Origin of the sequence: Polynucleobacter sp. KF022 (assembly GCF_027924105.1) — a bacterium.
GTDB lineage: Bacteria > Pseudomonadota > Gammaproteobacteria > Burkholderiales > Burkholderiaceae > Polynucleobacter.
This window is the reverse complement of the sequence record NZ_AP026972.1, coordinates 454,214-569,556: the sequence shown is the minus strand read 5'-3', so window position 1 is coordinate 569,556 and position 115,343 is coordinate 454,214. Positions and strand designations below refer to the sequence as shown.

At 45.6% G+C, this 115,343-nt stretch carries 108 protein-coding genes and 1 tRNA gene (2 of these 109 running past the window's edge); 34 read left to right on the top strand and 75 right to left on the bottom strand.

From position 1 onward, the window contains the following. Window positions 1–1,022 carry the beginning of a phosphoenolpyruvate synthase gene (gene ppsA, locus PKF022_RS02985; protein WP_281777164.1) on the bottom strand. 1,384 nt of this gene lie to the left of the window's left edge, so only the first 1,022 of its 2,406 coding nucleotides appear in the window; its start codon is at window positions 1,020–1,022; its stop codon lies beyond the left edge, outside the window. Between the two features lie 106 nt (window positions 1,023–1,128). Here ppsA and PKF022_RS02980 point away from each other — a divergent pair, with 106 nt between their 5' ends. Continuing rightward, entirely contained in the window at window positions 1,129–1,956 is an 828-nt protein-coding gene (locus PKF022_RS02980) for a pyruvate, water dikinase regulatory protein (RefSeq protein ID WP_216231496.1), read from the top strand. Between the two features lie 16 nt (window positions 1,957–1,972). Here PKF022_RS02980 and PKF022_RS02975 read toward each other — a convergent pair whose 3' ends face one another. From PKF022_RS02975 to rpsB, 16 genes are all read right to left on the bottom strand, one after another. Further along, window positions 1,973–2,797 carry an RNA methyltransferase gene (locus tag PKF022_RS02975; protein WP_281777163.1) on the bottom strand — a complete coding sequence of 275 codons (825 nt, stop codon included), beginning with the start codon at window positions 2,795–2,797 and terminating at the stop codon, window positions 1,973–1,975. A gap of 3 nt (window positions 2,798–2,800) precedes the next feature. Then, window positions 2,801–3,394: a ribonuclease HII gene (gene rnhB, locus PKF022_RS02970; RefSeq protein ID WP_281777162.1), complete on the bottom strand. Its 594-nt coding sequence runs from the start codon at window positions 3,392–3,394 to the stop codon at window positions 2,801–2,803. Next, window positions 3,391–4,647 carry a lipid-A-disaccharide synthase gene (gene lpxB / locus PKF022_RS02965; RefSeq protein WP_281777161.1) on the bottom strand — a complete coding sequence of 419 codons (1,257 nt, stop codon included), beginning with the start codon at window positions 4,645–4,647 and terminating at the stop codon, window positions 3,391–3,393. The genes rnhB and lpxB overlap by 4 nt, the downstream gene beginning before the upstream one ends. Further along, a complete protein-coding gene (lpxA, locus tag PKF022_RS02960; RefSeq protein WP_281777160.1) occupies window positions 4,607–5,404 on the bottom strand; it encodes an acyl-ACP--UDP-N-acetylglucosamine O-acyltransferase in 798 nt (265 codons plus the stop codon). Before lpxA ends, lpxB begins: the two co-directional genes overlap by 41 nt. Beyond that, complete coding sequence (gene fabZ, locus PKF022_RS02955; protein WP_068322521.1) at window positions 5,404–5,853, bottom strand: 3-hydroxyacyl-ACP dehydratase FabZ; 450 nt, start codon at window positions 5,851–5,853, stop codon at window positions 5,404–5,406. Before fabZ ends, lpxA begins: the two co-directional genes overlap by 1 nt. A gap of 46 nt (window positions 5,854–5,899) precedes the next feature. Beyond that, complete coding sequence (lpxD, locus tag PKF022_RS02950; protein ID WP_281777159.1) at window positions 5,900–6,967, bottom strand: UDP-3-O-(3-hydroxymyristoyl)glucosamine N-acyltransferase; 1,068 nt, start codon at window positions 6,965–6,967, stop codon at window positions 5,900–5,902. Window positions 6,968–6,971: 4 nt separating this feature from the next. Beyond that, window positions 6,972–7,499 carry an OmpH family outer membrane protein gene (locus tag PKF022_RS02945; protein ID WP_216231490.1) on the bottom strand — a complete coding sequence of 176 codons (528 nt, stop codon included), beginning with the start codon at window positions 7,497–7,499 and terminating at the stop codon, window positions 6,972–6,974. Window positions 7,500–7,517: 18 nt separating this feature from the next. Beyond that, window positions 7,518–9,812, bottom strand: coding sequence for an outer membrane protein assembly factor BamA (bamA, locus tag PKF022_RS02940; protein ID WP_281777460.1), 2,295 nt, complete (start codon window positions 9,810–9,812; stop codon window positions 7,518–7,520). Between the two features lie 50 nt (window positions 9,813–9,862). Beyond that, window positions 9,863–10,987, bottom strand: a complete 1,125-nt coding sequence (locus tag PKF022_RS02935; protein WP_281777158.1) for a site-2 protease family protein — start codon at window positions 10,985–10,987, stop codon at window positions 9,863–9,865. Then, entirely contained in the window at window positions 10,984–12,174 is a 1,191-nt protein-coding gene (gene ispC, locus PKF022_RS02930; protein ID WP_281777459.1) for a 1-deoxy-D-xylulose-5-phosphate reductoisomerase, read from the bottom strand. Before ispC ends, PKF022_RS02935 begins: the two co-directional genes overlap by 4 nt. A gap of 5 nt (window positions 12,175–12,179) precedes the next feature. Next, window positions 12,180–13,007, bottom strand: coding sequence for a phosphatidate cytidylyltransferase (locus PKF022_RS02925; RefSeq protein WP_281777157.1), 828 nt, complete (start codon window positions 13,005–13,007; stop codon window positions 12,180–12,182). 26 nt (window positions 13,008–13,033) lie between these two features. After that, window positions 13,034–13,807, bottom strand: coding sequence for a polyprenyl diphosphate synthase (gene uppS, locus PKF022_RS02920; RefSeq protein ID WP_216231486.1), 774 nt, complete (start codon window positions 13,805–13,807; stop codon window positions 13,034–13,036). A gap of 25 nt (window positions 13,808–13,832) precedes the next feature. Further along, complete coding sequence (gene frr, locus PKF022_RS02915; protein ID WP_216231485.1) at window positions 13,833–14,393, bottom strand: ribosome recycling factor; 561 nt, start codon at window positions 14,391–14,393, stop codon at window positions 13,833–13,835. An 11-nt stretch (window positions 14,394–14,404) separates the two neighbouring features. Further along, on the bottom strand, window positions 14,405–15,115 hold the full coding sequence (gene pyrH, locus PKF022_RS02910) for a UMP kinase (RefSeq protein WP_216231484.1): 711 nt from the start codon (window positions 15,113–15,115) through the stop codon (window positions 14,405–14,407). 186 nt (window positions 15,116–15,301) lie between these two features. Further along, window positions 15,302–16,186: a translation elongation factor Ts gene (gene tsf, locus PKF022_RS02905; RefSeq protein ID WP_216214177.1), complete on the bottom strand. Its 885-nt coding sequence runs from the start codon at window positions 16,184–16,186 to the stop codon at window positions 15,302–15,304. Beyond that, on the bottom strand, window positions 16,186–16,935 hold the full coding sequence (gene rpsB, locus PKF022_RS02900; RefSeq protein WP_068322489.1) for a 30S ribosomal protein S2: 750 nt from the start codon (window positions 16,933–16,935) through the stop codon (window positions 16,186–16,188). The genes tsf and rpsB overlap by 1 nt, the downstream gene beginning before the upstream one ends. 217 nt (window positions 16,936–17,152) lie before the next feature. Between rpsB and map the strand changes: the two genes are divergently transcribed. After that, entirely contained in the window at window positions 17,153–18,040 is an 888-nt protein-coding gene (gene map, locus PKF022_RS02895; protein ID WP_348773181.1) for a type I methionyl aminopeptidase, read from the top strand. A 4-nt stretch (window positions 18,041–18,044) separates the two neighbouring features. Next, window positions 18,045–20,642: a [protein-PII] uridylyltransferase gene (locus tag PKF022_RS02890; RefSeq protein ID WP_281777155.1), complete on the top strand. Its 2,598-nt coding sequence runs from the start codon at window positions 18,045–18,047 to the stop codon at window positions 20,640–20,642. Here PKF022_RS02890 and PKF022_RS02885 read toward each other — a convergent pair. The 6 genes from PKF022_RS02885 to smc all read right to left on the bottom strand — a co-directional run bounded on the left by PKF022_RS02885 (window position 20,639) and on the right by smc (window position 30,665). After that, complete coding sequence (locus PKF022_RS02885; protein ID WP_281777154.1) at window positions 20,639–21,109, bottom strand: NUDIX domain-containing protein; 471 nt, start codon at window positions 21,107–21,109, stop codon at window positions 20,639–20,641. The two genes, PKF022_RS02890 and PKF022_RS02885, sit on opposite strands and share 4 nt — an antisense overlap. Further along, window positions 21,106–22,326, bottom strand: a complete 1,221-nt coding sequence (locus PKF022_RS02880; protein ID WP_281777153.1) for a multidrug effflux MFS transporter — start codon at window positions 22,324–22,326, stop codon at window positions 21,106–21,108. The genes PKF022_RS02885 and PKF022_RS02880 overlap by 4 nt, the downstream gene beginning before the upstream one ends. Further along, window positions 22,316–23,974 carry an FAD/NAD(P)-binding protein gene (locus tag PKF022_RS02875; protein ID WP_281777152.1) on the bottom strand — a complete coding sequence of 553 codons (1,659 nt, stop codon included), beginning with the start codon at window positions 23,972–23,974 and terminating at the stop codon, window positions 22,316–22,318. The genes PKF022_RS02880 and PKF022_RS02875 overlap by 11 nt, the downstream gene beginning before the upstream one ends. Before the next feature lie 73 nt (window positions 23,975–24,047). Then, window positions 24,048–26,063, bottom strand: a complete 2,016-nt coding sequence (gene ligA / locus PKF022_RS02870) for an NAD-dependent DNA ligase LigA (protein ID WP_281777151.1) — start codon at window positions 26,061–26,063, stop codon at window positions 24,048–24,050. A gap of 9 nt (window positions 26,064–26,072) precedes the next feature. Then, complete coding sequence (locus tag PKF022_RS02865) at window positions 26,073–27,143, bottom strand: cell division protein ZipA C-terminal FtsZ-binding domain-containing protein (RefSeq protein ID WP_281777150.1); 1,071 nt, start codon at window positions 27,141–27,143, stop codon at window positions 26,073–26,075. Further along, a complete protein-coding gene (gene smc, locus PKF022_RS02860; RefSeq protein ID WP_281777149.1) occupies window positions 27,144–30,665 on the bottom strand; it encodes a chromosome segregation protein SMC in 3,522 nt (1,173 codons plus the stop codon). 174 nt (window positions 30,666–30,839) lie between these two features. Between smc and dapD the strand changes: the two genes are divergently transcribed. Genes dapD through prmB form a run of 3 tightly spaced genes read left to right on the top strand, consistent with a single transcriptional unit; the run spans window position 30,840 to window position 33,769 of the window. Then, a complete protein-coding gene (gene dapD, locus PKF022_RS02855; protein ID WP_216231477.1) occupies window positions 30,840–31,667 on the top strand; it encodes a 2,3,4,5-tetrahydropyridine-2,6-dicarboxylate N-succinyltransferase in 828 nt (275 codons plus the stop codon). A gap of 9 nt (window positions 31,668–31,676) precedes the next feature. Continuing rightward, complete coding sequence (dapE, locus tag PKF022_RS02850; RefSeq protein ID WP_281777148.1) at window positions 31,677–32,828, top strand: succinyl-diaminopimelate desuccinylase; 1,152 nt, start codon at window positions 31,677–31,679, stop codon at window positions 32,826–32,828. Window positions 32,829–32,872: 44 nt separating this feature from the next. Continuing rightward, window positions 32,873–33,769, top strand: coding sequence for a 50S ribosomal protein L3 N(5)-glutamine methyltransferase (prmB, locus tag PKF022_RS02845; protein WP_281777147.1), 897 nt, complete (start codon window positions 32,873–32,875; stop codon window positions 33,767–33,769). Here prmB and radA read toward each other — a convergent pair whose 3' ends face one another. The 3 genes from radA to PKF022_RS02830 are packed head-to-tail and all read right to left on the bottom strand — an operon-like array spanning window position 33,770 to window position 37,515. Beyond that, entirely contained in the window at window positions 33,770–35,134 is a 1,365-nt protein-coding gene (gene radA, locus PKF022_RS02840; RefSeq protein ID WP_281777146.1) for a DNA repair protein RadA, read from the bottom strand. A gap of 33 nt (window positions 35,135–35,167) precedes the next feature. Further along, window positions 35,168–35,677, bottom strand: coding sequence for a hypothetical protein (locus PKF022_RS02835; RefSeq protein WP_281777145.1), 510 nt, complete (start codon window positions 35,675–35,677; stop codon window positions 35,168–35,170). Next, the gene (locus PKF022_RS02830; protein ID WP_281777458.1) at window positions 35,674–37,515 is read right to left on the bottom strand and encodes a potassium transporter Kup; all 1,842 of its coding nucleotides are present in this window, start codon (window positions 37,513–37,515) and stop codon (window positions 35,674–35,676) included. The genes PKF022_RS02835 and PKF022_RS02830 overlap by 4 nt, the downstream gene beginning before the upstream one ends. 254 nt (window positions 37,516–37,769) lie before the next feature. Here PKF022_RS02830 and PKF022_RS02825 point away from each other — a divergent pair. Further along, a tRNA-Met gene (locus tag PKF022_RS02825) sits at window positions 37,770–37,846 on the top strand. Between the two features lie 99 nt (window positions 37,847–37,945). Here the strand turns inward: PKF022_RS02825 and PKF022_RS02820 are convergent. The 3 genes from PKF022_RS02820 to PKF022_RS02810 form a co-directional block, all read right to left on the bottom strand. Continuing rightward, on the bottom strand, window positions 37,946–38,317 hold the full coding sequence (locus PKF022_RS02820; protein ID WP_281777144.1) for a glycine zipper family protein: 372 nt from the start codon (window positions 38,315–38,317) through the stop codon (window positions 37,946–37,948). 28 nt (window positions 38,318–38,345) lie between these two features. Further along, window positions 38,346–40,058, bottom strand: a complete 1,713-nt coding sequence (locus PKF022_RS02815; protein WP_281777143.1) for a DNA internalization-related competence protein ComEC/Rec2 — start codon at window positions 40,056–40,058, stop codon at window positions 38,346–38,348. Between the two features lie 240 nt (window positions 40,059–40,298). Then, entirely contained in the window at window positions 40,299–42,191 is a 1,893-nt protein-coding gene (locus tag PKF022_RS02810; protein WP_281777142.1) for a restriction endonuclease, read from the bottom strand. Between the two features lie 71 nt (window positions 42,192–42,262). Between PKF022_RS02810 and PKF022_RS02805 the strand changes: the two genes are divergently transcribed. Continuing rightward, entirely contained in the window at window positions 42,263–42,562 is a 300-nt protein-coding gene (locus PKF022_RS02805; RefSeq protein ID WP_281777141.1) for a hypothetical protein, read from the top strand. On the opposite strand, the gene PKF022_RS02800 is transcribed toward PKF022_RS02805, so the two are convergent. Beyond that, window positions 42,563–43,081: a hypothetical protein gene (locus PKF022_RS02800; RefSeq protein WP_281777140.1), complete on the bottom strand. Its 519-nt coding sequence runs from the start codon at window positions 43,079–43,081 to the stop codon at window positions 42,563–42,565. Between the two features lie 6 nt (window positions 43,082–43,087). After that, window positions 43,088–44,056 carry a hypothetical protein gene (locus PKF022_RS02795; RefSeq protein ID WP_281777139.1) on the bottom strand — a complete coding sequence of 323 codons (969 nt, stop codon included), beginning with the start codon at window positions 44,054–44,056 and terminating at the stop codon, window positions 43,088–43,090. Window positions 44,057–44,152: 96 nt separating this feature from the next. Between PKF022_RS02795 and PKF022_RS02790 the strand changes: the two genes are divergently transcribed. Beyond that, a complete protein-coding gene (locus tag PKF022_RS02790; RefSeq protein WP_281777138.1) occupies window positions 44,153–44,467 on the top strand; it encodes a helix-turn-helix transcriptional regulator in 315 nt (104 codons plus the stop codon). A gap of 10 nt (window positions 44,468–44,477) precedes the next feature. Here PKF022_RS02790 and PKF022_RS02785 read toward each other — a convergent pair whose 3' ends face one another. From PKF022_RS02785 to PKF022_RS02730, 12 genes are all read right to left on the bottom strand, one after another. Continuing rightward, window positions 44,478–44,867 (bottom strand): hypothetical protein, encoded by a 390-nt coding sequence (locus tag PKF022_RS02785; protein ID WP_281777137.1) that lies wholly within the window; start codon window positions 44,865–44,867, stop codon window positions 44,478–44,480. A 239-nt stretch (window positions 44,868–45,106) separates the two neighbouring features. Further along, window positions 45,107–45,349, bottom strand: coding sequence for a hypothetical protein (locus tag PKF022_RS02780; RefSeq protein ID WP_281777136.1), 243 nt, complete (start codon window positions 45,347–45,349; stop codon window positions 45,107–45,109). 48 nt (window positions 45,350–45,397) lie between these two features. Continuing rightward, window positions 45,398–45,706, bottom strand: a complete 309-nt coding sequence (locus PKF022_RS02775) for a hypothetical protein (protein ID WP_281777135.1) — start codon at window positions 45,704–45,706, stop codon at window positions 45,398–45,400. Further along, window positions 45,703–47,769: an AAA family ATPase gene (locus tag PKF022_RS02770; protein WP_281777134.1), complete on the bottom strand. Its 2,067-nt coding sequence runs from the start codon at window positions 47,767–47,769 to the stop codon at window positions 45,703–45,705. Before PKF022_RS02770 ends, PKF022_RS02775 begins: the two co-directional genes overlap by 4 nt. 208 nt (window positions 47,770–47,977) lie before the next feature. After that, window positions 47,978–48,436 (bottom strand): hypothetical protein, encoded by a 459-nt coding sequence (locus tag PKF022_RS02765; RefSeq protein WP_281777133.1) that lies wholly within the window; start codon window positions 48,434–48,436, stop codon window positions 47,978–47,980. Continuing rightward, entirely contained in the window at window positions 48,433–49,038 is a 606-nt protein-coding gene (locus tag PKF022_RS02760) for a hypothetical protein (RefSeq protein ID WP_281777132.1), read from the bottom strand. The genes PKF022_RS02765 and PKF022_RS02760 overlap by 4 nt, the downstream gene beginning before the upstream one ends. Beyond that, the gene (locus tag PKF022_RS02755; protein WP_281777131.1) at window positions 49,035–49,271 is read right to left on the bottom strand and encodes a hypothetical protein; all 237 of its coding nucleotides are present in this window, start codon (window positions 49,269–49,271) and stop codon (window positions 49,035–49,037) included. Before PKF022_RS02755 ends, PKF022_RS02760 begins: the two co-directional genes overlap by 4 nt. Before the next feature lie 895 nt (window positions 49,272–50,166). After that, complete coding sequence (locus tag PKF022_RS02750) at window positions 50,167–51,723, bottom strand: recombinase family protein (protein WP_281777130.1); 1,557 nt, start codon at window positions 51,721–51,723, stop codon at window positions 50,167–50,169. 13 nt (window positions 51,724–51,736) lie between these two features. Continuing rightward, on the bottom strand, window positions 51,737–52,465 hold the full coding sequence (locus tag PKF022_RS02745) for a ComEC/Rec2 family competence protein (protein WP_281777129.1): 729 nt from the start codon (window positions 52,463–52,465) through the stop codon (window positions 51,737–51,739). Window positions 52,466–52,544: 79 nt separating this feature from the next. Beyond that, window positions 52,545–53,381: a TatD family hydrolase gene (locus PKF022_RS02740; RefSeq protein ID WP_281777128.1), complete on the bottom strand. Its 837-nt coding sequence runs from the start codon at window positions 53,379–53,381 to the stop codon at window positions 52,545–52,547. An 11-nt stretch (window positions 53,382–53,392) separates the two neighbouring features. Further along, complete coding sequence (locus PKF022_RS02735) at window positions 53,393–54,088, bottom strand: ABC transporter ATP-binding protein (RefSeq protein ID WP_281777127.1); 696 nt, start codon at window positions 54,086–54,088, stop codon at window positions 53,393–53,395. Next, window positions 54,081–55,343, bottom strand: coding sequence for a lipoprotein-releasing ABC transporter permease subunit (locus tag PKF022_RS02730; RefSeq protein WP_216231468.1), 1,263 nt, complete (start codon window positions 55,341–55,343; stop codon window positions 54,081–54,083). Before PKF022_RS02730 ends, PKF022_RS02735 begins: the two co-directional genes overlap by 8 nt. A gap of 46 nt (window positions 55,344–55,389) precedes the next feature. Here PKF022_RS02730 and PKF022_RS02725 point away from each other — a divergent pair, with 46 nt between their 5' ends. The 4 genes from PKF022_RS02725 (at window position 55,390) to lysS (ending at window position 60,842) form a co-directional block, all read left to right on the top strand. Then, complete coding sequence (locus PKF022_RS02725) at window positions 55,390–56,370, top strand: hypothetical protein (RefSeq protein ID WP_281777126.1); 981 nt, start codon at window positions 55,390–55,392, stop codon at window positions 56,368–56,370. An 18-nt stretch (window positions 56,371–56,388) separates the two neighbouring features. Next, on the top strand, window positions 56,389–58,140 hold the full coding sequence (gene recJ / locus PKF022_RS02720) for a single-stranded-DNA-specific exonuclease RecJ (RefSeq protein WP_281777125.1): 1,752 nt from the start codon (window positions 56,389–56,391) through the stop codon (window positions 58,138–58,140). Between the two features lie 34 nt (window positions 58,141–58,174). Beyond that, window positions 58,175–59,279, top strand: a protein-coding gene (prfB, locus tag PKF022_RS02715) for a peptide chain release factor 2 (protein ID WP_281777124.1) whose coding sequence is annotated in 2 segments (ribosomal slippage) — window positions 58,175–58,255 and window positions 58,257–59,279 — 1,104 coding nt in all. Because the reading frame shifts where the segments join, the coding sequence is not laid out codon by codon here. Between the two features lie 12 nt (window positions 59,280–59,291). Then, window positions 59,292–60,842 carry a lysine--tRNA ligase gene (lysS, locus tag PKF022_RS02710; protein ID WP_281777123.1) on the top strand — a complete coding sequence of 517 codons (1,551 nt, stop codon included), beginning with the start codon at window positions 59,292–59,294 and terminating at the stop codon, window positions 60,840–60,842. Window positions 60,843–60,929: 87 nt separating this feature from the next. Here the strand turns inward: lysS and PKF022_RS02705 are convergent, their stop codons facing one another. Next, a complete protein-coding gene (locus PKF022_RS02705) occupies window positions 60,930–62,114 on the bottom strand; it encodes an acetate/propionate family kinase (RefSeq protein WP_281777122.1) in 1,185 nt (394 codons plus the stop codon). 214 nt (window positions 62,115–62,328) lie between these two features. On the opposite strand from PKF022_RS02705, the gene PKF022_RS02700 reads away from it, so the two are divergent. After that, entirely contained in the window at window positions 62,329–63,105 is a 777-nt protein-coding gene (locus PKF022_RS02700) for a ferredoxin--NADP reductase (RefSeq protein ID WP_281777121.1), read from the top strand. A gap of 111 nt (window positions 63,106–63,216) precedes the next feature. Next, window positions 63,217–63,381 (top strand): hypothetical protein, encoded by a 165-nt coding sequence (locus PKF022_RS02695; RefSeq protein WP_216231461.1) that lies wholly within the window; start codon window positions 63,217–63,219, stop codon window positions 63,379–63,381. 96 nt (window positions 63,382–63,477) lie between these two features. Here the strand turns inward: PKF022_RS02695 and PKF022_RS02690 are convergent, their stop codons facing one another. The 7 genes from PKF022_RS02690 to accB all read right to left on the bottom strand — a co-directional run bounded on the left by PKF022_RS02690 (window position 63,478) and on the right by accB (window position 69,443). Beyond that, window positions 63,478–63,624: a hypothetical protein gene (locus tag PKF022_RS02690; protein WP_281777120.1), complete on the bottom strand. Its 147-nt coding sequence runs from the start codon at window positions 63,622–63,624 to the stop codon at window positions 63,478–63,480. A 105-nt stretch (window positions 63,625–63,729) separates the two neighbouring features. After that, complete coding sequence (locus PKF022_RS02685) at window positions 63,730–64,482, bottom strand: sulfite exporter TauE/SafE family protein (RefSeq protein ID WP_216231459.1); 753 nt, start codon at window positions 64,480–64,482, stop codon at window positions 63,730–63,732. Then, the gene (locus PKF022_RS02680) at window positions 64,479–65,267 is read right to left on the bottom strand and encodes an ABC transporter ATP-binding protein (protein ID WP_281777119.1); all 789 of its coding nucleotides are present in this window, start codon (window positions 65,265–65,267) and stop codon (window positions 64,479–64,481) included. The genes PKF022_RS02685 and PKF022_RS02680 overlap by 4 nt, the downstream gene beginning before the upstream one ends. Window positions 65,268–65,296: 29 nt before the next feature. Continuing rightward, a complete protein-coding gene (locus PKF022_RS02675; protein WP_216231457.1) occupies window positions 65,297–66,070 on the bottom strand; it encodes an ABC transporter permease in 774 nt (257 codons plus the stop codon). A 5-nt stretch (window positions 66,071–66,075) separates the two neighbouring features. Next, window positions 66,076–67,359: an ABC transporter substrate-binding protein gene (locus PKF022_RS02670; RefSeq protein ID WP_281777118.1), complete on the bottom strand. Its 1,284-nt coding sequence runs from the start codon at window positions 67,357–67,359 to the stop codon at window positions 66,076–66,078. 60 nt (window positions 67,360–67,419) lie between these two features. Further along, window positions 67,420–68,877, bottom strand: coding sequence for a pyruvate carboxylase subunit B (locus PKF022_RS02665; RefSeq protein WP_281777117.1), 1,458 nt, complete (start codon window positions 68,875–68,877; stop codon window positions 67,420–67,422). Next, window positions 68,877–69,443 carry an acetyl-CoA carboxylase biotin carboxyl carrier protein gene (gene accB, locus PKF022_RS02660; RefSeq protein ID WP_281777116.1) on the bottom strand — a complete coding sequence of 189 codons (567 nt, stop codon included), beginning with the start codon at window positions 69,441–69,443 and terminating at the stop codon, window positions 68,877–68,879. Before accB ends, PKF022_RS02665 begins: the two co-directional genes overlap by 1 nt. A 113-nt stretch (window positions 69,444–69,556) precedes the next feature. Here accB and PKF022_RS02655 point away from each other — a divergent pair, with 113 nt between their 5' ends. Genes PKF022_RS02655 through PKF022_RS02640 form a run of 4 tightly spaced genes read left to right on the top strand, consistent with a single transcriptional unit; the run spans window position 69,557 to window position 74,108 of the window. Continuing rightward, a complete protein-coding gene (locus tag PKF022_RS02655) occupies window positions 69,557–70,369 on the top strand; it encodes an IclR family transcriptional regulator (protein ID WP_216231453.1) in 813 nt (270 codons plus the stop codon). Between the two features lie 15 nt (window positions 70,370–70,384). Beyond that, window positions 70,385–71,215, top strand: a complete 831-nt coding sequence (locus PKF022_RS02650; protein ID WP_281777115.1) for a 3-keto-5-aminohexanoate cleavage protein — start codon at window positions 70,385–70,387, stop codon at window positions 71,213–71,215. Window positions 71,216–71,220: 5 nt separating this feature from the next. Beyond that, window positions 71,221–72,822 (top strand): choline dehydrogenase, encoded by a 1,602-nt coding sequence (locus PKF022_RS02645; protein WP_216231451.1) that lies wholly within the window; start codon window positions 71,221–71,223, stop codon window positions 72,820–72,822. Between the two features lie 5 nt (window positions 72,823–72,827). After that, window positions 72,828–74,108 (top strand): solute carrier family 23 protein, encoded by a 1,281-nt coding sequence (locus PKF022_RS02640; RefSeq protein ID WP_281777114.1) that lies wholly within the window; start codon window positions 72,828–72,830, stop codon window positions 74,106–74,108. On the opposite strand, the gene PKF022_RS02635 is transcribed toward PKF022_RS02640, so the two are convergent. From PKF022_RS02635 to PKF022_RS02625, 3 genes are read right to left on the bottom strand one after another with little or no spacing between them, the layout of a single operon-like run. Next, complete coding sequence (locus PKF022_RS02635) at window positions 74,105–75,640, bottom strand: AMP-binding protein (RefSeq protein ID WP_281777113.1); 1,536 nt, start codon at window positions 75,638–75,640, stop codon at window positions 74,105–74,107. The two genes, PKF022_RS02640 and PKF022_RS02635, sit on opposite strands and share 4 nt — an antisense overlap. Window positions 75,641–75,644: 4 nt before the next feature. Further along, window positions 75,645–77,054, bottom strand: coding sequence for an aldehyde dehydrogenase family protein (locus tag PKF022_RS02630; RefSeq protein WP_281777112.1), 1,410 nt, complete (start codon window positions 77,052–77,054; stop codon window positions 75,645–75,647). A gap of 48 nt (window positions 77,055–77,102) precedes the next feature. After that, window positions 77,103–78,089 (bottom strand): tripartite tricarboxylate transporter substrate binding protein, encoded by a 987-nt coding sequence (locus PKF022_RS02625; RefSeq protein ID WP_348773173.1) that lies wholly within the window; start codon window positions 78,087–78,089, stop codon window positions 77,103–77,105. 191 nt (window positions 78,090–78,280) lie between these two features. Between PKF022_RS02625 and PKF022_RS02620 the strand changes: the two genes are divergently transcribed. Genes PKF022_RS02620 through PKF022_RS02595 form a run of 6 tightly spaced genes read left to right on the top strand, consistent with a single transcriptional unit; the run spans window position 78,281 to window position 85,105 of the window. Beyond that, complete coding sequence (locus PKF022_RS02620; RefSeq protein ID WP_255532726.1) at window positions 78,281–79,081, top strand: IclR family transcriptional regulator; 801 nt, start codon at window positions 78,281–78,283, stop codon at window positions 79,079–79,081. Between the two features lie 39 nt (window positions 79,082–79,120). Continuing rightward, on the top strand, window positions 79,121–80,029 hold the full coding sequence (locus PKF022_RS02615) for a bifunctional enoyl-CoA hydratase/phosphate acetyltransferase (RefSeq protein ID WP_281777111.1): 909 nt from the start codon (window positions 79,121–79,123) through the stop codon (window positions 80,027–80,029). An 11-nt stretch (window positions 80,030–80,040) separates the two neighbouring features. Then, window positions 80,041–82,929, top strand: coding sequence for a molybdopterin oxidoreductase family protein (locus PKF022_RS02610; RefSeq protein ID WP_281777110.1), 2,889 nt, complete (start codon window positions 80,041–80,043; stop codon window positions 82,927–82,929). Beyond that, window positions 82,926–83,585, top strand: coding sequence for a 4Fe-4S dicluster domain-containing protein (locus PKF022_RS02605; protein WP_216231445.1), 660 nt, complete (start codon window positions 82,926–82,928; stop codon window positions 83,583–83,585). Before PKF022_RS02610 ends, PKF022_RS02605 begins: the two co-directional genes overlap by 4 nt. Next, window positions 83,585–84,520 (top strand): DmsC/YnfH family molybdoenzyme membrane anchor subunit, encoded by a 936-nt coding sequence (locus tag PKF022_RS02600; protein WP_281777109.1) that lies wholly within the window; start codon window positions 83,585–83,587, stop codon window positions 84,518–84,520. Before PKF022_RS02605 ends, PKF022_RS02600 begins: the two co-directional genes overlap by 1 nt. 9 nt (window positions 84,521–84,529) lie before the next feature. Beyond that, the gene (locus tag PKF022_RS02595) at window positions 84,530–85,105 is read left to right on the top strand and encodes a nitroreductase (RefSeq protein WP_281777108.1); all 576 of its coding nucleotides are present in this window, start codon (window positions 84,530–84,532) and stop codon (window positions 85,103–85,105) included. 7 nt (window positions 85,106–85,112) lie between these two features. Here PKF022_RS02595 and PKF022_RS02590 read toward each other — a convergent pair whose 3' ends face one another. The 4 genes from PKF022_RS02590 to xsc all read right to left on the bottom strand — a co-directional run bounded on the left by PKF022_RS02590 (window position 85,113) and on the right by xsc (window position 89,652). Then, the gene (locus PKF022_RS02590; RefSeq protein ID WP_281777107.1) at window positions 85,113–85,520 is read right to left on the bottom strand and encodes a DUF126 domain-containing protein; all 408 of its coding nucleotides are present in this window, start codon (window positions 85,518–85,520) and stop codon (window positions 85,113–85,115) included. Then, window positions 85,517–86,749: an aconitase X catalytic domain-containing protein gene (locus tag PKF022_RS02585; protein ID WP_281777106.1), complete on the bottom strand. Its 1,233-nt coding sequence runs from the start codon at window positions 86,747–86,749 to the stop codon at window positions 85,517–85,519. Before PKF022_RS02585 ends, PKF022_RS02590 begins: the two co-directional genes overlap by 4 nt. A 19-nt stretch (window positions 86,750–86,768) precedes the next feature. After that, the gene (locus tag PKF022_RS02580) at window positions 86,769–87,752 is read right to left on the bottom strand and encodes a tripartite tricarboxylate transporter substrate binding protein (RefSeq protein WP_281777105.1); all 984 of its coding nucleotides are present in this window, start codon (window positions 87,750–87,752) and stop codon (window positions 86,769–86,771) included. Between the two features lie 91 nt (window positions 87,753–87,843). Further along, entirely contained in the window at window positions 87,844–89,652 is a 1,809-nt protein-coding gene (xsc, locus tag PKF022_RS02575; RefSeq protein ID WP_216231442.1) for a sulfoacetaldehyde acetyltransferase, read from the bottom strand. A gap of 142 nt (window positions 89,653–89,794) precedes the next feature. Here xsc and PKF022_RS02570 point away from each other — a divergent pair, with 142 nt between their 5' ends. The 3 genes from PKF022_RS02570 to PKF022_RS02560 all read left to right on the top strand — a co-directional run bounded on the left by PKF022_RS02570 (window position 89,795) and on the right by PKF022_RS02560 (window position 93,559). Continuing rightward, the gene (locus PKF022_RS02570; RefSeq protein ID WP_281777104.1) at window positions 89,795–90,772 is read left to right on the top strand and encodes a MoxR family ATPase; all 978 of its coding nucleotides are present in this window, start codon (window positions 89,795–89,797) and stop codon (window positions 90,770–90,772) included. 73 nt (window positions 90,773–90,845) lie between these two features. Continuing rightward, window positions 90,846–92,543 carry a hypothetical protein gene (locus PKF022_RS02565; RefSeq protein WP_281777103.1) on the top strand — a complete coding sequence of 566 codons (1,698 nt, stop codon included), beginning with the start codon at window positions 90,846–90,848 and terminating at the stop codon, window positions 92,541–92,543. 23 nt (window positions 92,544–92,566) lie between these two features. Then, window positions 92,567–93,559, top strand: coding sequence for a tripartite tricarboxylate transporter substrate binding protein (locus PKF022_RS02560; RefSeq protein ID WP_281777102.1), 993 nt, complete (start codon window positions 92,567–92,569; stop codon window positions 93,557–93,559). A 171-nt stretch (window positions 93,560–93,730) separates the two neighbouring features. Here the strand turns inward: PKF022_RS02560 and PKF022_RS02555 are convergent, their stop codons facing one another. The 9 genes from PKF022_RS02555 to uvrB form a co-directional block, all read right to left on the bottom strand. Beyond that, window positions 93,731–94,171, bottom strand: coding sequence for a cupin domain-containing protein (locus PKF022_RS02555; RefSeq protein ID WP_281777101.1), 441 nt, complete (start codon window positions 94,169–94,171; stop codon window positions 93,731–93,733). Between the two features lie 6 nt (window positions 94,172–94,177). Further along, on the bottom strand, window positions 94,178–94,516 hold the full coding sequence (fdx, locus tag PKF022_RS02550) for an ISC system 2Fe-2S type ferredoxin (RefSeq protein ID WP_215348652.1): 339 nt from the start codon (window positions 94,514–94,516) through the stop codon (window positions 94,178–94,180). Between the two features lie 38 nt (window positions 94,517–94,554). After that, window positions 94,555–96,420, bottom strand: a complete 1,866-nt coding sequence (gene hscA / locus PKF022_RS02545; protein WP_281777100.1) for a Fe-S protein assembly chaperone HscA — start codon at window positions 96,418–96,420, stop codon at window positions 94,555–94,557. Window positions 96,421–96,448: 28 nt separating this feature from the next. Further along, the gene (gene hscB, locus PKF022_RS02540) at window positions 96,449–96,976 is read right to left on the bottom strand and encodes a Fe-S protein assembly co-chaperone HscB (RefSeq protein ID WP_348773172.1); all 528 of its coding nucleotides are present in this window, start codon (window positions 96,974–96,976) and stop codon (window positions 96,449–96,451) included. Beyond that, window positions 96,954–97,277, bottom strand: a complete 324-nt coding sequence (iscA, locus tag PKF022_RS02535; protein ID WP_216231435.1) for an iron-sulfur cluster assembly protein IscA — start codon at window positions 97,275–97,277, stop codon at window positions 96,954–96,956. Before iscA ends, hscB begins: the two co-directional genes overlap by 23 nt. 12 nt (window positions 97,278–97,289) lie before the next feature. After that, complete coding sequence (gene iscU, locus PKF022_RS02530) at window positions 97,290–97,676, bottom strand: Fe-S cluster assembly scaffold IscU (protein WP_281777098.1); 387 nt, start codon at window positions 97,674–97,676, stop codon at window positions 97,290–97,292. Between the two features lie 29 nt (window positions 97,677–97,705). Further along, window positions 97,706–98,926, bottom strand: a complete 1,221-nt coding sequence (locus tag PKF022_RS02525) for an IscS subfamily cysteine desulfurase (protein WP_281777456.1) — start codon at window positions 98,924–98,926, stop codon at window positions 97,706–97,708. Window positions 98,927–98,993: 67 nt separating this feature from the next. Then, window positions 98,994–99,563 (bottom strand): Fe-S cluster assembly transcription factor, encoded by a 570-nt coding sequence (locus PKF022_RS02520; protein ID WP_281777097.1) that lies wholly within the window; start codon window positions 99,561–99,563, stop codon window positions 98,994–98,996. A 152-nt stretch (window positions 99,564–99,715) separates the two neighbouring features. Next, window positions 99,716–101,869, bottom strand: a complete 2,154-nt coding sequence (gene uvrB, locus PKF022_RS02515; protein WP_281777096.1) for an excinuclease ABC subunit UvrB — start codon at window positions 101,867–101,869, stop codon at window positions 99,716–99,718. Window positions 101,870–102,028: 159 nt separating this feature from the next. Here uvrB and PKF022_RS02510 point away from each other — a divergent pair, with 159 nt between their 5' ends. Genes PKF022_RS02510 through PKF022_RS02490 form a run of 5 tightly spaced genes read left to right on the top strand, consistent with a single transcriptional unit; the run spans window position 102,029 to window position 106,355 of the window. Beyond that, window positions 102,029–103,228, top strand: coding sequence for an amino acid aminotransferase (locus PKF022_RS02510; protein ID WP_281777095.1), 1,200 nt, complete (start codon window positions 102,029–102,031; stop codon window positions 103,226–103,228). A gap of 31 nt (window positions 103,229–103,259) precedes the next feature. Then, on the top strand, window positions 103,260–104,540 hold the full coding sequence (phaZ, locus tag PKF022_RS02505; protein WP_281777094.1) for a polyhydroxyalkanoate depolymerase: 1,281 nt from the start codon (window positions 103,260–103,262) through the stop codon (window positions 104,538–104,540). Between the two features lie 54 nt (window positions 104,541–104,594). Then, on the top strand, window positions 104,595–105,281 hold the full coding sequence (gene rsxB / locus PKF022_RS02500; protein WP_281777093.1) for an electron transport complex subunit RsxB: 687 nt from the start codon (window positions 104,595–104,597) through the stop codon (window positions 105,279–105,281). Then, window positions 105,281–105,937, top strand: a complete 657-nt coding sequence (gene nth / locus PKF022_RS02495) for an endonuclease III (RefSeq protein ID WP_216231951.1) — start codon at window positions 105,281–105,283, stop codon at window positions 105,935–105,937. The genes rsxB and nth overlap by 1 nt, the downstream gene beginning before the upstream one ends. Further along, window positions 105,930–106,355 (top strand): DUF1841 family protein, encoded by a 426-nt coding sequence (locus tag PKF022_RS02490; protein WP_281777455.1) that lies wholly within the window; start codon window positions 105,930–105,932, stop codon window positions 106,353–106,355. The genes nth and PKF022_RS02490 overlap by 8 nt, the downstream gene beginning before the upstream one ends. On the opposite strand, the gene PKF022_RS02485 is transcribed toward PKF022_RS02490, so the two are convergent. The 4 genes from PKF022_RS02485 to clpB form a co-directional block, all read right to left on the bottom strand. Next, window positions 106,352–106,792, bottom strand: coding sequence for an HIT family protein (locus PKF022_RS02485; protein WP_281777092.1), 441 nt, complete (start codon window positions 106,790–106,792; stop codon window positions 106,352–106,354). The genes PKF022_RS02490 and PKF022_RS02485 overlap by 4 nt on opposite strands. Before the next feature lie 107 nt (window positions 106,793–106,899). Continuing rightward, window positions 106,900–108,198, bottom strand: coding sequence for an isocitrate lyase (gene aceA / locus PKF022_RS02480; RefSeq protein WP_068322277.1), 1,299 nt, complete (start codon window positions 108,196–108,198; stop codon window positions 106,900–106,902). 282 nt (window positions 108,199–108,480) lie between these two features. Next, complete coding sequence (locus tag PKF022_RS02475) at window positions 108,481–109,716, bottom strand: MFS transporter (RefSeq protein ID WP_281777091.1); 1,236 nt, start codon at window positions 109,714–109,716, stop codon at window positions 108,481–108,483. Between the two features lie 52 nt (window positions 109,717–109,768). Continuing rightward, entirely contained in the window at window positions 109,769–112,372 is a 2,604-nt protein-coding gene (gene clpB / locus PKF022_RS02470; RefSeq protein WP_281777090.1) for an ATP-dependent chaperone ClpB, read from the bottom strand. A 93-nt stretch (window positions 112,373–112,465) separates the two neighbouring features. Here clpB and PKF022_RS02465 point away from each other — a divergent pair, with 93 nt between their 5' ends. Beyond that, the gene (locus PKF022_RS02465; RefSeq protein ID WP_068322262.1) at window positions 112,466–112,720 is read left to right on the top strand and encodes a GIY-YIG nuclease family protein; all 255 of its coding nucleotides are present in this window, start codon (window positions 112,466–112,468) and stop codon (window positions 112,718–112,720) included. 29 nt (window positions 112,721–112,749) lie between these two features. Here the strand turns inward: PKF022_RS02465 and PKF022_RS02460 are convergent, their stop codons facing one another. The 4 genes in view from PKF022_RS02460 to glp are tightly spaced (at most 32 nt apart) and all read right to left on the bottom strand, a layout consistent with a single transcriptional unit that may run on beyond the window. Further along, complete coding sequence (locus tag PKF022_RS02460) at window positions 112,750–114,408, bottom strand: carboxylesterase family protein (RefSeq protein WP_281777089.1); 1,659 nt, start codon at window positions 114,406–114,408, stop codon at window positions 112,750–112,752. Between the two features lie 32 nt (window positions 114,409–114,440). Continuing rightward, on the bottom strand, window positions 114,441–114,905 hold the full coding sequence (gene moaE, locus PKF022_RS02455; RefSeq protein ID WP_281777088.1) for a molybdopterin synthase catalytic subunit MoaE: 465 nt from the start codon (window positions 114,903–114,905) through the stop codon (window positions 114,441–114,443). Window position 114,906: 1 nt separating this feature from the next. Further along, a complete protein-coding gene (gene moaD / locus PKF022_RS02450) occupies window positions 114,907–115,164 on the bottom strand; it encodes a molybdopterin converting factor subunit 1 (protein ID WP_281777087.1) in 258 nt (85 codons plus the stop codon). Between the two features lie 18 nt (window positions 115,165–115,182). After that, window positions 115,183–115,343 carry the final stretch of a gephyrin-like molybdotransferase Glp gene (gene glp, locus PKF022_RS02445; RefSeq protein ID WP_281777454.1) on the bottom strand. 1,063 nt of this gene lie beyond the right edge of the window, so only the last 161 of its 1,224 coding nucleotides appear in the window; its start codon lies beyond the right edge, outside the window — the gene reads right to left on this strand; it ends in the stop codon at window positions 115,183–115,185.

Here is a 115,343-nt window from a genome sequence, read left to right as displayed (position 1 = left end):
GGGCGAGCCTGGAGAATGTAGATGCGGCCATCTTGACCATCTTTACCCCACTCGATGTCCATTGGACGGCCATAGTGCTTCTCAATGATCATGGCGTATTTTGCCAACTCAGTAATATCAGCATCCTCTAATGAGAAGCGGTTACGCTTTTCTGGAGCGACATCTACTGTCTGTACTTTTTCTGCTGAACCCTTAGGTGCAAATTGCATCTGAATCAATTTAGAGCCTAAAGAGCGACGAATGATTGCTTTCTTGTCTTTGGCTAAAGTGGTTTTGAATACGTAGAACTCATCAGGATTTACTGCGCCCTGCACCACAGTCTCGCCCAAGCCATAGCTTGAAGTAATAAAAACAACATCTTCAAATCCGGACTCAGTATCCAATGTGAACATCACACCTGCAGCACCTAGATCAGAGCGCACCATGCGCTGAATACCTGCGGATAAGGCTACTTCAGCGTGGGCAAAGCCCTTGTGTACACGATAGGAGATCGCACGATCGTTATAAAGTGAGGCAAATACTTCACGAATCTTCTTGAGAACGTCATCAATACCTTCAACGTTCAAGAAAGTCTCTTGTTGACCTGCAAAAGAAGCATCCGGCAAATCTTCAGCGGTTGCTGACGAACGCACTGCAAATGAACCTTTGCCGGAATCATCCAATACCGCAAATGCTTTGCGAATTTCTTCATCAAGTTTAGGCTGAAATGGTGCTGTTTCGATCCAGTTACGGATTTCTGCACCAGCTTGTGCCAATGCACGCACATCATCAATATTCAAACCTTCTAAACGCTGTTGAATACGTTCAGTCAGGTTATTGTGTTTTAGAAAATCACGAAATGCCAATGCAGTGGTAGCAAAACCTGTTGGAACACGAACCCCAGTAGAGGCTAACTGAGAAATCATCTCACCCAGTGAAGCATTCTTACCGCCAACGGATTCAACATCCGTCATGCGAAGTTGCTCAAATGGCAAAACATAGGCATCAGCCATACTGCTATTTTGTTGCTGTTGGTTGGACATAAAATACTCTCTAAAGATAAGGAAACTGGTATAGCGGCCACCCTAAACGGGGCATGCTTTAATATGATTCTATTGTAGTGCTGACCCCGACTTTTAAGCCAAATCTATGTCTATCGAAACCCGCATTGTTTTTATTGTTTCTGACGGTACCGGCATTACTGCCGAGAACTTCAGCCAGTCGATTTTGGCCCAATTTGAGGCCACTTTTAAGCACATTCGGGTGCCATTCGTAGATAGCGTTGATAAGGCGCATGACGCCGTTAGCAGTATCAATCAAGCGGCCAGTAAATATGGGGTCCAACCCATTGTTTTCACTACTTTGGTGAATTCTGAGCTGAATGCCATTGTCGGCAAGGCAAATGGCCTCATTCTCGATATGTTCCAGACTTTCGTAGCACCTCTCGAGGAAGCCCTCGGCATGAAATCGACCCATGCCATGAACCGACTTCACCACAATGCGGATACCGAAGCCTATAAGAACCGTATAGAAGCGATTAACTACTCATTAGCCCATGACGATGGCCAATCCAATCAAAACTTGGCTGAAGCCGATGTCATCCTCATTGGCATCTCTCGAGTTGGTAAAACTCCTACAAGTTTGTACTTGGCAATGCAATACGGTCTCAAGGCGGCAAACTACCCTCTTATTCCAGAAGACTTTGAGCGAGGGCAACTTCCTAAGGACTTAGTACCTTATCGCCAGAAGATCTTTGGACTCATGATTGATGCAGAGCGCTTATCCGAGATTCGTAATGAACGCAGACCGGGCAGTAATTACGCCAAGCTAGAAAACTGTCGCTATGAAATCAATGAAGCAACGGCGATGATGAAAAAACAATCCATTCCATGGGTGCTCACCACCAGCAAATCTATCGAAGAGATTGCTACCACCGTATTGCAAGCAATTAAGTCTGATAAAACAATCTTGGGTTGATTGCTTTTAAGTAAGACTAACTTCGTCTAACCCGCAACGTCTCAAATAAGCATACCGCTGCTGCCGTTGAGACATTGAGTGACTCTACCCTTGGATCAATTGGTATGGACACACCTTTAGCCTGAGCCAGCAGATCTTCTGAAACGCCCTGGCCTTCGCTACCCATCACCCAAGCCACCGGATGCAGTAGATCTTTTTTTAGGGAGTACAGGTCATGTTCAGCATCTGCTGTTGTTGCCAATAATTGCGCGGTTACAGCACTCAATACTTGCTGGTTAGACCAGCCTTCATATAAATCTAGCAATTTATGAGCGCCCATACCGGCACGCAATACCTTGGTAGACCATAAATGAGCGCAACCTGATAAAGCGATGACTTGTGTAAACCCAGCTGCAGCTGCAGTGCGCAATATTGAACCCACATTCCCAGCATCTTGCACTCGATCCAATATCACTACATCACCATCTAGCGTTGCAATAGATTGCGGTATTGCAAGAGTAGATTTTGGCAAATCAAGCAGACCGGCAATATGTGGTGCATTGACTAAATCCGATAGAAGATCCCAGAGAGCACTATCTAACTGAAATACTTTAGTGTCTGGACAAATCTCTAAATGCTCATAAACGGCTTGCGAGATCTCCACATTCTTCAAACCGATTTCTGAGGTTAGGAGAATTTTTAAGGCGGGATCACCCACCCAGGTCTGGACCAGGTGTATGCCTTGCAACAAAGCCTGCCCGCTTGCTAGTCTGGCCTTCTGCCCTTTAGAGCCGGTAGCTTGTAACAGGCGAATCTCTTTAAATAAAGGATTCTCTTTGGAGGTGATCTGATCAAAATTCATAACTTAGTTTGCAATAGATTCAAGAACTTTGCGCACTGGCGAAAAGCTTCGTCTATGTTGATCGCAAGCCCCATATTGCTTGAGAGCGGCAAAATGGGCTTCTGTTGGATACCCCATATGCTGCGCAAAGCCATATTCTGGATGGCGTTCATGCAAAGACATCATCTGACGATCACGCGTCACTTTTGCCACAATAGATGCAGCGGATATAGCTGGCTCCTTAGCATCACCCTTCACAATAGCTTCTGCAGCAATTGGCAATTCTGGGCAACGATTTCCATCGATTAATGCTTTATCAGGCCAGGCCCCTAAGCGGGTGGTGAGGTCTTCAATCGCCCTGCGCATTGCTAACATAGTAGCTTGCAAAATATTGATCTGATCAATCTCTAGCGGGCTGGCTTCGCCAACACCCCAGGCCTTTGCCTTTTCCATAATTTGCTCATAGAGATATTCGCGACGAGCGGCGGTTAATTTCTTGGAGTCTTTTAATCCTTCAATCGGATTATTGGGATCGAGCACTACAGCACCAGCCACTACAGCACCTACCAATGGTCCACGCCCAGCTTCATCTACACCGCAGACCCAAATTAGACTCATATACTTTTTTGTTTATTACGAGCGTTAGCAATCGTTTGCGCTACAGCTTGCGCAACCAATAAGCCCGTGGGGCGACGCAAAGTTTCATGCATGTGAACAAAGCGCTCCTTGAGCTCAGCCACTTTAACTGGGTGCTCTAACCAATCTTGCACAGCACTCGCTAATTTTTCAGGCGTTGCATCGTTCTGCAATAGTTCAGGCACAACAAATTCTTCGCAGAGAATATTTGGCAAACCCACATAAGGTAAATATCCTTGACGCTTCATGATTTGCGCAGTCAACCAAGGCACCTTATATGAAATGACCATGGGCTTTTTCCATAAAGCTGCTTGCAATGTGGCTGTGCCGCTGGCGATCAACACTACGTCGGATGCTTCCAAAACTTCGTCAGCCATGCCATCGAGCAAATCTATCTGGATATCTGGATTGATGTTCTTCGCTGCAAGCAAAAGCTGTTCAAGCGGTTCACGTAATCGTGGCGTTGCCACCGGAATCAAAAAGTGTAGTTTCTGACCCTTTAATCTCTTAGACAACAGCTGCATGGTTTCAAAAAAGACAGGAGCAATAAGCTCGATCTCGGACCCCCGGCTACCAGGAAGCACAGCAATCACAAGGCCATCGAGTGATGTTGCCTGGCGGCTCAGGAATTGACTGATCTTTTCTCTTGCTTTTTGGGTATTTGGCTCAAGCGGAATTTCGCTAGCCAATGGATGACCTACATAAGTCGAAGCCACACCTGCCTTGTCATAGATTTCAGTCTCGAAAGGGAAAATGCAGAGCATGCGCTCTACCGCCTGAGAGATCTTCTTGATACGTCCCGCTCTCCAAGCCCAAATCGACGGAGATACTAAATGCAAAGTCGGAATACCCGCTTTACGCAACTCAAACTCAACGCCTAAATTAAAGTCAGGCGCGTCAATTCCCAAATAAACATCTGGTCGACCTTCATGGAGAAGATTTTGAATGAGCTCCTTACGCAACTTCAGAATTGCCGGCAGTTGTTTGATAGCCTCAACATAACCACGCACACTCAAAGTTTCCATAGGCCAATCGGAACGCATGCCTTCAGCTTGCATACGAGGGCCACCAATGCCGTACATCTCAAGGCCGGACATATCCGGTATTTGATTTAGCGCACTAAGTGCTGGCGCAGCTAACAGATCACCAGAAGGTTCGCCAGCTACACAAGCTAACTTTGGCAAAGTAAATCCGTTACCGAATAATGCCGCGGGTAGAAGCGGCAATAAAGTCATGGAATTGAGCAAGCTTTTCCGCAGTAGCTGCGTCAGCTGCAGAAGCAACAACCATCTTCTGAATTTCTACTTTGGCATCTTCAAAGCTCAAGCCATCCTTATAGAGAATCTTGTACGCTTGGCGCAAGGCCGCAATCGTTTCGCTCGAGAAACCACGACGCTTTAAGCCCTCAACATTAATTCCATGAGGAGAAGCTTTATCTCCAGCAGCAATCACAAATGGAGGAATATCTTGGACTAAAGCGGAAGCGCCACCTAACATCGCATGCTGTCCAATTCGGACAAACTGATGCACGCCGGACATGCCACCCATAATGGCCCAGTCGTGTACTTGTACATGACCAGCAATTTGGGCATTACTTGAGAAGATGGTGTGATCACCAACTTGACAGTCATGAGCGATGTGCACATACGCCATGATCCAGTTGTCATTGCCAATGCGCGTAATGCCCTCATCTTGCGAGGTGCCAGTATGAATCGTAGTGAACTCACGAACGGTATTGCGGTCACCAATAATGAGTTGAGTGGGTTCGCCACGGTACTTCATATCTTGTGGTGGCCCACCGATTGCAGCAAAGTGTGCAAAATTATTCTCTTTTCCAATGGTTGTGTAACCCTCAATCACAGTATGAGAGCCAACCTTGGTGCCGGCACCAATTTTGACGTTAGGTCCAATGACAGAATAAGGGCCAACCTCAACATCACCGGCCAGCTCAGCCTTGCTGTCAACTACAGCAGATGCATGAATCCGAGTCATTACGCGCCTTTCGTACGTACCGCACAAGTGATATTTGCTTCTGCAGCAATCTCGCCATCTACAGTTGCCTTAACAGCAAACTTATAAATGCCAGCACGACCCCGCTCTAATGTGGCAGTCATAATCAATTGATCGCCAGGCAATACCGGTTTCTTGAAGCGCGCACCGTCAATACCTGCAAAGTAGTAGATTGCGTCCTCAGCACGCTCTTCAGAGAACGTTAACAAAGCGGCTGTTTGAGCCAAAGCTTCAATAATCAAAACTCCTGGCATTACTGGAAAGTCTGGGAAATGACCTTGGAAAAAAGGTTCATTCATAGTGACATTTTTTAATGCAGTAATACTTTCACGCGGGGAGATTTCTAGTACGCGGTCTACCAATAAAAATGGGTAGCGATGGGGTAGCAATTTCAGAATCTTATTGATATCGATTGCAATTGGTGTGCTCATATATAACCCGCTAAAAAGTAAATATTAATCTTAGATTCACAGAATCTTATGAGTCTGTGGTTTTGTTTTTATCCAGCAAACGCAAGCGTTGACGTATTTTATCGAGACCACGCAAAATAGCGGCATTTTTCTCCCAAGCACCGTGCAACATAGACGGATAAACACCTGTGAAATGCTGTCCTGGCTCTACGATAGAGCGAATGATCGAGGTGTTGCCTGAAACAGTGGTTCTATCCGCAATCGTTAAATGGCCAGCAAAGTTTGCGGCACCCCCAATGATGCAGAAGTTACCAATCTTGGTACTGCCGGAGATTGCCGCACATCCAGCGATTACACAGCAGCTACCAACAATCACGTTATGAGCTATTTGAACTTGATTATCAATCTTAGTGCCAGCGCCAATAACGGTATCGCTCATTGCACCACGATCAATTGTCGTTGATGCTCCAATCTCCACATCATTACCAATAACTACTCGTCCTGTTTGTGGAATCTTGACCCACTCTCCACCAGTAGCAGAAAAATCAGGGGCAAAACCAAAGCCATCAGCCCCAATGACTGCACCACTATGAATAATGCAGCGCTCGCCAATTTGACTATTGTGATAAATCGAAACAGATGGATAGATCAAGGTATCGCTTGCAATCACACTATCTTTAGCAATGCTGGTATTCCCCAAAATAGAAACACGCTCACCAAGCTTTACACCGGCACCAATTTGTACAAATGGGCCAATATGACATGAGGATGGAACGATCGCGGTAGCATCGACTACTGCACTCGGATGAATTCCAGGCGCATATTTCGGGCTACTAGCTTTTGCAAAGTGTTGAGCCATTCTTGCAAAAGTAGCGTAAGGATTTTTAGAAACAAAATAAACGCGCTTTGCCGAATTAACACTGGGATTAGCCTGCAAAAATTCCAGATCTGATTGATTAACAATCAAGGCACCTGCAGCACTCTCACTAGCCTGCTGCCGGTAAAGCGGATTTGATAAGAAGGAGATTTGGTCCGGCTGAGCTCGCTCCAATGGAGCGAGGCCGGTAAATTTGTGGGAGGCCTCCCCCACCAAGCTTGCTTGAAACTGTTCGGCCAGCTCGATGGCAGTAGGCATAAACTTACTTAAGACTATTTAAAACCTTGATGATGTCATCAGTAACATCAATTTTAGAATTAGCGTACGGAGGATCTTGGACAATGATGTCTAGCTTCTTCTGTTCGGCAACTTGCTTGAGTGCAATATTTGCTTTCTCAGCAATCTTGGCGCGCTCCTCAAAGTTTCTCTGATTGAGATCTTCTGTAAATTCACGTTGCTTGCGTTGTAACTCACGATCTTGGTCAGACAACTCGCGTTGACGACGAATGCGATCCGCCTCGCTCATCACAGCAGAATCACGATCCAGCTTTTCTGCTGCAGCTCTAATTTTTTCGGCTCCGTCTCTGATATCTGCTTGTCGCTTTGCAAAATCTTTTTCCAATCTAGCCTGGCTTTGTTTAGCAAGATTAGATTCATTAAAAACCTTCTCGACGTTAACCGCACCAATTCTTGTGCCTGCGTCTTGAGCAAATGCCTGAGTAAACGAAAGAGCCGCTACTGCAGCAACAATGCCAACTTGAATCCATTTGGAAGATTGATAAAACTTCATAAAACTTTCCTTAAACAATTAAAACGCAGTGCCCACTTGGAACTGTAAACGCTGGATATTATCCGTTGGTTGTGACTTATACGGAATACCGTAGCTGAACTTCAAAGGCCCGAGCGGTGATATCCATGATAAACCCATTCCATATGAGTATCTCAGAACTAAATTGATATTCTCCCCGAAGGCATTACCACCGTCGACGAAGGTAAATAGGCGCAATGTCTTATCTACCCCTGAACCCGGGACCGGGAAGGTGTACTCCACATTACTAACAATCTTGGATTGGCCACCGGTAGGCTGATAGGCCCCAATTGCCGTGTTGTAATACTGTGGGCCCAATGAGCCAGGTGAGTAACCACGGACCGATCCGATACCGCCAACGAAGTAGTTCTTAGTAATTGGGAATGGATTATTGCCGTACTGCTCCCCGTAACCCACCTCACCATTAAAGGACAGGATATTGCCCTTCGAGAAAGAGTGATATTTCTGATATTGGCCAAAAATTCGATAGAAAGTCATATTGCCAATCGGCGTACCAGCTTCGGCTGACAATTGCTCCAGCGAGCCCGTTGACGGGATGAGCGCGCTATCTCGTCCATCACGCGCCCAACCAACTGTGATTGGCACGTTATAAGTAGTTAGCGTAGCAGGGTAGCCAGGCGCTGCTATACCGTAGCTCTGGGCATAGCTTAGGTATGGCTGTGGAGTATTAATGGTTGTCTGAATTTGATACGCTTCAATTCCAGTGCCAAAAAAGACCCTATCCACCTCGGTATAAGGAACGCCAAATTTAATATTCGATCCAACCGACTTAATTTGATAATCCGGATCGCCTACGTAATAGAGCGGCTTAGATGATCGATAGAACAAGTCCGTATATCGACTAATTCCATCCTCAGTAAAGTAAGGATCGTAGTTAGATAAGGCCAAGCTTTGATTAATCTTGCCCAGAGAGAAATTCAATCCAACGGATGTGCCCGTACCGAACGCGTTATCTTGATTAATACCAGCAGATAAGATCAATTTTTCAGTTGAGGAAAAACCCGCGCCCAGAGTAATCGCACCAGTCGGCTTTTCAGTCACCTTCACGTTCACATCAACTTGGTCGGGAGAGCCAGGCACATCCTCGGTGGTGATATCTGTTTCGGTGAAGTACCCTAAGCGTCCTAAACGTTTTTTGGATAACTCGATCTTGTCACTATCAAACCATGAGCTTTCAAACTGACGCATTTCGCGACGAATGACCACATCGCGAGTTTTTGCATTGCCTGAAATAGCCACTTGACGCACATAGATGCGACGACCCGGATCGATAACTAGAGTGAGGTCAACCTCAGCAACCTCGCGACGAATATCAGGCTGTGGATTAATAGTTGCAAAGGCATAGCCATAGGAGCCCAAAATCTCAGCAACCGCTTTGGTGCTCTCCGTTAGGCGCGCAGAGGAATAAGTATCTCCGGGCTTCAAGGAGATCAGCTGCATTAACTCAGCATCCTTACCCAAGGTATCTCCTGCTAAACGTACATCTTTAACGGTGAATTTTTTACCCTCACGAATACTGATTGTGAGATAGATACCCTTTTTATCTGGCGTAATGGAGACCTGAGTTGACTCAATTACAAATTCTAGGTAACCACGATTTAAGTAGTAAGAGCGAATCGTCTCCAAGTCAGCAGTAAGCTTTTGCTTGGAATAAAGGTTATCTTTGCTGTACCAGGATAACCAACCACCTGTTTTTAGCTGCATCTCACTTTTTAAAGTGCTTTCGCTAAATACTTCATGTCCAATGATGTTAATTTCTTGAATTTTGGCAACGGGGCCTTCATCCACGTTGAAATACACTGCAACTTGGTTGCGCTCAATCGGCGTTACTGTAGCTACTACCTCGGCTGCGTACATGCCTTTGCCAACATACTGACGCTTAAGTTCTTGCTCAGCTTTATCAATCAAGGCTTTGTCGTAAAAGCGGGCTTCAGCCACGCCAACTGTTTTCAGTGATTTACGTACGTTCTCAGGATCAAACTCTTTCATGCCCGTAAATTCAATACGAGAAATCGTGGGGCGCTCCTCAACAATCACAATAAGAACATTACCTTGAGCTTGGATCTGCACATCCCTAAAAAAGCCAGTGCTATAAAGCGCCTTAATCGCCTCAGCACCCTTCTCTTCTGTAAAAGTGTCGCCAACTTGAACAGGTAAATAACTAAATACCGTACCCGGCTCTACACGCTGAAGACCCTCAACACGAATATCTTTCACTACAAAAGATTCAGCTGCCGAAACATTCAAGCTCAACCCTAGTGCAAAAAATACCAAGATATGGGTGATGAAACGGGCAAAAATACGGAAAGATGATGTCAGAGAATTCAAGGCGAAATATAGCGTTGTAAATCGTTAAACAATGCCAGTAATGACATAGAAATCAGCAAAATAAAGCCCAGTTTTTGGAGCTGTTCCTGCATTGATGTCGAAATCCGCTTACCGGCAACCAACTCCCATGCATCATACAGTAGCTGACCCCCATCAAGCATTGGAAAAGGGAGCAAATTTAGCAAACCAATACTAATGCTCATAAGCGCCAAAAAAGCTAAAAATGGCTGCCACCCCACCTGAACAGTCTTGCCTGCCATATCCGCGATACTGAGTGGTCCACCCAACTGCTTTAAGGAGGTATTTCCTGTAAATAAACCGATCATTAGCCTTGTAGAGACCTTGGTGATCACCCACACCCTTTGCGAGGCAAATACGACAGCATCAATTGGCCCTAATTTCAACTCTTGCCACTTTTCTAAAGGGGTGGCTACGGGTAGCAAGCCCAAGGACATCATAGGATCCTTATCCGGGCTAATTTTAGGTAAATCTTTGGCATAAAAAGCCTTGATGTATCGACCTCCAGCTGGACTTTGAAGTTCTAGCGCAAAACCATCCTCCCCAGTAATGGCATCCATCAGACTCCAGCGTAGAGCGTTCCAGCTGGCAACAGGCTCAAAATCACCAAAAAGGGGCACAGTATCAGCCTGAGATCCTAAATCCTGCCAACCGATCACTCGATCCCCTTCTGCAACCCCCAAATTTGCAGCTACGGAGTTTTCGGGAGGATTTTGCAAAACAGCAGGTAACTGAGGGGCACCTGTCAGGTAGATAAGGCCAAAGAAGACAACTGCCAGCAAGAAATTAGCAATAGGGCCGGCCGCCACAATTAAAGATCGCTGCCAAAGCGGCTTCTTGTCAAATGCTTGATGTTCTTCTTCAGGTGAAATACTTTGCTGGCGATCTCTTCCGTCAAGTAATTTCACATACCCACCCAGTGGAATTGAAGCCAACACCCATTCTGTTTTATTTTTCGCATGGTATGTATAGAGGGGCTTGCCAAAACCAATCGCAAAGCGAAGCACTCGAACACCACAACAGCGAGCTGCTAAAAAATGACCAAACTCATGAAAGCTAACCAATACCCCCAGGGTCAATAAAAAAGCCGCGAGAGTAATCATTGCTTACAAAGAATGTTCTTCACTACCGCTTGCGCCGCTTGACGCGCACTCGCATCAGCACCCAAGATTAACTCAAGAGAATCGGCATTCACTGTCGGAATAGCGCTTAATACTTCCTCCACTACAACCGGGATCTGCAAATACGGCAAGCCCTCATCCAAGAAAGCTGCCACTGCAATTTCATTTGCAGCATTGAGTACCGCCGGTCCTGTGCCACCCACTTTGGCAGCAGCAAATGCCAGTGAGAGACAGGGGAAGCGCTTCAAATCTGGTTCGGCAAAATTTAGGGCTGACAACTGCGTCAAACTCAGTGGTGCCACGCCTGCATCAATCCGCTCTGGCCACGCCAATCCATAGGCAATAGGGGTGCGCATATCTGGTTGACCTAATTGCGCCAACACGGAGCCATCACGATAACGAACCATCGAATGCACAACACTTTGCGGATGAATCAATACCTTGATTTGCTCCAAAGGCAAACCAAATAGCCAAAATGCCTCAATAACTTCGAGACCTTTATTCATCATCGTTGCAGAATCAACAGAAATTTTTCTACCCATTACCCAGTTAGGGTGGGCACAAGCTTGTTCAGGGGTGATGTTTGCCAGCTGCTCAAGAGGTGTATTTCTAAATGGTCCTCCAGAGGCGGTTAACCAAAGCTCTTCAACCCCGTGACGTGGATTTGGTTCTTTAGAAAATTGCTCAGGTAAGCATTGAAAGATGGCATTGTGCTCGCTATCAATCGGCAGAAGCTCACCACCGCCCTCCTTCATTGCCTGCATAAATAAATCGCCAGACATTACCAAGGCTTCTTTATTTGCGAGTAGCACTCTCTTTCCCGCTTTTGCTGCAGCCAATGCAGGAACCAAGCCAGCAGCGCCCACAATTGCAGCCATGACAGTATCGCAATTGGAATCAGTAACAGCATTCACTAAAGCTTGTGGTCCATACAAAACTTGAGTGTGAATATTTTTCTCAAGTAGAAGCTTGCTTAAGCGTGCCGCACCATCAGCATCAGCCACAACAGCAATAGCGGGCTTAAATTCAGAGCACTGTTGCGCTAGCAAATCGACCTGCTTGGCGGCGGTAAGTGCAGTCACTTTGAAGCGATCTGGATGCGCGCGAATCACATCTAGCGTATTAACACCGATAGATCCAGTTGAGCCTAGAATCGCAACGTGCTTGATCGACATCAAACAAATCCTGCTAAAAGTGCAGCAATTGGCATAGTTGGAATCAACGCATCTACTCGATCTAATACACCGCCATGCCCTGGCAACAAGTGACTGGAATCTTTTACTCCAGCTAAACGCTTAAGTTGAGACTCAAATAGGTCGCCAAAAATACTAAAGGCTGTTAACACCGTCACCATCAAGAACATGGGTATCCAACCAAAGCGAATTGCCCATGCACCAAACAGAGTAGACTCAAAGGAAAAGAAATACACACATGCAAACGCGTAAACATAGCAAAGTAATAAACCGCCAATAGCACCTTCAACAGACTTACCTGGACTAATTTGCACAGCAAGCCTGCGCTTACCAAAAGCCTTACCCACAAAGTAGGCACCAATATCAGCAACCCACACCAAAGCCATCATGCTTAACAAAAATACAAGGCCGAGTTCGCGCAAGAACACCAATGCAAACCAAGTCGCTGGTAACAAAATTAAACCGAGCACTACATAAAAAGGTCGCAGCTTTTGCAAAGAAAGATTCATGCCTTTGGCCAGCATAAATGGCGCAACAAAGAACCAGAATAGAACTGCTAGTAGTAATAAAGCAAACTGCCAGGAGGCGTTTTGCATGCCCAGCAAAAACAAAATAATGACAAGGCAAAATACGGCATATATCCAGGCAGAACGACTAGCCTCTGGGGCTAGCAAACGACTCCACTCCCAAGCAGCAGCCAATAAAACCAATAAGAAAAGGCCGCCAATATAAATTGGAGGAAGTAAAAATAAAGTTGGCAACAGTACCGCCATCAGAATAAGGGCGGTAATAACTCTGGTTTTTAGCATGGGAATGAGCTTAGCAATGGACTACATCAAACTGCATCGCTCATTGCTTGCGATGCAAGCTGAGCACTTGTGCGGCCAAAGCGGCGCTCGCGCTGACTAAACCAGTCAAACGCTTTATGTAATTCTTTCTCATCAAAATCAGGCCACAAGATATCCGTGAAATACAACTCGGTATAGGCTAGTTGCCACAACAAGAAATTACTGACACGTTGTTCGCCGCCAGTGCGAATAAATAAATCTGGCTCCGGCGCATAAGCCATCGAGAGATGTGGTTGAAGCAACTCTTCAGTCACCTGCTCTGGTTTTAAATTGGGATTAGCCGCAATACATTGACGCATGGCCTGCAAAATATCCCAGCGACCGCCGTAGTTTGCAGCAATCGTAAACGTGAGACTTTTACAGCCAGCAGTCTTTTTCTCAGAAAACTCAACCATCTCTTGAATAGCGGAATCAAAACGACTCAAGTCGCCAATTAATCGCAAGGCAATATCATTTTCAGCAAGACGAGATACTTCGCCCTTCAAAGATTTCAAAAACAGCTTCATTAAGAAGCCTACTTCTTCAGGAGGGCGGCGCCAGTTCTCAGAGCTAAATGCAAAGACCGTCAAATACTCAACGCCAAGTTTGCGACATTCTTGAACAATTTTACGAACAGCACCCAAGCCTTCTGAGTGCCCTGCAACACGCGGCATCATGCGCTTACTAGCCCAGCGCCCATTACCATCCATGATGATTGCTACATGGCGAGGTACGGCACTGACCTCTGGAATGGCTAGGGTTGAGCTGGAATGTTGAGTCATTAGAAACGAAGGTTCAATCCGGCACTTAAACCGTCATGATCTCTTTTTCCTTTTCAGCGATGATCTTGTCGATATCGACCACAGCTTTATCAGTCATCTTTTGAATATCGTCAGTAGCACGACGCTCATCATCCTCAGAAATTTCTTTATCTTTTGTTAAGCGCTTGAGGTGCTCATTGGCATCACGACGTAAGTTACGCACAGCAATCTTCGTATCTTCGCCTTCGCTCTTCACAACCTTGGTGAGTTCACGACGACGCTCTTCCGTCAAAGCAGGCATTGGTACGCGAATCACAGTGCCCTGGGATGCTGGATTTAAGCCCAGATCAGAATCACGAATTGCTTTTTCAATTGCAGCAACCATTGTTTTTTCAAAGGGTTGTACATTGATAGTACGGGCATCAGCCAAGCCCAAGCTGGCAACCTGACTTAATGGTGTTGGGTTACCGTAGTAATCCACATGAATGTGCTCCAGAATTCCTGGGTTAGCACGGCCAGAGCGAATCTTAGCTAAATTGGTTTTCAAAGCCTCAAGAGACTTTTCCATCTTTTGATTGGTATTGGTTTTAATTTCTGCTGCAGACATCAGGCCTCCTATTAAACGTGCACCAAAGTACCTTCAGGTTCACCCTGCACTACACGCATTAATGCGCCTGGCTTGAGAATTGAAAATACTTTGATTGGTAATTTGCGATCACGGCACAACGCAAATGCAGTTGCATCCATGACTTGTAGATTCTTGATTAACGCTTCATCAAACGTAATGGTTTTATATAAGGTAGCGGTTGGGTCTTTCACTGGATCTGCGCTGTAGATACCGTCTACCTTTGTTGCCTTAAGCATCACCTCAACACCCATCTCCGCACCGCGCAGAGCAGCAGCTGTGTCGGTAGTAAAGAATGGATTGCCAGTACCAGCAGCAAAGATCACGACTTTACCCTCACCCATTGCGCGAATTGCGCGTGGGCGAATATAAGGCTCAACAACTTGATCCATACGCAGAGCAGATTGCACGCGCGCCTCAACACCTTTTTGACGCAGAGCATCTTGTAATGCTAAAGAATTCATCATGGTCGCCAACATACCCATGTAATCAGCAGTGGCTCGATCCATGCCGGCAGCACCGCCTGCAACACCACGGAAAATATTTCCACCACCGATCACAATCGCCAGCTCTACCCCGCTATTTACTACCTCGGCGATTTCTTTGACCATGGAATCAATGGTGACTGGATTGATGCCGAAAGCATCGTCACCCATAAGGGCTTCACCAGATAGTTTTAGGAGGACTCGTTTGTAGGCTGGCATGTTTTTTATTTTCCGTAATTTGCTAAGCAATTAACTTACTTAGCTTATTGATCTTTAAGCGCTTTTTAATATCTCAGCCAAATTATAAAGGGCTTGGGAGGGACCAAAGAAAAGGGCACAGAAACTAAGGTTTCTGTGCCCATTTGGGTAATGCCGACTGGCTGGGGCAAGCCCCAAACTAGCTAATTAAGCAGTTGCTTTAGAGGCGGCAGCTACCTGTGCAGCAACTTCAGCTGCAAAGTCGTCTTGACGCTTCTCAATGCCCTCGCCTACAACAAACATGGTGAAACCCTTGATTGTTGTATTTGCAGCCTTGAGCATTTGCTCAACAGTTTGCTTGTCGTTTTTAACGAAAGTCTGGTTCAACAAAGAAACCTCTTTGAGGTACTTCTGAATAGAACCTTCAACCATCTTTTCAACAATTTCTGGTGGTTTGCCAGATTCAGCAGCTTTTTGAACAGCAACGCTACGCTCAACAGCAATTGCTTCGGCTGGAACGTCAGCCATAGACAAAGCTACTGGTTTCATTGCAGCAATATGCATCGCAACGTCTTTAGCAGCAGTGTCATCACCTTCGAACTCAACCACTACACCAATTCGTGTACCGTGGAGATAAGAAACCAACTTGTTGCTACCAGCAAAACGCTTGAAGCGACGTGGCATGATGTTCTCGCCGATCTTACCGATCAATGCGCTACGAACTTCATCAACAGTTTGACCATTCATTGGCAATGCCAACAAAGCAGCAACGTCAGCTGGGTTCTTTTCAGCAACCAACTTCACGCACGCATCTGTGAATGCCAAGAAGTCATCGTTCTTAGAAACGAAATCTGTTTCGCAGTTCACTTCTAACAATGCACCAGTAGTGCCATTGATAGAAGCAGCAACGATACCTTCGGCAGTTACGCGAGAAGCTGCTTTGCCAGCTTTGCTACCAAGCTTTACACGCAGAATTTCTTCTGCACGAGCCATATCACCATCAGCCTCAGTCAAAGCTTTTTTGCACTCCATCATCGGAGCATCAGTTTTGGCGCGTAATTCGCCAACCATCGCAGCGGTAATAGCGGCCATTATTCAGCATTCCCTTCTTCAACAAACTCTTCTTCACCTTCTTTAACTGCTGTCAAGATTTCTTGAACAGAGTTAGCTTTACCTTCGAGGATTGCGTCAGCAATGCCGCGTGCATAGAGGGTTACTGCTTTGCTTGAGTCATCGTTACCAGGGATGATGTAATCAACACCTTCTGGTGAGTGGTTGGTATCCACAACAGCGATTACTGGAATACCAAGCTTGTTAGCTTCGGTAATAGCAATCTTGTGATAGCCAACGTCCACAACGAAAATCGCATCAGGAACGCCGTTCAAATCTTTGATACCGCCAAGAGCTTTTTGCAATTTGTCGAGATCACGGTCGTTAGTCAAAGCTTCTTTCTTAGAAAGCTTTTCCCAGTCGCCAGCTTCTTTAGCAACTTCCATGTCTTTCAAACGCTTGAGGGAACCTTTAACAGTTTTGAAGTTAGTGAGCGTACCGCCCAACCAACGGCTGTCGATGTAAGGCATACCAGCACGAGCAGCTTCTTCAGCAATGATCTCGCGTGATTGACGCTTAGTACCAACAAATAAAATCGTGCCACGGTTAGCAGCAACTTGTTTTGCAAATTTCAGGGCGTCCTGAAACATTGGCAATGTTTTTTCCAAGTTGATGATGTGGATTTTGTTGCGATGACCGAAAATAAATGGGGCCATCTTTGGGGACCAGAAGCGAGTTTGGTGACCAAAATGGCAACCGGCTTCCAGCATTTGACGCATAGTTACTGACATAACTTCTCCTAAGGGTTGGTTCTAAAGTTGAGTCCTAGCTGCGCTAAAAAGCGCCACCCTGGAAGGCTCAACTCGCGATTTCAAGTCCAAAATAGACCCGAGAACGAAATTATAGCTTAAATATCAATGCTCTAGCTACCTTTACCCCCAGGCAGAATATGAGGCTTGCCCTCAAAATAGCCTCCAGATCCCCTAAAAATGGGATATTTGCCTAAAAATTAGGCAATTTGAGCAAACCAAAACCCTCCAAGTCGTTGATAATCAAGGCATGAATAGTGTATTTACCGCAGAAAAGGACATCCAAGGGATGCGCGAAGCTGGCCGCTTAGCCAGCGAAGTTCTCGATCATGTGGCCCCTCACGTCAAGGCTGGGGTGACCACTGGAGAGCTGGATCGTATTTGCCACGATTACATGCGCGACGTCCAAAAGACCATTCCCGCCCCGCTGAACTATCAACCACCCGGCTATCCTCCTTTTCCAGCTTCAATTTGTACGTCTGTAAATGATGTGATCTGCCATGGCATTCCTGGCGATAAAGTTTTGAAGGCTGGTGACGTAGTAAATCTAGATATCACCGTTATTACCCCTGATGGTTATTACGGCGATACCAGCCGGATGTTCATGGTGGGTGAAGTTTCTGTCATGGCAAAGCGTCTCACACAAATTACTTTTGAATGCATGTGGCTTGGTATTGCTCAAGTTAAACCAGGTGCATCACTAGGTGACATTGGTCACGTGATTCAGACGCATGCCGAGAAAGCTGGCTACTCAGTCGTTCGTGAATACTGCGGCCACGGTATTGGCAAGGTATTTCATCAAGACCCACAAATTCTTCACTACGGCAAACCTGGCACTGGTGAAAAGTTAGAGGCTGGCATGACTTTCACAATTGAGCCGATGATTAATGCTGGCAAAAGAGATATTCGCACTATGCCTGACCAGTGGACTGTCAAAACAAAAGATCGCAGCCTGTCAGCGCAATGGGAGCATACCTTGCTGGTAACTCAGACTGGGGTTGAAGTATTGACATGGTCGGAAGGTAGCAACCCACCACCTGATTGCGTTAAAGGCTTGTCTTTTAGACCTGCTCTAGCAGGCGCATAAATTCATGAGTAAGCTCCAGGCAGCCAGCAATATCACTGATGCAGCTAGCCTGCGCGCCGCTCGCGAAGTTGCTTACGACGAGTTTAGAAAAACACAAGCAGTAGGTAAATTAACCAAACAACTTACCAAGATGAGCGATCAAATACTCGCCCATCTCTGGAGTAATAGCGGCTTAAAAAATGAAGCCGCCCTAATTGCCGTTGGAGGTTACGGGAGAAATTCTTTATTCCCCCACTCCGATATTGATATTCTTATTCTGCTGCCGGCAGAAGAAAAACAAGCCCTCGCTTTATCAAAGCAAGTTGAGCAATTTATTGCCAGTTGCTGGGATATGGGTTTGGAAATAGGCTCCTCAGTACGAAATGTTGCGGAATGTATTTCTGAATCCGAACAAGATGTTACTGTGCGTACCTCCCTTCTGGAGGCACGCTTTCTTTGCGGTAATAAGTCTTTATTCAAAGACTTTGCTAAAGCATTTGAAGCGGCCATGGATCCCAAGGCATTTTTCCAAGCCAAGCAAGCAGAACAAATTCAGCGTCACTACAAATATCAGAACACCCCTTACTCTCTAGAGCCAAATTGCAAAGAGAGTCCCGGCGGCTTGCGTGATTTACAAGTGATCTCCTGGGTAAGTAAAGCCGCGCTATTGGGTAATACCTTTAAGGACCTCCACGAGGCTGGGTTAGTGACACAACGCGAACTCACTGAACTCAACCGCAATCAACGATTTTTAGAAACCTTACGCGCCAACCTCCACCTCCTAGCAAAACGTAGGCAAGATGTTCTGGCTTTTGATTTACAGGCGCCCTTAGCAGCGTCTATGGGCATCAAAGAAGAATCCTCAAGGGTTGCTAGTGAAGCCATCATGCGCCGCTACTATTGGGCAGCTAAAGCAGCAACCCAATTGAACGATGTTCTATTGCAGAACATTGAGGCCATACTCTTCCCACAAGAATCTAAAACCACTCATCCCATTCCAGGCGAAGGTAATGAATACTTTATTGAGCGTCAAGGGGTATTGGATATTACCGACCCGCAGCTCTTTCAAAAACATCCAGAGCAAATTCTGAGAACATTCTTGGTATTTGCCCAAACATCTAATGTAAAGAGCTTATCGGCAACCATCTTCAGGGCCCTCTACAACGCCAGAACTAAGATGGATAGCAAATGGCGCAAAGACCCAATTAATCGCGCGCTTTTTATGGAGATCTTGAAGCAACCTGAAGGTGTAAGCCGCGCTTTTCACCTGATGAATCGCAGCAGCGTACTGGGACGCTACCTTCCAGCCTTCAGAAAGATTGTTGGGCAGATGCAGCATGACCTGTTCCATATATACACAGTCGATCAACACATCCTAATGGTGCTTCGCAATGTGCGCCGCTTCATGGTGGTTGAACACACCCATGAGTTCCCTTTCTGCAGCAGTCTCATTGCTCACTTTGAGAAACCCTGGTTGCTCGTCATTGCAGCCCTCTTCCATGATATTGCCAAGGGGCGTGGGGGCGATCATTCGCAACTAGGAAAAGCAGATACACGCAAGTTTGCCAAAGAACATGGCTTAGATAAGAAAGATACTGAGCTTTTAGTTTGGTTGGTGGCAGAGCATCTCTACATGAGTCAAGTTGCACAAAAGCAAGATATTACGGATCCTGATGTAGTCAAAGCCTTTGCCAAGAAGATGGGGGATGAGCGTCACCTAACCGCACTTTATCTACTGACGGTCGCCGATGTCCGCGGCACCAGCCCGAAAGTCTGGAATGCCTGGAAAGGCAAACTCCTTGAAGACCTGTATCGCGCAACGCTAAGAGTATTAGGTGGAGCTAAACCGGATGCCTCCTCAGAATTGGCTCAGCACCAAGAAGAATCGAAAGCAAAGTTGCGTCTCTATGGCATTAACGATGATGCTTATGAAGACCTATGGAAACAATTGGACGTTGCCTTCTTCCTAAGGCAAGACTCTTCCGACATTGCCTGGCTTACACGCCACCTATTTAATAAAGTTAATAGTGAGCAGCCAATTGTCAGAGCCAGACTGTCTCCAATAGGCGAAGGCCTGCAAGTAGCTGTCTACGTAAAAGACCAAGAAGATCTATTTGCCAGAATCTGCGCCTATTTTGAGAGGCACGGCTTCTCCATATGGGATGCACGTATTCATACGACGCGTCATGGCTACGCCTTGGATAGCTTCCAAATCTCCGGTAGTAACTTAGTAGATGAAGGCGGTAGTTATCGCGACATTATTCAGCTAGTAGAGTTTGAACTTACTGCTGCACTTACCAATAGCGAGCCATTACCAACCCCAAGTATGGGTCGTCTATCAAGACAGTCACGCACCTTCCCAATACAGCCCCGCGTGCATATGGTTCCAGATGAGCGAGGCAGATATTACACACTCGCACTGTCAGCAAGCGACCGTACTGGTTTGCTCTACACCATATCTCGAGTATTAGCGAAGCATCAGGTATCAATCCACACAGCACGCATTAATACTCTTGGCGAGCGAGTGGAAGACGTTTTGCTTCTTGATGCTGCTAACTTGGGTAAGAATCCCAAGTTACAGATTCAGCTTGAGACAGAGTTGCTAGAGGCTCTAGGGGCTTAATCCAATTTAGCTAAGGCGCGCTGGATTCGGATGCTTTCGATATCACCGAAAGTAAACCACTTACATTCAATATCTTCCGCTGATTGTTCTTGTTGCACGACTCGCAAGCAATAAAGTAGATCAATATGTAAATGAGCGCCCTCGCCCTTTTTAGGATTTTCAGGGATCTCGTGAATATCAATATCAATCGGATCTTGACTATCAGAATCTAGTTCGCAGACGTAGCCAGTTTCTTCATAAACCTCTCTAATTGCAGTTGCAATCGGAGAGTCACCTTCATCAATATGGCCACCAGGCTGGAACCAGCGCTTGATGTACGGATGAAAAATTAATAAAACCTTGCCATCCTGTACCACTAAACCGCTGGCAGTAACATGACCATCCAAATTTGCTCTTGAAAATGGATTGGCAGAATTCAAAATAGTTTTTATGCGTAATTTTTCATCAACCATCAACGTATTACTCATTTAACTAGGGGGTTCAATCTAATAAGTTGCTTACTAATCTCATGCCATCCATCAAATATACAAAACAGAATAATCCCAGTGGCTGCAATTAACATAATTAATGATGTGGATATCCAGGTCACATCCCCGATGATAGAAAGCACATAACCACAAATAGCCCCAAAGAACATCTCAATAGAATAGAAAAGACCCGAAATGAGGCCTATATTATTTTTAAAGGGCCTAGTAACCCCTGCTTGGGCAGCAGGAAAAATAATGCCAATTCCGAATAATGCGATAAAAACAAACAGTAACCGTACTTGAAGAGATTTAATTTCAAGTGAAGTCAATATATAGACAATTAAAGTAGCCATAAAAATAATTGCTCCAGCTAAAAAAACTAAATGTCTTAAATTTACGACTCCTATTTTCCAACGAATAAAAATTGTCCCAAAGATGAAGCCGCTAATAGTTGCTGAAAAAATGTAGCCATACTCAATAGCAGTAGTTTGATAAAAATCCCGAATCAATACTGGAGAAGAGGATAAAAAGGCGAAATAAACCATCCAGGCAAGGCTAATCACCAGGGTATAAAACATAAATTCGCGATGTCCTAGCAAATAAGAGTATTGGGAGATGACAGCTCTGACCCAGAAAGACTCCCTATCTTCGTGATTGACAAAACTCTCCCTCATATAAATATACAAAAATATAAGTGCTAGGAATGAAAAGATTGCCAATACAAGAAATATTACACGCCAGTCAAAATAACTCGTGATGTAAGCTCCTAGACTTGGCCCCAAAATGGGAGAAACAACCATTCCCGCAGCCAAATAACTTAATACTCTCACCTGGGATTGCTGATCATAAAGATCCCTGACAATAACCCTTGCAAGCAGGGTGCCACAACCTCCCCCAAGCGCCTGAAAAAAACGAAAAGCGATTAATTGCTCAATTGTGGATCCAAAATAACACCCGGCACTTGCAACACAAAAAACTGATAATCCAGCGATACAAATAATTCGACGCCCATAAATATCAGCCAAAATACCGGCAAGCAATAAGCTTAGAGAATAGCCAAGCATATAAGAAGTCAGGGTATTAGTAACATCAGAACTTATTGCACCTAGCTGCAAACCCATATCAGACATTGCCGGAAGGTAGATATCTGTAGCAATCATTGGCAAAATTACTAATGCCATAAGAATCGGTATTAAAAATCTTTCTTTATGAGGCATGGGATGTCTCGAATTGGGTAAAGCGGCTTATGTCTTGTCCGGCGCGCTGATGGCGAATCGCTTTGACTAAATGTCTAGCGACATTTTTTGCTCTAAGGGAGACCATGTCTAATGAACTAATAAAATAGTAAGTTCCGGAAGTAAGTTGCCCTATTGCATAAAAATGATTAGAAGTCCGATGAGTTAAGCTTTTGACAATAGAGGTCTCATAATCCAACATAATCCCACCATGTGGATTTTTTATAATCAGTCCAGATTTCAGCAAGTTTTTTATTAAAGCTGGCTCTGTATTGCCACCAATATCCCTGGATGGTCCCGTAGCATTGATTAGCCAATCACAATGGACTGAAGTGCCTGATATCGACCCCCTAGATTTTGCGACAAGCGCAGTGAACCTATTTCTACCGGAAGCATTAATCGCCCTTAGATTCGGGTAATGCTTAAGAATCCCCGCCTGAAACAGTGAATGTAGCTTGAGTGCAGTATGGGCCGGCAAGGGGACTCTTTTGGCTGCCCATAATCGATGGAATCGACTCATAAATAACTCTTTTCCTGAATTGGAGAGCGCATCCCAGTAGGCACCAATAACCTCGTCGGTCTTGATTGCCAAACCCTGCCAAGATGAGAAGTCAGACTCCCCTTTTAGTAAAGACTGCAGCCAACTGCCATAATCAACTTTTGAGGACCCAAAAAATTTATTCCAGGCTACTCCTGTCAATAAAAATTCTTTTCTTGCCAATCTCAATACCTGTCGCAAAGATACGCCATGTTTATTTTTGCTTTTTAAAAGCGTAAGGTTATCTAATGTCAAATATTTCAACTGATATTGTTGTTCTTGATACCTTATCAATGGAAAATTTAAGTCTCTTGTAAGGAAATTAATTGGGCCTCGATGGTTTAGATTGGCCAGCACGACTGCGATGTCAGCCGCAGTAAGTTGAGACCCAATAATGCCAACACTATCAAACTTTTTGATGAGTCTTGAATAGTTATTTATTGGATATGGATTATTGACATATTGACTCTTCCCGCTCATATTAAAAATATCTTGGGGCGAAGTATTGCCAATGCATAAAATTACGCCATTGAATACTTTTGATCCCCCTCCAAGGGTAATGACATTGAATTTATCGATATCCAACATTTCAACGTCGACCACCTCTAGGTTAATTAATTCAATATCAACACCCAACTTTTCAAGAGCAAAGATTGCATCATCTAGTCGACTTTTAAGATACATGCCAAAAAATTGACGCGAAATATATCCGTATGGAGCAACCCCCAATCGGGACATAATATGATCGCTGCTGGTTCTATAGCCACCTTTGAGAGTCCACTCCCAAAAATCTCTCGCATGATGTGAAAAAATTGATGTGGTTGAGCTGGTCATATTCATTAATAGCTCATCGCTATCGCATTGGTAGGCAAAACCAGGCCCGAAAGCAGTGTTTTTTTCAAAAATAGTTATTTTGAGATCTTGATTAATCTCTGAAGATAGATATTCACTCAATCCAAAGAGTGTTGCTACAGCTGCTGCACCACACCCAATAATTGCGATCTGGAAGGCGGCACCACTCGCCCGAAGACATGAGTCATTGTGAGAGCTAAATAACTTGTTTAAAGGTTTGTCTACTGAATTACTTCCCATATATCCCCTTCAAAGCTTTGAGCTTATCTAGAGAGGGGGAGATTGACTACCTGATATTTTTGTAGGAAATCACCTACTTAAGTAATTCCAACATTGCCGCTTCATCAATCACCGAAACGCCCAATTCTTCTGCTTTCGTGAGCTTGCTGCCAGCATCTGTTCCGGCAACGACATAGTCTGTTTTCTTTGAAACTGATCCCGCAACCTTGGCACCTGCCTTCTCTAGAAGATCTTTAGCTTCATCTCTTGTCATTGTTGGGAATGTGCCGGTCAGCACAAAAGTTTTACCTGCAACGGCAGCACTAATCACTTTTTCCTCAACTGCAAGCTGCATTCCGGAGGCTAAGAGTTGCTCAATTACTTCACGATTGTGGGCCTCTTGCATGAAACTCGTGATGGAGTCAGCAACTACAGGGCCAACATCTTTTACTGTTAGTAGGTCTTCGAGATTTGCATCCATTAATGCATGCATCGACTGATAGTGATTGGCTAAATCCTTGGCAGTGGTCTCACCCACGTGACGAATACCCAAGGCAAAGATAAATCGGGCTAAGGTAGTATTTCTAGATTGGTTAATTGCTTGAATGAGGTTATCTGCTGACTTCTCGCCCATACGTTCAAGATTGGCTAGCGCTGTGAAGCCTAATCTGTAGAGGTCTGCTGGTGTTCTAACCAAATTGTTATCCACCAACTGGTCCACAATCTTCTCGCCTAGGCCTTCGATATCAAGCGCTCTTCTATGAGCAAAGTGAATTAAAGCCTGTTTGCGCTGAGCCCCACAGAAGAGTCCGCCACTACAGCGTGCTACAGCCTCATCTGCTAAACGCTCGATATGAGAGTCACATACCGGGCAATTTATTGGCATGACAAATTCTTTTGCATCTACTGGACGGCGATCCTTAATTACCGAAACCACCTCAGGAATTACATCACCTGCTCTACGAACAGAAACAGTATCCCCAATGCGTACATCTTTACGTTTGACTTCATCTTCATTGTGTAACGTGGCATTGGTAACAGTAACGCCACCCACTTCAACCGGGGCAAGTCTTGCCACTGGGGTAATTGCACCTGTACGGCCCACTTGTACATCAATACCCAAGACGGTGGTTAGGGCCTCTTGCGCTGGGTACTTATGAGCCAACGCAAATCTAGGAGCGCGCGAGACAAATCCCAACTTACCTTGCTCGGCGAATGAGTTCACTTTATAGACAACGCCATCAATGTCATATGGTAATGAATCCCTTTTAGCGCCTATCTCGTTATAGAAGGCCAAGATCTCTTCTACTGAGTGCAACACTTTGCGCTCAGAACACACTGGTAAACCCAAATCTACGTAGGTATTTAGCAACTCTTCATGAGTTTTGGGTAGCCAAGACTGCGGCTCTAGGGCGCCTAATCCATAAGCAAAGAATGACAGCGGTCGTTTTGCGGTGATCTTCGAATCTAATTGACGCAGGCTACCTGCTGCTGCATTACGGGGATTGGCAAACTCCTTCTCACCCAACTCTGCTGCCTGTCGATTCATCTTCTCAAAATCTTTTAGATACATAAAGACCTCGCCACGAACCTCTAGGACTTGTGGAATGTTTTTTCCAGTGAGTTTGAGCGGAATAGCACGAATTGTTTTGATATTGGCCGTGACATCTTCACCACTAGCTCCATCACCACGAGTGGCAGCGGTTACTAATGAGCCGTTTTCATAACGAAGAGAGATAGCTAAGCCATCAAACTTCAGCTCACCAGCATATGTCACATGATCTGTATGGAGTGCCTCACGGCAACGACGATCAAAAGCAATCAGCTCGGCATCTTCAAAGGCATTGTTTAAGGAGAGCATGGGTACCGCATGGGTAACCGAATCAAACTCTTTTAATGCTGCCCCACCTACACGCTGAGATAAGGACTCGGGGGTGATCCACTCTGGATGAGCAGCCTCAATATCCAATAACTCGCGATAGAGGCGGTCATACTCAATATCAGGCAGGAGTGGATTGTCTAGAACGTAGTAAGCATGCTCAAGGCGGGCGAGCTCGGCTTGCAAGAATGCGTAACGCTCCGCTAAATTTGTCGGACTATTGGACGACAAAGTAATTTCCTAGCTAAAGAGTCTGCTGGATGTAGAAGATCCAGCAGGAATGCCGGATTTCTCAAGATTGGCATAAAGAACATCAAGGTGCTGACGAATGCTTATTACCGCAGCTTCACTTAAGTTAATACCATTGTCATCTACCAAGCGGCCATGAGCAGCTTGTGCAATCTCCACACCTTCAGAGAGCATTCTTTCAAATGCGCGCTCATCTTGCGGAACTAAAGGAACTTCTAGTAACAAAGTGACTTGAGTTACGGACTTATTTGGATCCAAGTCAGCGCTATTGAAAAGTACTAAGCCTTTGCTGAGGTATTCATATTGGCGTCCGTTGCGAGATAACTTGAATCCCCTTTGACGCATCAACGCATCAAAGTTACCCCAAGGGCATGGCTCGTCAAACAGTACATTGATACTCAATTGAATATCACTCTCCGCAGCCATCACATCTAACTCTTTAGCGCTTTCCAACATGGTACTAACGCTAGGCATATCAATTTGTGATCCCAAAGTTTCAGCAAGAGCCTGGGTACGAGAGCAGAAATCAGAAAGCTCCAAAACACCAATTGGACCTTTACGACTAGCTAACTGAATGGCTAGCTGTAGCTCTGAATAAGATCCTTCAGACTTTAATTCTTCCCAATCTTCAGCAGCATCAACATCCGCGTTTAAACCTTCGCACATCCAACGCGCTGTAGATTGGGCTTCAAGGTCGGTCCAAGCATTAATTTCCGCCAAAATTTCTGCGCCGCTGATGGCCTCATCAAAACGCAAGGTAATAACGCAATCGATACGCGGATCAATCGCGAACTTTTCTGGGGCGGAGATTGTGGTTAAGGACTCACCAAAACTTGGCTCTGCTCTACCAGAGATATCGGCGTCTGCAAAACCTTGGATAAAGCTAGGCTCACGCGAAAAACGATCATCCAAAGCATATTCATTTTCTTTTGCTTTGCGACGTGCACGAGCGTACTTAATGTTCAGAATAGCGACGGCTATCAGAATTAGAAGACCAATAACGGCCAGCGCCAATTGCAAATCAGACAAACCCAACATCGTCATGATTTGTTCTACATACATTTAGGCAGCCTCTACCATTGATACCGCAGAAGAGATATCCACAGCAACAATGCGGGATACGCCCTGCTCTTGCATCGTGACACCAATCAATTGATGGGCGATTTCCATAGTGATCTTGTTATGTGAGATAAATAAAAACTGTGTCTTATCTGACATTTTGGCAACTAGATTTGCATAACGCAAGGTATTTGCATCATCCAATGGTGCATCAACCTCATCCAGCAAACAAAATGGAGCTGGATTCAAAAGGAAGAGTGAGAACACTAGGGCAATAGCAGTCAAAGCCTTTTCACCACCAGAGAGGAGGTAAATAGAGCTGTTTTTCTTGCCAGGAGGCTGCGCCATCACCTGAACACCGGAATCCAAAATCTCTTCGCCTGTCATCACCAACTCAGCATGACCGCCACCGAACAATTCAGGGAACAGTTTTCCAAAATGGCCGTTAACTTGATCGAAGGTACCTTGCAATAAATCACGGGTCTCTGCATCAATCTTGGCAATCGCATCCGTCAAAGTCTGCATCGCCTCATTCAAGTCGGCAGATTGTGCATCTAAGAACTGTTTACGCTCACGCGAACTTGACAACTCATCTAGAGCAGCCATATTGACTGGGCCTAGTGACTGAATCTCTGTATTCAAGCGATTCACTTCACTCTGCAATGCGCCAACCTTCAGATCAGGGCTGAAGCTTGCTTCAAGCGCAGTGAGATCAGCCTCAGCATCAGACAATAAAGTAGCAAATTGCTCAAAGTTCAAACGTGCAGCTTGTTCACGCAATTGCAGATCCACCACTTTGTCACGCATTGGCTGCAAACTACGCTCCACTTGCATGCGAGACTCATCTGCTTCACGCAATTGATGGAGTAAAGCATCTTGCTCAGTACGGGCATTTGCCAAAGCTGCTTCGCGTGCACTGCGTGCTAGCAATAAGCCCTGCAATTTATCTTGCGCTTCTTCATCGCTCAAAGTTTCGAGTTCTTGAGCAGCGGCATCATGCTTATCTTGGATCTCCATGATCTGAGTACGCGCAGTACTTTGATCGCGTTGCAAGTCAGCAATACGCTGCTGCAAAGAGCGTGTAGCAAATGCCGCCTCTTGTGCAGCCATCTCAGCAGCACGGAGCGATTCACGTAAACGATCGCGTTCTTCGGTAGAACGCTCCAACTTCTCTTGTGCAACCTGCAAGGCTTCTTGTAAGCCCTGTTTTGATTCTTCTGACTCAAGTAACTCGGCAGCCGACTGCTCTTGAGTCTGGGCTAATTGCTCCATTTGCTGACGCAATTCACCTAACTCGCCCTGAATTTGCGCTGCGCGTTGACTGTATTGTTCTTCAGCCTGAGTCAACTGCATTCTTTCTACTTCAAAGCCATGCGCTTCTTGAACAGCATGCTCTGCATTCTCACGAGCTTGTTCTGCAGCCTGATGCGCTGCTTGATAGTTAGCAACACATTGGTCTAACTCACCCTTCAGCTCGCTTTGCATGAGCTGCTGCGCGCGCAACTGCTTCTCAAGACTTTCCATCTCTTGAGCACGCGCCAACATACCAGCCTGCTCAGAGTCAGCAGCGTAAAGTTGCACGCCAACACGGCTAACTAAATGACCTTGTTGAGTCACAAATGCACCGCCAGCAGGTAATTTTTCGCGACGATGTAAAGCATCTTCGAGGCTGCTAGCAATATAAATATTGTCCAACCACTCTTGCAATACTGAAGTGAGTCTTGCTGCGCCTGCGCTTTGCACGCGGCTCAATAATGGCGTGAAGTCAGCGGGAGCGGATGTATGCGCCGGAGTAATTTCTTCGGTTAGCAAAATTGCCAAACGACTTGGAGGCGCATCATTAGCCAAGGCCAATGTTTCTTGGGCACTCTTTGCAGTAACCGCAGCTAAACGCTCACGTAATACTGACTCAAGTGCAGCTTCCCAGCCACTCTCAACTTTGAGCTCTTGCCAAAGACGCTTGCTTTCCTTAAGGCCCTTGCTCTCTAGCCAAGGTCCAATCTTGCCTTGTGCCTGAACGCTAGCCTGCAAGGCTGTTAATGCGGTTAATTTAGCTTCGGTTTGAGCTAAATCCTGATTTGCTTCCTGAATTTTTTGCTGGGCAGCGTTACGCGCTTCATCAGCAGCAGGAACGCGTTGCTGAGTTTCAACAGCACGATTTTTGGCTTCTTCCACTTTGCGAGCAGCCATTGTTTGACGATCAATTGCCATCTGTAAGGCTTCAGCATCTGGACGACGCAGGCCATCGAATTCACCAACAAGGCGAGTTTCGCGCCCTTTCAATTCATCTGACTGAGCAGACATTGAGCGAAGACGTTCGCCCAAACTTGCCAAGCGTTGCTCAATTGAAGCCAATGCATCGCGTGCACTATTTAGCTCGCGTGAGGCATTTTGATATGCCTCTTCACGGCCTGGCATCTGCTCTTGCAAGCCATTTAAATCTGCTAATAGTGTTTGCTCTTTTTCGGCAGCTAAGGACAGCTCATGCTCAGTAGTGCGCTGCGCTTGCGCTGCATCAGTCTCTTGCACGGTCCAACGTTGTAACTGAGCTTGTAAATCTTGGGTTTGTTGCTGCAAACGCTGACGTGCTTCTTGCACATAATGAATCTGCGCTTCAACCTGACTTACATCAGAATTGGTTTGATACAAATCGCCTTGTGCTTGTGAAACTTTATCTTGTAATGCGTACTGCTGAGTTCGCATTGTCTCGAGCTCAGCCTCGGCATGACGGAGCTTTGCAGTCTGCTCTTCCAAGCCCACTTGGGTGTCGCGGATGCCATTGGCATGACGCTCTTGCTCTTTACCAGCCTCGGTCTGACGCACAAACCACAACAGCTGCTGTTGTGATTTCATTTGCGTAGAGAGTTCGGCGTGACGCTCAGCAACAGTCGCTTGTTTTTCCAAACGAGTGAGTTGTTGATCGAGTTCGCGCAAGATGTCTTCAACGCGAGTTAAATTTTCTACGGTATCTTCTAAACGTGATGCGGTTTCTTTGCGACGCTCTTTATATTTAGAAACACCAGCAGCTTCTTCCAAGAACACACGCAACTCTTCTGGCTTCGCTTCCAAAATGCGGTTGATCGTACCTTGACCAATAATCGCATAACCTCTTGGACCCATACCGGTGCCCAAGAAAATATCTTGAATATCTTTACGACGTACCACTTGGTTATTCACGTAGTAACTAGAATTTCCATCACGAGTTAAAACGCGTTTAATGCCTAATTCAGTAAAAGCACTCCACTGACCTTGAGCACGTCCTTCAGTGTTGTCAAAAATGAGTTCCACACTGGCGCGACCAGATGGCTTGCGTAAACCTGAGCCATTAAAAATTACGTCTTGCATGGATTCACCGCGCAATTCGCTAGCGCGGGATTCGCCTAAAACCCAGCGAACGGCGTCAATAATGTTCGACTTTCCGCAACCGTTAGGACCCACAACGCCAATCAATTGGCCAGGCATTTCAAAATGGGTTGGGTCTACGAAAGACTTAAAGCCGGAAAGTTTGATGGATTTCAGTTGCACGGCGTACTTTGCAGGGAAAAAAGAGGTTCAAATAAAGGGGTAAAAATTAAAGCTAAAGTGGGAAGATGATAGCAAGCTTGAGGGTGCTTAGACGTGTTTTTGCCCCATCTATATAATGATAAATCTACCCCCAGGGACAAAATCCCTTAACAATCTGATAGTTAACTAAAAAGCATGAGCCAATCACCACAAAACATCATTGAACAAGCCTGGGAAAACCGCGCAAACCTCTCCCCAGATAGCGCCCCCGGGGATGTCCGTAATGCCGTAAATGCGGTCCTAGAAGGTCTGAATGCCGGCACTATCCGCGTGGCTGAGCGCCGCGACGTAGGCAAGTGGGAGGTTAATCAGTGGGTCAAGAAGGCTGTTTTGCTCTCTTTTCGTCTTGAAGACAATAAACCCATGAGCGCGGGTGGATATACCCAGTTCTATGACAAGGTTCCAAGCAAGTTTGAAAACTACACAGCGGCCGACTTTGCTGCTGGTGGCTTCCGGGTAGTACCGCCTGCCGTAGCGCGCCGCGGCTCATTTATCGGCAAAAATGCCGTTTTAATGCCCTCATACGTCAATATTGGCGCCTATGTAGGTGAAGGCACCATGGTTGATACCTGGGCAACTGTAGGTTCTTGCGCTCAAATTGGTAAAAACGTTCACCTTTCTGGTGGCGTTGGTATTGGCGGTGTTCTTGAGCCTATCCAAGCTGGCCCAGTCATTATTGAAGATAACTGCTTCATCGGCGCCCGCTCAGAAGTAGTTGAAGGTGTAGTTATCGAAGAAAACGCCGTTTTATCTATGGGCGTCTACATTGGTCAAAGCACCAAGATCTATGATCGTGAAACTGGTGAAGTGCACTACGGTCGCGTACCAGCAGGTTCTGTCGTAGTTCCAGGATCACTTCCATCTGCATGTGGCAAATACAGCTTGTATGCGGCAATCATCGTGAAGAAGGTTGATGCCCAAACACGAGCAAAGACTGCCATTAACGAATTACTTCGCGATTAAGTTAAGTCTATGAGCGCCACCCTTGAGCTCACCGAAGCTCTCATCGCCTGCCATTCCGTAACACCGGCTGATGGTGGCTGCCAAGATTTAATTGCAAAACGTCTTCAAGCACTTGGTTTTCATACTGAGAGCGTGGTGAGTGGCCCTGAAAATTTTCAGGTAACAAACTTGTGGGCGATTAAAAAAGGTAAAGCTGGTGATCAAGGCAAAGTCTTAGTGTTTGCAGGACACACCGATGTAGTGCCAACAGGCCCATTAGAAAAATGGACGAACGACCCATTTACACCAACGATTCGTGACGGCATGCTCTTTGGACGTGGCGCGGCGGATATGAAAACCTCCCTCGCTGGTTTTGTAGTGGCTACGGAAGAATTTGTCACTGCGCACCCAGATCATCGAGGCTCCATTGCCTTTTTAATCACCAGTGATGAGGAAGGTCCTGCGAATGATGGCACAGTCATCATGTGTGAACGTTTACAAAAGCATGGTCAACGTTTGGACTATTGCGTCATCGGTGAGCCCACATCAGTAGATCAGCTTGGCGACATGATTAAGAACGGTCGTCGTGGCTCTCTATCGGGCAAGCTCAGAGTAAAAGGTATTCAGGCACATATCGCCTACCCTCACTTAGGCAAGAACCCCATTCATCTTTCTGCACCAGCGATTTCTGCATTAGTAGAGACCGAATGGGATAAAGGCAATCAATACTTTCAGCCTACTAGCTTCCAAATTTCTAACGTACACGCCGGCACTGGCGCAAACAACGTTATTCCTGGTGAACTCGTTATCGACTTTAATTTCCGCTTCTCTACTGAAAGCAAGCCAGAGCAATTACGTGAGCGCCTAGAGAAGATCCTTCAGGATGCTGGTCTTGATTTTGAAATTGATTGGGTTCTGGGTGGCAGCCCATTTATTACCGGTGATGGCGACTTAGCCGGCGCATTACGCAAGGCCATCAAAGCAGAAACCAATATCGATACAGAGCTCTCCACCACTGGTGGAACAAGCGATGGACGCTTCATTGCCAAGATCTGTAAAGAAGTTGTGGAGTTTGGCCCTCTGAATGCCACCAGTCACAAGATCGATGAGTGTGTCATTGTGGATGACGTAGTGCCACTCAAAAATATCTATCGCAAGACCCTCGAGCAGTTAATCGCTTAATCGATTAACTCAGCGCTCACTTTTTTCTAAAGAACCTTCCCATCATGGACCCTGAGTCTCAGCAACACCTTAGCGTGAACCAGTGCATCGATCAGATTGCACAAAATCTTGAAGCAGCAAATTTGCACTACGGCCATGGGGCAATCGATCCACAAAGCGAAGCTCTGTGGATTGTTAGCAAACAACTTGGCCTCAGCCCAACAGAAGCACTAGATCATTTAGACGATGCAATCACTGCAGAGCAGCAGCAAAAAGCATCTGCCGTTGCCGATACCAGGATCTCTACTCGCAAGCCACTAGCCTATATCTTGGGCGAAGCATGGCTGATGGGTGTGCCATTCTTTTGCAGTGAGCAAAGTATTGTGCCGCGCTCCTGGATTGCTGAGCTCATCGTTGATGGCTCACTAGAGCCTTGGTTACCAGCTGATGGCAAAGCGCTAGACCTTTGTACCGGTAATGGCTCACTCGCAATCCTCTTGGCGCTTTCTTGCCCTGATATTCATGTGAGCGCTTGCGATATCAGCATGCCCGCACTCTCAGTTGCAGCGCGCAACGTGGATCGCCATGGCCTGAACTCCCAAGTAGAACTTTTAGACGGAGATCTCTGGGATGCGCTGCCAGAGCCAAATGAAGATAATCTCTTCGATCTCATTATTTGCAATCCGCCTTATGTAAATACTGCTTCTATGAGCACTCTCCCCGCTGAATATCACGCAGAGCCAGAGTTGGCTTTAGCTGGTGGCGATGATGGCATGGATTTAATCAGACGTATTCTTGCTCAAGCGCCTGATTACTTATCAGAGCGCGGTGCTATCTTGCTCGAGATTGGGAATGAGTATGAGAACTTTAAGAATGCATTCCCACAAATCCCTGCGATTTGGATGGAAGTATCCGCAGGCGAAGAACAAGTCTTATTGATTCAGGCGGAAGATCTGCGCTAGTTAACTCAGTTCTGCAGCTGCGGCAATAGCCTGATCAATTCTTTCAACTGGAATTACCTTTAAGCCTGGAATTTTAGTTTTAGGCATATTGGCTTTTGGAATGATGGCTACGGTGAAGCCCAACTTAGCCGCCTCTTTCAAACGTTCCTGACCACGGGGACAAGGGCGAATCTCTCCAGCCAAACCAACCTCACCAAACACGATTAACTCTTTTGGTAATGCGCGGTTACGAATCGATGATTGAATTGCTAGCAAGACGGCTAAGTCCGCAGCTGGCTCAGAAATCTTGACGCCACCTACCGCATTTAAGAAAACGTCCTGATCAAAGCAAGCCACGCCGGCATGACGATGTAATACCGCCAAGAGCATGGCTAAGCGAGCCTGCTCCAGGCCAACAGCTAAGCGGCGAGGATTGGGTACATGCGCTGTATCAACTAGGGCCTGAATCTCTACCAACAAAGGTCTGCTACCTTCTTGCGTGACTAGTACGCAAGCGCCTGGAACCATTTGCTCATGTTGTGACAAGAAAATAGCTGATGGATTAGTAACGCCCCGCAAGCCTTTTTCTGTCATGGCAAATACACCCAACTCATTGACAGCACCGAAACGATTCTTAATGGAGCGCACTAAACGAAAAGAAGAATGGGTGTCACCTTCAAAATACAAAACAGTATCAACAATGTGCTCTAAAACTCTAGGGCCAGCGAGGTGACCATCCTTAGTCACGTGACCTACCATCAATACGCAAATGCCACTCGATTTAGCAGCTCTGGTTAATTGGGCTGCGCACTCGCGCACTTGGGCTACAGAACCAGGAGCCGAACTGAGTACCTCTGAGTACAAAGTCTGAATAGAGTCCACGACCAATACTTGTGGCTTCACGGAATCCATTATCGAAATCAGTTTCTCCAACTGAATCTCTGCCAAGACCTCTAATTGAGGAGCGTCCAATGCAATACGTTTTGCACGTAATGCAATCTGAGCAGCCGATTCTTCGCCACTGCTATAGAGGACATTCATACCGGCAGCACTCATCTCGGCAAGCGCCTGCAACAACAAAGTAGATTTACCAATTCCAGGGTCGCCACCCAAGAGCACTACGCCACCAGGCACTAAACCTCCGCCTAGTACGCGATCAAACTCTTCTACTCCAGTACTGAATCTTGGCAAATCTTCAGCAGTAATGGCAGAAAGCTTTTGCCGTGGCAACGATTGCGCCAACCCCTGAAATCGAGCATTCGAGGTGGTTTCTGGAAGACCCTCTTCCAAGGTATTCCAGGCCTGACAAGATGGGCACTGACCCTGCCACTTTGCAGAGGTACCGCCACAAGACTGGCATATATAAACCGTTTTGACTTTAGCCAAGAGTTACCTAATGAAATTAAATTTAGTAAAACATTAATCGAGCTGAGTGCCCGCTTTATTTTCTTGCGCACGCTTAGGGGCATCTTTACGACGTTGCTCTAAATCAGCAGCTCTAGCAGCAGCATCTTTTTGCTTCTGCTCGAATTCACGCTGATTTGCTGCACGCTCAGCTGCTTTTTCTGGTGATGCCCTCTCGGCGGCGCGCTTGATATCTTCTTGATTCTTGAGGCTTTCGCGTAACTTACGTTGCACTTCATGTACTGCTACTTCTTGATCACGTATCGGATCAATTTCTTTACGATAAGTAGCGCGAGCATCCTTAAGGCAGCTATTCACCCAATAATTTTGGTAACAATCAGAGGAAGCTTTACCCCAGCGATACTTCGCCCACTCACGCTGGAGCTCTAACTCCTGCTCAATCTTATCCAACTGCTCGAGCTCAGCCTCTTCTGCAGGAGTTGCCAAGACAACGCCGCTTAATGCAGTCGATAACAAAAATATTGAAATAAATATCTTTGTTTGAAGCAAAATATTTTTTCTCAAATCTCGACCTTTGCACCCAACTCAACTAAACGATTCGCAGGAATCTTAAAGAAGTTCGATTGGCGTCCTGCATTTTGATACATCCAGCAGAACAACTTTTCGCGCCACATCGCCATACCCGGTATTGCTGATGGAACGATAGTATCGCGAGATAAGAAGAATGAGGTGTTCATCATGTCAAACTTCATATCGAAATGGGTTTCAATCAGCTGAATAATAGTTCCCATATCTGGCGTTTCTTTAAAGCCGTAAATAGCTCGCACAACAAAGATATTTCCACCGAGATCCTTCAAGGTAATGCGATCCTTGTCGTTTACGTAAGGCACATCCCAAATACTCACTTTGAGAAAAAATACTCTCTCATGCAAGACATGGTTGTGCTTCAAGTTATGCAAGAAGGAAACTGGTAAATAGTCTACGTGGGCAGTCAAGAAGACTGCAGTGCCTTCAACCCGGTGGGGAGGATGCTGTAATAAAGCACCGATGAAGCTACTTAACTGGATACCCTCTTCCATAGCGCGCTTACGCAATATTTGACGTCCTCGATACCAAGTAATTAAACAGGTAAAGCAGAGCAATCCCAACGCGAGCGGATACCAACCACCATCCTTTAGCTTAATAAGATTAGCGGTCCAGAAAGCAAAATCAACAACGAAGAATGAAGCAGTGATGAAGGCCACCAAAATAAAATTCATTTTCCATTCGCGGAACATCACAACAGCCAACAATATCGTGGTGATTAACATTGTGGATGTCACAGAGATACCATAGGCAGCCGCTAAATTTACTGACTCTCTAAACTCTATAATGGTGACGACCACCATAAACAAGAGCGCCCAGTTCACAAGCGGAATATAGATCTGCCCTTGTTCGGAATCAGAGGTATGAAGAATATTCATGCGTGGCATAAAGCCCAACAAAATAGCTTGGCTCACCAATGAATATGCCCCTGAAATTACGGCCTGAGATGCAATCACAGTGGCGGCTGTTGCCAAGCCAACTACAGGCCAAAGAGCCCACTCTGGAACCATTAAGTAGAACGGATTTTTAATCGCTTCAGGATCAGAGAGAACTAATGCACCCTGACCGAGATAATTAATCAGCAAGCTTGGTAAAACAACCAATAGCCACGCATATCTAACGGGTGAGCGTCCGAAGTGACCCATATCTAAGTAGAGGGCTTCAACACCCGTCACAACCAGTACCACTGCGCCCATCACGATGTAAGCAGTCGTAGGGTGCAACATCACAAAATTAACAGCGTATAAAGGATTAACGGCCGCAATGATTTGCGGTGCATCACCAATGTTCCAGGCGCCCAAAGCAGCCAATGTCAGAAACCAAGCTAATGTGATTGGGCCAAATAATTTACCTACTGCAGCAGTTCCATATTTTTGAATCAGGAACAAGGCCACCAAAATAATCAATGAGATAGGTATGATGAATTTATGCAAGCCTGGTGTAGCAATCTCAATACCCTCAACTGCTGATAAAACAGAAATGGCTGGAGTAATTACGGACTCACCAAGAAGCATGCAAGCGCCCAACATACCCATAATCATGAAAAAGAAATAGCTTTTGGATTTGCTATCAAATGAGCGCAAAGCAAGAGCCATGAGAGAAAGAACACCGCCCTCACCCTTATTATCCGCACGCATTACAAACAAGACATATTTAACAGTTACAACCAAGATCAGGGCCCAGATCATCATGGAGATCACGCCAAACAAAGCCTCTGGTGTGTAAGCAATGCCATGATGAGGATCAAAACACTCTTTAAGTGCGTATAGGGGGCTGGTACCGATGTCACCAAAGACAACGCCGATAGCCGCAAGCATCATTACGCCAAGACTTTTTTTATGCTCGCCCTCAGGTCCACTCACCTCTACTGGATTTAGAAGCGTTGAGCTTGAGAACTCTGGATTACTAATTGACATCTCATAACCTTAAGGTGATGTTGCGTGGCAATATGTTACTCCTTCTAAGGGGGCATCAAATCCAGAATTTCTAATGAAAAACCGCTTATTTATGCGTTATTTACAGGAATACCTCGACAGAGACCCCCAAAAAATGGTAGAATTTCAGCTTCAGACGCGGGGTGGAGCAGTCTGGCAGCTCGTCGGGCTCATAACCCGAAGGTCGTAGGTTCAAATCCTGCCCCCGCAACCAAGAATTACGTACTAAGCCCTTAATATTTAAGGGCTTTTTGCTTTTCTGGACATTAAAAAAGCCTGATTTCTCGGGCTTATGGACTATTTAGGTCTGGGTTTAATTCAAAACCTTGTAACCGCGCCCACTCAGACACCTCTTCACAACCGCCTCCTGAGCTTGGTTGCCTGTAAAGGCGCCTCCAGCAGCACCAACGACCGCACCAGCACCAGCTGCTTGGGCAATACCTGTTTTATTACCACCAGTAACAAGACCTAACAAGCCACCAACAACTGCGCCAGCGCCAGCCCCTTTAGCAGCAGTCTCACCCATGCCAGATTGTTGCTGTGCATAAGCCTGGCATTCACTTAGATCTTTTTCATATGCACTTTCATTTACACCCTTCATATCTACCAAGGGGCGCACATTCGCGCCAGCACAACCAACTGTAACGACAATAACTAAGGAGCATAGGGCTAGTAATTTATTCATCTGCAAATCCTTTTGATTCATTTCACATCTATCGATGCCATAGACGTTTTATATCATGCCGCCAAAATTGTGTCGAAGACTTGGTATTACTTTTAAATAACCAACTCTGCGCTCCTGTTTCAGGCGTTTGATAAAAGGGGATATCCAAATATCGGTAACGCGCCGTTATATCCGCATGAGGGTGCCCATAACGATTGCGGTAACCATTTTGTGCAAATGCTTGATCAGGATTTAATCGTCTTAGAAGCGCCAACGAAGAAGATGTTTTGCTGCCATGATGGGGTGCCATAAAAATCAACTCTCTATCACCAATTTCTTGCAGCATTACATCGTCTAATCGCTCAGTAATCTCAGCTTCACCTTGTTTTTCAACATCGCCCGTCAACCAAAGAGAACTCTGTTTGTTACGGACCTCTAGCACGCAACTCATCTCATTGGGCTTTTCAGGATGTTGATTAGAAAATATCGTTGCCTCATGAGGATGCCAAATGACAAACTCGATGCCATCCCATTCCCAGCGTTGCCCAAATCTACAGGGAATACTTGGGACTTTTCTGGCTTGCAAATTTTGTAATAAAGGATTGTTGCTGGGTAAGGAACCGATCATCGAATCAAAATGAATGTGCTTGAGTAATGTTGCAGCCCCTCCCACATGATCGCTATCACTATGACTAATTACCATGCGATCTATATGATCGATTCCTGTGCCACGCAAATAGGGCAAAATAATTCTCTGCCCAGCATCATCTTTCTTACCCTGAATGGGTCCAGTGTCATAAAGTAGTCTTCTGTTTTTAGTCTCAATAAGCACTGCAGTACCTTGACCGATATCCAGAACACTTGCTCTAAATTCTCCATGACCAAGGAGAAATGAACTTAATGGCTGGATCGCTGGAGCAAATAACGGGATGCAAAAGGCAATGCCCAGCACCCTCCACTTCCATGCATCCAAAATATCACCTGGACGGATCGCATAAACAATTCCTAATCCAGAGATCAATAGCGCCCACCATTCCGGCTGCTTTGACCAGACCACAGACCAACTCCAGCCCGCCATCCATTCAAGCACAACTGCCAAATATTCCATCGCAGCATGGGCGGGCCATATCAACCAACGCCCAATAAATTCTGGGAGCATGGCTCCGAGAATTGCTAGTGGCGTAACGATATAACTGACCAATGGAATAGCAAATGCATTTGCTAATGGCGAAACAATAGAGACTTGATAAAACCAATACAAAGTAAATGGTAGGAGCGAAAGAGTGATAACAGCCTGCACGCGACACGCTTCCTTTAGGGCTTGCAACATACGTTGTTGCCAATGCACCTCTAATTCTTTGCCGGTTGGAACCCCCACCAAACCAGATGAATCACCCATCGCATACAAGATGGCAGCCACTGCGCCAAAAGATAACCAAAAGCCAGGTGTGTATGGCGCCATAGGATCAACCAGCAATACAAAGGCGAGGGCCCACCACCAGATATCAAACGATCGAGGATTTCTGCCGGTCCATAAGGCAAAAGCTACGACACCAACCATATACATAGTTCTTTGTGCCGGAATCTGAAAGCCGGCTAACCATGCATAAACAAATGCCGTGATGAATCCAGAGATTGCTGCAACCTTGCTGACCGGTGCAATCAGAGGCCAAGTACGTCGACGCCAGATAAAGGCCGCAAAAGATGCACCAACACCAGCCAACATCGTGACATGTAACCCTGATATGGAGATTAAGTGCAATTATTACCCATCATTTAGAGTGTAATAGCCTAGGGGGGCTTTTTATTTAGGCGATACACCTAAATGGGTCCTGTATAGGGCGTCCTCCATGAGTCTCTGGACAAGACTAAGCTGGGGGGTGCTCAAAACCGAGCACAAGAAACTCGCTACGCTAAAAAGCGGTTTTTCTCAGAATTTTTTGTAATTTTTTGGCTTGGCACCCACACCACTCAATCCCTCAGAATTGAGTAGAGCAATCTTTTATTCCTCGCTTTTGAAGTGTGTCACACCAGCGTATTTATTCCGACCCGCCACAGTGGTACCTGCGTCCTTCATCATCTTTCTGGCCTCTTCCAAATCAATCCGGAATTTATAACCATGCTGCTCTAGTAGCCCAAGCAACTCATTACCATTAATTAAGGTCAGCGGTTTACCTTGGATGAAAGCGTATGACTCTTGGCCAAACTGGCTTGTGCAGACCAAGATACCTTTCATAGCCCCCTCATTCATCATGGTGCCGTAAAGGTCTCTAACTGCGGATACGTCCACAGTATTAACGTAGCGTTTGGCTTGAACTACCATCTTGCCGCCACGGATCGGGTCTGGGTCCATGATTACAGCGTCGACACCCTGATCTCTGGAGGCTTGAGTAACCTTTACCTCTGCGCCATTAGAGGCAAACACACGCTCAAACAACTCGCGACACAGATGTTCAAAGTCTTCCCAGTCCATGCTCGCCAGATTTTGCTCACTTGATAACTTACCAACTATCTCTTTGTTATCTACAAAACGCGGGTCATTCATATTGATCGTGATGGCTGGTGCGATTGGCGTGAGTTCTAACGTCTTGGCAGCAACACCTTTCAATGAACCAAATGCTACTAGTGGATCGAGTTGCGCAAGATTTAGTTCTTTTAGCTGACTTACCTTGGACATGAGTGCAACACAGTAAGCGCGTTTTTGATTGCCTGTTGCCTTGACCACAAAGTTAGACCATCCATTAAACACAATGGCTTTCTGATCACTCAGGTTTAACTGTGTGGATATCTCATAGGACAACTTCAATGCCAGAGTTGGATAAAGCAACTCAGCGGCTTGCTTGGATTCTTTTTGGTTTGCTGGCTTTCTAACGTAGCCTGCTTTTTGTTCAACAAACTTCTGCCACACAACAGCACCAACGTCAGGCAGCTCATGCTCCAAGATAACAATGTCGGCCTCTGGGTCATAACCAATCTCGTATTCAGTTGGAACCCATCTTGGTAGCTTGAGGTACTTAAATAGTATCGAAGCCATTGAATCCAAATCACCGCTAGTAAGTAAGTCGAGCTCTTCTTGAATCTTTACTCGATCTTTCTCTGCTTCGGTTTCCCATGCTTCTTTTAAATTTCTCCAGCGCAGGTGTTGCTCTTCAAAATCTAGCTCTTGTTGTTTATGCAGCTTCTCGTAAATGGCCTTGGCTTTCTCTGAGGCGGCTTGAAACTCTGCCGCTCTGGACTGTTCAAACTCCAACAAGGTCAGTCGATTTTTTTCTGCCTTCTCAACCTGTTTAACTTGATCGGCATATTGCGCGATAACAAAACGGTTTAAGAATGACTTCCAGCCGGTGTACAACGGGATGTCTATTGATGGTGGCTCTATGTCTGATGTTGGTACTAATACTGGTGCTTCAGGCGGCGGTTTAACTGGCTCACCTTTAACAGGCGCAGCTTCTGGGAACGGTTTGATCTGAGCTAACGCATTTTCAAGTGATGCTTTGATTGATGGCGATGGTGTGAGCATCTCTGACAGGCTTTCAATACTGATCGCCGTTGCAGCAGATGGGTCATATTGGTGAACTGATAGTGCTGCTGGCCTAACCCAAACTGGAGCACGTACTGTTTTGATTGGTGCGAAGCTGGCTGAATAAGTTGATAGAGCTTTTAATTGTTCTTCATGCCCAGTGGACAACTTAATATCGAGCAGCCTTGGATCGAGTTTGATTACTGCTGGAGAACTACCTTGGCCTAGCATTTTGGTAAGCACCCCAACCAACTTCCCTGCATAAAAATCAAACAGCTTAACTATCCCCTGCAAGACGTCAAAGGCAACTTTAATAAAGCTAAACGCAATAAGTAAACCAACGCCAGCAAGAACGAGGAACACAACAAAAGACATTTAGTTGACACCTTTAATAGAGGTTTGGTTTTGGGTATTGCAAGTCATTGGCTTAGGGGTATGATTTATCCATGAGATACCTATTCATTCTACTTTTTATCAGCACCAATGTGATGGCTCAGGCTATTTATGATGCCAATGGCCAGTATAGGGGTTACCAGCAGACCAGCCCCAGCGGTGTAACAAACACCTACAACGCTCAAGGCCAGAATGTAGGGTCTTCGCAGGTTGATAACGGGCAAACTAATTACTACAGCCCTGCTGGCGCTTATCAAGGCACTAATTCAATTACTCCATCACCTCCAGTACCCAACACCACTATCAACGCGCCACGTCAGGCCCCGCAGGCGCCAGTATTAAAGGGTTGGTAACTATCTGCAGTTATATCCGCCACGGCCATCTGGCGTGCAATTCATAGTGTTGCCGCCAGTTAAACCCGGAGTAAGGTTTGTAGTATTTCTTTGTGTCTGTGCTGCTGAGTTGTTGTAATAATTTGAAGCCCTTCCAACCCCATCACCAATCGCTCTAAGAAAATCTAAAATACCGCCACCTGGAGTCTGATTTGATGCTATTGCAAATCCAGAAAATGGTAATGGCAATACTTGACCATTTGCATTCAGCATGACTTGAGATGTTTGCTGATTCAAGGCGTAGCACCCAACCATCGGCTGTCCGCTTGGTGCATTCAACACAACTCCATTAGGGCTCGTCGCCTCCCAATGGAATGGAAATGAGCCTGAAAAACGAGAGTCTCTACACCCCGAGCTGTATAAAGTGAAGTAAGCATTGGCCTGTGAATCATAGGTCCGGCCAATAACTGCTGCCTGAGCCATCACCTCACAACACAAAAAAGCTAATGTAGTCAGTGTTAGATATTTTCTCTTCATCATTTCCTCTTATCTGCAGTTATATCCGCCACGGCCATCTGGCGTACAGTTCATGCCATTTCCACCAGTCATGCCGGGGGTTAAGTTCGTGGTGTTTCTTTGGGTTTCAGCTGCAGAGTTATTCCAATAGGTTGTGGCTCTCTGTAGCCCTTCGCTAAATGATTGAAAAACCGACTTACCGCCACCTTGAAACAAGGACATTGGCCGGCTAACAGTTAAACCGGTACCTGCAATCATGGTTACTTGTTGCTGATTGAGTGTGTAGCAACCCTCCGCAATAAAGGACCCGTTATCTGCCCTCTTGGCATCCCAACGCAATGGATAACTGATTGCGTAGTTAGGAAGTTTGCAGGGCCCATCGTAGAGATAGATATTTCCATTTGCTTGGCTATCGAAAGTTTGACCGATCACATTTCCGGGGCCTGCAGGCGTCTGAGGGGTTGCAACTGGTTGGGGCCTAACAGGCTGTGGATTTACGGCCCGCATATCATCACCGGTTTTAATGTTTATTTGCTTAAGTGCTGCATTCGCATCCCCAATTGCCATTTGTCCTGAAAGCAACTTTCCATATATAACATCCTTGCTTGCAAAATCTTTTTGTACTAATGACAAATAGGGAGTTCCCTTCAAATCATCAAGTCGCATATTTCTGCACCGGTTGGTGTCAGATAGAAATTGTTTGAAAGCCTTTTTTTGTGACTCATTAAGTTTCGATTTTGAGGATAGAAGCTCCAGCTTATTCGGCTGCGCATCCGAAGAAACTAGGATGCTAGAGGTAACAATTTTTCCACTCGGAGTTTCACGATTTTGCTTTCCACAATCGCTGTAAGCCTTGTTTGCAAGAGTCATTTGATTTTGCGTATTAGCCGACTGCCCGCCTACCACGTTAGAACTGTAATTTTGTTGAGGGCGCATTTGATTGCAGCCAGCAACCAACACTAATGAAGTCAGAAGAGAGCTGGTAAGAGAAAGTTTCATGGAGTAAGCCAGAGTAGTTTTAATTTAATTACGAACTTTATAAATACTACGAAAATCGTAAGGACAACACAAGCATAACCTACGAATATCGTAGGCATGAAAAAGGCCGTAATTAGCCAAACAAGCTCTCCCATTGGTGCCCGCATTTACGCTGCAAGGCTAGCCAAGGGTTTATCTCAGGAAAAGCTGGGTGTATTAATTGGGCTGGAGGAAGGATCGGCAGGTACGCGAATTAGTCGGTATGAGAGCTCAATCCACGAGCCCGCTGTCCCAACCTCAAAAGCAATTGCTAAAGCATTAAACGTTCCATTGGCATACTTGTATTGCGAAAACGAGGCCTTGGCAGATCTGATTATTCAGCTAGCAAAGCTGAGTGCGGCTGAGTTACAAAAAATTAAAAAGCAGCTCTAGTCATACTTAATTAACTAAAGTGGATTTTCTCCCTAGTTCTTGGGACCGCTGCCGATTCCCTAGATATACGTCTTTTCTCCTCCTCCAGCGCTGCTCGGTACATTTGATCGGTTAGCTCGTAACTCACAAAGCAATCCTTACGTGGGGGCTCCATGTGATGCCAGAGTGATTTGGCCTGTAAGCGGCACTTGTACATGAGCGCTAGGTTTACTTTTCGCTGCGAGTTATGAAGCGTTAGGTTCTCGAGCGTACCCTCAAGCAGATCCGCCATTTCCCAATAGGTGCGGGCTAATTTAACTACATCCAAGTTGGTGGTATCAGCCTTGCGAACATCCCTTTTGGCTGGGTCTACACGCCTTGGAGTCTTTGGTTTGCGTGTTTTGTTTATGTTCTGTTCCATGTTGATTGGTTCCTTTAAATGTTTGGTTTGGGTGCTACTGTTCCATTAAGTTTGAAATGCTGCGTTTAGTGTGTTTACACAGCGCCTAATTGGCTGTTATTTGTGGTGCTGCTAGTGTTGTGTGTGAGATGTTTTGCCACATAGCCTTTATTGCTACTGGGCGCGGTGTTCGTATAACGTTTTGCCAAGGAAGTGGAAAGATTATGTCCATCCACCACCTCGGCCTTTTTTTATCGGTGCTACTCAGGGTCGAGCATGCTTAGCAGCCACTCTGGTATTTCTTCATAACCCGCCTCTGCCAAAGTCATAGTCATTCGGTATAGCTGGTTGATAGTCAGCTTGGCTTGAGGTCTGCCTAGCTTCACCTTGATAAAAATAAAGTCGTCAGGTTTTAGTTTTGCTTTCTGCCCTTCCCAAATCTGCTTTAGCTCTAAGGTTTGGGCTGCGGTTAGTGTGTGAAGGGTTGTTTTCGATTCATTCATAGTATTTTTCCATTGATATTTGTTGGGTTGTTTCCAAGCTATTTCCAATTAGGACCTTGTAACCACGGGTTGTTTCGGGTTATTTCCAAGTTGTTTCCAAGCTATTTCCAATCTGTTTCTCAAAGAACGAAAACAGAGAGATAGGGAGGAAGGGAGAGAGATTTTTAATCTCTCCCTCCCATCTTTCGAGGACCTTTTTATTTTGGAAATGGCACAGGTTGTTTCGTTATTTCCTTTTGTTATTTCCTTAGGAGAAGAAACAACCCCCTCCCCGCAGAGCCCCTGTTTATAAGGGTCTATTTTTGGTTGTTTCCACCTATTTCCAAGTAGTTTCCAAAAGCAATTTCCATTTCTCATACTTGAAAATCCTCCACTTTTGGCAGTGAATACACCGCCTTAGTATTGGATTCCACAGGTATCCCAAGCTCGATAGCGTCTTTGCCACTCATCATTTCCAACACGCCGTCTTGGACTAGCTTGCTGACCGATGCGGTTAGCCTTTGGTACTTAGAACCCCCAGTTGATTCCATGAGGGCTGAAAGGGTCTTGATGGTGATGTATGGCTGTCCATATCCACGCACAGCACCCATCACTTCGGTTTCGTACTTGGTAATTTGGCGGATCTTGCCTTCCTCTTTGCGCTCCTCAAACCCTGACTTAGAAGCGAAACCAACGCGATAAGACTCGATTAGCTTATGACCAAGACGATTGGTTACCTCAACCTCGTAACGCTCAGTCTTAAAGCACAGCTCATTGAATGCGGCCTCGTAACGCTTTTTGCCCATAATCAAGAACCGCTTGTCTTCGCCGACTTGTGGATCCTTAATAACAAACCCAGTGCCATGAACATCCGCACCAAAAGCTGATGCTCCTCTGGCTGTCATGCTCTCTATGTCTGCCTTGTTGTTTACCTTGCTGATATGAGCAATTAGCCATAGTGATGTACCTGTCTCAGAACAAGCTAACTTAATGGTGCTGATGAACTCAGAGACCAGTGCGTTGTTGTTTTCGTCCTCTAGGTCCAGCGTAGCAGCCAGTGTGTCTGCAACAATTAGCGGGGGTATTAAAACGGGCTGACCATTGGCGCCATCCATGTAAACCTTATTCTCAGCCGCAAAGTCTCTTATTAACTTTGCAATCTGTCCTTTAGACATGCGCTGGGTTTCTCTAACCTGGAACCACTTATTAAACTCATCCTCAGACTTAGTAACTCCGCAATGATTGCGCAAGCCCGAGAGAATCCTAAGGGCTTGCTTTCTATCTTCTGTGAGGTATAGAACCGGCCTTCTCAACGCAGGCTTGAGCTCATCTCCATCTGCACAAAGATGCGCGGCATACGCAGCCAATGGCAATAGCAAAGTTGTTTTACCAATTCCACTTTGCCCAGCCAACACAAAGATCCCTTCGGCGATGATTCCATCTATTACATATTCCGTGGCGGAAGTCTGCTCTAGTGCATAGCTTTGATCCTTAAGGGCAGCCTGTCCAAACTTTGGAAACTCTTTAGCCAACCAACGCAATGTTGAAGCTGTAACCGATTCTTTAGCTCCGCCTTTGTAGAAGGTGCGCCATTTGTAATTAAGCTGCGAGTCACCACCATAAGCTCCAAACACATCAGCATCTTGCGTTGAGTACTCTTTCCAAATATCTAGGCCTTCGTCTGATCCTCTGGTTTGATGATGAGTTGCCATGCCCACCTTGAGCCAGAATTCATAACCATCGTCAGGCGGCTGTATGGACATCACAATGCTTCTTAATTCGTCATTACATAGGTTTAAATCTCTTGTTTGAGCGAAGCCATCAAATGCCTGTTTAGAGGCCTCATACGCCTCTGTAGATCGCTTTAAATACTTATCTAATACCGCAAGATCAACTGGTGACCTCGGGAACTCCTTGGCGCTGTATTGCTCGTCCACGTCTCCAGTGAGCGCGATAAACATATTGCTTTTGAAGACCTCAAAGCCAATGTCATGGTCCTTGTAATTAGAAAATGGCTTATCTGTTTTGGTAATGATGTGGTAACCAGTGCCGCTGACAGACTTCTCCACAAATCCTCTGGCGTTTTCCAAAATATCCTTGGCAACAGGCTTTAAGTTCCCGCTTTGATCAAACACCTTATCTAAATCTAGGCCAATAATTTGATCGTTCTTAAACGCCATACCAATGCCGTGAATCGCAGGCATTTGTTTTGCTGCTTCTTGGGTAAAGACTTTTTCTGCCTCGTCTAGGGTGACAAAGCAGGTCGGGTCGTTCTGACCACCATAGAGCATTGTTTTAGGGTTTATTGGTCGCTTGATAGTCTTGCCCGTTTTAGGGTCTTGCTCCAACTTCCAATAGATATATGTGCGCTCAGCTCTTAATTCTTTAGGTATTGAACTGTAGTTGCACTTTGGGCGCGCAGCGCCTATAGATTGCTTCATTTTGTAAATCCTTCATTCACTCGATCGTTAAATGCCACGAACTCGGTGCGGATTCATTTTTCGTCGGGACTCTCACTGTTTCCAGCCGCCCCGCAACTCGATTTACCACTGACTCATTCCGCGTCAGTGGAGAGCTACTTGCTCGGTCTTACATGGTTAATTCGTAGCTATCAACCAATTGGGCGACCCTGCCCTGCTTTACCAATTACTACTCTTCTTGTTCTGCCTTCTTGCCTCTCATTGAACCGCTGGCAACACCATCTCCACGCAGTTCGCGAATCAAACTCGCTATCTCCTCATTAAAATTGATAGGCTCAGCTAAATCCGCTTTCTTACCTTTACCTGCCGTTCCAGCGGGCTGATAAGTGCTATTGGTGTACACATCACCAAAATTAGCTTTTAGTAAAGATTGGATCAGTGTGCTGTTGGAGTCCTTATTCGTGTAGCTCTCAATCAAACGGCGCTCGTGAAATGCCCTGCTTGAAGTCATAGCAACTGACAGGGCATCCTTAAAAGACTTCTTTGCTCTTGCCCAATCCTCTAGCTGCTCAATACTCACGCTTAATGCGTCAGCCATGATTGCTATGGTTGCGCCACCTTTGCCTAGCTCCATAACTTGGTCGTCATACTCTTTTAGGTATCCCTTTGTGCTTATTACCTTCTTCATTTGGCACTCCCACGCTTACCAACAACCACTGCGCCGTGATCAAACAGTTCCGCTGTTCCAATACAGCCTACGATCATTTTGTGTGCTTGTGGCGTGATCAATACACCCAGATTGCCCGCATCACGTAGCTTCTCAATGATTGCAACAAAGTCTGAAATGTCTTGCTCATTGATATGAGTAAATTCACCCCGTTTCAACCAGATGCGACCCCTGCCATTCTTAGCGGCCATCGGGAAGGTCAATCTGATCATTTTGGCCTTATCATCCGCTTCGACATAAATAACCTTATCTACGGCATCGTTCTCTGAGAATAAGAATCTAAACTCGAAGGCTTCCAATGCTTTAGATCGAGGCTGAGGCAACAGCTCGGTGACTAGATCGAAAGTGAGGCCCTTATACGGCTCTAACTCGGCAGATATCAGATCATTTACATCCTCGGGTTTAAATCCATGGTGCACCAAACCATGAGCGGCTTGTAAGAGCCATATATGCAGAAAATATGGGATTTGCTCTGGTGGATATGTCTCACTCATCTCTTTCAAAATGGCGTTGGTGAAGTCGTGTGCCTTGTTCAGTGTTTTGTTAATCTCTTTTGAGTTCATGGTTGATCTCCATTCAAAATGCCGTGGAGGAACTGCGGGACTTCTAGCTCTAAATCGGCAAGAATCGTGGCGCAAGCGAACAACTGGGCGCGCGACATCTGCGCTTCGGTTTGAGCTAATTTGACCCAAATCGGAGCACTCTTACGATCTTCCACTAATTGGTTGCGTCGTATTGGTGCCCAGATTGCCTTGAGCTCTTTGGTTTGGTTTGGTGTGAGTTTTATGGTTTGCATAGACGTGTTTAGTTCTCGGGCTAAGTGCTCGATAGTTGATAAGTTTTGGTTCGTTGGATGTACTGCGGCTGAGTGCATAAATGCCCTTTAAATTGATAAAACAATGGATAAAAGTTTGGTTTTGTCAGCTTGAGTTGTGACGAACTTACCGACGTATCGGCTTACTGCTAGAAATCGTTTTTGAGGCGTTCTGAGGCCTGTTTTAGCCCTGATCTAATCTTAGGAAGGGCAATGTATATAAGTCGTACAAACGGCCTGTGGCGGCTGCTATATAAAAGTAATCTCTATACATAATAATACGCAAAATACGCTGTTTCCGCCCTAAAAACAAAACGCTGCCTGTACTTATACCAATGCAAGATCAGAGCTGTTTTCGCCTTGCTTTTTAGGATTTTTTACAGCCGGAAATATGTGGGCACATCATACTAATACAAACTTTGAAAAACTTTTTTTACTGACGTTATCTTGCACTCATCTGCGCTTAACTATCACTATCTTTAGCTTGCCAATAATCAATAAAGCAAAGCCAATGAGGCAATAGAAAAGAGAATCAAAACTAAACCCAAACTCTGAGAGGAAAAATAACCCAATCAACAGCAATAAAGATCCAATTATTTGCATATCAAAAATACCTCAGCGCTTTGCTCACTGACTCTACTAACTCCGCGGCATTGCTTCCATGAACGGGTAAAGACTCTTGGAACGTGGATGGGTTGCAGTAACCAGTGAAAGAATCATCCACAAAGGCCACCACGGAGTCATAGCGCCGATCAAACACCAACACTGAGCAATCGGCCTCGTAGCCATCGTACGGGTACTCTTGGCTGATTCCGAACACCACCCAGCGGCGATCTTTATGTAGGATGCTGTGTCCTGATAGTTTTGGCATCATGTTTTAACCCCTACTACCCGCTATGAATGGCCTTCTCTTGGCATCCTTTTTGAGCTCATCAGCGTCTTTCAACACAACACCAAGAATAGAGTGGCCATCATGCCCATACACATCCAGTTGAGCTTGCTTGAAGTCAATCTCACATTTCTTGATGGTTTGTCGCATTAAAGCGTTTGTGACCTCACCACCCAAGATAGCTTTTCTAGCCCCTTCAAATAGTCTCTGACTGGTTGGCCTTCTAACCTGCTCTAATTCGGCTATCTCCTTCTTGATGCCGTCTAACTCCGTGAACATCTTAGCTAGGTTAGCCTTTGATGTGCGAGTCTCTTTGGTGTACTTGCCATCAACGGGGTGCATCACCATGTCAATGAGGTCTTGGATTTGCTCAGCACGATGGTGCCTCTCTTTTAGCTTCTTACCAATATCGTCGGTTGGGGTGTAGTCATCCATCTGCATCAATGCAGACTTAACTCCATTTAAGATGCGCTCATAGTTAATGGATCGATACTCACAGTTCTTCTTACCCTTTGCGTTTCCATGCTCATCCTTTGGATTAGTTAAAGACTTGGCGCACACCAATGTTTTCCAGTTGTTCTTTGTGCCGTCTTGTCTTATACGTCCAGACTTACCACTGCGCTGAGCCGTTGCTCCACAGTGTTTACAGAACATAAGGCCTGACAAAGGATGTGCCTCTACTGTGCCTCTGGCACCCGCAGAGCTTTGACCAATGTAGCGTGTCTTTAGCCATAGTTTTGAGTTAATAACTACTGGGTAGTACTTCTCATGCCGCTGACCATCTGCCGTTACAAGCGTGCCTAATACCGCCTCAGATGCCAATATCTTCTTCACACTTGATAGTGCCCAGACTTTGGTTTTGCCTGATGGCGTTGGGAACTTCCGATCGTTCAGCTCCTGCGCTATCTTCATGGCTCCTAGCCCACTGGCAGACAGTCTGAACACTTCCTTAACGATCGCCACCTTATCGTCAATGGTTTTGCTTTTATCCACCTTATTGATCCAGAACGGCACTCTGGCTGTTAGCTGAACACCATCTTTAATCTTGTTGAACTTGTTGGCCCACGCAGCACTAATACGGAGGGATTTGGTTTGGCTCTCTTCATGCGCTCTGCTCATAAGCATGATGGCAAACATCAAACTCATACCACCATCCTCATCCAAGGTCTCTTTGGTATAGACCTTGTTATCAGACAGTGTGACCAGCACAATGCCCTCATCTGCCAGTATGTTGAGTTGATTTAAGGCTTGGCGTGGTGTTTGGCGTGACAAACGATCAAGCGACTCTACTAACAAGTAGGAGCCCTTTTCTATAGTGCCCTCCATTACCAACCTTATGAACGCACCCAATGCACCCTTAGTCTGGGCCACGCCCTTATAGGCAGAGAGGCCTTCATCTGTTAGATTTAATGTGGTGTCTAACTCCAACTCTAGGTCTGGGTTGCGCTCTATGAACTGTAGGGCTAGGTCACGTTGACGGCGCAAGCTGTCGCCCTTGCTCTGCTTCTCCGAGCTAAACCTTGAGTAACTGTATGCGATTGGCATGATCTATCCCTTGTTATGATGGGTATATCCTACACCAAATTGAAATGAGATGTCCAATACCAGTTGCATTGAACACTTGCCAGTCATCCTGATTGATTGCATTTTGATCACCCATCACTAAAGCAATGAGTACACCTACATACCTTGCGTCATCTGGAAGCATGGAACGTATCTTTTTACGCAAGTGCCAACGCATCAGCTCCATACGCAACTCAATTTCAGTCAAGGAAATATCTTGATCAACCAATAACTTTCCCAGCCTTATAGAGCCACTCGCCCCAAAGTCTTGATGAAAGGACCAGCGTTCAAAATCAAAGGTATAGGGATTAAGCGAGCCATAGGGACGCTTGAGCTTAGCCTTAAACATCCAACGTTGTCCTGGAATAATTTCTGGAACTACTTGGGGATTTCTCCATGCAGGTTGCCAACTCAAATAAATGCGTTTTGGAAAGCGCTCTAGCTTCTCTTTGCCTAAACTTACTTCATTAACTTCAAAAGTAAACTTAGCTCCCGATGAATTACTTTGCGGCAAGGCTGCTACCCTACCCTGAAGATTTAATTCCTTACCCTCAAACTCTATTGCAAGAATATTCTTTAAGCGGCTTTCAGCATATTGAGCATTCCAGGCAAAGCCCATCATAAATAACAAACCAATCACTGCTATTTTCTTTAAATAAGAATTTTGTGATGCCAAAATACTCACAAGCAAACTTGTAATACCCGCAGCAATGCTTGTATGCAACCAATATTTTGGCACTTGCGGCAAAAAGAAAAGGAGTGATCCCCCGGCGATAAACGCCGTAATAACTAAACGCAAATAATTAGGAAGCTAAATGGAGGCTGGGGATGCCAGCGCAGAGGGTGGCCCAACGTGGCAACACTTGCATAGCACTTTTCCAAACCACAGAAGAAAACTCAGCATCGCCTACTCCTCGAATGGATGCTAATGCTTTTGCAATTCTCCCTACAAAAGCAGGTTCATTAAAGGCAATACCTTCTTCTCTGAGCCATGCAGGTGGAATGTCAGGAGAATCTGTTTCAGTAACAATGGTATCCAATGGGAGCTCTTTTAGGAGCCTGCGAATTTGTAACGCTCGTTCATAAGTAGCCGCACCACCGAAGCCCAACTTAAACCCAAGTTCAATAAATTGTTCGGCTTGTTGAAAACTGCCATTAAAGGCGTGGGCTATGCCACCAGATATATTGCGACGACGCAGGGATTTCAGAATCGCATCTTGAGAGCGACGCACATGCAGAATGACAGGCAGTTGATACTTTTGCGCTAAATCCAGCTGCACATTGAAAAAGAACTCTTGTTTATAGGGATCCAAGCCCTCAACAAAATAATCCAAACCAATCTCACCCACACCCACAAAGCGCGGGTCAGAAAGTGATTCAATTATTCTTTTTTCTAGAGTTTCGATATCGCCCTCTTGTGCTTGATTGGTATACAAGGGATGAACCCCTAGCGTGTAAACCAAACCAGGTATCTCTTGGCTGTATTGGTGAGCTAATTCTTTTACATGAGCGCAGTCAGAAACCTTTACGGCCGGCAGAAGAATTGCTTTAACGCTTTTTTCTTGAGCACTCTGAATCACCGCAGGTAATGTACCCGCAAATTCAGGGGCATCCAAATGGCAATGGGTATCGATCCACATGGGATATCTACTCACACTGAGAATGGCTTTAATACTCCACGCTCTAAATGCAAAATCCGATCACAACGTTTAGCGCGTATTGGATCATGAGTCACGATTACAAAGGCAGTGCCTTGGTCGAGAGCAATATTTAGCATCAAATCAAATACACCATCAGCGGTCTCGGTATCTAGGTTACCCGTCGGCTCGTCCGCCAATACACAAGCAGGATTACCAACTAAAGCACGAGCAACAGCAACACGCTGACGCTCTCCACCAGACAACTCCCCTGGAGTGTGTAACTCACGAGCCGCTAAACCAACTGCTTTAAGCATCTTACTGGCGCGATCCATAGACTCATCATTACCCAAGCCGCGGATGCGCAGAGGTAAGGCCACGTTCTCCGCAGCACTAAATTCATCTAAGAGATGATGGAACTGATAAATGAATCCCAAACTATGATTGCGCAGCTGATCCAATTTCTTAACTGACAGATTATTTAAATTGGAGCCAGCCAACATGACTGAGCCCGAACTTGGACTATCCAAGCCACCCAAGAGATGCAGCAAAGTACTCTTGCCAGAACCCGAGGAGCCAACAATGGCAACCTTTTCCGAGGGGGCCACATCTAAATCAATCGCCTTGAGAACCTCAACTGCAGTAGGTCCTTGACCGTAAGTCTTAGCTAAGCCCCTGGCCTTGAGAACGAGATTTTCTAAATTACTCATAACGCAAAGCCTCCGCTGGCTGAACCTTAGCTGCTCTACGGCTTGGATATAGCGTCGCCAATACAGACAGGCCAAAAGCCATCAAACCAACCGTTAGTACATCGCTGGCTCTGACATCAGAAGGTAGCTCACTAATGAAATACACCTCACGCGGCAAGAATTGCACACGGAAGATTGCTTCAATAACCGGAACAATGACATCAATATTGAGTGCAATTAATAAACCTAAACCAACCCCTGCTAAAGAGCCTAGTAGACCAATTGACAATCCCTGAATTAAAAATATTCTCTGAATCAGTCCAGGGCTAGCACCCATTGTTCTCAGAATGGCAATGTCTGCCTGCTTCTCATTTACCGTCATCACCAAGGTAGATACCAAATTAAATGCAGCAACAGCAATAATTAAAGTCAGGATGATGAACATCATTTTCTTTTCTGTTTGAACCGCAGCGAACCAATTGCGATTAGATCTTGACCAATCAGTCACCCACAGCGCTTGAGGCACGATAGCTGCCAACTCATTCGCAATTGCTGGGGCACGCTGCATATCATCTACCTTAACGCGCAAACCAGAAGGATCACGTAAACGCAATAGAGCAGCAGCATCCCTCCAGTGCATGATAGCTAAGGAGCTGTCGTATTCATAATGACCGCTATCCACAATACCCACTACTTGAAGAGTGCGCATGCGAGGCATAGCACCCGCTGGCGTTAAATCACTCTCAGGAACAATTAAATTAATACGATCGCCTACGCGAGCACCCACAATCGCTGCCAGCTGAGCACCCAAGGCAACGCCAAAACTTCCTGGCTTTAAATCATCAATGCTGCCTGCAACAAATTGCTTTGGTAAGTCAGATACTTTGCCTTCTTCACTTGGTAAGATGCCACGAATCGCTACACCGCGCATCATGCTCTCGCGACTTAGTAAGCCCTGTGAACTCACCATAGGCGCCACACCAATAACATGAGGTTGCGCTGCCACTTTGAGCGCCAGAGGCTCCCAATTTGCCAAGCCTTCAGGTGCAGTAATTTCTACGTGAGATAGAACCGATAACATGCGATCGCGTACTTCCTTCTGAAAGCCATTCATGACAGAAAGAACTACGATCAGTGAAGCAACCCCTAAAGCGATGCCGGCGGTAGAAATTCCGGAGATAAATGACAGGAAGCCATCACGTTTCCCAACCGTCTTGCGACGCTTAGATCGGGTATAGCGCAGGCCAATTTCTAGCTCAATAGGAAGTCTCAACATATCCACAGTTTAGTGAATCGCGCGGGCAAACTGATGGAATACTCAAATGCCACCTAAAATCAGGGGAATGACTGCTAATTCCACCCCTACCCCAGGCCAACTTCGCCGTTTTACCCTGATGCTTTCAGGGGAAGACGTCTTAGATGAGCTTGAAAGCAAGGATGTCCCTATACAAGGGCTGCCCCATGAGCGCTTTTTGCTTGGGGAAGCGATGCCTCTTGCCCCAGTATTGCTACTAGGGCAATCCAGCCAAGCAGTTAATCCATCTGAAATGATTGCCTGCCTACAGCCAGTTCATCTGCATGCCACACGAGACCATCTCATTCTGATGGGACAAAACCAGATTGATCTCACGGCCGAAGAATCTGCCCAACTATTAACAGCAGTCCTTCCATTTATAGAAGAAGATTTTCAGAACTCAGTGCTTTTCCAAAATCAACACTACTGGTTTATTCCTGCCGGGCCTTTTTCAAGTCTTCAAAGTTATAGCGTAGATCAAGCGCATGGCCGCAATATTGATTGGTGGATGCCACGCGATAGTCACGAAGAAGGTATCGCTAAGCGTTGGCGCAAACTCCAAAATGAAATTCAGATGCTCTGGCATATTGGTCCAGTAAACGAAGAACGCGAGCAACGTGGCATGCCCAGTATTAACTCACTCTGGATTAGTGGTATTGGCAAACTGAATGATGTTCGAGTGCCAGAAGCGCTAAAACAATCACGATGTTTGATTGGTCAGCATCCCATGATGGCTGGCTTAGCAAGGCTTCTAGGCCTTCCCTATGAAGCGACTTTGAATACAAATAATCTAGCCGGCGCCTTTGCTTGGCTTGATCAACCCCAATTAGCATGGCCACAACTCAGTGCAGCATTAATAAAAAAACAAATCGATGAAGTCGCAATTATTGATTTTCCAAAAGGAAAAGTTCGTGAGCGCATTCTTACAGTCAAAGATCTTTATAAAAAATCTTGGGCCTTCTGGAAAAAATCAGAACCTCTGACTTGGAAAGAAATCACTCAGCGATGATTAACGCATGAGTTTTGTATGAGTCTATTCTCTCAACGCCCATTTTCAGAACGTACTGCAACCTGGTTAGCTCAGAGTGGCTTACATCCATTGCTGGCAAGACTATATGCTGCTCGTGGCTTGCAATCCCCTGATGAACTCTCTCTAGATCTAAAGCAACTACTTTCACCAGTTGAACTCAAGAACTGCATTAACACTGCTTCCTTGCTTGCAGACATCCTTGAAAAAAAGGAGCCTATGCTCATCGTCGCCGACTATGACTGCGACGGGGCCACGGCTTGTGCGGTTGGTCTTAGAGGCCTACAAATGCTGGGCGGGCCACAGACTCCAATTCAGTTTCTAGTTCCCAATCGCTTTACGATGGGTTACGGTCTGACGCCCGAGGTCGTAGAGTTAGCCGCGCAACAAGAACCCAAACCTAAATATCTCATCACTGTAGATAACGGCATCGCTAGCGAAGCAGGTGTTGATCGCGCTCGTGAACTTGGCATGGAAGTAATTGTGACTGACCACCATCTTCCTGGAGATCGTTTGCCAAGAGCGCTGGCAATCGTCAATCCGAATCAACCAGGCTGCACTTTTCCCAGTAAAGCACTCGCCGGTGTTGGTGTCATGTTTTATTTGCTGGTTGCGTTGCGCGCCGAACTGCGCAAACGCGGTAAATTTACAAACGAGACTCAGCCCAAGGTAGAGAATCTTTTAGATCTAGTTGCTTTAGGAACCGTTGCTGACGTTGCGCAGCTCGATCGCAACAATCGAGTCTTGGTTTCTAACGGCTTAAAGCGCATACGCGCAGGAATATCACAGCCAGGAATTCAAGCGCTATTTCAGGCGGCTACACGTGATCCACGCAAGGCCAATACCTTTGACTTAGGCTTTGCCATCGGCCCCAGACTCAATGCGGCTGGTCGTCTGGCGGATATGACCTTAGGTATCCGCTTACTTCTCACCGATAACGCCGATGAAGCAATGACGCTAGCACACGAGCTTGATCGCATCAATCGCGAACGCCGCGTGATTGAATCAGGCATGCAAGAAACCGCACTCTCCCATCTGGCTGAAGATCAGCTTTCTGGAACTATGTCTGAGCGCAATAGTATTTGCTTGTGGAATCCAGAATGGCATCAAGGCGTTGTAGGCATTGTTGCTTCGCGCCTGAAAGAACGTTTTAATCGTCCTGCAATTGTGTTTGCACCAGCTGATGGCAATACCGGAGAAGAATTGCGTGGATCGGGTCGCTCTCTAACAGGCTTTCATTTAAGAGATGCGTTAGATTTAGTTTCTAAACGCGAACCTGGACTGATTTTGAAATTTGGTGGTCATGCAATGGCTGCCGGATTAACTATTCGCAAAGAAGATTTTGAGAAATTCGATACTTGCTTTCAGCAAGTTGCATCAGAACTACTCACAGATGAATTGCTAGAGCGCCGCCATGCACATGATGGTGGCTTGGAGCCTTCTGAATTTACCCCCGAAATTGGCGACCTTTTAGCGGAAGAAATCTGGGGTCAAGGCTTCCCTCAGCCTGTTTTCTATGGAGAATTTGAGATTACCCAGCAAAGCCTCATGAAAGAAAAGCATCTTCGCTTGATGGTTCGACCTCTAGGGCTTGGGGTTAGCTCTAAACCATTGACCGCCGTTTGGTTTAATCGCACGCAAAGCCTGCCGACCAAAGCCAAATTAGCCTATCGACTGGTAACTGACCGCTATCAAGGCCAAGCCCGTATTCAGCTGATGATTGAAGCTCATGATGAGGCATCGGGCGCCTGACGGCTCGAGGAAGTAACCCCCTTATAATTAGGGGATGGAAGCTGAACAACTAAACATTATTTCGAATACCTTGTCCGATCTGCTCACCCGTGAGCAAGCACTTCGGGGGTATCTTTGACTTCGACGTAAAGTCACGTCGCCTTACCGAAGTTAATTCAATACTGGAAGATCCCACGATTTGGGATGATCAAAAGAAAGCACAAGCGTTGGGCAAAGAGAAAAAATTGCTCGACGGCGTAGTCGCCACCCTCACTGATCTCAATACCAACATTACTAGCGCTCTTGAGCTATTCGATATGGCTAAAGAAGAAAGTGATTTTGAAACGATCGCTGCCATTGAGAAAGACGTAGAGAGCTATAGCAAAATTATTGGCGACCTTGAGTTCCGTCGCATGTTCCACAATGAGATGGATTCTTGTAATTGCTTTATCGATATTCAGGCAGGCGCTGGTGGTACCGAAGCCTGTGACTGGGCCAGCATGCTCTATCGCCAATATCTCAAATATTGCGAACGCAAAGGCTATAAAACTGAAATTCTCGAAGAATCTGATGGTGATGTTGCAGGCATTAAGAGCGCAACAATTAAAGTCGACGGCGAATATGCTTATGGTCACCTCCGCTCAGAAACTGGTGTACATCGCTTAGTGCGTAAGTCACCATTTGACTCATCCAATGGTCGTCACACCTCGTTTGCCTCCATCTATGTCTATCCAGAAATTGATGATTCGATTGAGATTGAAGTCAATCCTGCTGATATTCGTACAGACACCTATCGTGCCTCTGGTGCGGGTGGTCAGCACATCAATAAAACTGACTCAGCAGTACGCTTAACCCATATTCCGACTGGTATTGTGGTGCAGTGTCAGAATGACCGAAGCCAGCACCGCAACCGTGCTGAGGCTATGACCATGCTGAAGTCTCGCCTCTATGAGCATGAGATGCAAAAGCGTCGTGCCGAACAAGACAAGCTTGAAGCCACTAAGACAGATGTAGGTTGGGGCCATCAAATCCGCTCTTACGTCCTAGATCAAAGCCGCATCAAAGATTTACGTACTAACGTTGAGATTTCGAATACCCAGAAGGTATTGGATGGCGATCTCGATGCCTTTATTGAAGCCAGCCTGAAGCAAGGCGTTTAATTACTCACTGATATGAACGATAAAACCAATTTAGAAAATGCCTCAGCTACTGAAGTAGTTGATGAGAACCACATCATTGCGGAGCGTCGTGAAAAACTCGCCAAACTTCGCGCTGGCGGCGTTGCTTTCCCAAATGACTTCGTTCCCACGCATTTAGCAGCAGATTTGCATGCACACTATGACAGCCTGACCAAAGAAGAGCTGGCTGCAAAAAAGGTTCATGTCAAAGTTGCAGGACGCATGGTTCTCAAACGCGTGATGGGCAAAGCCAGCTTTGCCACTATTCAAGATCGCAGCGGACAAATTCAGTTCTACATTAATGATGAGCTCAGCGGCGCTGATGTTCATGGCGCCTTCAAGCATTGGGATATGGGCGACTTTATCTCGGCTGAAGGCAATCTCTTTAAGACAAATAAGGGCGAACTCTCAGTTGAGTGCAGTAATTTACGCCTTCTCAGCAAATCATTGCGTCCATTGCCTGATAAGTTCCATGGCCTCTCAGACCTAGAAACCAAATATCGTCAACGCTATGTAGACTTGATTGTTAATCCTGAGAGCCGTAATACATTTAAAGCACGTAGTAACGCGATCGCTTCATTACGTCGCCATATGCTAGATGCCGACTTCATGGAAGTTGAAACTCCGATGCTCCACCCTATTCCTGGTGGTGCAGCAGCAAAGCCTTTTATTACCCACCACAATGCGCTCGACATGCAAATGTTCTTGCGTATTGCGCCTGAACTTTACCTCAAGCGTCTAGTGGTTGGTGGCTTTGAGCGCGTCTTTGAAATTAACCGCAACTTCCGTAATGAAGGCGTCAGTCCACGTCATAACCCAGAATTCACAATGATGGAATTCTATGCGGCCTATACAGATTACCGTTGGCTCATGGACTTTACCGAAGGATTAATTCGTGCTGCCGCAATTGATGCCCAAGGCACTGCCGTATTGACACATCAAGGTCGCGAGCTTGATCTGAGCAAGCCATTCCAACGCCTAACCATTACTGAAGCTATCCTCAAGTACTGCGGTCAATCAGGTAAGAGCTATGAAGCGGCCCAACTTGAAGACATTAACTTCATTCGCACTGAATTGAAAAAGGGTGGCGAGAATCCGGATGCCCCTACCCTCAAGAATGCCGGCATTGGCGCCCTTCAGTTAGCTCTTTTCGAATTGGTTGCCGAAGAGCATCTTTGGGAGCCGACTTACATCATTGATTACCCAATCGAGGTAAGCCCACTCGCCAGAGAATCCGATACTCGCCCAGGCATTACGGAGCGTTTCGAGCTCTTTATCACTGGTCGTGAAATTGCCAATGGCTTCTCTGAGTTGAACGATGCCGAAGATCAAGCAAATCGCTTCCGCAAACAAGTAGAGCAAAAAGAAGCGGGCGACGAAGAAGCTATGTACTTTGATCATGACTTCATACGCGCACTCGAGTACGGTATGCCTCCAACTGGCGGTTGCGGTATTGGCATCGATCGCTTAGTAATGCTACTTACCGACGCTCCAAATATTCGTGATGTGATTCTGTTCCCACATTTGCGTCGCGAAGAAGAGTAAATTCTTCCACAAATAAAAAGCGGGGTTATTACCCCGCTTTTTATTTGTCTATTCAGCCTCTGATTGTTAAAGGGTTTGAGCCCAGCACTAAGAGCGCAGCAAGTTAAGAGCCTCTTGCGCAGTCATTACCCCTTCGTCAGTTGGAACCACCCAAACCTCGACACGACTTTGCGGCGTGCTAATTTTTAAAGTCAAACCTTTGGTGGCTTCTTGGTTCAACTTTTCGTCTAACTCGATGCCTAGCCAAGAGAATTTTTTACAGACTGCAGACCTCAGAATAGGATCATGCTCACCAATACCGCCACTAAAAGAAATTAGATCGAGACCGCCAAGGCAGGCAATCATAGCCCCGCCCTCACGCATAATTTTGTAGATAAAAAGTTCAATCGCCTCTTTAGCTAAGGGGCTGGGGTCATTCCTCAGTTTGCGCATATCCGCAGAAATAGTGGACACCCCGAGCAGGCCGCTCTTTCTGTAGAGCAGGTCTTGCAACTGATCATGGGTATAACCACGCTCTACCAAATACATCAGCACACCTGCATCCAGAGAGCCGCTACGAGTACCCATCATGAGACCGTCTAGGGCGGAGAAGCCCATGGTTGTAGCAACACTTTTTCCATCAATCGCAGCACATAAGCTAGCACCGTTACCTAGATGGGCCATGAGCACTTTATCTTTCGCCCTATTGGAGTTCTCGTTTAACTCGCCAATAATGTACTGATATGAAATGCCATGAAAACCGTAGCGTCGCACACCTTGATCGGTAATCTCTTTAGGCAAAGCCAATGATGTTTCCAGGTGACTCATGGTTTTGTGAAAGGCAGTATCAAAACAAAGTACTTGAGGGATGCCAGGAAATACTTGAGAAAAAGCTTTCACACCATCTAAGCTGTGTGGTTGATGCAATGGCGCCAGCGCACTCATAGCAGATAATTTTTCCAGGATCGCATCAGTAGAGACAGTCGGCCGAAAAAACTCTGAGCCTCCATGAACAATTCGATGGGAGACTGCTCTAATTGGTGGCAACCCTTTGACTTCAAGTAATAACTCTTTGAGGTGCATTAATGCTGCAATAAATGGATCCTGACCCACATCCTCAAAATGCTCGGCATGCTCTACCCCCTGATAGGCGTAGCGAAGTTCTGTTTTCCCACCCGGCTCTAGCCCCTCAAAACTACCAGAGAGGATGGATGGCAGCACCGATCCTTGCTTAGTCGGGTAGATTGAAAACTTGAGAGATGAAGAACCTGCGTTAACAGTCAGTATTGCCATAAGAAAATATAGTGTGATTAAAGGTCGACCGGTATTGGCGCTGCTTGCCCCTAGATGATAGCGAGTTACCCCTCCCAAAGGCCCAAACCAGGGCTCTTATAAGCAAAAGTAGATAACTTATGAGAAGTTAATTGGACTTTAGAGCCGCGATACTCCCTGAATCACTTCAAGATTGAGGATAATTAGGGTTTTAGACAATCAAAATTAAGCTTTTATGGCAGCCTACAACACCGAAACCGTTCTCACAGTTCACCACTGGAATGACACGCTTTTTAGCTTCACCACCACTCGCAATAAGGGCCTGCGTTTTCGAAGCGGTCACTTTCTGATGATCGGCCTTGAGGTAGAAGGTAAACCTTTGGTAAGAGCCTACAGTGTTGCCAGCCCAAACTATGAAGAGCACCTAGAATTTTTAAGCATCAAGGTTCAAGATGGGCCCCTCACCTCGCGCCTACAAAAGATACAAGTGGGAGATCCCATTCTCGTCAGCGAAAAATCGGTTGGCACATTGGTTATCGACGATTTAAACCCAGGTAAACATCTATACCTCTTCAGTACAGGCACTGGTCTTGCGCCATTCATGAGCATCATTCGCGACCCCGACACCTATGAGAAGTTTGAGAAGGTAGTTTTGATCCATGGTGTACGTCTTGTCAGCGAATTGGCTTATGGCGATTACATCAAGAATGAACTCACTCAAGATGAATATATTGGTGATATCATTCGCAAAAAACTGATCTACTACCCAACAGTAACTAGAGAAGCTTTTAAACATACTGGCCGCCTCACTACCGCCATTGAATCTGGACAGTTATTTAAAGATATTGGCCTTCCTCCATTAGACCCAGCAGTAGATAGAGCCATGATCTGCGGCAGCCCTTCCATGCTGAAAGAAACCGCTGAAATGCTCGATGGCAAAGGCTTTAAAGTCTCCCCAAGCCTTGGCCAGCTTGGCGACTACGTATTTGAACGCGCCTTCGTAGAAAAGTAAGGTTGATATCTTATATACCCAAAAGTAGTTTAGTTATCGCTATATATTACTTGTCAATATATAGCGTCCTTGTTACAGTGTTTCTAACGAATATGGTTTCAAGGAGCCAAGATGTCCCCGGTCAGAGAGCATTACAACCCAGCCATTATTAGCTTGCTACGCGAGCATGATCGCCTGCCTCACGACAAGGTTGATGAGAGAAAAAGCTTTCAAAGGCAAATTCTCTTTTTAATGAACGCCATTAAAACTGAGGAATTTGAAACCTCTTTTTCATGATGTCTTGAATTAAAAGTAGATATAAAAAAACCGCCTCAGTGGCGGTTTTTATTTTTCTTGGTCTACACCCAAGAAGAGTCTATATTTTCAAAAAGATTAATCTTCTATTTGAAAGTAAACCACTTCGCTGGCTTGACTGCTATCAGAGCGGTCAACACCCTTTGAGGCGATAAATGTTTGTTCTGTAGTTTGCAAAACTGATTCAACTACAGCATCTTGCTTATTATCTGTTGTGTAACCCATTTTGAACTCCTTCTCTTAATCTAAGCTGGCATATGCATCTAATGAGCTTAGAGAATAGAGTTTTTTTATATATCTGAGAAGAATATATATTTCATTTACTTATATCTATTTAAATATAACCAAAAACAATAGATTAAAGCCTGCATTCACAATCAGCAGCAATAGACAAAGTCTTTTCAATGCACCATCCGATACTGCATGTGCCTCTAAAACCCCTTTAGCAGCCCTCATTCCTACCCAATAGGCTGGAATGGCAAGAAGAAGATAGACGAGCCAATCAATTCCGCCACCCATCAGACTTGCTGCAACAATCGCAAATAATGAAATGCCAGAAACAAATTGAGACAACAGAGCCCGCGTTCTATCAAATGCTTGATTGGTGGAGTTGAGATACAAGGCGGCAGGTGGTCCACCTATTCCGCAAGAACCCAACAATAACCCTGAAAGACTTCCCGCCAAACTATCTAAAAGATTTGAGCTTGCTAATCGCACATGCGGCTTGAGAAGTAGGTAGCTAGCAAAAAATAGAATGACTACGCTAGTAGCCGTTTTCAATATCGTGAGTGGTATTAGTCCGCCAAGCCAAATGCCCAGCGGAAGAAAGATTACCGAAAAGAACAACATCGACCAAAGTCTAGATCGATCCTCCTGATGTAACTTCCAATGACGGGAAAGCAAAGCTCCGCCAAACACTTCAGAGCACATCACAATCGGAATCAAAAATGGGATTGGAAATATCCACATGAGGATGGGCGTCATGATGAGCGCCCCGCCAAAACCACTTAACCTTCGAATAAAACCACCAAAAATTGCCGCAAATGTTAATAAACAAATTACGGCTAGGTTTTCAAAAGTCAAACAGCCTCGCTAACATCGTGCTCGCCGGCGATGAGATCGCGGATTTGGCGACGGATTTCCAGATACGCAGGGGTATCTTCAACCATTCTGCGTGGCTCTGGAACTCGAATAATCTCCTTTACCCTTCCAGGACGACGCGTCATCACGACGATGACATCCGATAGATTAATCGCCTCTTCAATGCTGTGCGTTACCAACACAACCGTTTTGCTTTCTTCATTCAAAATTCGAATCATTTCAGCCTGCATCATGGCGCGATTTTGTGCATCCAAAGCAGCAAATGGCTCGTCCATTAACAGAACAGTGGGATCTACAACTAGCGCCCTAGCGATGGATACACGTTGACGCATACCACCTGAGAGTTGATGAGGATAGTGATTGGTAAATTGACTCAAACCTACCAGCGCGGCAAAGCGTGTCACGATCTGCTTAATTTCCCCGGCATTAATCCCTTTGATTTTTAATCCGAAAGCAATGTTGTCGTACACGGTTAACCATGGGAATAGCGCATAGTCCTGAAACACCATCGAGCGATCCGAACCAGGGCCATTCACCACTTTGCCAGCACATTCAATATGGCCAGCAGTTGGAGTCTCAAATCCAGCAATCAGATTAAGCAGTGTTGTCTTGCCACAGCCGCTATGCCCTAAGATTGAGCAAAACTCATTCTTGCGAACCTCCAGTGAAATATCCTCAATAGCCAAGACCTCTTGACCTTTGGCATGCATTGAAGGATAAATTTTTCTTACGTGATCTACTTTAAGTGCTGGCATTGAATTATTCATTTGAAGGATTAGTCTATTAACAAAACTACTTAGGCATTAAGCGCTCTTGACCACGGCATCAGTTTTTGAGCTGTGTATCTAATGAGCCTATCGAGACATAAACCAATTACGCCAATGGCCAACATACCAACCAAAATGTAATCTGTACGTAGAACAGTACGTGCGTCATTAATCAGGAATCCGAGACCAGAGTTAGCGCCAACCAATTCAGCTGCTACCAAAGCCATCCAACCCACCCCCAAACCAATACGAATACCAGTCACTATCTGTGGAAGTGCTGCACGCAGAACTACACGAGTAATCACACCCCAAGAACCGGCACCTAAACAACGCGCTGCTCGAATGAGGTTTGGCTCTACGTTTTTTACAGCATCAATTGTGTTCAACAAGATTGGGAAAAAGATTCCCAAGAAAATAATGAATTGGTTTTGGGTATTACCCACACCAAACCACAAAATACTGAGCGGGATCCAGGCAATTGGAGGAATAGGTCGCAATATTTCTACGATTGGATCCACCTGCTCATTCACCCATTTAAAACACCCCATCACTATTCCCAAGGGAATAGCGACAGAGGCATAACAAAACGCTACAAATTCTCTAGATAAGCTATCGAATAAATGCTTCCAGATTTCTCCAGATTGCATTAACTCAAAACCGCCTTGTGCCACTCCCGAGGGAGGTGGCAACAAGGTAGATTCTGTTTTATCCAGAATAAACCGACTGGCATATTCCCAGGCGGCAAGCAAAATAATCAATAAGGCTAAACGACGAAATTGCTTGAAAAAGTTAATTATTGGCATATCTCTTATTTCTTATAAGTCTTACCATCAAAAGACCAATCTCTAGTGAGATCACCCTTTTCTGGGAAAGGCTGTGGTGTAGTGGTATTCAATGGATTCATATAGGTTGGATACGGTGTTTTATCCATTGGCGCAGACCAGCTTGCTGGTAAAAATGGTGGTCTTGTAGTGGTTGCCCAACCCAACTTCTCGAACGTTTTATCCATAAAGCGTGTATCCACCGCACGAGCAAAGTCGATACCGGTTAACTTATTCTGAATACGCTTGTTCTCGTAAAGCCATGTGTAAATAGGCTCATTTGCACGACCCCAGAATACTGGAATTGGGTAAATGTAATTAGGCTTATAGAGCAAGTTGTAAGCAGTGATTTGCTGACGCAAGATTTCTTTTGAGTAGTTCTTCAAGTTTGGATCTTCTTGCATGACATCAACTGCAGCATCTGGATTCTTTCTAATCCAAAGTGTTGCCTCAGCAATCGCATCTGTGAATGCTTGTACTACGTCCGGTGCATTATCAATAACTTCTTGACGCACGTAGAAAGTACCGGCATAAATGTTGTATGGATAGCTATCGCTGATAATTCTGGCGTTCTTACGCTCTTTGGACATGATGGTTGGAGTTGGATCCCAAGGAACTACCGCATCAATACCCTTTGGCATAGCCATTTGCTCACCCGGAGGCATATTTTTCAGAATGATGTCTTTACCAATCTCAATGCCATTGGCTTTAGCTGCAGCTTGGATATAGAACTCAGCCGAGGAGCCAGTCACGATACCAATAGTTGCCGGTGGATTTGAGCCCTTGAAGTCCTTAAAGGATTTAATCTTGGAATCCAATGGCACTAAAACAGCATGCATCAAGTTGGTATTAATCACCGCGATCGTCTTCACGGGAATGTTTTTATCGATCAAAGAGGTGAATGGGAAGTTACCACCATTACCGAACTGGAATCGACCGGAGATGATAACTTCATTAATCGCAGGTCCCGATGGGAATGCTTGTAATTTAGCTTCAATACCGCGCTTAGATAAAAGACCCTTCTTGTCCATTACTAAGTTGACCGTATTTTGACCCGACCATGGTGGTTGAAATGCAATTTGTACTGGCCACCAGCCTTTTTCCTTAAGCCAGGCTACGGACTTGGCTGATACTTTCTCCTCAGCACCTTCCGGCCACCCATAATCATTAAACTTTGTGGCGTTTTGCGCCATTGACAGCATTGGAGCACCCGATAACATGGCGACAGCGAGCACTGAAAAGATACGGCGTGATGCGCTAAATTGTTTCATTACGATCTCCTTAAAATTGAAATTTCTTGCACCAAATACAAAAAGCAAAGGCCAAAAAAACTAACTGCTGAAGCTTAACTCTATACCGCCCAATCTGGTTCTAATTTTTCTATATTCTTTTTTCATAACTAAATACTTCACCAACTCAGTAAAGGGCTGTAAAGCAGGTCCCTGCTTTACAGCCTCTTGGGCGCCGTCCTTCAAACCCAAGGCAAGATGCTCTGGATAGAAAGCATGAAGACTCAACTCCTCCTTGCTAATTGAGCGGCCCCATTTTTTTCTTAAGCCTGGTAACGCTGGCTCAATTAACTCACCAGGCCGACGAGATGCGTCATAGTCTACGTTCGCACGTTCCATAACTTGAGCACTAGGTGTGCCAGCCAATTTTCCATAATGCCCCTTGAGATACAGCTTGATCTCATCCGGGATAGTCTTATAGCGCTCGCCTTGCATCACATTCAGCACTGCTTGAGTAACGATGTACTGTGCAAATGGGCTCACTAATATGGGATAACCTAAGTCTTCGCGAACTCTTGCGGTCTCTTCCAGAATCTCTGCTTCTCTATGAGAGATGCCCATCGTAGCTAACTGAGCGCGCAGATTAGAAATCATTCCACCAGGGATTTGGTGCTCATATAGAGCTGGGTCATAATTCGCCTTCTCTCCACGAGCAAAATTATCTCGGGCGCAAATCCAGTCAAAGTATTCATCAACCTTTTGCAAAGCAGAATGATTCATCTTAGGAGCGCGGCCATATTTTTGGGTGCTCGCATAGACATCTAAGACGGATGGTAGTGATGCGCCATTAGCCAGACAATCTGTTGCTACGTAGCCATAAGCAAACCCTGCCTTAATGGCTTCTTCGTAAACCAATGGCGCTAAACCAGATTGGCAATGCGAATGCAATTTAATGGGGATACCTGCTGCTGCAGAAACTACAGCAGGGAAAAGAGTGGCAGCTCGCTCTGGGGTAAGTAGGCCAGTTGGATCTTTTACAGAAATAAAGTCAACGCCTAATTTCACCAGCTCATGTGTACGGGCAATAAAGTAAGCATCGTCATGCACTGGACTTAAAGCATAAGTCAGCATGGCATTAATTAGCATGCCGTGTGTCTTGCCTGCTTTTACAGAAGATTCGATATTGCGGTTATCGTTCAGAGCATCATAAACAGTCAATACTCTGACACCGGATTGAGCTAACAGCTCTACATTGAGCTCCACAACATCGTCTGGAAATAATTCAAATGTATATATACTTTGACCACGCGTTAATGCGTCTGTTGGAGTGCTGAGTTGCTCACTTAAAAACGCCATGCGCTTCCAAGGATCTTCGCGCAAGAAACGCACCATCACATCAAATACTGCGCCACCCAAAATGTTGATATAACCATAGCCAGCTTGGTCTATATCAGCTAGAGCCGGATACATATGGGGTGTAGTCATGCGAGTAGACCAAAGGCACTGATGCGCATCGCGCAGAGTGACATCAATCATTTCGAATGGTTTTTTAGTTGCCATTAAGTAAGCTCAATCACCATGAGTGGCTCTCCAACCTCAATCGTTGCGCCATCTTCCACCAAGATACGGGATACCTTCCCAGTGCATTCGGCAGGGATAGTATTGAGTAACTTCATGACCTCGACGATACAAACGTCGGTAGTGGGTGAAACACTATCACCCACCTCAACGAATGGATCGGAGCTGGGGCTTGGTCTACGATAAAAAGTACCGATCATCGGGCTTGTAATAGCTCTCTCGGATGACGAAAGATTTAAGGATGATGAAGGAGCAGCAGGAGCAGTAACACTCACAGTTGTAGGCGTGGCCATTTGCGGAGGAACATAAGCGCTTGGTGCTGACACGATTTGCGGCCCTACTGAAATCTCAATCTCAAATTCTTCTGTCTTGTAACCGAACGTAGTGAACGTGCCCGCATCTTTAATGAGGGCAACAATTTCCTTCACCTGCTTCATCGTGAATTCAGGTGGCACCTTCACCTTAGCTGCAGCCTTTTTAACTGGAACTTTTTTAGAAGGCTTGGTCTTTACTTTCGCTTTTGGGGCGACTTTCTTTTTTGTTTGCACTGTCTCGTTTTTTTAGTTAATATTTTCTCTAATGAAATTTAAAGTATCATCAGGTGAAATGCTTTAAGGGTAAACACTTAAAAACGCAAATATCTTCAAAAAATCCTCAATAAATGCCACAAAAGCTCTCCCGCATCACCCCTCCAGCGGAAATATTGGAAGAATCCGCCAAATCCAGCATGGCGGAAAAGGTACTGCTCATTCTGGAGACGATTGCCCAATCGGAGTTTCCTCTCACTCTAGAGACCATTTCTACGGGAACTGGCTTAGCCAAACCTACGGCATTTAGATTACTCAATACATTGGTTGCCCAAGGATTTATTGAGCGCGACCCCAATGGCAGACGTTTTCAACCAAGCGCAAAACTCAGAATCATGGGAATGAATATTCTCTCCGTCGACTCTATCCGATCACAGCGCGTAGCAGTGATGAAACGTCTTGTTGAAGAAATTGGCGAAACCTGCAACTTCAATATCTTGGATGGCAATAAAGTGATGTATCTCGATCGAGTCGAGACAAGTGCACCTATTCGGCTTCACGTAGATCTCGGCATGCGCGTACCCCTGCATTGCACCGCCAGCGGAAAATTATTTCTCTCGGGCATGACTGAGTTGCAGGTTCGACGTTCGTTAGGCAATGAACCATTTGAAACATATACACCTAGAACAATTACCACCTACAACAAGCTATTTGACGAGCTTGAAAAAATTCGCAATGATGGCTACGCCCTTGATGAATCGGCCTTCCTGGAGGGATTTATAGGGATTGCCGTACCAGTCATCAACTCAAAATACAAAACTTTTGCCACGATTACCGCGCATGGTCCTGCACCTCGCATGCAAGAAAAATCGATCGACTTTTATGTTAAGCCTTTAAAGCGTGCTGCAAATGATATTCAAACTAGCCTGTCTGATACCAGCAATTAATTTCTTGGAAAGAATATGACCACTCCCGTAATCATTACAGTTGCAATGACTGGAGCAATACCCCGTAAAAAAGATTGCCCAGGTTTACCAGTGACTACCAGCGAGCAGATTGAAGAAACGCATAAAGCGTTTGAAGCGGGAGCGACGCTTGCGCACATACATGTTCGAAATGCAGATGAGACTCCAAGCTCAAATCCTGACTTATATGCGGCCGTTCAAGAAGGAATACAGAAACATTGCCCAGGAATGATTATTCAATTTTCCACTGGTGGCCGCGGACGTGATCAAGCAGCTCGCGGTGGAATGTTGTTTCATAAACCTGATATGGCCTCTCTAGCCACTGGCTCAGTGAATTTCCCAACAGGCATTTATGAAAATCCTCCTGCATTTGTCGATGGCCTTGCAAGCGAGATGCTGAAGTATGAAATCAAGCCAGAAATTGAGATTTTTGATCTTGCTATGCTTTATAACGCAGCTAATTTGATTGAGCGTGGCCTTCTTAAGGCACCAGCCCATGTCCAATTTGTTATGGGTATCCCCAATGCCATGCCAGCAAGGCGCACGATTCTTGAATTCCTCATTTCAGAGTTAAAGGCGGTAATGCCTGATGCAACATGGACTGCTGCCGGTATTGCACGTCATCAATTACCAGTAAATGAATGGACTCTTGAATTGGGTGGTCACGTTAGAACTGGTCTTGAAGATAATACGCGTTTTGATAAAACTCGGGCTGCCAAAGATAATGCTGAATTAGTGGCGCGTCTTGCGCAGATGGCGCCTGCTTACAACCGAACAGTAGCGACCCCAGCTCAAGCGCGAGAAATTTTGGGATTGAGAAAACACTAATCAGTATGGCAAATACATCGTTCGATTACATCGTCGTAGGAGGAGGTTCATCTGGTTGCGTTTTGGCTAACCGCCTCTCAGCGGATCCCAAGAATTCTGTTTGCCTGATTGAAGCCGGGCCCAAGGATCGTTCTCCTTGGATTCATCTGCCGATTGGTTATGCAAAAACGATGTGGGACCCTAAGCTCAACTGGAAATTTCAGACCGAGCCTGACCCTGGTGTCAATAATCGACAAATCTATTGGCCTAGAGGAAAAACATTGGGTGGCTCAAGTTCAATCAACGGCCTCATTTTTATTCGCGGACAAAAAGAAGATTACGACACTTGGCGTGATCTCGGAAACCCTGGTTGGGGCTGGGATGATGTATTGCCCTACTTCAAAAAGGCAGAAGGCAATGATCGTTTAAGCGAACCACTGCATTCACAAACAGGCCCCTTAAAGGCATCATCGATTCCAAAAAAACATCCCTTAGTTGAAGCATTTAAAAAGACTGCTAATACGCTGGGCGTTCCTGAAACAGACGACTTCAACAATCTAACGCAAGAAGGGGTTGGTTACTATCAACTCACCACCCATAAAGGTTTTCGTTGCAGTACGGCTGTTGCATATTTAAAGCCCATCAAGAATCGTAAGAATCTAGAAATCCTGACAGATAGTCAGGCTTGCAGGGTTATTTTTGAGAACAAAAAAGCTGTAGGTATTGAAATATTCCGTAACGGCAAAAAAAGCATAGTACGCGCTAATAAAGAAGTCATTCTGAGTGCGGGTGCGATTCAGAGTCCGCAAATTTTGCAACTCTCAGGGGTTGGCCCAGCAAAACTGTTGCAAGAATTCAATATCCCTGTAGTGCAGGATTTGCCAGGGGTTGGAGAAAATCTGCAAGACCATTTACAGCACCGCCTGATTTATGAATTAAACCAACCTATCTCAACTAATGACCAACTCTCATCCTGGTTTGGTCAACTAAAGATGGGCTTAGATTGGCTACTATTCCGCGGCGGACCACTATCGATCGGCATTAATCAAGGAGGTCTTTTTACTCGTGTAATGAAAGACTCCAAAACACCTGACATTCAGTTTCACTTAGCAACACTTTCTGCAGAGATGGCTGGTGGCAAGGTTCATCCCTTCTCTGGATTTACCATGTCGGTTTGCCAACTCAGACCCGAGTCTCGAGGTCATGTGCGCATTCAGTCAGTAGACCCACTTGTACCCCCCAAAATGTTTGCGAACTATATGTCGACACCTTATGATCGCGACATCAGCATTGCCGCCGTTAAGTACGCCAGGAAAATTGCGCAAACTGAACCGCTTCGCTCTCTGATTACCAGAGAGGTAAAGCCGAATAACCCACAATCCGATGAAGAAATTTTAGAGTTTTGCCGAAATAATGGCGCAACGATCTTTCATCCAACTGGAACCTGCCAAATGGGTCCAGACAGTGATCCGATGGCAGTGCTTGATGCTTCATTAAAAGTGAGGGGCGTACAAGGCCTTAGAGTTGTTGATTGTTCAGCCATGCCAACCTTACCTTCCGGCAACACCAACTGGCCTGCGGTAATGCTTGCAGAGAGAGCCGCTGATTTGATCTTAGGGCGAATTTAGTCGTAATGCGCTGGCAATTACCTTTTAGTAAGTGGCTTCCTGAATATCGAACACCAGGCACGATACGCGCAGATATTTTTGCTGGTCTAACTGGCGCTATTGTTGTTATGCCTCAGGGTATTGCATTTGCATTACTAGCGGGTATGCCGCCACACTATGGCCTATACGCAGCGATGATCCCCTGCTTGATAGCAGCGCTATTTGGCTCAAGCCGCTTAATGGTTACCGGTCCCGCTAATGCTATTTCCCTAACCACGATGGCTTTAATTTCTCCACTGGCACTCCCGGAATCTAGCCAGTATGTTGGTTATGTTTTAACGCTCAGCTTTCTAGTGGGTGTACTGCAGCTTGTACTGGGTTTTGCTAAAGCAGGCAAATGGGTAGAGCAGATTCCACACTCTGTGATTGTTGGTTTCACCGTCGGCGCTGCGATCTTGATTATCAATAGTCAGCTTGGCACCCTACTTGGCATCAGTATCCCAAGAGGTACAGGAGTACCAGAAACAATCAGCGCTGTAGCATCAGCACTTATTAGCAATCAATGGCAAATGGCAGCTCCCGCACTAGTACTCTTCACCTTAATCGCTATTCGACTTTGGAAGCCGCTTAATCGCTATCTACCCGCCATGCTGGTGGCTGTTGTACTGGGCAGTATTGCAGCGGCTTTATTAGAAACATTGATACCTGGTGTTGCTGCTTTCAGAAAAGTTCAAGAAATACCAGGGGCATTTCCGCCAATTTCTAGCCCAGATTTAACTGGTGGCACTTTGCAAAAGTTATTTAGTGCTGCCCTCATCATGACGCTGTTGGCATCTACCGAAGCAATGGCTATTGCACGTGCGATTGCATTAAAGACAAAAGATCAGTTCAATGCTAACCAAGAGTTTATTGGGCAAGGGTTAGCCAATGTATGCGGATCATTCTTCTCTGCCTACCCAGCCAGTGGCTCATTTAATCGGACTGGCGTCAACCTTGCCTCTGGAGCAAAAACGCCTCTCGCAGCAATATGCGCTGCGGTTTTTCTCTTTATCCTACTTGCCTTTATCTCACCACTAGCAAAACATATCCCTTACGTAGTCATCGCCTCACTATTACTGGTGGTTGCCTGGAACTTAATTGATCTAAAGCAGATTCGCCATGAATTTAATATGGGAGCGAGAGAGTGGATTCCAATGTTAATTACCGGCATTGGCACCATTACTATTCCGCTAGAGTGGGCAATACTTTCTGGAATCATCAGCTCAGTAATAATCAGACGCTTTACCGCAAAGACCGAAAGGAATTAGTGGGCTTTTTGTAGATCCAACAGCTTCAAGCGCTGCACTTTGCCAGACGGCCCACGCGGCAGATCATCCATGAAAAGAATGATTTTGGGTGTTCGAAATTTCCCCAATTCTTTTAAGCAAAATGCGCGCATTTCATCTTCAGAACATGTGGTATCTGGCTTAAGAACGATACACACCATAATTTCTTGCCCGTAGTTGCTATCTGGAATACCGACTGCAGCCGCATCTAATACTGCAGGATGCTTTAAGACTGCTTCATCGATTTCACGCGGGGCAATATTTTCACCACCCTTGATGATCAACTCTTTCAAGCGCCCGGTGATGAAATAAAAACCGTCATCATCACGCATACCCAGATCGCCAGTCTTTAACCATCCCTCGCTATCAAAGGCTTTAGCCGTCTCTGTCTCCGCTTTGTAATAAGCATTGAGAACATTCCCACCACGTAAACAAATTTCACCTACAGCGTTATTACCAAGAGGATTACCTTCAGGATCAATCACTTTGGCTTCTACACCACAAGGTTGACCCGGACTACCATAGCGTCTGCTTTCGTCATGGGGATTACAAAAGACCATTGAGGCCGACTCTGTCATGCCCATTCCCTCAATGACAGTGATTCCAAAGAGGGCTTCAAATTCACGATGATGCTCAGGCGGCAGGGGAGCAGAGGCAGATCGACCAAATCGAATCGACTTCAAGTCCTCGCGACCGGGTAATGCACCACCACTCTTGGCGGCATTAATCAAATACGCAATGATGGTTGGAACCATATTGATCCAGGTGCAGCGATATTGAATCGCCAAGCTCCACCAACTTGAAACAGAAAAAGCATGTGGCGCAACTACAGACCCACCAGATACAAATGGTGTAATTGTTGAGATGACTTGTCCATTGATGTGGTAAATCGGTAGTGAGCTCAGCACAATATCTGACTGTGTTAATGAGTGCCATGCTGCCATAGAGCGCGCAGCATGTAATAAATTGGCATGCGTAAGCAACACCCCTTTAGGTGTTCCTGTTGTGCCTGAGGTATACATCAAGAGCGCTGGTTGCGAAGACTCAACTGAAGGCAATGTCCCGAGCGCGCACTGCATGAAGGGTCCCTCAGCCGCATCTGGGTCAAGCTCAATGGCCTTGAATTTTCTTTTAGTCTTCTCAAGAGCTAAAAATAGTCCTTGTTTCTTATCAGGCGAGTAAAACAAAACTTCAATATCGCTGTGATCTAACACCCAGGCCAGTTGATCAGTGGGCGCCAATAGATTTAAGGGGGTAATGACTCGCCCACAGGCCATGGTTGCCAAAAAAATCGTACTAGTTTGGCGCCCATTTTGCATAAAGAGACCTACATGACCCTTTTCACTAATACCCTCTTGCTCCAACCAGATTGCAAAATGACGTGCTTCTTTGGCGAGCTGTCCATAAGTCAGAGCAGCATTAATTTCAGGGGCAAATAGAAATGGTTTTTCAGGCTGTGCCGCCTCCCAATGCGACAGTACCTCACCTAAACTCTTGCATGAAGCAGTCATCATGGAGTTAAGCCTGAGGATAGCGACTGAAATACTCTTTCAGCAAATCTTCAACCTTAGGAACATGCTCAGGAATAGGTCTCACCACTCTCGTAATATTGAGATAGTGGCGATAGTTCATATTCTCTGAGAAATTATTCTTACCCCATGTTCCGCAACCCATGGATAAAGAAAACGGTAAACCATTCTCAAAACTACCACCAGTAGCAATCGCATGCGCCTGATTAACAATGATTCTGGCAACAGGCAATTGCTGTGCAAGAGCGGCAGCTCGAGACTCTAAAGTCTCACCACTTTGTGCAGTATGCAAGCCAACAGAATGTCCGGCTCCTTGGTAAGCATATACATTGGAAATCAACTCTTTAGCTGCTTCAAAATTGGCAGCCTTCCAAACTGTCAAGACTGGGCTTAATTTTTCACCAGAAAACGGAACTGACGGTCCATATCCCTGCTCTTCCACCATAAAGAATTTGGCAGCTTTTACTTTTGGATTTTGCAACTGCGCACGCTCAGCAATCACTGCTGGATTTTGCGCAGTCAGTGTTGAAGTAAGTTTGCCATTCTGAAACATGACATCCTCAAGACGCTTTTTATCAGCAGCATCCAACATCAATCCACCTGCAGCCTCAAGCGCACTAATAGCCTTGTCATAAACCTGAGAACAAATTACCGCTCCATTCTCACTGGAACAACTTGTGGCGTTATCAAATGTTTTGGACTGCAGTATTTTATTAGCAGCACCCGTAAGATCGGCATGTTCATCAATAATGACCAGAACATTTCCAGCCCCAACACCAAATGCAGGAGTACCACAGGTATACGCAGCGCGAATATTAGCCTGTGAACCGGTTGCCACAACTAAATCCGCCAAACGCATTAATTCATTGGTGGAATCTTTGGTAATCGGAGATGGCAACATCTGCACCAAATCCCTAGGCGCCTTAACCAGATCCAATTGTTGATGTACAAACTCCAGTAACCGAGCGCAAGTTGAATACCCCTTTGGTGATGGCGCCACCACTACCGCATTACGACACTTCAAAGCATTTAAGATTTTATTAATAGGCGTGGCACCAGGATTGGTTGACGGCGTAATCGCTGCGACCACACCAACAGGGCGGGCATACTCTGTGAGACCTGTCTTTAAGTCCTCAGAAATAATCCCAACTGTTTTTGCATAACTTAGGTCACGTACTAAACCTAAAGTTTTTCTGAAGTTCTTTTTGAACTTATCAGCCACATCCCCTAAGCCAGTATCCTGAACAGCAAGCTCTGCCAACTCTTGATTACGCTTTGGCTCAAGAATCGACCAGGCTACCGCCTCAACCACCAAGTTTACCTGGGCTTGCGTGTAGCCCTCATATATCTTCTGGGCTACACGTCCACGTTCAACAATTACTTCTACTGGCGTCATCATTAATATTCTTATCTTTTTATTTACTTTAAATCTTTAGGGTGAAGCTATTTACTCAGCTTTAATCGCTGCATCCTTAGTTACTTTTTTCCACTTCACCAATTCAGTTTTGACGATTGCTCCCAATTGAGCAGGTGTACTACCCACTGCCTCAGCGCCTTGAGCAATGAGCTTATCTTTTACAGCTGGCTCAGCCAAGACCTTGACTGTTGCTTTGTACAAGATATCGATAATTGGCTGTGGTGTTTTAGCAGGAACAAACATGGCATACCAAGAGTCCACTTCGTAATCCTTAAAACCTAATTCAGCCATCGTTGGCACATCTGGAAACACTGGGGAGCGCTTTACAGTTGAAACCGCTAAAGCGCGTAGCTTTCCAGCTTTGACATAGTTTGCTGCAGCAGGAATCGACACCCAAAGAAGAGGTACTTGACCTGCCATCACATCAGTAATCGCAGGACCACCTCCACGATAAGGAATATGCATCATTGAAACACCAGCAGAGCCAGCCATCATGGCGCCAGCCAGGTGACCAGGCGATCCATTACCTACCGAAGCATATGAAACTGAATCTGGTTTTGCCTTGGCCATATCAATTACTTCTTTGACAGACTTGGCTGGGAAATCTGGATTAGCAACCAAAATTTGCGGCAACGAAGCTACTAATGAAACTGGTAAAAAATCTTTTTCAGTATCAAAGGCAAGCTTTGGATAAATTGCCGGATTGATAGTGTGTGATGAAAGCGTAAACAAAACGGTATAACCATCAGATGGAGCCTTAGCAGCAATATCGGTACCAATCGAACCGCCAGCACCTCCACGGTTATCAATAATGACCTGCTGACCAAGCGCCTGGCTTAATGGCTCCTGCACAATACGTGCAATCACATCAGTGCCTCCGCCAGGCGGGTAAGGAACGATAAATTTAATTGGCTTAGTTGGCCACGCTTGTGCTTGCGCAAATTGCGCCCAGCCTAACGAGCCCATAAAAGCGAGAATTGTTGACAGTACAGCGGCTAATAGATTGCTTCTACGCATGACTAATCTCCTATTTAGTACTACTTTTAGGCTTATCTTAGCCCTTATTGACTGTTTTAGTAAGCATAAATGATCTTATTCAACGGAACAAGTTGTTTCGTATAAGTAAAAATACTAACATTTTCCCTAGAATTTACAACCTTGTTCTATTAGAATGAACAAAATGACACATTTCATGAGATTTAAGGCCCATGCTTGAACTAGATACCATCGAACAGCCAGACATCACCAAAAGAGATAGCTCCAGCGAAAACTCCTCCATGCTGAAAGGCGTGGTGATTTTGGAAGCTTTAGCGGCTTTACAGCAACCTGCCACCCTGGCCCAGCTCATGCAGATTACTGGCATGCCAAAAGCATCCCTACACAGAACTTTAGCCATTTTTGAAGAAGCGGGTTTAGTAGCAAGAGAGCCAGGCGGAAGAACTTATGCTCCTGGTGAGCGTTTGTCTCATTTAGCAATGTCTACTATGACGCACGATAGCGTATCTGCCATTCGCCACACCATCCTGCGCGGCTTAGTGGCTGATCTAGGTGAAACCTGCAATCTTGCCGTCTTAAGACGCGGTGAACTGTTTTACTTGGATCGCGTTGAGGCTGACTGGGCTTTACGTCTTCACCTTCCACCGGGCACAGTACTGCCCCCACACTGCAGCGCTAGCGGAAAATTACTTCTCGCCTACAAACCCGTAGATGAGCGCACCAAGATTTTAGAAAGCTTGCCACTACAACAATTTACACATAGAACCATTACCGATCGCCACCTATTGGAGTCGGAGATGGAAAGAATTGTGAGCACTGGTTATGCAGTAGATAACGAAGAATATGTATTGGGAGTTTCTTGTGTAGCGGTACCTGTCAAAGACTCTCTAGGTGAGGTAGTAGCAGCGATTGCGGTTCATGCAGCAACAGCAAGACTCCCTCTAAATCAAGCGATGGAACATATTCCTAAGCTAAAAGAAGCGTCTGAGCGTATCTCTCAAACTCTTTCCTAATTAGCACAGCATCAAAGCCACCTCAGGACAAATCTAAACGTGAAATATCCACTCTTAGAAAAAATGATTGAGGAGGCTAAGAGTAATCTACCTCTTGGGGTGGTCTACCCCCTCAGTGCGCCAGCACTAGAAACTGTTTTTGATCTTATTAAAAGACAGTTATGCACTCCAATTTTGATAGGCCCTAAAAAAGAAATAGAAGAGCTAGCAGCAATCGAAGAACTTTCTCTAGATGGCATACAGATTGTCGATACACCTAAAGATCCGATCCTGGCAACCAAGAAAGCAGTTGAGATGGTGAAAGAAGGAAAGCTAGCGGTTCTAATGAAGGGGTCTTTGCACACTGAAGATCTGATGGGGCCGATTGTGCATCGCGATGGATTGCGTACTGATAAACGCGTTAATCACCTCTTCTTGTTTGAGCTTGCTCGCTACCATAAGCTACTTGGCGTCACAGATGCCGTTGTCAATATCGCACCAAATGCTCAACTCAAAAGAGAAATTCTAGCCAACAGCTTAGATGCCTTAAAGAGGTTAAGCATCAGCAACGTCAAAGTAGCAATCATTGCTGCTACTGAGGTGATTAATCCAGCAATGTCATCCACTACGGATGCAAAAGAAATTGTGGATGAGCATATTGCTCATCCGATATTTCCAGATACGATTATTGAAGGCCCTTTTGGATTTGATAATGCGATATCAGCACAGTCCGCGAGAACAAAAGGGATCTATTCAAAGGTGGCAGGTGATCCTGATCTGCTATTAATGCCTGATTTGCAAGTCGGCAATATTCTTTACAAGTCCTTTGTCTATATGGCGGGTGCTGAATGTGCAGGCACCATTCTGGGCGCACAAGTTCCAATCACTCTGACCTCCAGATCTGATTCTGTTTTTTCTAGAGTGGCATCTACAGCGATGGCCATTCTGCTTGCCAAAAACCCTCAATAATTGAGAAGACCATGTTCAAAATATTTTCCAATGATCCCGTGCATGACCCGATTAATAAGCAAGCACCTGCAACGGAAATTAAAAAAACTACATGCTATATGTGTGCCTGTCGTTGCGGTATTCGAGCACATCTACGAGAAGGTAAATTAGTTTATATAGACGGTAATCCTGAGCATCCCCTAAACCAAGGCGTCATCTGCGCCAAAGGCTCCTCGGGAATCATGAAACAGAATTCTCCTGCGCGCATTACACAACCCCTGTTGCGTAAGGCAGGCAGCGAAAGAGGTAATGGTGAATTTGAACCTATTAGCTGGGAAAAGGCTTTTGATATTCTGACTGAACGGCTTGCAAAAATTCGTGCTACCGATCCCAAGAAGTTTGCCCTCTTTACTGGTCGTGATCAGATGCAAGCCCTGACTGGTTTATTTGCAAGACAGTTTGGTACGCCTAACTATGCAGCGCACGGTGGCTTTTGTTCTGTGAACATGGCTGCAGGCATGATCTATACCATCGGCGGAAGCTTCTGGGAGTTTGGTGGCCCAGATTTAGATCAAGCGAAATTGTTTGTCATGATTGGCACAGCGGAAGATCACCATAGCAATCCAATGAAGATTGCTTTATCGAAATTTAAACGTGCTGGTGGCCGCTTCATTTCCATCAATCCAGTAAGAACTGGCTACTCTGCTATTGCTGATGAGTGGATTCCGATTAAGCCTGGAACTGATGGCGCACTGTTTATGGCCTTAATGCATGAACTGATACGCCTTGAGAAGTACGATGCCCCATTCTTAAAGCGTTTTAGCAACTCAGCACAATTAGTTTGCATGGATTCAGGTCCAGAAGAAGGCTTATTTCTGTATGACCCTGACTCTGACCCGCTCAATACTGATTTGCCGCACAACAAATATATCTGGGATGAAAAGTCACAAAGCGCTAAACCTTGTTTCGCGCAAGGCACGTCACCCGCTTTACTGGGCGAATATGTGATGGGCCCAGGGCCGCACCAAGGTAAGAAAGTGGCTCCTTCATTTGAACTTCTCAAACGACAAGTTAGTGAAACTACTCCTGAATGGGCTGCAGCAATCACTAGCATTCCAGCAGAACGCATTCGCAAGCTTGCCCTTGAAATGGCAGACACTGCATTCGGGCAAGAATTTGAATTACCGATTCCATGGACAGACTCTTGGGGCGAAAAACATGACTCTGTAACTGGTAGGCCAGTTGCATTCCATGCCATGCGCGGCTTATCTGCCCACTCCAATGGATTTCAGACAACGCGTGGCCTTGCTGTGCTCATGTCGCTATTGGGCACCATTGATCGTCCGGGTGGTTTTAGGCATAAAGCGCCTTACCCAAGACAGGTACCGCCTAATGCAAAACCCCCTTCTTCTGAAAATGACATCAAGCCAAATACTCCACTAGCTAAACCTCCGCTCGGATGGCCAACACAGCCAGAAGATTTAGCACTGGATTCTGATGGTAAACCGCTGCGTATTGATAAAGCCTATTCCTGGGAGCATCCGTTAGCAGCGCACGGATTAATGCATAACGTCATTACTAATGCAGTTAAAGGTGATCCCTACTCCATTGATACGCTCATGATTTTCATGGCCAATATGTCATGGAACTCCACCATGAATACCATGGAAGTTCGTGAACATCTCAATGCAAAAAATGATGATGGTGAATTTAAGATCCCATTCTTAGTGGTATGTGATGCATTCCAGTCAGAGATGGTGGACTTTGCAGATCTAGTTCTTCCAGATACCACCTATCTCGAACGCCATGATGTCATGAGCATGCTTGATAGGCCAATTTCAGAATTTGATGGTCCTGTTGATTCTGTTCGCATCCCTGTTCTTGAGCCTCTAGGTGAATGCAAACCATTCCAAGAGGTATTGATTGAGCTGGCTTCCCGCTTAAAGTTCCCAGCCTTTACCACTCCGGAGGGTGAACGTAAGTTTAAGGATTACCCAGACTTTATTACCCGATTCCAAACTACTCCAGATTCAGGTATTGGGTTCTTAAGTGGTTGGCGCGGCAAGGACGGTGATAAGCCATTGCGTGGCGAACCTAATCCAAATCAATGGCAAAAATACGCTGAAAACAATTGTGTACATCAATATCACATGCCCCCAGAGCATCAATACATGCGCAATTGGAATAAGGGCTATTTAGATTTCTCAAAAGAAAATGCTCTACGCCAGAAAAATGATCCAATCATGATTGCAATCTACTCGGATATCTTGCAACGCTTTAGATTGGCATCGACTGGAAAACGTCCGGGCGCACAACCTCCAGAACATCTCAAAGCGCGCATCTATAAATACTTTGATCCGTTGCCTTTCTGGTACCCGCCACTGGAAGATGAGGCAACTGATCTCACCAAATTTACATTGAATGCAATTACCCAGCGTCCAATGGCGATGTACCACTCCTGGGACTCACAGAATGCTTGGTTAAGACAAATTCATAGTCATAACTATTTATACGTTAATACTGCTACTGCACTTAAGAGTGGTATTGCTGATGGTGCATGGATGTGGATCGAATCTCAATGGGGTAAAGTCCGCTGCATGGCGAGACACTCTGAGGCGGTTGATCCAGGGACAGTGTGGACTTGGAATGCTATTGGCAAAGCAGAATCTGCTTGGAGTCTTACAAACGATGCGGATGAATCTAAAAAAGGGTTCTTGTTAAATCACCTTATCTCGGAAGAACTTCCATTAGGTGGATTTACTGTAAGCAATTCCGATCCAATCACTGGTCAAGCGGGATGGTATGACGTCAGAGTTCGATTGGCCCCAGCAGACGAAAATGAACCAAAAGAAACTTGGCCACAAGTAAAAGCATTTGAAGTGCCCGGAATGGCCCTCAAAAAATCGGGGGAGACAAAATGAGCAAAAAAAATAAACAACTAGCTCTCGTTATTGATTTAAATGTATGTGTAGGTTGCCATGCGTGTGTTACCTCTTGTAAAGAGTGGAACACCTCTGGCTCAGCTGGTCCGCTGACTGATCTCAATGCTTATGGCGCGAGCCCAAGTGGCACCTTCTTCAACCGAGTACAAACCTTTGAAGCGGGCACTTTTCCAAATACACAGACAGTTCACTTTCCAAAGTCCTGCTTACATTGCGAAGAGCCTCCCTGTGTTCCTGTTTGCCCTACAGGCGCAAGCTATAAACGCAAAGAAGATGGCATCGTACTTGTTGACTACGACAAATGTATTGGTTGTAGCTATTGCTCTTGGGCATGTCCTTACGGTGCACGCGAGCTTGATCAAGAACGTCAGGTAATGACTAAATGCACGCTCTGTGTAGATCGTATTTATAGCGAGACCTTGCCAGAGGCCGAGAAAAAGCCAGCATGCGTACTTGCCTGCCCTACTAGTGCGCGCATCTTTGGTGATGTCCACGATCCAGAGTCTGATGCCAGCAAGGCGATAGAAGAACGCTCAGGTTATGCGCTCATGCCTGAATGGGAAACCCAACCCGCCAATCACTATTTACCGCGCTCCATTATGGAAACGATTGATGCAGCAAGGAATGACAAATAATGCGCCCACAATTTTCAATTATTTTCTTTACTACCTTAGCCGGAATGGCGCAGGGCCTGCTATTTTTTATAGCGCTAGCAAACTTGCATAGCCAAGCTACTCCAAGCGCATTCCTTACAAACCTTGCCCTTCCGGTTGCTTTTGTACTACTGGCTTTAGGCTTAGTTGCTTCATTCTTTCACTTGGGTCACCCTGAGCGAGCATGGCGCGCTGCCATGATGTGGAGAACCTCCTGGTTATCAAGAGAGGTTATCGCTTTACCAGCGGTCATGGCTGTCACAGCAGTCATTTACCTTTATGCGCGCTTTAGCCAAGTACCGCAGTGGCTATGGCTTGCTCTACTTTTCACCACCATGGCTCTTTGGGTATGTACCGCAAAGATCTATCAGTGCATTCGCTTCATTCAAGAGTGGTCACATCCCTCCACCCTAACTAACTTTATTCTGCTGGGGATGACGTCGGGCTGGATTTTGTTAGAGCTATTGATTGCGGTTTGGGGTGATGCTTCGGTGCAAATGATTGATGCCCCACTCTCCATCATCGCTTTCTTGTTATTATTTTTATCATTCAACCTGAAGCTCTGGATTTGGACTCGTAATCGCAAGCTAAAACCAAAGTCGAATCTAGCTACAGCGACTGGCATCAAAGGCAGTAATATTCGCCAAACCTCCATGGGGCTTATGGGTGGCAGCTTTAATACTAGAGAATTCTTTCACCATCAAACCGATAGAGTGATCGCTAATTTACGTAAGATTATTTTGCTTTGCACATACATACTCCCCATGATCTTGATGGCTTATGCCATTACTTCACCTAATTTCTTGGTGATTACATTGGCATTACTAATCAACTATGTGGGCTTGCTTGCTGAAAGATGGATGTTTTTTGCTGAAGCTAACCACCCGCAGAATTTGTATTACCAAAGAGTTTCCTAAATACATCTGATGCCGATAGATCAATTCGCCGAACAGCTTATCCACGGCAGGACTCACATATCGCCGAAAAGACTGGGCAACCCAGGGCCCAGTCAAACTCAAAAAGAAACTATCCTCTTAGCAGCCAATGCTGCCCCCGATCACGGCAGAATGGTGCCATGGCGGTTCATTGAGATTCAAGAAGGTAGTCGCCCCGCTCTCGGAGAAGTCTTTCGTCAATGCCTATTAGATCGAGATCAAGAGGCTACTTCAATACAGCAACAGGAAGCGCTTGATAAGGCTTCGCGTGGACCACTCCTATTGCTGGCGGTGGCGAACTACAAAGATAGCAATGAAGATATCAGCAAACAAGAAAAACTGATATCCCTCGGGTGTGCCATTCAAAATATTCTCTTAAGTGCTTACGCCTTTGGTTTTGGCTCGGGATTATCGAGCGGGAGAGCGCTACAAAGTGATCGCATTAGGAAGTTATTCCAACTCACCGATGACGAAGAGCCCATCTGCTTTATTACGATCGGTACAGTATTAAAAAATAAGCCCGGTCGTATTCGACCGAGCTTATCTGAATATCACTCCATTTTTTAAAAGAGAACTAGAGAACCTCTACTGTTTGATTCTTAGTATCAATGCGCAATCTAGCTCCACTGGCGATAGCCTGTGTAATATCGCAATCAAAACCACTCAACATGGGGATCCCGGCGTGCGCTGCGCCTTGAGCCAAAATTGGATTAACAGCGTTAAAAATAATGGCTGATGGACAAAGATTTCTAGACTTCATCTCATATAGCATCCAAGCACTTGCAACACCTCCTTTAGCGGCATCCAATACTAAAATTTTATCTTTATACGATTGGCCAAATAACTTATGAGCAGGTCTTGAAAAGACTCCCTTAAGACGATCTAAATCATAACGAGCGGAAAAACCATCTGATGCGCTGAGGCACTCACCCTCAATACTCTCGCCCTGAGCATGTTTAGCCTTGTATATTTTTGTACTCACTTAAGTCTCCCCGTTACAGCAGCTTGAACACAATCTTCCATCGATGCCAACATCGGCGTGTAGCCATAGCCACCCAAAATATTTACTATCTTTGCGCTATTTGTTGCCAAGACCTTCCATCCGTTTGTCTCGGCAATTTCTCTCGCATACGATTGATAAAAACACATACCAGAAAACACTGTTCCGCCAGCACTCTCAATCATTTCGGTATAGCCCATGCGATCGGAGTCAGGCTTCACCTGCGGACTTGTCATCGCTAGCAAAGGTTTGATAAATTTCTTGCCATTGCACAACTCGGCAATACTCTTCATTTCCATCAGACTTAATTGCGGAGCCGAAAATACAACGACATCGATTTCTTCAGCAATCCGATACGAATTTTGCAAGCCCATCACCTCTTCTTTGGTGATTAGAACCTCTGGGAGATGCAAATACTCCAGATCTCTCGCATGCAAAGCTTCTGGTGTAACACCCAATACATGAAATAAAGCGGTAGAACCAAAACTGGCCATGGCTGCGCCAAAATGCTTCATAGCATCAGAGCCAGGATGACCTGCAATTCCCTCGAGCACAGGTACAGACCAGTAGTTACCAGATTTTTTTCCGATTAATCCACCTAGCGCACCCCATTCATTCAAAGTCTGAGGAGTCCATGAAGTTTTAAAACGATGAGTTGGCTTACGGTATTGATCTAAGTGATAGCCATAACGCGGTGTTCTGCCGGTAAGACCCGCCGCCAATGCTGAAGGGCCACCCTCAAAATTAGATCGAGCACCACAAACACTGTTTGAGTAGATCACGACGCCCGTATCACCAAATGCCAAATGCTCTCCATACACTGGAGCCATAATTGTTTGGTAATTAATACAGGTGTCTGTCATTGAAACGCCCATTTTGACAAACGCATCAATCGCACGTCTCTCCAACTCAAGCATCTTTTCAGTTTGACCCAATTGTTTTGCTTTTGTGAAATCGGTTCCTCTTGGGTCGGTAATGGTTGGAATACGAACCATGCGGTCTGCAATAGCATTTTTTGCCAATCCCTCTAACCACTCAACCCCAGCCTCACCAAGACTCTCGGTATCCGCCATGATATGAGCCTGAGATACAGGAACTAAGTCCTCAGCCCCAAAGAATTCACCGACCTTAATTTGATGTTGAATTGCAATTTGCCTAACTGGACCAAGCTCTCCAGCAAGCATTGCCTTTTCTTCTGCGTTCAGTTTCATTTTTTTCTCATGTTTAGTATTAATCAATAGTGGCGCCAGAGTCACGAACTACCCTAGCCCATTTAGCAATTTCACTAGTTTGAAAGTTAGCCAAGCTCTCCTTAAAGTCAGTATTAGGCTGTACACCTAAGTTACCTAAACGCTCCTTAAAAGCTGCTGATTGCGCCACTTTTTCTGTATCCATTCTCAGTATTTTGGTAATTGGCTCAGGCAATTTAGCTGGAGCAAATAAAGCCCACCAAGCAGTGGATTCAAACTGTGGATAACCTAATTCTGCAACTGTTGGCACATTCGGCAGCAACGGCGAGCGGGTCTTACTAGTCACAGCCAAAGCGCGTAATTTTCCTGAAGTAATATGGGGCAAGACTGACTGAATTGGATCAAAAACCAAAGGTATCTGATTTCCAATTAAATCCGTTACTGCAGGTGCGCTGCCTTTATACGGAATATGCTTTAGCTTAATTTGTGTGGTTGATTCAAATAGAGCGGCTGTTAAATGCCCTGGCGTTCCATTTCCTGCAGAACCATACGCAATAGTTTCAGGCTTTGATTTAGCCTCTGCAATTAACTCCGCAAGAGTTTTAATGCGATCGCTGGAGTTCACAACAATTACAACCGGGGCTGTAGCCACCAAGGCGATTGGTGTGAAATCTTTAGTCATGTCATAAGGCAACTGCTTATACAAACTGCCATTTATTGCATTCGTACCAACTGTCCCCATGAATAAGGTGTAGCCATCCGGGGCCGACTTTGCAACTAGATCAGCGCCAATTGAACCCCCAGCTCCGCCCTTGTTTTCAATAACGACTTGCTCTTTTAAGCGATCGCCTAATAGCACTGCTAACGGTCTAGCGACAATATCAGTTGGACCCCCGGGAGGGAATGGCACAATTAAACGTATCGGCTTACTCGGGTAGGCTTGGGCCAGCGCATTGCTTGAAAAAACAATCAAACCAAAGCATGCTAAGAAACATTTGAAACCTTTAATTATTAGGGCATTCATAAACAGACCTCAGCAAAGGGTGGGTGGAAATAGTCTAGCGCAAAAGAAAAAGTCCAGCTAAACCGGACCCTTTCTTTATGCTCGTCACGTCTTATACGTAATCTTTATATTTATCCAAGAAGCGAACTGGCTTAGATAATGCATCACGACGGAACGGATCACCGAGTTCACGAGTACACATAATCTCGATCACACAGGTCTTGCCTTCCTTCATCTGCATTTCAACCGCTTTCTTGAGTGCTGGTCCCACTTGGTCAAGCTGGTCAACCACGATGCCTTCCGCACCCATAGATTGCGCGATACCGGCAAAACTTGGGCTCTCAAGCTCGCCTGCCACAAAGCGACGGTTATAGAAGTCCACTTGATTCTTTTTCTCTGCACCCCACTGACGGTTATGGAACACAACTGCAGTAACTGGAATATCGTGACGGACGGCAGTCAAAATCTCAACCATACTCATAGCCCATGCGCCATCACCGGCATAGGCAATCGCAGGACGATTTGGCGCTGCTGCTTTGGCACCAATAATCGTTGGCAATGCGTAACCGCAGTTACCAAAACTCATTGGGGCAAAGAAACTACGTGGCTTCTCAAAGCGGAGATAGCTATTAGCAACGGAGTTGATATTACCGATATCAGTAGACACCATTACATCAGCAGGCATAGCCTTCTCAAGCTCTCGCAACACTTGACGTGGATGCAAGTAATGACCTCCCGTAGGAGTCACTTCTTTTTTCTGCTCTTCAATCATGTCTAAGCTGAATGGGTCTTTTTCATGAGTCCACTCATCCAACTCTTTTTCCCATGCAGCTTTTTCAGCGGCAATTGTTTTGGCACGTTCTGCTTTAGTTGCATCGCAAGCCAATTTCTTACCTTCCAAACGCTTAGTCAATGCAACTGCGGCAGCTTTCGCATCACCGCAAATACCTACGGAAATCTTCTTCACCAAGCCGAGCATCTTATTGTCTGCATCGATCTGAATAATCTTGGCATTTTTTGGCCAGTAATCCATGCCATGCTGTGGCAATGTGCCGAATGGTCCAAGACGTGAGCCCAATGCAACGACCACGTCAGCCTGTGCCATCAATTTCATAGCAGCCTTAGAGCCTTGATAACCAAGGGGACCGCACCATAATGGATGGCTAGCTGGGAAGGAGTCATTGTGTAAATAGCTATTAACTACTGGGGCACCAAGACGCTCAGCAAATGCCTTACACTCCTCAACCGCATCACCCATCACTACGCCACCACCAGAAATAATGACTGGGAACTTGGCATTAGCCAATAGCTCTGCCGCCTCATCCAAGCTCTTTTCACCACCAGGACCGCGATCGAGACGATTAGGTTGCGGAATTTCTACTTCGATCTCACCATAAAAATAATCACGTGGAATATTCAACTGAGTTGGACCCATCTCTGATAGAGCGCGATCAAAACAGCGGCCAGTAAATTCAGCCATACGCTTTGGATTATTCACGTGTCCTTGATACTTTGTGAACTCTTCGAACATCGGCAATTGATTGGCTTCTTGGAACCCACCTAGGCCCATACCCATTGTTCCTGTTTCAGGAGTAATGATTACCACTGGACTATGCGCCCAGTAAGCAGCAGCAATTGCAGTGACACAGTTACTAATGCCAGGACCATTTTGTCCAATCACCACGCCATGACTTCCGCTAACGCGCGCATAGCCATCGGCCATATGTGCAGCGCCTTGTTCATGAACCACTGGAATTAAGCGAATACCTGCAGGAGCAAAGATATCCATTGCATCCATGAAGGCTGAGCCCATGATTCCAAAGATATCCTTGACCTTGTTAGCGACCATGGTCTCCACAAATGCTTCGGAAGGGGTCATTTTTTGTGGGCCGGTAGGCAAATTAGCGCCAGACTTAGACATAAAGCTCTCCTAGGTATTCAATTAAACGGAACATTTTGTTCTACAATATGAATAATAATAGCGTATTTTTACTAAAGTCAAGCATATAAACCCCAATCTGGAATATATTTGACAACATATTAAGACTTTTAAAGGCAAGGAAATGGCTGAAAGCACTTCTTCAATAGATTTACTGGGTTTGCAGCCTGAAAAACGGGTTTCCCTGCACTCAGCCTTCCCGGCATGCCGAGGCTTTTCGGATTTTGAGATCCCCGCATTTAATCAAGCTAGTGAACTGGTGCCTGTGGTTGATCCAAGTTATCAACTCAATCCAGAGGCCGCATTAGCCATTCTGGCGGGCTTCGCTTTCAATCGCAGAGTCATGCTGCAAGGAATGCATGGCACCGGTAAATCCACCCATATAGAACAAGTAGCCGCTAGATTAAATTGGCCCTGCTTACGAATTAATCTAGACGGGCAAATTACGCGCATGGATTTGATCGGTAAAGACGTCATTAGCCTGGAAGATGGCAAGCAAATTACCCGCTTTCAAGAAGGACTCATTCCCTGGAGTTTGCAACGTCCTGTTGCTCTCATCCTCGATGAGTACGATGCGGGCCAACCAGATGTGATGTTTGTGATTCAAAGAATGTTGGAGCGCGAAGGTCGCCTCACCTTACTTGATCAAAATAGAGTGATCAACCCTAATGCTGCTTTTCGAATCTTTGCCACCAGTAATACTGTTGGTCTTGGCAATTGGAATGGCTTATATCAAGGTACTCAATTACTAAATCACGGTCAGATGGATCGCTGGGACATCGTAGCTGCATTGAATTACCTGGAACCACAGGAAGAACAAAGGATTTTGATGGCTAAGGTACCAGAGCTATCGGATGCTCAGGCAAAGGCAATGATTAGCCTTGCCAACCTTACCAGAAGCGGTTTTTCCGCGGGTGATATTTCCACATTAATGTCGACCAGAACACTGATTACTTGGGGTGAAAACTGGCGCATCTTTAAGGACTTGCAGATTGCATTTTCTCTGGCATTTTTAAATAAATGTGAGTCAGAAGAAAAAACTTTGGTAGCCGAATACTATCAACGCTGCTTTGACAGCGAGCTGGATTTAAACAATAAATAAACCAGAGATTTTTACACCCACCTTGCAAACCCAAACCCATCTAGACTTCGAACAACAGCAACAATATGGGGCAATGATTAGATCATTGTCCAGGGAAAAAAGTGCGCAAATTAGAGACTGGCAGCTCTTTCATAATGCAGCTCCGCTGGAGTCAATCGCTCCGCACCTCAGCCTTGAAAATCTAAAAGCATCATGGGCTTATCCACGCGGTGTATTGGATGGCATCGCATTACGCCTGCGCCATTCGGATGCAGCCTTGCATACTTCACTCGCTCCAGAAGGAATGCTCGAATCTTTGATATTTGAGGTCTTGGAGCAGATCCGGGTAGAAAGTAACTGCCCAGATGAGCTCAAAGGATGCCGTAAGAATGCCCAGACTCAATTTATTGCCTGGATGCAGCAATTTATTGCCAGTGGTGGCGTTGAAGGCAGTATTGGCCTGCTGCTAGTCACCATCTTTTCAACCGTATGGATGAAGCTTAATAGCCAACCAATTCCACAACTAATGCAAGATATCGTTGAAGCTACTAGGGCAGGCATTGCTCAAGACATAGGCCCTCTGTTGGTAAAGCTGAAAGCAAATCGAACTAATCAGGAAGCGTATGCAAAAGTAGTTCACGAAGTAATTAGCTTGGCTTCTGGATTAATTGCAGACGAGTATCGCAACAACCCGAGCATTCGCACTAAACGCAAAAATCAAAGTGCCACCCATCTCAAAATCGAATGGGTACCTCCTCATGCTGGAAAAGTAGCGGTAGACATTAAGAGTCCCGCCAGCAACTCGAGTGAGCAGCGTCTTTTGCTCAAAAAGTCACTCGAAAAATATCATGTCTACAACTCTAGCTACGATAGCGAAGCTCAGGCCAAGAAAAAAATTCGGTCTGCTCAATTAGCCACCTATCAAGATCAACTGAATCGAGAAATTGCCAAACAAAATATTCCTTGGGCCAAGCTCATTCGAATCTATCAGCAAATCTTCGCTAGTCAGCTCCCAAAACGTTGGCAAACCACTGAGGCAGAAGGTTTGCTTGATCGCCGCTATCTGATACGCGCCGCTACCTCACCATTACAGCCAGCTCTATATAAGCAGCTTGCAACTACCAGCAAGGTAAATGCAAAAACTACACTGCTTATTGACTGCTCAGGATCAATGAAAGAGCAGCGCGTCAAAATTGCAGCCTGTGTAGATTCATTAGTGAGAATACTAGAGCAAGCAGGCATTAAAACTGAGGTTCTTGGCTACAGCACCAGCTCATGGCAAGGTGGAAGACCCTTTAAAGAATGGCGTAAAAATGGTCAACCTCCAAATCCCGGCCGCCTCAATGAACGAGCTCACTGGATTTTTAAAGACTTTGATACAAACTGGAGAAGATCTCGAGCAGGGATCGCCGCTCTGCTGCGCCCTGAAATTTATGCAGAGAGTGTTGATGGTGAGGCACTCATATGGGCGACTGAACGATTACAAAATAGCAGCAACAATCGACATGGCAACAATACGTTGATTTTATTTTCTGATGGCTGCCCAATGGATAGAGCAACTATTGAGGCAAATGGCGAGGAATTTCTAAAGAATCACCTTCTACAGGCTATTGCTTGGTGCGAGCAACAACCCAATCTTCAGTTGTGGGGCTGCGGCATTGGTTCCGAACTACGTCCAGCCTTTCAACATCGCCTTAGTTGGGATGAAGATCCTAACAATATCGCCAGCACCTTAAAAAACTGGGCGAGCGAATTCAAAGCATCACCTTTTACAAACAAAAAATATTTATAACAAGGCAATCGGAGAAAAATACTATGTCATCTTTCAAGAGTACTTTTATTAAGCAGAAAAAATGGGTTGCCGTGCTTTGTTATGCACTTGGCATATTAGGCTCTAGCAATCTAGCCGCACAATCATGGCCCGATAAACCTATCAAGATGATTGTTCCATTTGCCGCAGGCGGAAGCGCAGACATTTTAGGCAGAATCCTTTCCCAAGAGCTTGGCAAGAATCTTGGACAAAACGTGATTGTTGAAAATCGCGGGGGAGCAGGCGGAAATATTGGGGCAGAAATAGTAGCCAAATCTCCAGCGGATGGCTACACCATTCTCCTAGCCTCTGGCAGCATGATGACAGTGAATCCCTTTATCTACAAAAAAGCAGCTATTAACTATGCAAAAGACTTAACTTACATCACCACTATTGCAACGGTGCCGATGGTTATTGCTGTAAATCCGAAGCTTCCAGTAAATACACTCCCCGAACTGATCGCCTTAGCTAAAACCAAAGAACTGAATTTTGGATCCGCAGGTATCGGCAGCCAGATACACATGGCCAATGAAAACTTTATTTATGCAGCCGGAATTCAGGCAACTCACGTGCCTTATAAAGGTGAGAACCCTGCTTTGAATGATTTGATAGCTGGGCAAATTGATTTCATGGCAGGTAACTTCCCTGCAACCGGCGGTTTTGCTAAAGCAGGACAAGTAAAAGCACTTGCCGTTACAAGTAGCAAGCGATTAAAGCAATTACCCAATGTCCCTACCGTCTCTGAAGCGGCGATTCCTGGATTTGAAAATACTGGTTGGTTTGCTTTGGCAGTTCCAATGGGCACACCACAATCAATCATTGACAAAATTTATGTGGCCACCGAAAAATCTTTCAAAGCTCCAACCCTGCTTGCCAATTTGGATACCAACGGTTTAACGCCAATGATGATGAAAAGCAAAGATGTAGATGCCAAAATACAAGCCGAGTCTGCAAACTGGGAAAAAGTCATTAAGGCTCGAAATATTCCAACCCAATAAAAAACCATCAAAGAAAAAGCCACCCCGAAGGATGGCTTAAAAGATTTTTTTGGAGGTACTACCTAAAGAATGAACTACGAATTCATATTAATACTCTAGAAATCTCCGCCTGATAGCATTTGCATGATTACAGGGATTGATGCATCAAGTTGGTGCATCAATCCCTAGTTTTTAGGGGTTGGGCTTCTTAATTGCCAAAGGCAGATCCTTGGTGGTGGCGTAGAAAACCACCAATTCCACGGGTACGGAACCTTGATTGATGCCGTGATGCCACTTTTCAACCATCTCGATCACAACATCGCCCTTTTTAAAGTTGCGCTGCATACCACCCTCTTGAAAGACTGTCAGCTCCCCATCAATTACATAAGCAGCATTAATAGCGGGATGCTTGTGAATTGGTAACGCAGTATTTGGAGGGATAGTAAATCGCATTACAGCAACCTCTGGCGCACTCATCAAATAAGGAGGCAATGGGCTGCCTGTCCAATCATTACCACTGCGAACCACCAAGTCCGTCACTATTCCAGGATGATTTTCATTCGCGTGTACAGGAGTAAGTGAAGCAAAAACTAAAGTAAATAGGAGTAGCGAGAATCTCACCAATCTCATCATGAAATCTTAGTGATTTTCTTTAGCATGGTTGATTGAATATTTGGGGATTTCAATCACCAAATCCTGTTTTGCCACAATAGCCTGGCAAGACAATCGAGATTGAGGATTTAAGCCCCAAGCACGATCAAGCATATCTTCCTCATTTTCATCAGGAGGATTCAAGCTTTGAAAGCCCTCTTTCACAATCACATGACAGGTAGTGCAGGCACACACCATATCGCAAGCATGCTCAATTGGAATATCGTTCTCCAACAAAGCCTCACAAATCGACGTACCCGGAGCAACTTCAACAACTGCTCCTTCAGGACAATACTCACTATGCGGTAGGACAACGATTTGGGTCATGATTCTTTTCTACTTATGTTCTATTAATATTTTCTTGCTTAAATTTCAGCAACATTTTTTCCGGACAAAGCCTTCTGAATGCTAGCGTTCATGCGTTTTTGTGCAAAGTCATCGGTAGCTTTAGCAGCTCGGTCAACTGCCTTACGAACGATTTCGCTATCCTTCTCTTCATTCAATATTTTTTGAAGCAATGCCATTTCTTCATCGACCTTATTCTGCTCTTCTGCATTGAGAAGATTGCGATCACTATTGAGAGCTGTTTGCACTGCGTCCAGCAAGCGCTGAGCATTAACCTGCTCTTCACGCAAGGATCTAGAAAGCAAATCTTCTTTAGCAGAGGCAAAACCATCCTGCAGCATGCGTGTAATCTCTGCGTCAGTTAAGCCGTAAGAAGGCTTAATATCAATTGACGCTTTAACGCCAGAGCCTTGCTCGGTTGCGCTTACAGATAGAAGGCCATCAGCATCCACCTGGAAGGTAACGCGGATGCGTGCAGCTCCCGCAGCCATGGCTGGTATACCGCGTAACTCAAATTTACCGAGAGAGCGGCAATCTTGTGCCAACTCACGTTCGCCCTGTACCACCTGAATTGCTAAGGCAGTCTGGCCGTCTTTAAAGGTTGTGAAATCCTGCGCTCTAGCTACTGGAATCGGCGTATTACGAGGAATAATCTTTTCTACCAAGCCGCCCATGGTTTCCACACCAAGAGAAAGTGGAATGACATCCAACAAGAGCCACTCATCATCTTTACTCTGATTACCAGCCAGCAGATCAGCCTGCATTGCTGCGCCTAATGCAACAACTTGATCAGGATTTAAATTATTTAATGGCTGCGTACCAAATAACTCTCCAACAGCACGCTGCACATTTGGCATGCGGGTTGAACCACCCACCATCACCACGCCTTTAACATCCTCAGATTTGAGTCCTGCATCTCGCAAGGCCTTTTTACAAGCCATGAGGGTTTTGGTAACGAGATTCTGAGTGATCTCAAAAAATTGGGCTTGGCTGATACCGACATTAACTACCGTGCCATCAGCAAGCGTTTCATGAACGCGCGCTAACGGATTGTGGCTAAGTTGCTCTTTCGCATGTTTACAGGCCTGCAAGAGCGTACGATGATCATGTATAGATAGTGGCGGAAGCTTAGCTTGCTCAATGACCCAGCAATACAAGCGATGATCGAAGTCATCACCACCTAGAGCAGAGTCACCCCCAGTAGAAAGAACCTCGAAGACACCCCTACTCATACGCAGTATGGAAATATCAAAGGTGCCACCACCCAAATCGTAGACGGCGTATACCCCTTCCGAGGCATTATCTAAGCCATAGGCAATTGCCGCCGCAGTTGGCTCATTCAATAAACGGAGGACTTCAATACCAGCTAATTTCGCAGCATCTTTCGTTGCTTGACGTTGCGCATCATCAAAGTATGCAGGGACTGTAATTACAGCACCGACGATTTCATCATTCACAGAGTCTTCTGCCAACTGACGCAAGCGTGCCAAGATTTCAGCAGAAACTTCAATTGGACTCTTGTCCCCAGCCACTGTTCTTAATTTAAGCATTCCAGGCTGATCAACAAAATCATATGGAGCACTTTCAATATGCTCCACATCAAGTAAACCTCTACCCATAAAACGCTTCACTGAAACAATCGTATTTTTTGGATCAAGCACGATACTTTCAAGGGCCTCAAAACCGGCTTGAGTTCTACCATTGGGTAGATAGCGAATCACTGATGGAAGCAACTCACGACCCTGAGCATCTGCCAAGACTTTTGGCAAGGCATCGCGCACAATCGCTACCAAAGAATTAGTAGTGCCCAAATCAATGCCCACGGCAATACGACGCTGATGAGGCGCTAGCGATTTACCGGGTTCAGAGATTTGTAATAAGGCCATAGGAGATAGAGTTTAGCTTGGGTAAGGACTAGATTAAGGCCGCAATAGTGTCGTCAAGCTCAACCGCAAACTTATCGATAAACAACAAACCACGCAGTAGCTCTGCTGCTCGCTGATAATTCTTAGCGCCATCAATAGCCTGAGTGATTTCTGCAAGAGTATCTGCTTTAGATTTCTCAACTTCAGACATTAAGTCCTCAAGTGCAGGCAAGTCTTCCGCCTGTTCGTCTAGATTTTCACGCCATTCCATCTGCTTCATCAGAAAAGCAGCAGGCATTGCTGTATTGGTCTCCAACTTGGCATCAACGCCATGAAGTTGACACATATACAAGCCACGTTGGATGGGATTTTTAAGCGTCTGGTAAGCGGTATTCGCTAAGGTCGCCATTTGCATAGCAAGACGCTGCTCAGAGTCACTTCCGCGGGCGAAGCGATCAGGATGTACTTCTTTCTGAATTGCTAGGTAAGCCTGATCTAATGCAGGCAAATCGATTTTGAATTGCTGATTTAAACCAAAGAAGTGAAAGTAATCGTCAGACGCGGAAGGATTCGCCACAACCACACTCATCTTTTACGTTTGGATTTTGAAACTTAAATCCCTCGTTCAAACCCTCGCGTACAAAATCCAGCTCTGTGCCATCTAAGTAAGCCAAACTTTTTGGATCTACAAACACCTTAATGCCATTGGACTCAAATACTTGATCCTCAGCGGCGGGCTCATCTACATACTCAAGTTGATACGCCAAACCAGAACATCCTGTAGTACGAACGCCCAAGCGCAAGCCACAACCTTTACCGCGTTTCTGTAGATTGCGGTTTACGTGTGCAGCTGCTTTGTCGGTTAAGGTAATTGCCATAGTGGTACCTGCTTATTTCGCTGGATGCTTTTCTTTGTAATCGGCTACCGCAGCCTTGATGGCATCTTCAGCCAAGATGGAGCAGTGAATTTTTACTGGTGGCAATGCAAGCTCTTCAGCGATCAATGAATTCTTGATCTCAAGGGCTTGATCCAAAGTCTTGCCTTTAACCCACTCGGTTACCAATGAAGATGAAGCAATCGCAGAACCGCAGCCGTAAGTCTTGAACTTAGCATCCTCAATTACACCTTTGTCATTCACGCGAATTTGCAACTTCATCACGTCACCACATGCAGGTGCGCCAACCATGCCGGTACCTACGCTGTCGTCACCTTTTTCAAATGAACCAACGTTGCGGGGATTTTCGTAGTGGTCGATGACCTTATCGCTATATGCCATGGTATTTCCTCTTTAATCTCTTATGTCTTTTAGTGTGCTGCCCATTGAATCGTGCTTAAGTCGATTCCATCTTTGTACATTTCCCACAGTGGTGATAACTCACGCAACTTGGCAATCTTTTCTTTCACCAACTTGATGGTGAAATCCACTTCTTCCTCAGTCGTAAAGCGGCCTAAGGTAAAACGAATAGAGCTATGGGCTAATTCATCATTGCGGCCCAGGGCACGCAATACATACGAAGGCTCCAAAGATGCTGAAGTACATGCCGAACCGGAAGAGATCGCTAAATCCTTCAATGCCATCAGCATGGACTCCCCCTCAACATAGTTAAAGCTAATGTTCAGGTTATGAGGCACTCGATTGTCCATGTCGCCGTTGACATAAACCTCTTCAATATCTTTTAAGCCATTTAATAAGCGGTCACGCAAAGCACGGATACGCTTGTTTTCTTCGGCCATATCGATGCGAGCAATACGGAATGCCTCGCCCATACCAACAATCTGATGCACGGCTAAGGTTCCAGAGCGCATACCACGCTCATGCCCGCCACCATGAATCTGAGCCTCAATGCGAATACGGGGCTTACGACGCACAAACAAGGCGCCAATACCTTTGGGTCCATAAGTCTTATGAGCGGAGAAGCTCATCAAATCTACTTTGGTCTTTTCTAAATCAATTTCTATTTTGCCGGTCGCTTGCGCTGCATCTACATGAAAAATGACGCTGCGTGAACGGCACAATTCACCAATCGCAGGAATATCTTGCACAACACCGATTTCATTATTGACATACATCACTGAGGCCAAAATTGTTCCCGGCTTCATTGCAGCTTCAAGTTGCGCAAAATCAATCAAACCATTCGGCAACACATCTAAGTAAGTGACATCAAAGCCTTCGCGCTCTAATTCGCGGCATGTATCTAAAGTAGCCTTGTGCTCAGTCTTTACGGTGATGATGTGATTGCCACGATCTTTATAAAAATGCGCAGCGCCTTTTAATGCCAAATTAATACTTTCAGTCGCGCCGCTAGTAAATACGATTTCCCGTGGATCAGCATGTACCAAAAGGGCAACTTCTGAACGCGCCCACTCCACCGCCTCTTCTGCGGCCCAGCCATAAGCGTGGCTGCGTGACGCAGCATTACCGAACTGCTCGCGCAGATAAGGCAACATTTTGTCGACCACAAGAGGATCAATCGGCGTAGTAGCGGAATAGTCCATGTAAACCGGGAAGTGCTTAGGGCTAAACATCGGAACCGGTTGCTTTGGAAGATCTTTTGGGGCGTTCATGGTTTATCTATCGGTAGGTAATACGTTATTAACTTTGTCGCGCCAAATTAAATACTGAATTAATTAATGGTGCTTTAGGGGCGGCTTCTTTTTTAGCTGCAAGCGCAGGAGCAGGCTTATCTGCTTTAGTGCTTTCAACTTTGATTTTCTTTTGACGCATATCTTGAATCACAATGCCGCGTCCTTCTTGTTGTTGCACTAAATCTTTCAAACTCACTGAACTCAAGTACTCAACCATTTTGGAATTGAGATTACTCCAGAGATCATGCGTCATACAGCGGCCATGATTTTCTTCATCGGTATGGCAATTGCCTTTACCGCCACATTGAGTCGCATCGAGTGGCTCGTCAACTGCAACGATGATGTCAGCAACACTCACCTCGGAAGATGGTCGCGCCAGGGTGTAACCACCGCCAGGACCACGAGTACTCTCCACAATATTGAAGCGACGCAATTTACCGAACAATTGCTCGAGGTAAGAAAGGGAAATTTTTTGCCTTTGGCTTATTCCAGCCAAAGTTACAGGGCCATGCGTTTCACGCAGGGCTAAATCAATCATTGCGGTTACTGCAAAACGACCTTTAGTTGTAAGTCTCATATGTCACCTTGGTAATGGATTGTTATGGACAGCTCACAGTCGGGCGGGTAATACCCGACCATTCCACTCAACTTTAACATAATCCCTAGCAATCTGCTCGGGAATTATCCCAAAAATCCCTCAGACAAACCGGGAATTAGCTGGTTAGGTCTTTAGACCGAGTCCCTGGACCTGGCCCCAAAGGCCATTTCTTTGACTTTAGTAAGTCGATCTCGGGTGTTGGCAGCCTTTTCAAACTCCAAATTCTTGGCTTCAGCGTTCATTTGCTTCTCTAAGCGCTTAATTTCAGCCGCCAGGTCCTTCTCGCCCATATCCTCATAGCGAGCCCGCTCCTGTTCAACCTGCATCTCCTGACGCTTCTCTTTGACATCGTAGACGCCGTCAATGATGTCTTTGATCCGCTTTTGAACCCCTTTTGGCTCTATTCCATGTAGTTTATTAAAGGCAATTTGTTTAGTTCGGCGTCTTTCGGTCTCCCACATCGCCCGCTTCATGGAATCGGTAATACGATCGGCGTACAAAATCGCTTTGCCGCGCACGTTACGAGCTGCCCGTCCAATAGTCTGAATCAAGCTGCGCTCTGAACGCAAGAAGCCTTCTTTATCGGCATCCAAAATAGCCACTAATGAGACCTCTGGAATATCCAAACCTTCACGCAATAAATTAATACCAACCAATACATCAAAGACGCCTAAACGCAAGTCGCGCAAAATTTCTACGCGCTCCACCGTATCAATATCTGAGTGAACGTATCGCACCTTCACGCCGTTATCGGATAGATAGTCAGTTAATTGCTCTGCCATACGCTTAGTCAACACAGTCACCAACACCCGCTCACCTACTTTTACACGCGCATGTATTTGATCCAACAAATCATCTACCTGCGTACTTGCTGGTAAGACTTCGATTTCTGGATCAACCAATCCAGTTGGTCTAGCGACTTGCTCAACAACTTGACCTTGATGAGTGTTCTCGTAATCTGCTGGCGTTGCAGAAACAAAAATGGTTTGACGCATCTTCGTTTCAAACTCAGTAAATTTGAGTGGACGGTTATCCATCGCAGAAGGCAAACGGAAACCAAATTCCACCAAGGTATGTTTACGAGATTTATCGCCGTTGTACATCGCATTGAGCTGCCCAATTAAAACGTGGCTTTCATCAAGGAACATCAAAGCATCATTAGGCAGGTAATCCACCAGCGTAGGCGGAGCTTCGCCAGACGCGGCGCCAGAGAGGTGGCGAGAGTAGTTCTCGATCCCTTTACAAAAACCCAATTCATTGAGCATTTCCAAATCAAAACGGGTGCGCTGTTCAAGACGTTGTGCTTCAACCAACTTACCATCTTTAACGAACTCATCTAAGCGAGTACGCAATTCTGTTTTGATTGTTTCGATGGCTTTCAGAACTGTATCGCGCGGAGTAACGTAGTGCGAACTTGGATACACTGTAAAACGTGGAATCTTCTGACGAATTTTTCCAGTGAGAGGGTCGAAGAATTGCAAACTTTCGATAACATCATCAAACAACTCAACGCGCACTGCCAACTCATTATGTTCGGCAGGAAAAATATCAATCGTGTCGCCGCGCACTCTAAATACACCGCGCTTGAAATCCAATTCATTGCGGTCGTACTGCATAGCAATGAGTCGCATCAAAATATCGCGCTGACTCATCTTGTCACCAGGGCGCAATGTCATCACCATGCTGTGATAGTCGCCCGGATTACCGATACCGTAGATTGCAGAAACAGTAGCAACAATGATGACGTCACGACGCTCTAAAAGACTCTTGGTTGCCGACAAACGCATCTGCTCGATGTGTTCATTAATTGAAGAGTCTTTTTCAATGAAGAGATCGCGCTGAGGTACATAAGCCTCAGGTTGGTAATAGTCGTAGTAACTGACGAAGTACTCAACGGCATTTTTGGGAAAAAACTCCCTAAATTCACTATAAAGTTGGGCAGCCAGGGTTTTATTCGGGGCAAAAATGATGGCTGGGCGACCTGTTCTGGCAATCACATTGGCCATCGTGAAGGTCTTTCCAGACCCAGTAACCCCTAAAAGCGTCTGAAAGGTCAATCCATCCTCTATACCCTCCACCAGGGCATCAATCGCCTGAGGTTGGTCGCCAGCAGGTGCAAATGGCTGATAGAGCTGATAAGGGGAGTCTGGGAAGGTCACAAACTTAGTAGGATCAAGGTCGTGGCCGGCCTCGCCCAATGGATCTGCCGCCGGGCTTTTATTTACCGTTTTTACTTCGGAATTTGGAGCAATTTTGGGCAACTTAGGGGGCATCTCGGCTATCATTTCACCTGTGAGATTTCTTCACAGCGAATTTTGTACAAACAATGATTTTGCCGTTTTTCTTAGGAAATAGTTGATTCTGGCCTCAAAAACCGACAATTAAACTGAATTTAACGTCAATTACGAACAAAACCACCCTTTAACCCTCAATTTCAAGCTCAAATGACCCTGTTTGCCTCAGTTCAACTAGCCCCTAAAGATCCTATTTTTGGCCTCACAGAAGCCTACGTTTCAGACCAACGTGCTGACAAAGTGAATTTAGGTGTTGGCGTGTATTACACAGATGAAGGCAAGGTTCCACTTTTAAAAGCGGTGATCAAAGCTGAAGAGGCAATTGTTGCGAAGCACTCTCCACGCAGCTACATTCCCATCGAAGGCCCAAATCCATATAACAGCGCAGTGCAAAACTTATTGTTTGGCGCTGACTCATCACTCATTAAAGATGGTCGTGTTGTAACAGCTGAGTGCCTTGGTGGCACAGGTGCATTACGTGTTGGCGCAGACTTTATTAAACGCCTCAACTTAAATGCGCCATGCGCGATTAGCAATCCAACTTGGGAAAACCATCGCGGCATTTTTGAATCTGCTGGCTTTGAAGTAGTTGAGTACACCTACTTCGACGGCAAAACTCGTGGCGTCGATTTTGATGGCATGGTGAAATCTTTAGAGTCATTCCCAAAGAACACCACCGTGTTATTACATGCTTGCTGCCACAACCCAACTGGCGCAGATATTACTGAAGCGCAATGGCGTCAAGTAATTGATATCTGCAAAAACAAGGGCTTGATTCCTTTCTTGGATATGGCTTACCAAGGCTTTGCTGCCGGGATTGAGCAAGACGGTGTTGCAGTTCGTCTCTTTGCTGAATCAGGCATGTCTTTCTTTGTATCAAGCTCTTTCTCTAAGTCATTCTCACTCTATGGTGAGCGTGTTGGCGCACTGTCCATCGTGACACAAAGCAAAGATGAATCTACTCGCGTGCTTTCACAATTGAAACGCGTGATTCGCACTAACTACTCCAACCCACCAACTCACGGCGCAGCAATTGCTGCTGCTGTTTTAAATTCACCAGAACTGCGCAAGCTCTGGGAAGACGAGTTGGCAGAAATGCGTGATCGCATTAAAGCAATGCGTCATGGTCTCGTTGAAAAACTCGCTGCTGCTGGTGTCAAGCAAGATTTTGCTTTTATCGAAAAGCAGCGTGGAATGTTTTCTTACTCAGGCTTAACGGCTGAGCAAGTTGAGCGCTTACAGAAAGAGGACGGCATTTATGCTCTCTCTACTGGACGCATTTGTGTGGCGGCCCTCAATACTAAAAATATTGATAAAGTGGCTAAAGCAATCGCCCGCGTCTTAGCGTAACAAGCGGATACCCTGAATTACCGGAGGCACCATGCTATATCAGTTACACGAATTCCAAAAAGCCTTACTTCAGCCTGTTAGCTCATGGGCACGCGCTGCTTCTGAAGCTTTTATTAACGCTTCTAATCCTGCATCAATGGTTCCAGGCTCCGAGCGTTTGGCTGCTAGCTATGAACTCCTCTACCGCTTAGGCAAGAATTACAAAAAACCAGAATTTGGTATTCGTTCCGTGCAGGCACATGGTCGCGAAGTGGCTATTCATGAAATCACCACCCTTGCAAAACCTTTCTGCAAGTTGGTTCGTTTCAAGCGCTTCTCCGATGATGTTGAAGTCATCAAAAAACTCAAAGAAGATCCTGTAGTTTTAGTAGTGGCACCTTTATCAGGTCACCACTCCACATTGTTACGTGACACTGTGCGCACACTCTTGCAAGATCACAAGGTTTACATCACCGATTGGATTGATGCACGCTTGGTTCCAGTTGAAGATGGTGAATTTGGTCTCGATGACTATGTTCACTATGTACAAGAATTTATTCGGACTATCGGCGCAAAAGATTTGCACGTAATTTCTGTATGTCAACCTACCGTTCCAACATTAGGTGCAATCTCTCTCATGGCATCTGCCGGTGAAGCAACCCCAGCATCGATGATCATGATGGGCGGCCCAATTGATGCACGTAAATCACCAACTGCTGTGAATAACTTGGCGGATCAGAAGTCATATGAATGGTTTGAGAGTCACGTGATCTATAACGTGCCACCTAACTACCCAGGCGCTGGTCGCAAAGTGTATCCAGGCTTCTTGCAACATACTGGCTTTATTGCCATGAACCCGCAAAACCATTTGCAGTCTCATTGGGATTACTTCCAAAACTTGGTACGCGGCGACGAACAGGATGCTGAATCACATATTCGCTTCTACGATGAATACAACGCCGTATTGGATTTAGACTCCAAGTTCTACCTAGACACTATCAAGACTGTGTTCCAAGACTATGCATTGCCTAATGGAACATGGGAAGTTGCTGGTGAGCTCGTGAAACCACAAGACATCAAAAAGACTGCCCTCCTTACTGTTGAGGGTGAGCTTGATGATATTTCTGGAAGTGGTCAAACACGGTCAGCCCACGCTTTATGTGCAGGCATTCCAAAAGAGAATAAAGACCACTATGAAGTTGCTGGCGCAGGACACTACGGCATCTTTGCTGGACGTCGTTGGCGCGATAAGGTTTATCCAAAAATCAAAGCCTTTATTCGCGAACATCAGAACACGAAGAAAACCGCTACTCAAACTACTAAGTCTGCATAAATTAAGGGCTCTTCGGGGCCTTTAATTTTAAGAGCACCCTTGTAAGCAATGCCCATGAGCCAAGCCAATAACCTCGTTGATCAACTTGAGGATATTCTTCCGCAAACACAATGCACTAAGTGTGGCTACCCGGATTGCCGCGGATATGCAGAAGCCATGGCCAGTGGTGAAGCCTTACCGAATCGATGCCCTCCTGGCGGTATTGAGGGCATTCAGCGACTGAGCAAGGTTCTTGTGCCCATCTATCCACAGGATGCCTTTGAACTCCACCCCACCATTGATCCAGAGTGCGGTGTAGAACGCCCTCGCCCAGTTGCGTTTATAGATCCACAGAAATGTATTGGCTGCACACTCTGTATTCAGGCATGCCCAGTTGATGCCATTGTTGGCGCCTCTAAACAAATGCACGTCGTGCTGACTGAGTGGTGCACAGGTTGCGACCTTTGCATTCCACCATGCCCAGTAGATTGCATCAGTATGATTAATGTCACCGGAGATAAAACTGGTTGGGACGCTTGGTCACCCGATCTTGCTGATATCGCACGTAAGCGCTATCACGAACGTGACGTACGATTAGATCGAGAGCAAAAAGATAATGATGATCGACTCGCCAAAAAGGCTGCCGCTAAATTGCAGTCTGTAAATAATGAGTCGCCTCAATCTGAAGAAGCATTAAAAGAGCAAGAGCGTAAACGCGCCATCATTGCCGCAGCGATTGCACGTGCTCAACAAAAGAAATGATGAATCTAGAAAAGCGTCGTGCTTTTTTTGAGCAGCTCAAAGCAAATAATCCTAAACCAGAAACCGAGCTGGAATACAGTTCGCCCTTTGAACTTCTTATTGCAGTACTGCTCTCTGCACAAGCAACAGATGTATCTGTTAACAAGGGAACACGCAAACTCTATAAGGTTGCGAATACCCCGCAAGCTCTTTTAGATCTTGGTGAAGAAGGTGTAAGACCCTACATTCAGCATATTGGTTTATTTAATTCTAAAGGTAAGCATATTCAGGAAACCTGTCGACTGCTATTGGAAAAACATGGGGGTGAAGTACCTCAGACTCGTGAAGAATTAGAAGCCTTACCAGGCGTCGGCAGAAAAACCGCGAATGTAATTCTCAATACAGCTTTTGGTCAACCTACCATCGCTGTTGATACTCATATATTCAGAGTCTCCAACCGAACGGGCTTAGCGCCAGGCAAGGATGTCGTCAAGGTGGAGGAGCAATTACTTAAACGCGTACCAAAAGAGTATCTACATGATGCCCATCATTGGCTTATTCTGCATGGTAGATATACCTGTAAGGCGCGCAACCCTGATTGCGCAGAATGCATAGTGGAGCCACTATGTGGATTCAAACAAAAAACTGGCAAAGGAAAAGTTCGTGGCGATATTTAATCCAACCCGCGAAGAAGTACGTCGCTTTTTCTGCGATACCTGGAAAAAGAAGACGGAGAATCATATTCTTGATCCGATGGAAACGCTTGCTAGCGATTGGATGTCAGAACATCCGGAATACCATGCTCTCCTCGCTGATCCAGAAGGCGCCCTAGCGCAGGACTACACACCGGAGCGCGGAGAAACAAATCCCTTCCTTCATTTATCAATGCATTTATCAATTAGCGAGCAAATCTCAATTAATCAACCACCTGGCATTAAGGAGATCGCCGACAAGCTGTCATTGAAGGCAGGCTCAATGCATGAAGCCCAGCACCTCATGATGGAATGCCTAGGACAATTGATGTGGGAGGCACAACGTGAGGGTCAAGCTCTTAGTCCGGAAAAATATCTTGAGGCTCTTAAAAAACTAGCTTAAGAAAGATTGGCAATGGCAGACTTAATAGCTGCCGGCAATTCTTGAGCTTTTTTTCTTCTGGCTTCCAATGTAGATGCTTTCGTTTCTTGAGTCTTCTTAGACCAAGCGGATCCAGGGAAAAAAGCATCGTCTTTAAATCTGGGAATAACATGCCAATGAATATGGGGAACCATATTGCCTAAGGCAGCAATGTTGACCTTATCAGGATGCATCACGTGACGCACAGCCTCTTCAACGGCAAAGACTAAGGTCATGAGATGGTCGCGCTCACCATAGCTAAGATCAGTCATCTCGGCCACATGGCGATTCCAGATTACTCTACAAAAACCAGGCAGATCGGGATCATTAACCATGATGACTCGACAGTCATCTCCGCGCCAAATGATCTGCCCCTCTTCGGGCTTGAGTTCGTCTTTACAGAGTACGCAATTAGTCATGGGAAGAATGTAAACGAAAACGGCATCTAAGTCACCCTTGTGGGGTCATTTAGATGCCGCGGCAGTATTGGTGTATTACTGCTTGCTACGTACTACTTAGGGATTTCTTAGTGGAACTGCTCTTCTTCAGTAGAACCAGTCAATGCAGTTACAGAAGACTTACCACCTTGAATAACAGTAGTTACGTCATCGAAGTAACCAGTACCAACTTCTTGCTGATGTGAAACGAATGTGTAACCACGATCACGAGCAGCGAATTCTGGCTCTTGTACTTTCTCGATGTATGCAGTCATACCGCGCTGCATGTAGTCTTGAGCCAAGTCAAACATGTTGTACCACATAGAGTGGATACCAGCCAATGTGATGAACTGATACTTGTAACCCATGGCACCTAACTCACGTTGGAATTTAGCAATGGTTGCGTCGTCCAAGTTCTTCTTCCAGTTGAAAGATGGTGAGCAGTTGTAAGCCAACATCTTGCCTGGGAACTTCGCACGAATTGCCTCAGCAAACTGACGAGCAAACTCGAGGTCAGGAGTACCTGTTTCACACCAAACCATATCAGCGTAAGCAGCGTATGCCAAACCACGTGAGATCGCTTGATCCAAGCCTTTACGTGTCTTATAGAAGCCTTCAGCTGTACGCTCGCCTGTCAAGAATGGCTTGTCATTTGCATCGTAGTCTGATGTCAACAAGTCAGCAGCTTCAGCATCGGTACGAGCCAAAATGATAGTTGGAACACCCATTACGTCAGCAGCTAAACGTGCAGAGATCAATTTTTGTACAGATTCTGTAGTTGGCAACAATACCTTGCCACCCAAGTGACCGCACTTCTTAACAGAAGACAATTGGTCTTCGAAGTGAACACCAGCAGCACCTTGCTTGATCAATGCTTTGCTTAATTCGAATGCATTCAATACACCACCGAAACCGGCTTCAGCATCGGCAACGATTGGTGCGAAATACTCGATATAACCTGGATCACCTTTATTGATGCCTTTAGCTGTTTGAATTTCGTCAGCGCGCTGGAATGAGTTATTGATACGCTCAACCATCTTTGGAACTGAATCAACTGGATACAGAGATTGATCGGGGTACATAGCAGCATATGAATTGCCGTCAGCAGCAACTTGCCAACCTGACAAGTAAATTGCCTGAACGCCAGCCTTAACCTGTTGCATTGCTTGGCCACCAGTCAAGGCGCCTAAACAGTTAACGTAAGCTTCATTGTTTACCAAATCCCAAAGACGCTCTGCGCCATGCTTAGCTAAAGTGTGCTCAATCTTCAATGAGCCACGAAGACGTACAACGTCCTCAGCTGTATAGCCACGTGTAATACCTTTCCAGCGTGGATTGGTATCCCAGTCCTTTTGTAGTGCTGCGATTTCTGCTTTGCGATCTGCCATGTTTTTCTCCCTAAGTTAAACAAGTACTTCAAAATTTGAGGACTCTTAAGACCAGTTCAAGTCTTATGTCTTATATAAGAGTTTAGACAGTTAAAAAAAGCAAGCAAGCAAAATATAGGATATTTTTAAAAATATTTAGTTATTTAAATTCAATAACTTAAGGATATATTTTTACCATGTGGAATGAATGTCCACGGTTTGGAATAAATTGAGGGGTTGCTGATTGCACTGCATTTTACGCAGCGTAATGACATTTCATATTATGAAATTATTAGGGCTTAACTAAGCGGTTTTTGGCGCAATACCGGCAGACACCTTAAATACCGTTGGAATGATCATGAGCTGGAAGGCAACAATACCTAGGAATAATGCCTTTGGAAGGCCGGCATCCATAAAGAAGCCAAAGATAAATGGGCCAACTGCAGCGCCTAAATCAATGCCCGAATAAACGATTCCGTAAACGCGTCCAGCAACGCCTTTTGGAGTTACCGTCTTCACCAATAGATCTCGTGAAGGAGCAACAACACCATAGCCAAAGCCTAAGCCAAAAAATAAGATTGGAATAAGGCCAACCGGAATAAATCCAGTACCTAGCAATAAGCACATCACTATCGTTACAGATAAACAGGATGTCACGATACGCTCAGGCGCTTTTAACTTAGCTGCTAAATATCCACCAAACAAAACACCACCAGCACTACCAAGTGCCAATAAGGTGATGTAATAACTTCCCACATCTAATGGGACTTGATAGATTGAAAATAATGCACTTGGTGCAAAAGATTGCAGACTTGAAGTAGAAGCCATGCTGAAGAAAAAGAAAATCCAACATAACCATACCGCAGTTAACTTCAAAAATGCGAATGCACTCTCTTGCGCAACCCCAGGATTAGCAGCTTGGTTGCTTGCTTGAGTATCATCATGGCGCTCTTTGACGTTATCTAGAAGATAGCTTCGATTAACCCACAGAACCGCCAAGATACAAGCCTCCAGCAGAGCTGCGCTTAAGAATGCAATACGCCAATCGCTGAATTGGGCAATGGCAACCATGAAGGCAGGCGCTGCCGCCCAACCTAAGTAGCCCGTGACTCCATGCATTGAATAGGCGTACGGTAGATTAGGAGGTGACACCTTATGATTAATGAGTGTGTAATCAACAGGATGAAAAATACCGTTTCCGCAACCAGCAATCACTGCTCCCAATATGAGCATGGCATAACCATTACTTTGCGAATACACCAGGGCCGCAAGAATTAGCAAGCTAATACCGCTAAACAGAACTGGCCTTGCGCCAATGCGATCCACTAAAAATCCTGAGGCGGCTTGCGCAATGCAAGACACCACAAAGAAAACTGACATGAGTAAACCGAGCTCAGCGTAACTCAATGCAAAAGCGTCCTTCAACCACGGGAACATGGGAGGAAGAACTAAATGAAAGAAATGAGAGCTGCCGTGAGCTAGGCTAATGAGACCAATAACCCGGACATCACTGGCACGCCTACTAAGCGCAACAGTCATGTTCCGAGTTTACTGGCGCAGGAATTTTCCTGCTGAAATACTTTTTTACTACTTAATGGACCTGACGAGAAAAGCTAAATTCGCCCGCCTTATCCACATCCACAGGGACTACATCCTTAGGACCGAACTTACCTTCCAAAATCATCTTGGAAACCGGGTTCTCAATATACTGCTGGATAGCCCGCTTCAGCGGTCTTGCTCCAAAGACTGGATCAAACCCAACTTCAGCAATCTTATTCAAAGCCGCATCACTAACCTCAAGCTGCATATAGACTTTTGACAAGCGATCCGACAAGTTTTTGAGCAATATCTTCGCGATATTGGCAATATTACCTTTGTCTAAGCCGTGGAATACCACGATCTCATCGATACGGTTTAAGAACTCAGGACGGAAATGATTTTTCAATTCCTCGAACACTGCTTCTTTGATTTCCGATTGCTTTTTATCAGTCATTGATTGAATCAAATGGGAGCCAATATTACTGGTCATCACAATCACCGTATTCTTAAAGTCCACAGTCCGGCCTTGACCATCAGTCAAGCGACCATCATCCAATACCTGCAAGAGTACGTTAAACACGTCTGGATGTGCTTTCTCAATTTCATCGAACAAGATCACGCTATATGGATGACGACGTACTTGCTCAGTTAAATAACCACCCTCTTCATAGCCTACATAGCCTGGAGGCGCGCCAATTAAACGCGCAACACTATGCTTCTCCATGAACTCACTCATATCAATGCGAATGAGATGATCTTCACTATCAAACAAGAAGCCCGCCAATGCCTTGCAAAGCTCTGTCTTACCAACGCCGGTAGGCCCCAAGAATAAGAACGATCCATAAGGACGATTCTCTTCTGCCAAACCGGCACGTGAACGACGGATTGCATCGGACACTGCACGAATAGCTTCTTCCTGACCAACCACGCGTTTGTGCAAAAGCTCTTCCATCTTGAGTAATTTATCGCGCTCACCTTGCATCATCTTCGACACAGGAATACCTGTCGCACGAGAAACCACTTCGGCAATTTCTTCGGCGCCCACTTGAGTACGTAGTAATTTATTCTTCACTACGCCATCTTTGTCGCCCTTCGCTTCAGCAGCCGCAGCAGATTTGAGTTTAGCCTCGAGCTCGGGCAGCTTGCCATATTGCAACTCAGCAACTTGCTCTAACTTGCCATCTCGCTGTAACTTGGCGATATCAGCCTTAACCTTTTCAATCTCTTCCTTCAGATTGGCAGCGCCCAATACGGCACCCTTCTCTGCTTTCCAGATTTCTTCTAAGTCTGCATATTCGGCACCAAGGCGCTTGATCTCTTCTTCAATGAGGCCTAGACGTTTTTGAGATGCCTCATCTTTTTCCTTCTTAACCGCTTCACGCTCAATCTTGAGTTGAATTAAACGACGCTCGAGTTTATCCATTACTTCAGGCTTGGAATCAATTTCCATCCGAATGCGTGAACCAGCTTCATCGATCAGATCAATTGCCTTATCCGGCAAGAAACGATCAGTAATGTAGCGATGTGACAACTCAGCAGCAGCCACAATTGCTGGATCAGTGATTTCAATACCGTGATGGAGCTCATAGCGCTCTTGCAGACCACGCAAGATAGCGATGGTTGCTTCAACACTAGGCTCTTCCACCATGACTTTTTGGAAACGACGCTCTAACGCAGGATCTTTTTCAATGTACTTGCGATATTCATCTAAGGTTGTAGCACCAATGCAATGCAATTCGCCACGAGCTAAGGCAGGTTTGAGCATATTACCGGCATCCATTGCGCCATCACCCTTACCAGCGCCAACCATCGTATGAATCTCGTCAATAAAGATGATGGTTTGACCTTCATCTTTAGCTACATCACTAAGGACCGCCTTCAGGCGCTCTTCAAACTCACCGCGATACTTCGCGCCAGCCAATAGCAAGGCCATATCCAATACCAAGACACGCTTGTTCTTTAGGGTCTCAGGCACTTCGCCATTGACGATACGCTGCGCCAAGCCCTCAACAATGGCAGTCTTACCTACACCCGGTTCACCAATGAGTACGGGGTTATTCTTACCGCGGCGCTGCAGGATCTGAATGGTGCGACGAATCTCATCATCTCGACCAATCACTGGATCGAGCTTGCCCATACGCGCACGCTCAGTTAAATCCACTGTGTATTTTTTTAAGGCCTCACGTTGACCTTCAGCATCTGCACTATTCACTGATTCTCCTCCGCGCACTAAATCAATAGCGGCTTCTAACGATTTACGATTTAAGCCATTCTCACGAGCAACTTTTCCAAGCTCCCCTTTGTCGTCGGCCACTACCAGCAAAAATAATTCGCCAGCAATAAATTGATCATTTCGCTTATTGGCTTCTTTTTCACATAAATTCAACCAATTACTGAGATCACGACCAACCTGAACTTCCCCGCTAGTGCCCTGCACTTCAGGAAGGTTGCCAATAATCTTTTCTACACCTTTTTCGAGGCCGGCCACATTGACACCCGCTCTTGTTAGCAAGCTCTTTGCACCACCATTAGAATCACGCAACATTGCCAGCAAGACATGGGCTGGCTCAATATATTGGTTGTCTTTGGCTAAAGCGATACTTTGGGCCTCACTTAAGGCCTCTTGAAACTTAGTTGTTAATTTATCTATTCTCATTTATGCACTCCATATATCTATCTATAGAATATAAGGGCAATATCGCCAATTTCAAGGGTTTTTGAGCCCTTTTTCACTCGAATTTGACCCATTTTGACCTGGCTTGTTTACCTACTGGAATGCTCTGATGGCACTTACTATGCTGGCATAACAAACCGCCTAGAGCATCGCCTTGAAGCCCATAACTCAGGGCAAGGCGCTCGCTATACAAGAGCTCGCAGACCAGTTGTCCTTTTAGCTACACAAGAACACCCGGATCGATCTGAAGCCTCAAAAGCAGAGATCAAATTAAAGCAGCTTCCCCGCTCTGAAAAGTTGGCATTCTTTAAAAACAAAAACCACCCTTGAGGGTGGTTGGTTTGCTATTTACTTAAATTTTAGAAAGCATCTTTTACACGCTCGATCGCATAGATTTCTCTTAAATGCAGAGCTTGATAAGCCACCCGTTCTTTAAATAATCCCGAAATCGTTTCTGAGCCAGGTGAAAAATTTCTCATAACGTCCGCATTCAGGTTGTATGTAGGCCAATTCGCCTGACCACTCACATTAGGATTGCCTGTTTTGGCAAATGCTGCCCAACTAGCAGATATCCTCTCTGACATTACTTGATCCTGAAGGTTATTTTTATCCACAATTGGAAACCAGTCTTTTGGCCAGACATGCGTTTTTTTGAACCCAGCAATATCTTTTTCAATTCGATCGCATTGATTCACACCCGTTAAGACCTGCTTAGGGGCTTGGGTTACCAACCCTAAACTACCGAAGACATAAGGTATCTCGTAAGTATGAGGCGCACCCGGTAAAGCGGCTCGAATATTCTGAGTTAAGTAATCAAAGTAATAGGCGTAACCTGGGGCAATGCCATTCATGCTATTTGCCAATAATTTGGTACTGGCGCGATACATCAAATCCTGGATTACAAAAGAATTTAAAATGCATTTATCTTTTACATTGGCATAAAGCTGCTCAATAATCTTTGGGTCTTCGTGCACATTCTTCAAAAAGACATCTAAGGCAGGCTCACCAGGCAACATGAAATCGCTATCAAATGAGTTTGTACCGATCATGAAAGGCACTTTCGCCTGCTTGCCAGCGGCAAACAAAGGAATGGGATCGCCCTTCAAAATCTGACCATCCACAAAAGGACCGCCAAACTCACCGGCATAGTAAGAGTTGCCATCAAGGATTAGTTTTTGAACTGGTAATTTTCTTAACTCGGCTAATGATTTTGCGCCAAGCGAAGCCATAAATTTAGCGCCTATATCCACTTCTGGTGTTAAGCCAAAACGCTTTTCAGTTATTCCCCTTAAAGGACTTTGTTGTGCACTTTGGGCAATCGCCTTGTGGAACAAGCCCTTGGCTGCATCAGAAACCATTAACCAAGTCACACTTCTGCCACCAGCTGATTGACCAAAGATTGTTACGTTATTGGGATCTCCCCCAAATGCCCCAATGTTCCTTTTGACCCACTTTAAAGAGGCAATTTGATCCATGGTGCCGTAATTGCCTACTGGCTCACCCTTAGCTTTTGCTTCTTCAATCAACTCTTTTGAAGCAAAAAAGCCCAATGATCCAAGACGATAGTCAACTGTAATAACGATGACACCATTCTTAACCAAATTGATTGGGGTGAACTGTGGATCTTTAGCACCATCTACGATTAGACCGCCACCATGGAACCAAACCATTACCGGCAAATTCTTACTAGATTTAGAGGGCGCAAAAACGTTGAGCTTTAAACAATCCTCGCTACCTGGCAGACCAAGACCATCATTAAGATTTTTAATATATTGCTGCGGACAGTCGCCACCAAACTTACTAGCATCACGTGTTCCATTCCAAGCAAGCGCTGGCTGCGGAGGGCGCCAACGCAAGTCACCCACGGGAGGGGCTGCATATGGAATATTTTTAAACGCCTGCATGTTGTACTCAATCACACCTTGCAAGCTGCCTGTTTCAATCTTAACAACAGGCCTCTCTGCAGCACATACGCCAATGGCAATACCAGTCAATAGCAAGGCAACTAATTTTTTCATTTGAATCTCACTTGCGATAAATGAAATACTGATTAGGTTTTATTCCAGCGGGCCATCGCAGCCTCGTCAGTTACGCGGGCGTCTACCCAACGAGCACCTTCAGGCGTGTCTTCTTTTTTCCAAAATGGAGCTGCCGTTTTAAGATAGTCCATGATGAACTCGCAGGCAGCAAAAGCTTCTCCCCTATGGGCGCTAGTAACTGCAACCAGAACAATTTGATCCTCGGGTAGGAGCGGACCCACTCGATGAATCACTAGAGTTTGATAGATGTCCCAACGCGCTTTAGCCTGGTCCAAAATTTCTTGCAACGCTTTTTCAGTCATGCCAGGGTAGTGCTCCAGCGTCATGCCTTTCACTTGGCTACCGTCATTCATATCCCGGACCGTTCCCAGGAAAGACACCACCGCACCAACACGTGGATCATTCTTACGAAGCGTCCCTATTTCAGCACTAAGGTCGAAATCGTTTTCCTGAATACGAATAGATGAATTGGACATACTAGCCACCGGTCACCGGAGGAAAGAAAGCTACTTCAGCACCATCTTGCAATGGAGTACCAGCATCAACCATGTGTTGATTAAGGGCACAGCGCAATACCTTACCTTCAGCCAATACTTCAGACCAAGGGTTGCCGCGCTCAATGAGATGCGCCCGAAGTTCGGCAATCGTCTTCACTGTTGCAGGAACAGTGACACTCTCCTGCGAGAGTCCAAGCGCTTCACGCAATGAGGCAAAGAATCGTAATTCAAGTTTCATGAGTTAATCGTAAACCGATTATTTGAGAAGCGCATCAAAAGGAATGTATTTCACCAAATCACCAGCTTTGATTGGCTGATTTGGCGGACAATCAACTAAACCATCACCCCAAGATGCGCTAGTGAGAACGCCTGAGCTTTGATTAGGAAATAAATCCAGACCACCTTGATCATTTATTT

Bases quoted from the DNA above. Each gene is read 5' to 3' on its own strand.
- PKF022_RS02980 (WP_216231496.1), top strand. From the start codon at position 1,129: ATGTCTATCGAAACCCGCATTGTTTTTATTGTTTCTGACGGTACCGGC.
- PKF022_RS02975 (WP_281777163.1), bottom strand. From the start codon at position 2,797: ATGAATTTTGATCAGATCACCTCCAAAGAGAATCCTTTATTTAAAGAG.
- rnhB (WP_281777162.1), bottom strand. From the start codon at position 3,394: ATGAGTCTAATTTGGGTCTGCGGTGTAGATGAAGCTGGGCGTGGACCA.
- lpxB (WP_281777161.1), bottom strand. From the start codon at position 4,647: ATGACTTTATTGCCGCTTCTACCCGCGGCATTATTCGGTAACGGATTT.
- lpxA (WP_281777160.1), bottom strand. From the start codon at position 5,404: ATGACTCGGATTCATGCATCTGCTGTAGTTGACAGCAAGGCTGAGCTG.
- fabZ (WP_068322521.1), bottom strand. From the start codon at position 5,853: ATGAGCACACCAATTGCAATCGATATCAATAAGATTCTGAAATTGCTA.
- lpxD (WP_281777159.1), bottom strand. From the start codon at position 6,967: ATGCCTACTGCCATCGAGCTGGCCGAACAGTTTCAAGCAAGCTTGGTG.
- PKF022_RS02945 (WP_216231490.1), bottom strand. From the start codon at position 7,499: ATGAAGTTTTATCAATCTTCCAAATGGATTCAAGTTGGCATTGTTGCT.
- PKF022_RS02935 (WP_281777158.1), bottom strand. From the start codon at position 10,987: ATGATTACTCTCGCGGCTTTTTTATTGACCCTGGGGGTATTGGTTAGC.
- PKF022_RS02925 (WP_281777157.1), bottom strand. From the start codon at position 13,007: ATGCTAAAAACCAGAGTTATTACCGCCCTTATTCTGATGGCGGTACTG.
- uppS (WP_216231486.1), bottom strand. From the start codon at position 13,807: ATGACTCAACATTCCAGCTCAACCCTAGCCATTCCAGAGGTCAGTGCC.
- frr (WP_216231485.1), bottom strand. From the start codon at position 14,393: ATGTCTGCAGCAGAAATTAAAACCAATACCAATCAAAAGATGGAAAAG.
- pyrH (WP_216231484.1), bottom strand. From the start codon at position 15,115: ATGCCAGCCTACAAACGAGTCCTCCTAAAACTATCTGGTGAAGCCCTT.
- tsf (WP_216214177.1), bottom strand. From the start codon at position 16,186: ATGGCCGCTATTACCGCTGCGATGGTTGGCGAATTACGCGCCAAAACT.
- rpsB (WP_068322489.1), bottom strand. From the start codon at position 16,935: ATGTCAGTAACTATGCGTCAAATGCTGGAAGCCGGTTGCCATTTTGGT.
- PKF022_RS02890 (WP_281777155.1), top strand. From the start codon at position 18,045: ATGAGTAAGCTCCAGGCAGCCAGCAATATCACTGATGCAGCTAGCCTG.
- PKF022_RS02885 (WP_281777154.1), bottom strand. From the start codon at position 21,109: ATGAGTAATACGTTGATGGTTGATGAAAAATTACGCATAAAAACTATT.
- PKF022_RS02880 (WP_281777153.1), bottom strand. From the start codon at position 22,326: ATGCCTCATAAAGAAAGATTTTTAATACCGATTCTTATGGCATTAGTA.
- PKF022_RS02875 (WP_281777152.1), bottom strand. From the start codon at position 23,974: ATGGGAAGTAATTCAGTAGACAAACCTTTAAACAAGTTATTTAGCTCT.
- PKF022_RS02865 (WP_281777150.1), bottom strand. From the start codon at position 27,143: ATGTATGTAGAACAAATCATGACGATGTTGGGTTTGTCTGATTTGCAA.
- dapD (WP_216231477.1), top strand. From the start codon at position 30,840: ATGAGCCAATCACCACAAAACATCATTGAACAAGCCTGGGAAAACCGC.
- dapE (WP_281777148.1), top strand. From the start codon at position 31,677: ATGAGCGCCACCCTTGAGCTCACCGAAGCTCTCATCGCCTGCCATTCC.
- prmB (WP_281777147.1), top strand. From the start codon at position 32,873: ATGGACCCTGAGTCTCAGCAACACCTTAGCGTGAACCAGTGCATCGAT.
- PKF022_RS02830 (WP_281777458.1), bottom strand. From the start codon at position 37,515: ATGCTTGCGGCTATCGGCGTTGTCTTTGGTGACATCGGTACCAGCCCC.
- PKF022_RS02820 (WP_281777144.1), bottom strand. From the start codon at position 38,317: ATGAATAAATTACTAGCCCTATGCTCCTTAGTTATTGTCGTTACAGTT.
- PKF022_RS02810 (WP_281777142.1), bottom strand. From the start codon at position 42,191: ATGTCTTTTGTTGTGTTCCTCGTTCTTGCTGGCGTTGGTTTACTTATT.
- PKF022_RS02805 (WP_281777141.1), top strand. From the start codon at position 42,263: ATGAGATACCTATTCATTCTACTTTTTATCAGCACCAATGTGATGGCT.
- PKF022_RS02800 (WP_281777140.1), bottom strand. From the start codon at position 43,081: ATGATGAAGAGAAAATATCTAACACTGACTACATTAGCTTTTTTGTGT.
- PKF022_RS02795 (WP_281777139.1), bottom strand. From the start codon at position 44,056: ATGAAACTTTCTCTTACCAGCTCTCTTCTGACTTCATTAGTGTTGGTT.
- PKF022_RS02790 (WP_281777138.1), top strand. From the start codon at position 44,153: ATGAAAAAGGCCGTAATTAGCCAAACAAGCTCTCCCATTGGTGCCCGC.
- PKF022_RS02785 (WP_281777137.1), bottom strand. From the start codon at position 44,867: ATGGAACAGAACATAAACAAAACACGCAAACCAAAGACTCCAAGGCGT.
- PKF022_RS02780 (WP_281777136.1), bottom strand. From the start codon at position 45,349: ATGAATGAATCGAAAACAACCCTTCACACACTAACCGCAGCCCAAACC.
- PKF022_RS02775 (WP_281777135.1), bottom strand. From the start codon at position 45,706: ATGAGAAATGGAAATTGCTTTTGGAAACTACTTGGAAATAGGTGGAAA.
- PKF022_RS02770 (WP_281777134.1), bottom strand. From the start codon at position 47,769: ATGAAGCAATCTATAGGCGCTGCGCGCCCAAAGTGCAACTACAGTTCA.
- PKF022_RS02765 (WP_281777133.1), bottom strand. From the start codon at position 48,436: ATGAAGAAGGTAATAAGCACAAAGGGATACCTAAAAGAGTATGACGAC.
- PKF022_RS02760 (WP_281777132.1), bottom strand. From the start codon at position 49,038: ATGAACTCAAAAGAGATTAACAAAACACTGAACAAGGCACACGACTTC.
- PKF022_RS02755 (WP_281777131.1), bottom strand. From the start codon at position 49,271: ATGCAAACCATAAAACTCACACCAAACCAAACCAAAGAGCTCAAGGCA.
- PKF022_RS02750 (WP_281777130.1), bottom strand. From the start codon at position 51,723: ATGCCAATCGCATACAGTTACTCAAGGTTTAGCTCGGAGAAGCAGAGC.
- PKF022_RS02740 (WP_281777128.1), bottom strand. From the start codon at position 53,381: ATGTGGATCGATACCCATTGCCATTTGGATGCCCCTGAATTTGCGGGT.
- PKF022_RS02735 (WP_281777127.1), bottom strand. From the start codon at position 54,088: ATGAGTAATTTAGAAAATCTCGTTCTCAAGGCCAGGGGCTTAGCTAAG.
- PKF022_RS02730 (WP_216231468.1), bottom strand. From the start codon at position 55,343: ATGTTGAGACTTCCTATTGAGCTAGAAATTGGCCTGCGCTATACCCGA.
- PKF022_RS02725 (WP_281777126.1), top strand. From the start codon at position 55,390: ATGCCACCTAAAATCAGGGGAATGACTGCTAATTCCACCCCTACCCCA.
- recJ (WP_281777125.1), top strand. From the start codon at position 56,389: ATGAGTCTATTCTCTCAACGCCCATTTTCAGAACGTACTGCAACCTGG.
- lysS (WP_281777123.1), top strand. From the start codon at position 59,292: ATGAACGATAAAACCAATTTAGAAAATGCCTCAGCTACTGAAGTAGTT.
- PKF022_RS02705 (WP_281777122.1), bottom strand. From the start codon at position 62,114: ATGGCAATACTGACTGTTAACGCAGGTTCTTCATCTCTCAAGTTTTCA.
- PKF022_RS02700 (WP_281777121.1), top strand. From the start codon at position 62,329: ATGGCAGCCTACAACACCGAAACCGTTCTCACAGTTCACCACTGGAAT.
- PKF022_RS02695 (WP_216231461.1), top strand. From the start codon at position 63,217: ATGTCCCCGGTCAGAGAGCATTACAACCCAGCCATTATTAGCTTGCTA.
- PKF022_RS02690 (WP_281777120.1), bottom strand. From the start codon at position 63,624: ATGGGTTACACAACAGATAATAAGCAAGATGCTGTAGTTGAATCAGTT.
- PKF022_RS02680 (WP_281777119.1), bottom strand. From the start codon at position 65,267: ATGAATAATTCAATGCCAGCACTTAAAGTAGATCACGTAAGAAAAATT.
- PKF022_RS02675 (WP_216231457.1), bottom strand. From the start codon at position 66,070: ATGCCAATAATTAACTTTTTCAAGCAATTTCGTCGTTTAGCCTTATTG.
- PKF022_RS02670 (WP_281777118.1), bottom strand. From the start codon at position 67,359: ATGAAACAATTTAGCGCATCACGCCGTATCTTTTCAGTGCTCGCTGTC.
- PKF022_RS02665 (WP_281777117.1), bottom strand. From the start codon at position 68,877: ATGGCAACTAAAAAACCATTCGAAATGATTGATGTCACTCTGCGCGAT.
- PKF022_RS02655 (WP_216231453.1), top strand. From the start codon at position 69,557: ATGCCACAAAAGCTCTCCCGCATCACCCCTCCAGCGGAAATATTGGAA.
- PKF022_RS02650 (WP_281777115.1), top strand. From the start codon at position 70,385: ATGACCACTCCCGTAATCATTACAGTTGCAATGACTGGAGCAATACCC.
- PKF022_RS02645 (WP_216231451.1), top strand. From the start codon at position 71,221: ATGGCAAATACATCGTTCGATTACATCGTCGTAGGAGGAGGTTCATCT.
- PKF022_RS02640 (WP_281777114.1), top strand. From the start codon at position 72,828: ATGCGCTGGCAATTACCTTTTAGTAAGTGGCTTCCTGAATATCGAACA.
- PKF022_RS02635 (WP_281777113.1), bottom strand. From the start codon at position 75,640: ATGATGACTGCTTCATGCAAGAGTTTAGGTGAGGTACTGTCGCATTGG.
- PKF022_RS02630 (WP_281777112.1), bottom strand. From the start codon at position 77,054: ATGATGACGCCAGTAGAAGTAATTGTTGAACGTGGACGTGTAGCCCAG.
- PKF022_RS02625 (WP_348773173.1), bottom strand. From the start codon at position 78,089: ATGCGTAGAAGCAATCTATTAGCCGCTGTACTGTCAACAATTCTCGCT.
- PKF022_RS02620 (WP_255532726.1), top strand. From the start codon at position 78,281: ATGCTTGAACTAGATACCATCGAACAGCCAGACATCACCAAAAGAGAT.
- PKF022_RS02610 (WP_281777110.1), top strand. From the start codon at position 80,041: ATGTTCAAAATATTTTCCAATGATCCCGTGCATGACCCGATTAATAAG.
- PKF022_RS02605 (WP_216231445.1), top strand. From the start codon at position 82,926: ATGAGCAAAAAAAATAAACAACTAGCTCTCGTTATTGATTTAAATGTA.
- PKF022_RS02600 (WP_281777109.1), top strand. From the start codon at position 83,585: ATGCGCCCACAATTTTCAATTATTTTCTTTACTACCTTAGCCGGAATG.
- PKF022_RS02595 (WP_281777108.1), top strand. From the start codon at position 84,530: ATGCCGATAGATCAATTCGCCGAACAGCTTATCCACGGCAGGACTCAC.
- PKF022_RS02585 (WP_281777106.1), bottom strand. From the start codon at position 86,749: ATGAAACTGAACGCAGAAGAAAAGGCAATGCTTGCTGGAGAGCTTGGT.
- PKF022_RS02580 (WP_281777105.1), bottom strand. From the start codon at position 87,752: ATGAATGCCCTAATAATTAAAGGTTTCAAATGTTTCTTAGCATGCTTT.
- xsc (WP_216231442.1), bottom strand. From the start codon at position 89,652: ATGTCTAAGTCTGGCGCTAATTTGCCTACCGGCCCACAAAAAATGACC.
- PKF022_RS02570 (WP_281777104.1), top strand. From the start codon at position 89,795: ATGGCTGAAAGCACTTCTTCAATAGATTTACTGGGTTTGCAGCCTGAA.
- PKF022_RS02565 (WP_281777103.1), top strand. From the start codon at position 90,846: ATGATTAGATCATTGTCCAGGGAAAAAAGTGCGCAAATTAGAGACTGG.
- PKF022_RS02560 (WP_281777102.1), top strand. From the start codon at position 92,567: ATGTCATCTTTCAAGAGTACTTTTATTAAGCAGAAAAAATGGGTTGCC.
- PKF022_RS02555 (WP_281777101.1), bottom strand. From the start codon at position 94,171: ATGATGAGATTGGTGAGATTCTCGCTACTCCTATTTACTTTAGTTTTT.
- fdx (WP_215348652.1), bottom strand. From the start codon at position 94,516: ATGACCCAAATCGTTGTCCTACCGCATAGTGAGTATTGTCCTGAAGGA.
- hscA (WP_281777100.1), bottom strand. From the start codon at position 96,420: ATGGCCTTATTACAAATCTCTGAACCCGGTAAATCGCTAGCGCCTCAT.
- iscA (WP_216231435.1), bottom strand. From the start codon at position 97,277: ATGGCAATTACCTTAACCGACAAAGCAGCTGCACACGTAAACCGCAAT.
- iscU (WP_281777098.1), bottom strand. From the start codon at position 97,676: ATGGCATATAGCGATAAGGTCATCGACCACTACGAAAATCCCCGCAAC.
- PKF022_RS02525 (WP_281777456.1), bottom strand. From the start codon at position 98,926: ATGTTTAGCCCTAAGCACTTCCCGGTTTACATGGACTATTCCGCTACT.
- PKF022_RS02520 (WP_281777097.1), bottom strand. From the start codon at position 99,563: ATGAGACTTACAACTAAAGGTCGTTTTGCAGTAACCGCAATGATTGAT.
- uvrB (WP_281777096.1), bottom strand. From the start codon at position 101,869: ATGATAGCCGAGATGCCCCCTAAGTTGCCCAAAATTGCTCCAAATTCC.
- PKF022_RS02510 (WP_281777095.1), top strand. From the start codon at position 102,029: ATGACCCTGTTTGCCTCAGTTCAACTAGCCCCTAAAGATCCTATTTTT.
- phaZ (WP_281777094.1), top strand. From the start codon at position 103,260: ATGCTATATCAGTTACACGAATTCCAAAAAGCCTTACTTCAGCCTGTT.
- rsxB (WP_281777093.1), top strand. From the start codon at position 104,595: ATGAGCCAAGCCAATAACCTCGTTGATCAACTTGAGGATATTCTTCCG.
- nth (WP_216231951.1), top strand. From the start codon at position 105,281: ATGAATCTAGAAAAGCGTCGTGCTTTTTTTGAGCAGCTCAAAGCAAAT.
- PKF022_RS02485 (WP_281777092.1), bottom strand. From the start codon at position 106,792: ATGACTAATTGCGTACTCTGTAAAGACGAACTCAAGCCCGAAGAGGGG.
- aceA (WP_068322277.1), bottom strand. From the start codon at position 108,198: ATGGCAGATCGCAAAGCAGAAATCGCAGCACTACAAAAGGACTGGGAT.
- PKF022_RS02475 (WP_281777091.1), bottom strand. From the start codon at position 109,716: ATGACTGTTGCGCTTAGTAGGCGTGCCAGTGATGTCCGGGTTATTGGT.
- clpB (WP_281777090.1), bottom strand. From the start codon at position 112,372: ATGAGAATAGATAAATTAACAACTAAGTTTCAAGAGGCCTTAAGTGAG.
- PKF022_RS02460 (WP_281777089.1), bottom strand. From the start codon at position 114,408: ATGAAAAAATTAGTTGCCTTGCTATTGACTGGTATTGCCATTGGCGTA.
- moaE (WP_281777088.1), bottom strand. From the start codon at position 114,905: ATGTCCAATTCATCTATTCGTATTCAGGAAAACGATTTCGACCTTAGT.
- moaD (WP_281777087.1), bottom strand. From the start codon at position 115,164: ATGAAACTTGAATTACGATTCTTTGCCTCATTGCGTGAAGCGCTTGGA.